The organism is Subtercola boreus, from assembly GCF_003399645.1.
Lineage (GTDB): Bacteria > Actinomycetota > Actinomycetes > Actinomycetales > Microbacteriaceae > Subtercola > Subtercola boreus_A.
The window spans coordinates 57672-148718 of sequence record NZ_NBXD01000020.1 but is presented as its reverse complement, the minus strand read 5'-3'; the positions used below and the strand labels follow the sequence as shown (position 1 = coordinate 148718).

Genomic DNA, 91047 nt, shown 5'->3' with positions numbered 1-91047 from the left:
CCAAGGCATAGGACCTCGCGCGGTCGGGCGTCACTGGCCCCTGACCGCGCGACACCCCGGCCCCCGGAGGCAATACAAGTGGCCCCCGAAGGCAATATTCCCCGGCCCCCACACAGTCAAATACTCACCGCGACGTAGACCAGAGCGCGGACGTTCGAGACGCGGGCTCCTGCATGGGTGATGACGGCGCCGCCATAAGAGTGGCCGACCAGAACCACATCCCCGTCGATCTGGCGGACCGCACTGGCGACGTAGTCACCGTCGTATCCGATGCCGCGGAGCGGATTGGCGATCGCCACTGCACGGATGTCGCGGCCCTGCAGTTCGGAGATCACCCCCGCCCAACTGGAGCTGTCGGCGAAGGCGCCGTGCACGAAGGCGACGGTGATGCCGCCCGGACTGTGATTCATGGGATCTCCTCGTTAGGGCGATCAGCACGACGCCGACCGATGTTCGCGACGGTACTGCCCGGGTGCCATCGCTCACGTGGTCGCGCCGTGCCTAGGAACGGCGGGACCCCTCAGGCCCGAGGGATTCGTCCTATTGTCGACTGCATGAATACGGTTGACCCGCTCGTCGTGGAGATGATCCTCGGACTGCCGACGACACCGGCGTTCGTCGCCAATGAACTCTTCGATGTCCTCGCCTCGAACCCGATCGCGCGGGCTGTCACCCCCAAATTCGCTGTGGGAATGAACCTGGCGCGGGCCGCGTTCATCGACCCGCTCGGTCACGAGGGGATGCTGGAATGGGATCGGATATCCGACCACATGGTCGGATTGCTCAAAGAGAACCTCGCTACGTCAGCCGACGTCCTCCCTCTCGAGCGTCTGCTCTCCGAGCTAGCGTCCGGTAACTCGGGGTTTACCGGGGCCTGGGCCTCCGCCGTGATACCCGTCGACTACGTCGTCGCTCTCACTATGGACCACCCGAAGGTTGGCAGGATGGCGGTGACCTACCAGCCCCTCCGGCTACCGGCTACGGGCCAGACGCTCGTGCTCGGCAACGTTGAGCCGGGAAGCGAATCCGAGGAACGCCTGTTCCGGCTGGCAGCCACTCTCGGTCCGGTGGGTTCCTAGGAGTGGGAGGGCCACGCTTCCTGGGGCGTCGCCACCTACTATTGGTCCCATGGAGAGCGGGCGGCAGCTAGCGGAATTCCTCCGCGCACGCCGTAGCGTCGTGGATCCCTCGGATGTGGCGCTGCCTCTCAGCCCGTCCCCGCGTCGCGTGGCCGGACTGCGTCGCGAGGAAGTGGCGATGCTGGCGGGGATCAGCAGCGACTACTACCTCCGTCTGGAGCAGGCGCGGGAGCATCATCCATCGCCCGCGGTTCTCGAAGGGCTGACGCGGGCCCTGTGCCTCGATGCTGCCGCCGCCGCGCATCTGCGTCGCCTCGCGCGGCCGCCGATCCGAGGTACCCTTCGCCTCGACAACTCGGTGAGTCCCAGCCTGATCGCGCTTATCGAGTCGATGCCGACGATCCCTACCTATCTGCTCAACCGTTACCTCGACATCATCTACGTGAACCGGCTGGCCCCTCTCCTGAGTCCGGGTTTCCGAGTCGGCAACAATCTGCTGAAATTGACATTCCATCCTGCCGTTCCGCGCGACGCGTACTGGAGAGCCACGGCCCGCAGGACGATCGGATACTTCCGGTCCTCCGTCGACCCTCTTGACGAAGGGCCCGAGCTGGCGCAACTGCTGAGCGAACTGCACGCGCTCGATCCCGAGTTCACCGCGATCTGGAATCTGCATGAGACGGGTTCGTCGTCAGGGTACCCGTCGGCATTCCACCACAAGGCGATCGGCTCAGTCGAGCTGCGTTACCAGACTTTCGATCTGCCCGGCACCGGCGGCCAGATGCTCGGGATGTTCCTCCCGCCCCCAGGCGGCCCGTCCGCCGAGAAGCTCCAAATGCTTGCCTTGCTCGCCGACGATCTTCAGGCAGCCGAGGGTGTCCGTCCCGCACCCAGGAAGACCGGGACCACGACCGCCGAGTAGCCGCGCTCTACTGTCTCACCATGACCACATTGCTGAAACACTCGACAACGCGGGGCCTCTTGTGGACCTCGGACTGACCGGCAAGACGGCCGTCGTCACCGGCGCAGGCAAAGGAATCGGACTCGCCGTATGCCGTGCGCTCATCGCCGAAGGAGTCACCGTGATCGCCGGCTCCCGCACCGGCTCCGCCGAGCTTGACCAGCTCGCCGCGGGAGGCGCGCTGATCTCAGTCCTGGTGGACCTCGCCGAAGTCGACGGGCCTGCCAAGCTCATGGGGCATGCCGATGCGGTGGGTGGCCTCGACATTCTGGTCAACAACGTCGGCGCGACCAAGATTCGCCTCGACGGCTTCCTGCAGATCACCGACGAGCAGTGGGCGGATGCATTTGCCCTCAACTTCTTCAGCGGGCTGCGTTCCACCCGTGCGGCGATTCCCCGGATGATCGCGAAGGGTGGCGGAAACGTCGTCACAATCGGGTCGGTGAATGCGTTCCTCCCCGATCCCGCCGTCATCGACTATTCGGCAGCGAAGGCGGCAGTCTGGAATCTGTCGAAGTCGCTCTCAAAGGAATTCGGAGCGCAGAACCTGCGGTTCAACAGCATCAGCCCCGGGCCGGTCGAGACGGACCTCTGGCTCGGTGAGCATGGGGTGGCGCAGACGGTCGCGACCGCCTCCGGCGTCGACTTCGAGACCGCCAAGGCAACCGTCGTCGCAAGTCAGGGCGGCTTCTCGACTGGCCGGTTCACCAAGCCCGACGAGGTCGCCGACCTCGTCTTGCTGCTCGCAAGCAGCCGAGCCGGCAACGTGACCGGTGCCGACTTCCTCATCGACGGCGGCCTCATCAAAACCCTCTGAACCGTCCTCAACAATCGCGATCACTCACCCGCATAAAGGAGCACGTATGCCCAAGCATGTCGTTTTCATCCATGGACTCTGGATCCACTCAACCGCATGGAAACCCTGGCAAGACCTCTTCGAAGAGAAGGGTTACGTCACATCCGCCCCCGGCTGGCCCGGCGACCTCGAGACGGTCGAAGCGACCCGTGCCAACCCAGAAGGACTCAACAACCAAGGCATCGCCGAGATCTGCCACCACTACGCCGACATCATCGCCGGACTCGACGAGAAACCGATCGTCGTGGGCCACTCCTTCGGTGGCCTGATCGCCCAGGAACTGCTCGCGAACGATCTCGTCGCTGCAGCCGTCGCAATCGATCCAGCCCCGATCAAGGGTGTCAAGGTGCTGCCTTTCGCGCAGCTTCGATCAGGCCTCCCGGTGCTCGGTAACCCTGCGAACAAATCCCGAACGGTTGCCCTGAACGAGAAGCAATTCAAGTACGCCTTCGGCAACGTACTCACCGATGAAGAATCCGATGCGCTGCACGCTGCCTGGACAATTCCCGGCCCCGGCCGCCCCCTGTTCGAAGACGCTACCGCGAACTTTATCCGCAACTCCCCGGCCGCGGTGAATACGCACTCCGCCGTGCGCGGCCCGCTGCTTCTGACATCCGGTACCGAGGACCACACCGTCCCGAGGGCCGTCACCCTCGCGGTGTCAAAGCTCTATGCCGACAACGCGACCTCCGTGACGGAGTACCACGAATACGAAGGCAAAGCTCACTCCCTTACCCTCGACGCCGGATGGAAAGACGTCGCCGACGACGTGCTGGAATGGCTGACGGCAAAAGACCGCATGATCTCAACGAGATGAAGACTGTGACCACCGCGGACGCCGAGGCCAGGCAATTCCCGGACAGGTGTCACGCTGCGCTCCACCAGCACACCGGTGGAAACCCGCGACCGTTCCTCGGTGGTGATGCAGATCGCGGCCGACGCGCTCGGCGTCGATGCATCCTGCATCGACGTGCGGATCGGGGACACCGCGCTGCTGGCGGCCGCACCGGCGGTGCCTCCTGGGGAACCGCATCGTGGCGCACGCCGACGCGCCGTCGAATGGCTCGAGGAGACCGACGTGAACATCACGCCGACCGGCGGAAAAGATGTCGGAGAGATCGTGCGGTCGGCACCGCCGCCGCCGTGTCGAACGCCGTCTGGCACGCGACAGGTGTTCGCGTGCGTAGCGCCTTGCCAAGAGCAGGGACGATGAACGGAGTTGATCTGCGATCGGGATGCCACGACCTGATGGGAGGCGCCGACGAGCGGTCTCACATCAACCAGTGCATCTACAAAACCATCCGTTGGGCATCATGCGGTCATGAGGCTGTCGGTAGCGACAGTTCGAACCGGCACCCGCCGGGAACGTTCTGAACGCTCACGGTTCCGTGGTGAGCCTCGATGATTCCGCGCACGATCGCCAGACCCAGGCCTGCCCCGCTGGACTGCTGGTGGATGTCTGTCGTGCTGTCTGGGCCCGCCGGCGCGAAGGCGGCGGTGGGGGTGCGCGCGTCTGCTCCGCGCCAGCCGGGTTCGAAGACGCGCGCAAGGTCGGTCTCCGGTATTCCGGCACCGCCGTCGGTGACCGAGACGGAGGCGCGGCCGTCGAAAACATCTGCAGACACAGTGATCGGAGTGCGGGCGGGGGTGTGCTGCAGTGCGTTCATGAGCAGATTCGTGAGGGCACGTGACAGCTCACGGGCATCCGCCCGCACCGCGATATCCCGCCGGAACACTGACGCCACGCCTATCGTGCGACCGGCCGTCAGTGGCTGCACGTCGGCGACCGCGTCGCTGACGATGTCGTACAGCGAGACGTCTTCGAGGGTGAGTTGCAGGGTGCCGGAGTCGATTTTTGAGAGCTCGAACAGGTCGTCGACCATGCGGGAGAGCTGGTCGACTTGCGTTCGGATTTGTCGGTAGTACCGTTGCGGGTCGTCAGCGAGCCCGTCTTCGAGGGATTCCGACATGGCTCGGAGGCCGGCGAGCGGGGTACGGAGGTCGTGCGAGATCCACGCCACCAGCTCGCGGCGGGAGGCTTCGAGTTGCGCAGTCTGCGCCTGTGCCTCGGCCAGCCGGGTGCTCGCCGAGACGAGTTCGGCCCCGAGTGCGGCGAGTTCGGCTGAGAAGGGCCTGCTCACACCGTCGACGCGTTCGCCCGCCCCGAGTCTGCGCGTCGCTGCAGACAAGGTGCGTGAGTTCCGTACGATCATCCAGCCCAGAAGGGCGGCCAGAGCGAGCGACACCACGCCCGCGATGGAAGCAACCGCGACAGCGACGGTGAGGTCGTGGGCTGAAAGATACATTGCATCGGCGACGGTGATCATGCTGGAGACCGCCGAGACGGTGACAGCGAGAACCACCACGCACAACTGCATGAAAAGGGAAGCACGGCGCATGACCAACAACAGGGCAGCGGCTACGCCTCCGATTATCAGCGTCGTGATGAGGGCGATGAGTGCAACATCGGCGATATCAGACAGTGGCACGTGGATGCGCCCCGCCTTCGAGTCGGTAGCCGACGCCCCACACGGTCGAGAGCAGCACAGGGTGGGTCGGGTCGGTCTCGATCTTCTCGCGGACTCTGCGCACATGAACGGTGACCGTCGAGAGATCCCCGTGCGTCCAACCCCAGACCGCGCGCAGAAGCTCATCGCGGCCGAAGACCTGATTCGGTCGCTTGAGAAAGAAGGCGAGGAGGTCGAACTCCCGGGACGTCAGCGCGAGTGCTTTGCCGGAGCGGGTCACTGTTCGTGCTGTCGGATCCAGGGTGAACTCACCGAAGACGACGGGTGCCTCGACCGCGAATTCCACGATCGCCCGCCGGAGTATCGACTGTACGCGCAGCACGAGCTCGCGCGGCGAAAACGGTTTTGTCAGATAGTCGTCGGCCCCCGCCTCAAGACCTCGAATGCGATCTTCTTCTGCACCGAGCGCGGTGAGCAGGATGACCGGCACCCCCGATCCCGTGCGGATACGCCTGCACACTTCGACTCCGTCGATGCCCGGCAGCATCCTGTCGAGAACGATCAGATCGGGAGGGGCTTGTGCCACGCGGAGGAGCGCGGTGAAACCATCAGCCACCGCATCGACGATGAACCCGGCTGAGCGGAGGTACGTCGAGGCCACCTCTGAGACCGTGGGATCGTCTTCGACGATGAGTACCCGCCGGCCGATCAACGCGCGGTCGTGCGCTTCCGATGGCAGTCTGCTCACTCCATCACAGTACGGGTGCGAGAGTGCGAGCCCCAGTCCTCGACGGCAACCGTTCCTAATCCGTAAGAATTTCACCCCCCGTCAGAACAGTGCTCCGCCCTAGCGTCGAACTATGACTGGCGAAGCCGTGACTCCTGATGTTCTGCTCCGCCGCAGCAGCGAGGGAGACGACGCAGCGTTTGCTGCCCTGTACGCCCGATGCTTCGGCAGGGTTTTCGAATCGGTGCGGAGCGTCCTTCGCGACCGGGCCGAATCTGAGGAAGTTGCCCAGGAAGTGATGCTCGAAGTCTGGCAGAACGGCGCCAAATACGACTTCCGGCGTGCTCAGGTCTCGACCTGGCTGGGTGTCATCGCTCGTCGCCGCGCGATCGATCGCGTTCGTGCCACGCAATCCAGCCGCAACCGTGATTTCAGAATCGGTATCCGGGACTGGTATGAGCAGGTGGACGACGTCGCACTCTCGGTCGAAACACGCCTCAGGCTCGACGGTGCGCTCAGAGCGCTGCACGACATCCCGGTACCGCAACGTCGCGCGATCGAACTCTACTATTTCAACGAATACAGCCGCTCCGAAGTCGCTCGCGCGCTCAACGTGCCACTCAGTACGTCGAATTGGCGAATCAACGAGGGACTCACTCGACTGCGCGCTCTCCTCTGCGCCGACCAGAACGAAGGTCAGGAATACGTCTGACATGAATGGCGCACGTCCCACTCTGCGCGAACTCGAGCACGGCGAGGAGTGGCCATCAGGCACGGATGATGGTCGCCCGGTCCTTACCGGTTCGTTTCGATTGGTACATCGCTTCGTCGGCCAGCTGGATGAGCGCATCTCCTGTGGGCTTTTCGGGCGAGGTGCCTGGCCGGTAGATGCTCACCCCCACACTGGCGGAGACAGACAGCCCCGTCGCTTCCTCCAGGGGCGTGTTTCGTACGGTGGCACGGAGTCGCTCAGCAAGATCCCCGGCGGACTGCTCGTCGGCATCCTCGCAGATGAGGAGGAATTCGTCTCCGCCGAGCCGCCCGACCATGTCGCCGGAGCGTACGGCCCGTTCGAGGCTCGCGCCGATCCGTCGCAGAACGCTGTCACCGGCGAGATGGCCGAACCTGTCGTTGACCGACTTGAAACCGTCGAGGTCGATGAACAGCACGGCTATCGTCGGCTGGTTCGGGTGAGTTCCGGTGAGCAGCTGGTCGAGACGGCGTTGGAGCGAGTGCCGGTTCGGCAAACCAGTGAGGGGGTCGTGCAGAGACCGATACGAAATGAGCTCGCGCAGACGGATGCGCTGCAGAACCAGAACGGACTGCTGGGCGAGCGACTCCAGGAGGTCGACGGTCGGCGGGTCCAGCCGGCGCGGGCGACCGAAGCTGGCCAGCAGGATGCCACCCAATGCGCCGTCGTCGATCAGCGGCACGGTGGCCAGCGCCTCGACACGGGCCGTTCGCAACGCGGCTGCTGCCGATGGGAAGTGTGCGCTCAACTCGGCCGACCCGGAGTAGACGACCGTGGTGGGGGACTGCGCCAGACCGCCGGTCGGGGAAGGGTCGCCCCGGCCGCCGAGCGCGTCGAGAAGGGCCGCCTCGACGAGCTGCTTGGCGGCGCCGGAGGACGACGGAGCGCTGAAGCCGCCCGACGGGTCGCAGAGGTAGACGCTGGCGGCCATGGCATCTGTCGCGGCGCGTGAAGCGTCGGCGAGGGCGTGGGCGACCTCTTCTTCACTCCCGGCGTTTCCGAACGCCGTCGTGGCCGTCTGCAGGATCGTCACCCTCGTCTCAGACCGTTCGGCCAAGCGGCGCGCCGCCAGCAACTCCCGTTCGTAGTGTCTGCGCAGGGTCGCATCGAACACGGCGAACAGGATGGTGCCACCATCGCGCTCCCGGTCGACAACGGCATTCAGGAAGACCGAGAGCGTCTCGCCACTGGACAGGCAGAGGTCGAATGCGACCTCGCTGGCGCGCCCGTGAGCCTTCAGCTGTGGCATGAAGCCGGTCTCGAAGTAGAGCCTGCTGCCGGGAGTCAGGTGCTCGATGAGGTGGTGGCCCACGACCTCCTCACGCTTCTTCTCGACCATGGCGAGGAACGTGTCGTTGACCGTCGTGATCACGCCTCTGGTGGTGGCGGAGATCAGCCCGCACGGAATGAGATCGAAAAGGTCCCGCGCCTGGACACCGGGATTCATCCCAGGAAGCTCCGGATGGTGGTGGTCAACTTCTCAGGATCTGAGACATGTACGTAGTGGCCTTCTGCTTCGAGAACCTCCAGCCTGCTGCCGGGAATGCTGTCGCGCAGGAATTCTCCGGCAACGACCGGCGCCACGATGTCGTTCGTCGACTGGACCACCAGCGTGGGCGTCGAGACCGAGCTCAGATCAGAGCGCAGGTCAGACAGGAACGTCACCCGTGCGAACTGCCGCGCCACTGCTTGGTCTGCCTTCGAAAAACTGTCCAGCAGTTCCGCTGTCAGCTCGGGGCGGTCGGAATTGCCCATGAACACGGGTGCCATGGTGGATGCCCAGGCGAGGTAGTTGGCGTCGAGGGAATCGAGGAGTGCATCGACGTCGTCGGCTTCGAAGCCGCCGACGTAGCCCTCGTCGTTGATGTACCGCGCTGATCCTCCGACCAGCACGAGACTGTCGAACAGGGTGGGTTCGGCGATCGCGGCCAGACACCCGATCATCGCGCCGACGGAATGGCCGACATAGACGATCTCACTCAACCCGAGCGCGTGGCAGATCTCGAGCAGATCATCTGCGTACCCGTGCAGGGAGTCGTACTTGCCGCGGTCGTAGGCCCGGCGGTCTGATCCTCCGGAACCGACATGGTCGAAGAGCACGACGCGGTGGTCGTCGACGAACTGCGGGGCGACCAGGCGCCACATCTGCCGACTCGAGCCGTATCCGTGCCCGAACACGATGGCCGGTGCGCCCTCGGGCCCCTGGGATGAGATGTTGTTACGTCGGACCAGGGCATCTGCCCCCTCGAACGGCGCTAAGGTCACAGCAGAGTCCTCTCCGAATAGCCTTTTCCACAGGGTACTGCCAGCGGCCGGATTCCGCGTCACAGTCCGACGCTTACGAGGCGGTCACCACTGTGCGCGATGCCGACCGCCGGATCGCGGCCGCCTGGTCTTCTGCGGTCAGGTCGGCGTTGATGTGAGCGCCGGCCATCAGCCCTGCGGCGGCCGACACGATGACCTGCGCGCTCAGCTCGGTGACGTTGCCCGCGGCCCAGATGCCCGGCACCTCCGTTCGGCCGAACGCGTCGGTTGTCACCGCCGTGCCCATCCCCGACTCATGCAGCACCGCCTCGACGCCGAGAGCAGCGAAGGGCTCGACCCGCGCGCGGAGGAACGGCGACACCACAAGGGCATCGAGAGCGTGCACCGACCCGTCGGCGAGGAGAAGGTGGTGAAGGCGGTCATCGACGGAGCGGGCGGCGTTGACCTGCCCGGTGACGACGGCGATGTCCTGCGCGGCGAACAGCGTGCGCTGGTCGTCGGTCAGTGGCGGTGCCGTGTGCTCGAAGTAGACGATCCGATCGCTCCACTGCCGGAACATCAGAGCCTGGTGCGCCGAGAACGCTGTGGTCGCCAGAATGCCGAGGCGATCATCCTGAACCTCCCAGCCGTGGCAGTAGGGGCAGTGCAGCACCTCACGGCCCCAGCGCTCGCGAAGCCCTTCGACCTCGGGCAGCTCGTCGAATCCACCGGTGGCCAGCAGCAGCCTGCGGCCCCGGATGATCGTTCCCGCCGTGAGCGTGAGGGCGAAGTCGCCGGTGCTGCCCGATGAGCTCTGCACCGACCCCTCGCCGACGACCACGCCGTAGCGCCGCACCTCGTCGCGGGCGAGGCGGAGCAGCTCGGCGGGCGGTGTGCCGTCGCGCGTGAGGAACTTGTGCACGCCGGCCGCGACGCCGTTGCGGGGTTCACCGGAGTCGATCACGGCGACGCTGCGCCGGGCGCGCCCGAGCGCTTCGGCCGCGGCGAGTCCGGCGGCGCCGCCGCCCACGACGACGACGTCGAACAGGGTGGAGGGGGTGGTGGTGTGGGTGGTGTTCATGGAAGCTCCTCGCTGGTGGATGTCTCCATGATCATCCTGAATGGCACAATCAGCCCAATAATGTTGCCGATGTGGCAAGGTTGGAGTATGACTTCCGAACCTCCTGAGGGCACCGACGCCGTCCTCGCCGCGGTCGGCCCGCGGCTCAGGGCGCTGCGAACGCGCCGACGTGTGACCCTGGCCGCGCTGTCCGTGGCGACCGGTATCTCGGCGAGCACGCTCTCCCGACTCGAGTCGGGCAGCAGGCGCCCCAATCTCGAGCTGCTGCTGCCGCTCGCCAGGGCGCACGGGGTTCCCCTCGACGAGTTGGTGGGAGCGCCGGCGACCGGTGACCCGCGCATACACCTGCGCCCGATCAAGCGGCACGGCCAGACGATCGTGCCGCTGAGCCGCGACGGTGGGGGCGGGTTGCAGGCTTTCAAACACGTCATCTCGGCGACGGCTCCGCAGGGCGAACCGGTCGCCAGAACGCATGAGGGCTTCGAGTGGGTCTACGTGCTTCGCGGGCGGCTGCGGCTGGTGCTGGGAGAGCATGACCTCGTTCTGCCGGCGGGCGAGGCCGCGGAGTTCGACACCCGCACTCCGCACTGGTTCGGGCGAGCCGATGACGACGCTGTCGAGTTTCTCAGCCTGTTCGGTCGCCAGGGCGAACGGATGCACGTTCGGGCGAGTCCGCGGGCGACGTCGTAGCGGGCTCAGTCTCCTCACTCGCAGGCGCGGCGGGGCTCGCAGGCGCGGAGACCTGACTGAGCAGCACCTTCCTGACGGTGGCGCCATAGGCTGTCGTGAACGCCCGGCCAAGCTCCCGTTCGGTCGGGAAGCCGGCCCGGCGGGCGAGTTCGCGAGGACTCAGCGTGCCCTGTTCCGCCGACTCCCCGCCACGCAGTACGGCCAGCGATGCAGCGAAAGCACGAACGTCGAGGTCGGCCCCGCGGGAATGAGCGCCAGGCTGCGCATCGCGCCGAAAGAAGTCGGTGACCAGCTGCTGCAGTACGGTCGCCGTCGGCTGCGCCGGGATGGAGTCGCCTTCGACCACCTCGATGAGTGCTGTGAGGAACGACAGCAGTGGCGAGCCCTGGGCCGTCGAGTAGGAGAAGGGCCCGAAGGCCTTCGCCACGTGCACGCCCGCCTCGCGCAGGGTGTTGAGTGGAACGCTCACCAGAGCCACCCGGCAGAAGGTCAGCGCCTCGACCGATGTGGTCGATCCTGACGAGAAGAACGCGGCCGAACCTGCGGAGAAGCGAAACAGGGCTCCGTCGTGCGAGACGGCAACCTCGCCCTCGCGCAGGAAGATGACGGCGACGCGGCCTCCGTCTTCGCGGGTCTCGTGTTGGAAGATCGGGATGGAGGGTGTCGCCTCCTGCCTCAGCTCCGCCACTTCGACCCCGTCGAACGACCACAGGGTGCCGTCACCGAAACGGCGGTTCTCGACCAGCGCGTGCGCGGCGCCCGCGAGTTTCGCCCTCTCTCGATCGCTCCGGGCATCCGCGGTTCGTGAGGAGAGGGGGAGTCGCACATTTCGTCTCACGGGAGACTCGATTCGCTCGGAGGCCGGAACGGGGCAACGCTTGGAACCAACGGTAGACCCTTGGCGGCGAGCGAACAATACACCTCCCGCCACGGGGAGTCACCCACCCTGCGGCAGCCTCGACGGTGGCCTACAGTCGACTCGTTGCGCGGTGCGACGTTCCGGGTGGAGCCGGGGCGACACCCACCGTTCCGGTCTCATGGAGGAGGTTGTCGTGTCCACAGTCGACAGGTCGTCAAGCAGCAGTGCGGGGGAAGTGCGGAGCCTCGTGCCGGCCCGGATGGACAGACTGCCGTGGACGAGGTTCCACTGGTCGATCGTCATCGGGCTGGGCTTCTCCTGGGTGCTCGACGGCCTCGAGATCCAGATCGTGGCTTCGGCCGGGTTCCAGAAAGACCTCGGCATGTCGGCCGCGGATGTCGGGCTCGCCGGCACCGTCTACCTGGTGGGGCAGATCGTCGGGGCGCTCGTCTTCGGCCGTCTGTCCGACAAACTCGGTCGCCGCAAACTCTTCATCCTGACGCTGGTGATCTACCTCATCGCCAGTGCCGCGGCCGGGCTCTCGCCGAGCATGTGGGTTCTCTTCTTCTTCAGGTTCTTCGCCGGCATGGGCATCGGTGGCGAGTACGCGGCGATCAACTCAGCCATCGACGAACTGATTCCCTCGCACTACCGCGGCCGGGTCGACATCGCCATCAACGGAACCTACTGGGGCGGCGCAGCGCTCGGTTCGGCAGCCAACCTGTTCTTTCTGAACCCCGACAACTTCGCCGAGAACATCGGCTGGCGGCTCGCGTTCTTCATCGGACCGATCCTCGGCCTCGCCATCATCTACCTGCGGCGTCACATTCCCGAGAGTCCGCGCTGGCTGATGACCCACGGCCGCGAGAAGGAGGCCGAGGAGACCGTCGACGACATCGAGGCCCGCGTACAGCGGGAGGGCGGAAAGATCGAGCCGGTCGACGAGAAACTGGCGATCACGGTGACGGCGACCGAGAGCATCCCGTTCCGCACCATCGTGCGCGTGCTCTTCAGGGACTACCCGAAGCGCACCCTGGTGGGCGCCACCATGATGATCACGCAGTCGTTCCTCTACAACGCCATCTTCTTCACCTACGCCCTCGTGCTGCAGAACTTCTACGGCACCGACTCGGTCTCGACGCAGTACTACTTCTTTCCGTTCGCCATCGGCAACCTCCTCGGCCCGCTGCTGCTCGGGCATCTCTTCGACGTGTGGGGGAGGCGCCGGATGATCCTGCTCACCTACGGCGTCTCGGGCGTCGTGCTCGGCATCTCTGCCGTGCTGTTCAGTACCGGTGCCCTGAACGCCACCACGCAGACCGTCTTCTGGTGTGTGTCGTTCTTCTTCGCCTCGGCGGGAGCCTCCAGCGCGTACCTCACGGTCAGCGAAATCTTCCCGCTGGAGCTGCGCAGCCAGGCGATCTCGTACTTCTTCGCCCTCGGCCAGCTGGCCGGCGCCGGCGCGCCCCTCATCTACGGCATCCTGATCGGCGACGGAACCGACCGCGGCCCGCTCACCGGCGGGTACTTCCTCGGCGCCGCGATCATGATCGTCGGCGGCGTCGTGGCGTTCATCTTCGGGGTGGACGCCGAGCGAAAATCGCTCGAGACGATCACCAAGCCGCTCTCGCTGGTGGAGGGCCGGAACGGGTGATTCGAGAACGGGTGACACGAGAACGGTTACCCTGAATCGTCAGCCAAAACCTTTCAAAGGAGAGTCATTATGGGATTCGAAGACATCACCGCCAAGGCACAGGCCTTCCTCGCCGACACGAAGGTTCAGGATGCGCTGAAGAGCGAGAAGGCCGAAGACATCAGCGACACCATTCTCGATTCGGTCACCGGGGCCGTCAAGAACGCGACCGGCGGCAAGTTCGACGACAAGATCGACGGTGCACGCGACGCTGCCGACAAGGCCGTCGGCACGGAGTAGTCGCAGCCCGTGGCGGGCCGGATCACGACGCCAGTGCGTCAGCCAGGGCCCTGAGCATCGGCTCCTGGCCCGCCACCACCCGGCGGAGCGCGTCGTCGTAGGGCACCCACCGCGCGGTGTCGATCTCGGGGAATTCTCGCAGCACACCTGAGCCGCGGGGCCATTCCATCTCGAAGGTGTTGCTGCTCACGGTCTCGACGTCGAAACCCGTCGGCGCCTCGGCCGCATAGGCGCGCACGGTCTTGCCCGACCGCTGGCGAAAGTCGCCGAGCAGTTCGTAGGCGACATCGGGCGCCGGTACGCCGATCTCCTCAGCGAACTCGCGTCGCGCGGCCGCGAGCGTGTCTTCGCCCGCGTCGACCAGACCTTTCGGGATCGACCAGGCCTGCTCATCCTTTCGTGCCCAGAACGGGCCGCCCATGTGGCCGATCCACACCTCGAGGGTGCCGCCGTCACCACGGTAGAGCAGGATGCCCGCACTCAGCACAGGCGGGCGGCTCGCGTCGGCCCTCGGCTCGCTCACTCTGCCGACCCCTTCGCGCTCGCCGGTGCCTGAGTCGGGGCCCTCGCCGGAGCCCGGCTCGCCGCACGCGCCGTCGTCTCGGCCAGCCGCGCCGCCTTCTCCCGCTGCCGGTCGAGCCGGCCGTACTCGAGATCGGTCTCGTCGAGGCGACCTTCGAGCTCGGTGAGCTTCGAACGACGATCGCCCAGAGTCGTGGTGAGTTCGGTGAGCCGTGCCTCGAGATCGTCTATCTCATCGGCGAGCGACTCGGATTCGTCGCGGGCCAGGTGGCGCAACTCGGTGAGCCGGCTGAGCTGCGTCTCGATGAGATCAAGGGCGTGGCGCGCATCCCGCGCCGCCCGTCTCGCACCATCGTCGACACGGCGCCCGACGTCGTGCGGGGCCCTCTCGGAGGAGGCCTTCCCGGAGCGGGGCTTCGCCGGTCGGGGTGGCACCGCGTCGTCGTCGTCGACATCACCGTCGACGTCACCGTCGACGTCTGTGTCGTCGGGCTCGTTCAGCCCGGGCGCCTCGAACGGCCCGGCGACGGCGCCGTCGAGATCGACCGCCTCCATACCGTTCGATGCCAGCGCGCGAACGAGCCGCCCGGTGCGCGCCGCCGCCTGGGCCCCGGGGTCGGCCAGCACTGCCTGCAGTGTCTGCTCCACATCGGCCGACACCGCCGCCGGGAGCTGGCCGCCCGCCGCCTGCGCCTGCCGGGCGAGATCGAGCGCGGCATCCGTCGTCTCTCGAAGCACCGCCCGTCGCCGGGTGGCGAGCTCGGCCAGCGCACCCGGTTCGTCGCCATCCGCCGCGTCGCGGATGACCGCGCCGAGCGCCACGACCTTCTCGAGGGCTCCGCTCTGACGGGTCGCCAGCAGGTTCACCGCCCAGGCCGCCACCGAGGGTTTGGTGAGCCGCTTGATATCGGCGGCGAGCTGCCTGTCGCCAGCCGCCTTCGCTTCTTTCGACAGGTCGCCCCGGCGCCCGACGAACTCGGCCGGCGGCAGCACAGAGAGTTCGGCGGCAGCGGTCTCGAGATCCACGTTCTCCTCCTTCGGTGCCGGTCAGCCTCCAGTATCGCCGTCTGCGCAAGCCCGCCGGCCAGGCGCGGCGGGGTGCCGCACCACGGTGCATACTGACAGAGCAGAACGCGGCCTGCCGCAGGGCGCACACCACATCGATCAGGGGGCCGGATGATCGTCGTCATCGCATTCATCGCGAACATTCTCGTAGCCATCGCCAAGTCGGTCGCGGCGGTGCTCACCGGGTCGGCCTCTCTCGTGGCTGAGGCGTCGCACTCCTGGGCGGATGCGGGCAACGAGATCTTTCTCATCGTGGCCGACCGGCGTTCGGTGCGCCAGAAGGACGACGGGCATCCACTCGGATTCGGGCGCGAGGCCTACGTGTGGTCGCTGCTGGCCGCGGTCGGGGTGTTCACCGTCGGCGCGGTGGTGTCGGTGATGAACGGGGTGCAGCAGCTCTTCGATCCCGAACCGGCCTCGGACTACCTCATCGCGTATGCCGTGCTGGGTGTCTCGGCGCTGCTCGAGGGGGCCTCGCTGCTGCAGTCGGTGATCCAGGCCAGGCGTACCGCGTCGAAGTACAGGCGCCGCTCGTTCGACTACGTGCTGAACGGGTCAGACCCGACGCTCCGGGCGGTGGTCGCCGAGGACTCTGCCGCCCTCGCCGGGCTCGCCATCGCGTTCCTCGGCATCCTGCTGCACCAGCTGACCGGTGACCCGTTCTGGGATTCGCTCGGCTCCATCCTCATCGGACTGCTGCTCGCGGGCGTCGCCATTCTGCTGATCAACCAGAACCGCCGCTACCTCGTGGGGTTCAACCCGCCTGACCGTGTCAGGAGGGGCGCCGCGGAACAGCTGCTCGCGCGGCCGGAGATCGCGCGCCTGACCTACCTGCATCTCGAATTCGTCGGTCCGTCGAGACTGTTCCTCGTTGCGGCGGTCGATCTCGTGGGCGATGGGCCCGAGGAGCAGGTCGCGCGCGTGCTGAGACGGATCGAACGCCAGATCAAGCAGGACGACCACATCGAACAGGCCGTGCTCACTCTCTCGGTCAGCGACGAGCCGTCCCTGATCGTCTGAGACGACCGCCCTCTCGGCCCCGCGGGCGACCTGCCTCTGTACCCCGCGATCGACCGCGGGGTGCAGAGGCAGCGGCTACGCGGAGGCCGTCGCGAGGATGTCGACCACGAACACGAGGTCGTCGGTACCGCTGATGCCCGCCTGCGCCTGGCCGGCCGTTCCGTAGCCCTGGTCGGGCGGGATGACCACGATGACCTGCGAGCCGACGGTCGCGCCGACGAGGGCGGCACCGAAGCCCTTGATCACCTGGTTGGTGGCGAAGCTGGTGGGCCCGCCCTTACCCCAGCTCTGGTCGAACACGGCTCCCGTGGTCCAGTTGACGCCCTGGTACTGCACGGTCACGGTGTCGCCGTCGCCGACCACTGCGCCATCACCCTTCTTGAGGGTCGCCTGCTGCAGGGTGGTCGGGGCCGGAGTGGTCGGAATGGTCACGGTGGGCGTGCCGTCGTCGGCGAGTGTCACCACGGGAAAACCGGCCGGTGCGGGCTGGTCTGCGCCCGTGGCGCGGGTGGGCATGTTCGGGTCGACCGAGGGAGTCGGCGCGGTGGTCGCCGGGGGAGCGTCGGTCACGTCTTTGACGTCGACCACGAAGACCACGGTGTCGGTCGCAGCGACGCCGAGGGTGGAGTTGCCAGCGGTGCTCCAGGCGTCAGCGGGTGGCACGACGGCCACGATGCGCGAACCGACGGTGGCGCACTGCACGGCCTTGATGATCCCGGGGAGGAACTGCGTCTGGTCGACGGTGACCTGCTGCGGCCCGATCTCGGCGTCGGTGGTCGTGAAGAGCTGCTTGCCCGAGGTGCCGTTGTAGAGCGTGAAGTCGATGGTCGCCAGCTTGCCCTCGGCGGCCTCGGCGCCGGTGCCGGCCACGGCCACGGTGCGCTCGGTGTCGGTGGTGGTCATCGGGGCGGTGAACGTCGTGGTCGGCAGCGCATCGAGGTCGCCTGTCACGGTGACGGCGTCGGAGTTGGCACCCGACGCGGTGGGCGTGCACGCGGCAGCCGTGGTGGCCGTCGGAGCCGCAGACGTGGCGCTGCTGCAACCCGCCAGGGTCAGGGCGACGGCGGCCGCAGCGGCGAGCAGGGTGATTGTGCGCATTGGTCCTCAGACACTTCAGATCGGCGAGACGTTTCTCGGGAATGAGATGATTCTCAGTGGTGAACAAACCCGCCCAGTCTGTTCCGTCGGGCTATGAACAACCTGCGGATGGGCTGGGAGGGAAGGGGACGAAAAAAGTTTTGGTGAATTGTGTGACGAATGTCTCGCTGGATACGTCTCTCTCATGGCGCATTTCTGCCGCACCGTGAACCGACGAAGAGAGACACCGCGCGATGGGCACACTGATCTACGGCTCTCCCGGCACGTCGCTTCCGTTCGACGATCGCCTCCTGTCCCACCTGCAGGCCGTCATTCTGGCGAAGCTGCGCCGCGACGAGAAGTTCGGCTTCACCTGTGTCACCGGGGAGAACGGTCACACGTCGATCTGGGTGCACCCGGCGATTCCGCTGGTGTTCACCTTCGACTCGGCAACCCGTGCCCCGCTCAACCGTGCCTGGGTGGAGAAGCTGATGCAGACCGCTAACGGGACGGCGGGCCTGAGCGTCGTCGAGGAGCCCACCGGCTGAACGCTGCCAGGCAGTATCGTTGTCGACGATGATCTCCCGACGAGAAGCCGCCCTGCGGCTCGACATTCCGATCGAAATGGCCGAGCGCCACGGCCTGCCCGCACGGCTCTCCGAGGCAGAGGTCGAGGCGATCGATGCGGCCCCGCCGGCGTGGCTCGCGCAGTCGAGATCGAACCGCACGGGAGCGAAGCCGGTCTGGGTGCAACTCGTCTGTTCCGTGTGTGGATTCACAGAAGCGGCCCGCCCCAAGAAATGGTGGCCGGCCTTCACCTACCTGAGCTGCGACTGGCATGCGCCTGAGGAGCTGCCGCCCGTCGCATCCGGAACAACACGAACCGAATACGACGGGATCGGCAACCGCTTCGTCGGCGTGGTCGACGACTAGCGCGAAGCCTTCGGGTTACTTGTCTTCTTCGAGCTTCAGAGCGATGCCGAGAGCCATGAAGGTCGGGGCCCAGTGGCCGATGAAGATGCCCCAACGGTCGGACTGCGCCTTGGAGTCGCCCTTCTTGCGGCGGCTCACGAACCACGTGATGAGGGATACGGCGATGGAGCCGAACCCACCGAGGTAGGCCCATTCGCTCTTGAAGCCGAGTTCACTGAGTTTTTCGATCATGTGTTTCTCCTCCTGGTTTTGATCAAGTCTGCTCTCTGGGCCGATGCGCCGACAGGCCCTTGACAGCCCGGTTACGCCTGGCCGTGGCTCGCGCGGGAACGGCGCGAGAGCGAGTCGATGATCACGGCGAGCAGCAGCACGGCACCGGTGATCATGTACCTGATCGAAGAGTCGAGGTTCAGAAGCGTCAGGCCGTTCGAGATCGACTGGATGACCAGGATGCCGAGAAGTGCAGAGTAGGCGCTGCCCCGGCCGCCGAAGAGGCTGGTTCCGCCGATGACTGCGGCTGCGATGGCGTTCAGGTTCGTGTCGCCGCCGCCCGATGAGAGGCTGGCCGAGGTCAGGCGGGCCGAGGCGAGCAGGCCGCCGAGTGCAGCGAAGGTCGACGTGAGGATGAAGACCGAGATGTAGACCCGGTTGACCCGGATGCCGGCACGCCGTGCCGCCTCGACAGAGCCACCGACCGCGAAGACCGAACGGCCCCAGCGGGTGCGCGTGAGAAAGAAGTTCATCACGACCACGAGCACCACGAACAACAGGAACATGGCACCGAGGCCGCGGTCGGTCGCCAGGTAGGCGACGACGATCACGAGCAGCACCAGCAGGCCGATCGACTTGATCAGCGTCACCGAGATCGCCCCGGTCGACAGGCCGGCCTTTCGACGGCGGGAGGCCCGGCGCACGTCGGTGTAGAACACGGCGCCGGCGGCGATCACGGCGAGGGCGTACGCCGCCCACGGCGGGAGGAAGGTGGCCTGGGCGAACTGAACGATCCACGAGTCGTAGGGGAGGTTGATCGAGCCGTTCGGGCCGAGCACCTTCAGCTGCAGGCCGAGAAAGGCCAGCAGACCGGCCAGCGTGATGACGAAGCTCGGTACGCCGAAGCGGGTGAAGAGCAGGCCGTAGAGAAAGCCGATCGCGGCGCCGACCACGAGCGCGACGACCACAGCCAGCGCGACGGGCCAGCCCAACTGCGTCAGCCCCACGCCCAGGATGGCCGCGGCGAGGCCGCTCACCGACCCGACCGAGAGGTCGATCTGGCCGAGCAGCAGCACCAGCACGATACCGATCGAGATGGTGCCGACCGCCGCGCACTGCAGAGTGAGGTTGACGAGGTTGTTCGAGGAGAGGAAGTTCGGGTTGAGGATCTGGAAGATGACCCAGATCACGATCAGGCCGATGATGACGGGGAGCGACCCGAGGTCGCCGCCGCGCACCCGCTGCTGGAACGCGAGGATCGCGCCGCGCACGCCCTCGGTGCGCACCAGGCGTTCGTCCTGCAGGTCGGCGGCGCGTTCGGCGGGGGTTTCGGAAGGGGTGGTCATGTCAGCGGTTCTCCTTCGAGCCGGCAGAGGGGGCGGGGGGCTCGGTCGCATCCGGAGCGTGCGACTCGGCGGCGGCAGCAACGGCATGGGCGCTTGCGCGGCGCGTGACCACGTTGTCGGTGGCGCCGGTGATGGCCGAGATGATCTCTTCGTAACTCACGTCGGCGACGTGGAAGTCACCGTTGTTGCGGCCGAGGCGCAGCACGACGACGCGGTCGGCCACGGCCTGTACGTCGGCCATGTTGTGGCTGATGATCAGCACACCGAGGCCGCGCTCGCGGAGGCGCTCGATGAGGTTCAGAACCTCCGCGGTCTGGGCGACGCCGAGAGCTGCCGTCGGTTCGTCGAGAATGACCACGCTCGGCTCGCCGATGAGCGAGCGGGCGATGGCCACGGTCTGGCGCTGCCCGCCTGAGAGGGAGGCGACGGCGATGCGCACTGAGGGGATCTTGGCCGAGAGCTGGCGCAGCAGGCTCCAGGCGCGCTGCTCCATCTCTTCTTCGTCGAGGGTGCCGTGGGTGATCTCGCGGCCGAGGAAGAGGTTCGAGACCACATCGAGGTTGTCGCAGAGCGCCAGATCCTGGAACACCGTGGCGATACCGAGAGCCCGCGAGGCGGTCGGCGTCGGAATCGAGACCACCTGGCCGTCGAAGGTGATCGTTCCCGAGTCCTGCGGGTGCACCCCGGCGAGGATCTTCACGAGCGTGGATTTGCCGGCACCGTTGTCGCCGACGATGGCGACGACCTCGCCGGCATGCACGTCGAGGTTGATGTCGGTCAGGGCCCGAACGGCGCCGAAACCCTTCGAGATGCCCTTCAGCGACAGCACGGGTTCACGCAGCGAGCTTGCAGACGGAGCGACGGCGGATTGCATCGTCACGGTTCCTCCTAGGGGAGATATCGGTGGAGCAGAACGAGGTGGTGCAGAACGAGATGGTGCAGAACGAGGTGGTGCGGAACGAGAGAGAACCCGGCCGGAACGCATGGCGCGCCCCGGCCGGGTCGTGAAGCGGTGTTACTTGATGCCGGCTGTGGCGCAGGCGGCTGCGTAGTCTGCGGTGCAGATGTCGGAAGCCTTGTAGAAGCCGTCGGCAACGACCGTCGTCTCGATGTTGTCGGCGGTCACGGCGACCGGGGTGAGCAGGAACGACGGAATCGAAGCGCCTCCCTTGGTGTTCGTGTTGGTGGTGGCCGAGACGGTCTCACCCTTGGCGAGGGAGACGGCCAGCGTCGCCGCCTGCTCGGCTTCGGGCTTGAGGGCCTTGTAGACGGTCATGAACTGATCACCCGAGAGGATGCGCTGGATGCCCGCGAGCTCGGCATCCTGGCCCGTGACGGGAGGCAGCGGGCTGACGTTGGCGCCCTTGAGTGCGGCGATGGCGCCACCGGCGGTGCCGTCGTTGGCGGCGTACAGACCGACGATCTGCGAACCGAACTGGGTGATCTGGCCGGCCACCCAGGTCTGGGCCTGCGCCGGGTCCCATCCGGGTGTGTCGTACTCAGCGAGGATCTTGTAACCCGATGCATCGATGATCTTGTGCGCACCGGCCTTGAACTGGCTGGCGTTGTTGTCGGTCGGAGACCCGTTGACCATCAGGATGCCCGCGTCAGCGGCCGCTCCGCTGGCCTTCAGCTTGTCGACCAGCGCCTGGCCCTGCAGCTCACCGACCTTCTCGTTGTCGAAGGAGATGTAGTACGACGAGTCGGCGCTGTTGATGAGGCGGTCGTAGGAGATGACCGGGATGTTCTTGGCCTTGGCCTCGCCGACGATGGACGCAGCGGCCTCGCCGTCGAACGGGTCGAGCACCAGCACGTTGACGCCCTGGGTCAGCATCGACTCCGCCTGCTGCTGCTGCTTGGCGGCATCGCCGTCGGCGTTGGAGTAGAGAACGGTGCAGTCGGGGCAGAGCGACTTGATCTTGGCCTCGAAGTAGGGCTTGTCAGCGCTCTCGTAACGGGCGGTGACCGAGTCGGGCAGGAGCAGGCCGATCTTCGCGCTGGATGCGTTGGCCGTGCTGGCGGTGGAGCCGGACGATGAGCCGTTCGAACATGCTGTGAGCGAACCGGCTGCGAGCAGGATTGCGGCCGTGGCAATGACCGCTCTCGTGGTGGCGATCTTCATTGAGAAACCTCCCGTTATTGCCGCCCTCTTTGGCGACGTGTGCGAGCTTGACACTTTTCGAGTTTGTCGTCAAGACTTGAAGTCAAGGATTTAGGTAACAGGTTGGGCACTTCTTTCGTCGGCCGTGATCGTGACACGGTCCACGGCGAAGACGGCCGCTCCGAGTGTGGGTGCGCGGGGGCCGAGTTGGGCCTGTACTATCTCGGGCATCAGTTCCGGCCCGACGATGATCGAGCGTTCGACCGCGTGCCGCAGGGGCCCGAGCAGAAGCTCTCCCGCGCGCGACAGCTCCCCGCCGATGACCAGGCGCTCGGGGTCGAGCAGGTTGCAGAGATTCGCGGCTGCGACCCCGATGTGTCGCCCGGCATCCGCCACCGCCCGCATCGCCACCGACTCGCCAGCCATGGCCCGCAGAACGATGTCTCCTAGCTTCAGCGAGCCGAGTTCGGGGCGGAGGTTCTCGAGAAGGGCCGGGCCCCCGGCGATGGCCTCGAGGCATCCGCGGTTGCCGCACCGGCAGAGGGGGCCGTTCTCGAGGATGGTGGTGTGGCCGAACTCCCCGGCAACGCCGTTGTGGCCGCGGAAGATGGCGCCATTCAGAATGAGGCCGGCGCCGATACCGTCGCCGACGTCGATCGTCACCGAGTTGGCTCGGCCCCGTGCCGCCCCGAGGCGGTACTCGGCCAGTGCCCCCAGGTTGGCGGCGTTGTCGACGAAGACGGGCCGCTTCAGCCTCCGCTCCATCACCTCGGCGACGTTCACTCCGTCCCACCCGCGCATGATGCCACTGCGCGCGGTGGTGCCGGTCTCCCTGTCGATCGGCGCCGGAACAGCGATGCCGACCGCGAGCACCTCCTGCAGGGTGGCGTCGACCGAATCGAGCATGTCGACGAGCAGCAGCGTGGTCTTGTCGAGTTCGTTGTCGGCGCGATGGTCTTTGGCCAGTGGCATGTGGTGTTCGGCGACGACGGTGTGGCTCGCGTCGGCCAGGGCGATGCGCATGTGGCGGGTGCTGAAGTGCACACCCACGAACAGGCCGAGCGAGTGGGCCAGGGTGACGTGCTGAGCCCGGCGGCCGCTGCGCGTGCTCGGCGCGACATGCAGAAGTCCCGAGCTCGACAGCTCCTTGACGATGTTCGAGACCGTGGCCGGAGACAGCCCGGTGGCCCCGGCGAGTTCGACCTGTGTGAGACCGCCGTGCTTCTTCACCGCATCGACGATTCGCGCCCGATTGGCTTCACGAAGTGAAGTCTGTGATCCGGGAGTGCGCCGCTGGTCTTCCACCAGAACAACATACAGCCCGTGTCAATGCCCAGTGCCGCGTCGCATAATTAGCGGATGATCACTCCCCAGCTCGCCCGCGCGCTCCAACTCACGGGCCTCGTATGGCACCCGACATCGGGCGACCTCTTCATCATCGACCGTGAGGGCTTCGAGGGCGACGTGTTCACCGTGAGCGACATGACCATCGAGGCGCACGAATTCGACACCGGCACGGTGCTCGGGTTCAACGGCACCACCGAATGGGCGCTCGACTCGGTGGCCATCGACGACGCCCTGTGGATGCCCGCCGAGCACCAGTTGCGCGCTCTGCTCGGTGCCACCTTCCGTTCGCTGCGGCGGAGCGACCCTGCTGCGGGTGCGAGCCGCATCGACGACGACGGACTGGCCACGGGGGAGGCCTACGAGGTCGAGACGGTGCTCGCGGGCGAGCGCCGGGTGTTCGTCGCGGCAGACGCGGCCGACGCTTACGCCGGCGCGCTGCTCGAACTCATCGGCGCCTCCACCGACAGCCTCGAAGCCGATCTCGGCTGAGGCCCGCTGTGAACGGGTTGGCCAGAGCGGGCTACTGGATGCTCGACTACGGGTACAGCGCTCGCTCCGAACTCCGCGGACTCGCGACCGCGAGGGACCCGTCCCGGCGGGATTCGGGGGCGGTGGGGCCGGGCGCGCGGCCCGTCGTTCTGCTGCCCGGGGTCTACGAGCGCTGGCACTTCATGCTGCCGCTGGCCCGCCAGCTCGAAGATCTGGGACACGCGGTGTTCTTCGTGCCGGAGCTGGGCCGCAACCTCCTGCCGATCGACGAGTCTGCGCGGCTCGTCGCCGGGCTCCTGGCCGAGAACGACCTGCGTGACGTGCTGCTGGTGGCGCACAGCAAGGGCGGGCTCATCGGCAAGTACGTGATGCTTCGGCTCGACCCCGAGCAGCGTGTCGATCACCTGGTCGCCGTGAACACTCCGTTCTCGGGATCGGTGTGGGCCGAGAGGCTGAAGGTGCCGAGCATCCGCATCTTCGACGCCGCCGATCTCACGATGACGTTCCTGGGTGCCCGGTCGCCGGTGAACGAGCGCATCACCTCGGTGTTCGGCAGTTACGACCAGAACGTGCCGGCGGGCAGTGTGCTGCCGGGGGCCCGCAACCTCCGCCTGGCTGTCGGCGGGCACTCGCGCATCATCGGCTCGCGGGCCTTCGCGGCCGTGCTGGCCGAGCAGGTCGCGCGCCGGGGGTGAGTCGACGCGGGGTGTGAGAGTCGCCGCGGAAACGGCGAGCCCGAGCTGTGGCGGCACCGGGTGCAGCGGGTGCTCGCCGCCTCAGCGGAGCGCGAGCCGCTCGAAACGGGCCCGCGCCTCGAGCGCCATCACGGCCGAGAGCTGGGTCGAGAGCGCCGTGGTGCGGCCCGGCGGATGCGACCAGTCGTCGGCGGCGAGGGGGATGCCGTTCGGGGCGAGCAGGTCGGTGCTGGCGGTGAGGAAGGCCCCGAGCATCCGGAAGCCGTCGCCCGCCGGGTCGAGACGGTCGAGCAGCAGACCCAGGTAGCGCACGAAGATGCCCTTGAACAGGCCGGCGTCGCCACCGCCCCGCTCCGCGAGGTTCGCGGGTTCGCCGAGGAAGAGCCCTGTCGGCGCGAGCCGGTCGATGCTCGCCCTTGCTGTGCGCGTCGCGCGTTCGAGTGTCTCCGGATCTCCCGTGCGGTCGAACGCCTCGACAAGCGCTCCGATGTAGAGGCCCTGGTTGTAGGTGAACAGCCAGTGAGCGTCGAGGGCTCCGTCGCCCTGGCGGTTGATGCCGTCGGCCACGAGATCGGCGAGGTCGCCGGTGCCGCTCACGAAGGTTCGCGCGATGTACTCGAGCGACCGGTTCGCCGCCCCGTCGAAACGGGGGTCGGATGCCCGGCTCGCCAGTCGCGCCGAGAGGATCGCGAAGGCACCGTTTGTCGGGGCATTGCGGTAGTCGAGCTGGGAGTCGCGCCAGGCCACACCGCGCTCGGGAGCGTTCGCGGCCCCGTTCTCGGCAATGTAGCGCCAGAGCGAGATGGCGTCGTCGAGGCAGCGCCTCTCGCCGCTCAGGTCGTACAGCCGCACGGCCGCCAGCGCGAGCCATCCCATATCGTCGAAGTAGTGGTTGAACAGCCTGCCGCGATTGCGGAGCCGGATGCCGTCATAGCTCTGCTGGGCGAGTCTCAGCCGCTCGGTGCCACCGGGAGCGGTGCGCCCGCCGCGACGTTCTGCGCCGTCGACCCGCACCTCGACCGCGTGGGCGAGCCACCAGTAGTTGAAGGTCAGTAGCTGGCCGAGTCGCGGGGGTGAGGTGTTGAGCAGCAGGCGCGGGCCGAGCAGCCGCGTCTGGAAGTGATCGGTGAGGGCCTGCTGCGCGCGGTCGGCTGTGGCGCTCCAGAGGGCGGCGGCGGCGGCGGGCTCGGCGGTGGACTGCTCGGCGGTGGTGGATTGCTCGGCGTCGGTGGGCCCGGTCTGGGCGGGCAGCGGTGTGCCGGGCGGAGGCGCCGCGGGCGCGGTCATCGCAGGGCCGGGGCGATGAAGCGCACCCAGGTCCAGACCGAGAGGCTGACCGCCGCGAAGCCCACGGCCACGATGAGCACCCAGGTCGCTCCGAGGCCGCTCGACGCCGCGGGCACCGCGAGGGAGGGTGCGGCGGGCAGCAGCACGGCGGCGAGCAGCGTGAAGCAGCCGAGCGCGGCCGCCAGCCAGGCCGTCCGCGACCAGGCGAACACGGCCCGCCCGGCGAGGGCGCCGAAGGGCAGCACCAGCACCGCGGCCGCCCCGAAGGAGCCGAGCACGATGGTGTTGAGCACCTCGGTGAGGAACGCAGAGGCCGGCGTCGTCGCGGCCGGCAGCACGGTGGCGGCGGCCCAGGCCGCCCCGCCGAGCACCACCAGCGAGAGCAGATGGAGCAGGGCGAACCGGGCGCGCCCGCGAACCGAGGTGCCGTCGGCCGGGCCGATCGCGAGCACCAGTCCGAAGAGCAGGGCGGGCTCGATGGCGAAGGCGCGCGAGGCCAGCATCACAACCGCGGCGATGGCGAGGTAGTGCGGAGCGAAGGCGATGCGGGAGCGGAGGCCGAGCATCCGGAGCCCGAGCACCCGGGGCAGAGCCACAGAGACCGCATTGAGCACGGCGAACGCGATGCAGATGGCCCCGAGAAGTCGCAGGTACGCGGGCTGGCTCTCGATGGGGCCCGAGAGCATGCCGATCAGGGCGGAGGCGACCAGGGCGATGGCTGCGAGCACGCGCGGATTCACCGAAACCTGCGGGGCACGTTCGAACTCGTCGCGGGGTCGGTTGCGCCCGGTGAGCAGGGTTCCGCGTCGGCCTCTGCGGTTGTGTGCGGCGACGCTGAGCGCCCCCGCCATGAGCCGGGCCGGAGCGGCGATGAGTGCGAGGACTCCGAGGGCGATCGCTGCAGCGATGAGCCAGTTCGAGCCGGCCGCGGTGCCGAAGACCGGCTGCAGGGTGGTCGTGAAGCGCGTGGCGCCGGCCCAGGTGCCGTCTGCCGCGAGAGGGGAGAGCGGGGCGGAGGTGTCTTCGCCCGTTCCGCCGGGGGCCCCGGTCGTGCCGCCGTCACCCGACGGGGAGCCGCCGGTGCCGCCGCCCGAGGCACCCGAGGTGCCCGAGCCCGGGGTCTGGGGTGCGTCGCCGAGCCCCGAGCCGCCGCCCGTGCTGCCACTCCCGCTGCTGCCATCACTGCCCGTCGTGCCCGTGCCCGTTCCCGCGCTGCCGGAACCCGTGGCGCCCGACCCCGCACCGCTCGCGCCGGAACCCGGCGCTCCGCCACCGCCGGTTCCGGGAGTCGTGGTGCTGCCGCCCGGAGCCGTGGCCGACGGGGTCGGTGTCGCGGACCCTGCGCGGAACGTCACTGAGACGGGCGCGCTCTCGGCGCTGACATTGCCCGCGGGATCCTGTTGGATGGCGGACACGGCGACCGTTCCGGTGGCCAGCTCGCCCGCCTCGCATCCCCAGACCCCGTTCTGGACGGGTGCCGTGCAGGCCGCGAACGATCCCGCGAAGACGGTGACGAGGGAGCCCGACTCGCCGGTGCCCGCGAAGGCGGTGCCGGATGCCGGCGCCGACGCTCCCGCGGTGGGCGACGTGACCCGGGGCGGGGCGGGCGCATCCGAATCGATCTGCAGAGCGAAGGCGGGACTCTGGGCAGAGGGGCCCCGGCTCCAGGAGGTGGACTGGGTGGCGCGCACCTGCACGGTGCCGCTCGGGATGCGGTCACCGAGGTTGCACGCCCAGGCCCCGGAGACGTCGGCGGCAACCGTGCAGGAGAAGATTCCGGCGGCACCGGAGGCAGACGCGGTGACGGTCGCCGCGGCGAGGGCCGTGCCCCGAACCGTTCCGTAGCCGGTACTGATGCCGCTCGCGGAGCCCGAGGCCACGGTGGGAGCGTTCAGCACGTCGACGGTGACGGTGTCGCTGGCGTTGTCGTGGCCGTCGACGAGCTGCACTACCCGCAGCACGACGCCGGGAGCGCTCGGCAGCGTGCCGGTGCTGCAGGTGAAGGCGCCGTCGGATGAGGCGGTGGTGGCGCAGAGCGGGTCGGAGCGGGTGCTGGCCGAGACCTGCACGCGGCTGTTCGGCTCTGCGGTGCCCGCGATGACGAACGAGCCGCTCTGCAGGGTGCCCGCGGCGGGGGAGGTGATCTGCGGGGCGACGATGGGGGTGGGTGCCGCGGGCGGATCGCTGGGAGACGGGGTGGGCGTGGGGGCGACCGGCGCGATGGGCTCGGCGGTCGCTAGGGCGGCCGGGGCGGCCGTGGCAGTGGGCTGCTCCTCGGCCGCAGCCGGCGCAGCACCCTGCAGCGCGGAGGCGCCGAGCGGTACCAGCAGTCCCAGCGCGGCGACGACCATCAGCAAACGGAATCGCGAAGCCCCGGGAGCCGGCACCACCGGCACACCCCTGGTCTTTCTGCGATTCGCGACTGGCACGTTCATCCATTTAGCAAGCTATCCGAGCCAAAGTCAAAGCCCCATGCGGTTGCATGGAGGAAAAAGTCCCTGAAGACGGTTAGATCTATGGAATGAGCAGCCCTCCAGCGACCGGCCTCTTCGCCGAACCCCGTCACCGGGTCGGCGGCGGCTGGATCGCGCTGTTCGCCACCGCCTGGCTGGGCATCTGGATGGCGCAGCTCACCCCCATCCAGCTGCTGCTTCCTCTGCAGATCGAGAACCGACTGCAGATCGAGAACCGGCTGCAGACCGGGTCGGGCGACGCAGCGGGCGACTGGATCGGAAGCGTCGTCGCCTTCGGCGTCGTCTCGGGCATCGCGGGGGTCGCGGCGCTGATCGTCTTTCCGCTCACCGGGGCCCTCTCCGACCGCTCCACCTCGCGCTTCGGACGGCGTCGGCCCTTCGTGGCCGCCGGAACGCTTCTCTTCGCCGTCTCGCTCGTGCTCCTCGGCGCCCAGCAGAGCCTGGTCGGTATCGGCGTGTTCTGGACCCTCGCCATCGTCGGCTTCTGCATTCTCACAGCCTCGCTCACCGCGGCGATCTCCGATCAGGTTCCCGTGGGCCAGCGCGGCTTCGTCTCGGGCTGGCTGTCGGCTCCGCAGGCGATCGGCACCATCCTGGGACTCGTGCTCGTGACCACGCTCTTCACGAGTCAGTTCGCGGGCTACCTCGCGGTGGCTGTGCTGCTCGTTCTTCTGGTGCTGCCCTTCTGCCTGTGGATGCCGGATGCCGTTCTTCCGCGCGCCGAACGAGCACGCGTGAGCGCCCGGGTCTTTCTCGACGGCTTCTGGATCAGCCCGCGGCAGTACCCCGATTTCGGCTTCACCCTTCTCAGCCGCGTTCTGGTGAACACGGGCAATGCGCTCGGCACCGCCCTGCTGCTGTATTTCCTGATGTTCGGGCTGGGCGACGAGACCGCACAGGATGACCTGATCATCCTGACCCTCATCTACATGGTGTTCGTGATTCTCGCTTCGCTCGGTGCCGGCGCCCTCTCCGACTGGCTGGGTCGCCGCCGCGTGTTCGTGTTCGCGGCCTCTGCGCTGCAGGCCGTGGCGGCGCTGCTGCTGGCATTCGTGCCCGAGCTCAGCGTGGCGATGGTCGCGGCGGGCCTGCTGGGGCTGGGCTACGGATGCTTTCTGTCGGTCGACCAGGCGCTCGCCACGCAGGTGCTCCCCGATCCCGCGACCCGGGGCAAAGACCTCGGCATCATGAACATCGCCACCGCCGTGCCGCAGGCGATCGCGCCGCTGCTCGGAGCGGGCGTGGTGGCGCTGTTCGGCGGGTTCGAGGGACTCTTTCTCCTGTCTGCCCTGTTCGCCGCGGCCGGCGCCACAGCCGTCGCCCGAGTGAGATCGGTTCGCTGAATGACACTCTCCCTGCTGCCCACCCCCGGCACGCCCTGGATCGACGACACCGCCGGCTACTGGGGCTCACTGGCCGCCGCCACGGCTCACCTCGACACGCCTTTCGCTGCGCTCGACCTCGACGCGCTCGCGCACAACGCGTTCTCGATGCTCGACCGCGCCGCCGGCAAGCCCATCCGGGTGGCCAGCAAGTCGGTGCGGGTGCGGGAGGTGCTCGATGCAGTGCTGGCACTGCCGGGTTACACAGGGGTGCTCGCGTACACGCTGCCCGAGGCCCTCTGGCTCGCCGAGACGATCGACGACGTGGTGGTGGGATACCCGAGCGTGGATCGGGCGGGCATCCGTCGCCTCGCGGCCGACGAGCAGCTTGCCTCGCGCGTCACGCTGATGGTCGACGACGTGTCGCAGCTCGACCTGGTCGACCGGGTGGTGGCGCCCGGGGCCCGGGCGAGCATCCGGGTCTGCATCGAACTCGACACGTCATTCGTGACCCGGGCGCTCGGTCATGTGGGGGTGTGGCGCTCGCCGGTCTTCAGTGTCGATGCGGCGCGGGTGCTGGCCCAGCACATCGCAGCGCGCCCCGGCTTCGAACTCGTGGGCCTGATGGGGTACGAAGCGCAGATCGCGGGGGTCGGCAACCGGCCGCGCGGCAACCCGGCGAGGGGCCGGGTGCTCGACTGGATGCAGCACCGTTCCATCGCCGAACTCGAAGGCCGTCGCGGGGCCGTCGTGGAGGCTGTTCGCGAGGTCGCCGATCTCGAGTTCGTGAACGGTGGCGGCACGGGGTCTCTCGAGAGCACGTCGGCCGATGCATCCGTCACCGAGGTCGCGGCCGGCAGCGGACTGTTCGGCGGGCACCTCTTCGACACCTACTCGCGATTCCGCCCCGCGCCGGCGGCGGCGTTCGCCCTCTCGGTCGTGCGAAAGCCCACCCCGCAGATGGCCACGCTGCTGGGCGGGGGCTGGATCGCCTCCGGCCCCGCGCAGCCCGACCGGTTGCCCGAGCTGGTCTGGCCGACCGGGCTCTCGATGCAGGCGCGCGAAATGGCGGGTGAGGTGCAGACGCCGCTCTCGGGTGCGGCAGCCGAACGTCTCGCCGTGGGAGACCGGGTGTGGCTGCGGCACACGAAGTCGGGGGAGCTGTCGGAACACGTCAACGGGTTCGCGGTGGTCTCGGGTGGTGAGGTGGTGGCCCAGGTGCCGACCTACCGCGGCGAGGGGCAGGCGTTCCTGTGAGCGGGGGGCGGGTGGGGCGCGCGCCCCGCACCAGTGCGCGCACCGGTATCGGGCGAGCCGTCGGGGCAGACGGTGGGGCGGGCTTCACGGGCGCGGTCTGGCGCACCTGGGGGCGCACCGAGGCCGTGCGCCCGGTGCGTGTCGAGCGACCGCAGAGCGTCGAAGCGGTGCAGCGCGCGGTTGTGGCCGCCGGGCGCGCGGGGCTCCGCATCAAGGCGGTCGGCGCCGGCCACAGTTTCACCGGCATCGCAGTTGCCAAAGGAGTGCAACTCGACGTCACCGGCCTGAGCGGCGTGCTGAACGTCGACACACTCCGCGCCCGCGTCACGCTCGGCGCCGGCACCCACCTCTGGGAGCTTCCCCGGATGCTCGCCCCCCACGGCCTCGCCCTCACGAATATGGGCGACATCGATCGACAGAGCGTCGCCGGCGCCATCTCCACCGGAACCCACGGCACCGGCGCCCGTTTCGGAGGCATGGCGAGCCAGGTCAGGGGTGCCGTTCTCGTCACCGGCGACGGAACGCTGCTGAGGGTCAGCGAGACCGAGAATGCCGAGCTGCTGCCCGCCGTCGCGGTGGGGCTCGGAGCGCTCGGCATCCTCGTCGAGGTCACCCTGCAGTGCGTGCCGACGTTCCTGCTGCACGCGAGCGAGCGAGCCGAGCCGCTCGAGGCGGTGCTCGACGCCCTGCCCGAGCGGGTGGCGGGCGCCGACCACCTCGAGTTCTACTGGTTTCCGCACACCGGCACCGCGCTCACGAAGACGAACACGCGCATCCCGGGAACGGATGCCCGCGCCGCGCTGCCGCCGCTGAACCGCTTCGTCGACGACTGGCTGGTGTCAAACCAGCTCTTCCGTCTCACCTGTTCACTAGGGCGCGTGGCACCGCCGATCATCCCGCACATCAACCGGGTGGCCGAGAAGCTCACCGGAACGCGCGACTACACCGACCTCTCACCCCGCGTCTTCGCCACCCGCCGCACCGTGCGCTTTGTGGAGATGGAGTACGCGCTGCCCGCCGAGGTCGTACCCGAGGTGCTGAGGGAGATCGATGGCCTCATCGAGCGGCGGGGCTGGCGCATCTCGTTCCCGGTCGAGGTGCGCTTCGCGGCCTCCGACGACCTCTGGCTCTCGACCGCGCACGGCCGCCAAACGGGATACATTGCAGTGCACCGCTACTTTCGTGAACCGCACGCCGAGTACTTCGAAGCGGTCGAGGAGATCATGATGGCGCACGCCGGCCGGCCGCACTGGGGCAAGCTGCACACCCGCGATGCGCAGGATTTCACCGGGCTGTACCCGCGGTTCGTCGACTTCGTGGCGCTGAGGGAGCGGCTCGATCCCGCCCGGCTGTTCGCGAACGACTACCTCGACCGCGTGCTCGGAGCATGAGCGCTGCCCGCAACCCGGTCGGCTCGAGCGGCCCGCGCCGTTCATCCCCGCGCCGGTCTCCCGCGCCCGGCCGGCGACGAACGGATGCCCGTGACACCGCCCAGGGTGAGGCCGAGGCCTTCGCGACCCGGCTCCCGGCGGGCTTCGTGCTCGGAGTCTCGACGAGCGCCTTCCAGGTCGAGGGCGGCAGCCATGACGGTGGTCGCACGCTCTCGGTGTGGGACGACTTCAGCCACCAGCCCGGCCGCATCCGCGGGGGAGCGACCGCAGATGTGGCAGCGGATCACTTCCACCGGGTCAGCGAAGACGTCGCGCTGCTCGCGACGCTCGGCGCAGAATCGTACAGCTTCTCCTTCGGCTGGCCGCGGCTTCAGCCCGGCGGAGCAGGGTCACTGAACCGTGACGGGATCGCGTTCTACGACCGGCTGCTCGACGAGCTCCTCGCAGCCGGCATCAGCCCGATGGCGACGCTCTTCCACTGGGACACCCCGGTCGAACTCCGCGGCGGCTGGCTGAACCGCGACACCGCGAACCGGTTCGGCGACTACGCGTACGAGGTCGGCGAGCAGTTCGGCGACCGCATCGACCGATGGGTCACCCTGCACGAGCCCGCGACCGTGATGCTGAACGGCTACGCCCTCGGAATGCACGCGCCGGGCGGCACGGCGCTGTTCGACGCCCTCCCCGCCGGGCACCACCAGCTGGTCGGGCACGGTCTCGCCGTGCAGGCGCTCAGGGCAGCTTCGGTGACCGGCGAGGTGGGCATCGCCAATGCGTATTCGCCCGTCTCCCCGGTCACCGCTTCCGACGATGACGTGGCGTTCGCCGCGCTCTACGACATCGTGCACAACACGATGTTCGGCGACGCGGTGCTGCGCGGCTCCTACCCGCCGGTTCCCGATGAGTTCCAACGGCTGCTGCGCCCGCTCGTGGAGGCACCCGAGGGTGATCTGGTGATCATCCGGCAGCCCCTCGACTTCTACGGCATCGACTACCTGGCCCCCACGCGCATCGCCTCGGGCGCCGGCGGCCAGGTCTCGCCCGACGGCGAGGCGTCGGCGCTGACATCGTTGCCGTTCCATGTTGCGCCCTGGCCCGAGTTCGACCGCACGGGCTCCGGTCGGCCGAACGCGCCGGAGTTCCTCGGGGTGGCCCTCACCGAGCTCGCCGCTCGCTACGGTGAGGCGCTGCCGCCCGTCTTCGTCACCGAGGGCGGGGTCGGCCTGGCCGACCGGGTGGAGCTGGATGCTGAGACCGGCGCCCCTCGGGTGCGTGACGGTGCGCGCATCGACTACCTCACGTCGCACGTGGCCGCTGCACTCGATGCGGTCGCTCCAGGCGGGCCGGCGGCGGCGGTGCATCTGCGCGGCTACTACATCCGGTCGCTGCTCGACGGGTTCGAGTGGGCGGCGGGGTACGGCGAGCGGTTCGGGCTCGTGCACGTCGATTTCACGACCCGTGATCGCACGCCGAAACAGTCCTTCGAATGGGTGCAGAGGGTGCTCGAAGCGCGTTCGTGAGGCCGGTCATCCGGAGCCTGTTTCGTCGCTGAGAGCTTGCCACGCTGCCGCTGTGTGAGGAGCCCTCAGTCGTTATAGTGGTGGGCATGGGATGGCTAATCGCTCTGATCGTTGTTGTTGTGCTCGTCGTCATCGTCGGCATCTACCTGTGGGCGACCTACAACTCCCTGGTCACGCTGAACGTGCGCGTCGAAGAGGCGTGGAGCGACATCACCGTGCAACTGAAGCGGCGGGCCGACCTGCTGCCGAACCTCATCGAGTCGGTGAAGGGCTATGCCGCGCACGAGAAGGGCGTCTTCGAGTCGGTGACCCGGGCACGCGCAGAGACGCTCGGCGCGCAGGGGCCGGCCGAGGCATCCGTCGCCGAGAACCACATGCAGACCGCGCTCAAGAGCATCTTCGCGGTGGCGGAGGCCTACCCGCAGCTGCAGGCCTCGCAGAACTTCCTGCAGTTGCAGGCCGAACTGGTCGACACCGAAGACAAGGTGCAGGCGTCGCGCCGGTTCTACAACGGCGGCGTGCGTGAGCTGAACACGAAGATCAAGGTCTTTCCGAACAACGTGTTCGCAAAGCGCCTCGGGTTCAACTCGACCGACTTCTTCGAGGTCGGCGACCTGGCGGCCATCGCCGAGCCGCCGCGCGTGCAGTTCTAGCCCGCTTCCACCGTGTACCGGGCGATCGCGCAGAACAAGCGCAACACCGTCATCATCCTCGTGCTGTTCATCCTCATCATCGGGGGGCTCGGCTACCTCGCGGGGTACATCTACAACAGCTTCTCGCTGACCGTCGTCATCCTGGTCTTCGCCATCGGGTTCGCGGTGGTGCAGTACTTCTTCGCCGGTTCGCAGGCCGTCATCTCGAGTGGGGCCATCGAGATCCACAAGGCAGACAACCCGAGGCTCTGGCGCATCGTCGAGAACCTGTCGATCACGTCGGGTACGCCCATGCCACGGGTGTACATCGTGAACGATCCCGCCCCGAACGCCTTCGCCACCGGGCGCGATCCGGCGCACGCGGCGGTGGCGGTGACGACCGGGCTGCTCGACATCATGACCGACTCCGAACTCGAAGGCGTGATGGCGCACGAGCTCGGGCACGTGGCGAACTACGACATCCGGGTGTCGCTCATCGTGTACGGGCTGGTCGTGGCGGTGGGGCTGATCGCGGACTTCTTCCTGCGCATGGCCTTCTTCGGCCGCGGAAACAACAACAACTCGAACCCGGCGCTGCTCATCCTGGGGCTCGTGGCGGCGGTCATCGCGCCGCTCGTCGCCACGGTGGTGCAGCTCGCCGTCTCCCGCCAGCGGGAGTACCTCGCCGACGCCACCAGCGCGATGACGACCCGGCACCCGGATGCTCTGGCCAGCGCCCTCGTCAAACTCGAGAACTACGGGCGCCCGATGCTGCGGCAGTCCACCTCGATGGCGCACATGTGGATCGCCGACCCCCTCAAGCCCGGCCTCATGAACCGCCTCTTCGCGACCCACCCCCCGCTCCCCGACCGCGTCGCACGCCTCGAGCGCATGGGCGGCACGTTCTGAGTTTATGGTCCGCCCTTCGGGCGGCACCGTACGACGCGCGGCCGCCCTGTCGCGGTGGGTGGCACCGTACGACGCGCGGCCGTCCTGTCGCGGTGGGTGGCACCGTACGACGCGCGGCCGTCCTGTCGCGGTGGGTGGCACCGTACGACGCGCGGCCGTCCTGTCGCGGTGGGTGGCACCGTACGACGCGCGGCCGTCCCGTCGCGGTGGGTGGCACCGTACGACCCGCGGCCGTCCGGCGTCCCGCCGCCGCACCCCGCCGTGCCGCACCCGCGCGCCGCCGGACCCCGCCGCGCCGTCGCATGCTGCCGAGCCGTCGCGCCCCGCCCGAAGCCCCGCCCGGATGTCTGGCGCCCGGGCCCCGCCATGACGCCCTGCCGCGGGCCGGGGCACAAACGATAGGGCAAAAAACACCCGATAGCCGGGGTTTTGGGAGGTTTTTTGACCTAACGATTTGGGGCTGGGGTGGATGACGGGGGGGGTGTCGGGGTGGTGGGGTGGTGTCGGGGTGGTGAGGGTCAGGGGCAGGGGTCGGTCAGGGGGTGGGGGCTGTCAGGGCGGCGGTGAGGGGGTGGCGAAGGTGCCGCGGAGGGGGAGAGTGGGGGTGACGGCGTCGAGGTTCTGCCAGGCGGCGGCGGTGTGGAGCACGGTGGCGAGGCGGGCAGCGATGGCAGGGTGATCGGCGGGGGAGACACGGGGTTCTATCCAGGCGGACGGTACGCGGAGGATGCCGGCCTTGCGGTCGCTCTTCAGATCGACGCGACCGACGACGCGTTCGTCGATGAGCACCGGCAGCACGTAGTAGCCGAAGATGCGCTTGGGCTCGGGCGTGTAGATCTCGATACGGTAGTGGAAGTCGAAGAGGCGCTCGGCCCGCTCTCGGCGCCAGACGACGGGATCGAAGGGCGAGAGCACGGCCGCGGCCTCGATCCGCCTCGGCAGGCGTGCATCGCGGTGCAACCAGGACGGTCGACCCCAGCCGTCGACCGCCACGGGCAGCAGCTCGCCGGTGTCTTCGAGGGCGCGGATGGCGGGTAGGGCATCCGCGGTCTTCAACCGGAAGTAGTCGGCCAGGTCACCGACCGTCCCCACCCCGAGCGCCCGCGCCGACAGCGACACCAGCTCGCGCATGGATTCTGCGCGGGCCAGTCCCGCAGCGCCCGCGCCGACCGCCGCCGCGCCATCCGCCGCCGCGCCGCCCGCGCCGCCCAGGAACGACCGCTCCGCCAGCGCCGCGAGAATGGCCTCCGGCAGCATCTGCTCCGGCAGCCCGTAGCTGCGCTCGAAGCGGGTGCGCCCGGCGGCCACCACCTCTCCCCAGCGGAAGAGCGTCTCGAGCCCGATCTTCACGTCGCTCCAGCCCCACCACGGGCCGTTCCGCCGGTTGCTCTCGTGCTCGATGGCGCTGGCCGGCATCGGACCCTTCTCGGCCAGCTCGCTCTTCAGCCAGGCGATCATGCGGGGGTTGGCGTTCGCCCACGAGTTGGCGTCTGCCAAGGCGCTGGCTCGGTAGTCATCCATCCGCCAGGCGAGCAACGGCAGGGTGGTGAGCGGAATGAACGACGCCACATGCGCCCAGTACTCGATCATGCGCGGGCCATAGGTGAGCCGGTCGAGCTCGGCCTTCGGGTAGGCGCCCAGCCGGGCGAACACGGGGAGGTAGTGGCTGCGCTCGAACACGTTCACGGAGTCGATCTGCAGCAGCGCCAGTTTCGACACGAGCGGCGTCAGCTGCCGCAGACCCGGGGCGGATGTCGCGCTGCCCGCTGCGGGCGACCCGAAACCCTGCGCGCCCAGCGCCACCCTCCGGGCGAGACCTGCTGACATCGGATCGACCACGTCTCGACCATAGTGCCGACGTCCGACAGGCCGGCAACTCCACCCGCCCCGCGCCGGGCAGGGCAACCCCCCGCCGGGCAGCTGCCGTGACTTCTAGACTGGGAAAATGTCAGGCACAGCCCACCCCCGCAGGCCCTCCGGTTTCTTCGCACGGCGACAGGCCGCCGCCCGGGCGCGATACGACGTGGCGGAGTCGGCAGCATCCCTCACCGAAGCCACCACGACCGCCGCGGCCGCGGCCGGTTCGGTACCGCCGGGAATGCAGATCGCTGGTGCCTGGGCCTGGCGCCTGCTGGTCATCATGGGGGCACTCGCCGCGCTGCTGTTCGTGCTCGCTCAGTTCTCGCTGGTGATCATCCCGCTTCTCATCGCGGTCGTGCTGAGCGCCCTGCTCGTGCCCTACAAGAACTTCCTGGTCAGGCACCACTGGCCGAGGTGGCTCGCCATCGTCGTGTCGATCCTCACCGTGTTCATCGTCATCGGTGCGCTCGGCTTCCTGGTCACAACCCAAATCTCCTCGGGCTACGCCGACCTGAAGACCCAGAGCACCAACAGCTACAACATGCTGCGCGACTGGCTGAAGACCGGCCCGCTGCAGCTCAGCGACGACCAGATCAACGGATACATCGGGCAGGCGTTCCAGGCGATCCAGAACGACAGCTCAGCGCTGGTCAGCGGGGCACTGAGCGTCGGCTCGACGCTCACCCATGTGCTCACCGGCGTGCTGCTCGTGCTCTTCTCGACCCTCTTCATCCTGATCGACGGCCGGGGCATCTGGGCCTTCGTTGTACGCATCTTCCCGAAGCGCGCCCGCGCGGGCGTCGACGGCGCAGGCACGGCGGGCTGGACCACCCTGCAGAGTTTCGTGAAAGTGCAGATCCTCGTGGCATTCGTCGACGCGGTGGGTATCGGCCTCGGCGCCTTCCTGCTCGGCGTTCCGCTTGCCGTACCGGTCGCCGTGCTGGTGTTCCTCGGCTCGTTCATCCCGGTGGTCGGCGCCGTACTGACCGGTGTCGTGGCCATCTTCATCGCGCTGGTCTACAACGGCTGGCCGATCGCCCTGGCGATGCTCGGTGTCGTGCTGCTGGTGCAGCAGATCGAAGGGCATGTTCTGCAACCGCTCGTCATGGGGACCGCGGTCAAGGTGCACCCCCTGGCCGTCGTGCTCGCCGTAGCCGGGGGAAGTATCATCGCTGGTATCCCGGGCGCCTTTTTCGCGGTGCCGTTCATCGCGACCCTGAACGTGATGGTGAAGTACATCGCGAGTGGCGTCTGGCACGCCCGACCCGAGCCGAAAGAGCCCCTACCCGATGCTTGAGACGCCCTCGCACACCCGCTCCGCTGTTCCGGCCCTGGCCGACATCGAGGCTGCGCGGGCCGTGGTCTCCCGGGTCGCGCAGACCACGCCGCTCGAGACCTCGCGCTATCTCGCCGAGGTGCTGGGCAGCGACGTGCTCCTGAAGCTCGAGAACCTGCAGCGCACCGGGTCGTACAAGATCCGGGGTGCCTACAACCGGATGTCACGGCTCAGCGACGAAGAGAAGGCCCGGGGCGTCGTGGCCGCGTCGGCCGGCAACCACGCCCAGGGTGTGGCGTTCGCCGCCCGTGAGCTCGGCATCAAGGCCACCATCTTCATGCCGCTCGGAGTCGCGCTGCCCAAACTCCAGGCGACCCGCGACTACGGGGCGGATGTTCTGCTGCGCGGCCACACGGTCGAGGAGCCCCTGGCGGCGGCGGCGGAGTACGCGGCCACGACCGGAGCGGTGCTCATCCCGCCGTTCGATCATCCGGATGTCATTGTGGGCCAGGGAACGCTCGGCCTCGAGATCTGGGAGCAGGCTCCCGCCTTCGACACCATCATCGTGCCGATCGGCGGCGGCGGGCTCATCTCGGGCGTGGCCAGCGCGATCAAGCAGCGTGCGGCGGCCGAGGGCCGCGAGGTGCGGGTGATCGGGGTGCAGGCGGCCAATGCGGCGGCCTATCCGACGTCGCTGGCAATGGGGGAGCCGACGAAGATCAGCACGTCGGCCACGATCGCCGACGGAATCGCGGTGGCGAAGCCGGGCATCCTGAATTTCGAGATCATCCGGGAGCTGGTCGACGAAATCGTGCTGGTGACCGAGGCCGACATCGCGCGGGCCATCCTCGTGCTGCTCGAGCGGGCCAAGCTCGTGGTGGAGCCGGCCGGCGCCGTCGGCGTCGCGGCGATCCTGTCGGGGCAGCTCGGCGAGCTGGGTACGACGGTCGTGGTGCTGTCGGGCGGCAACATCGACCCCCTGCTCATGCAGCGGGTCATCAGCAACGGGCTGGCGGCATCCGATCGCTATCTCAAGCTCAAGATCATGCTGCCCGATCGCCCGGGCCAGCTCGCGCGCACGGCCGAGATCGTCGCGGAGGCGAACGCCAACGTGATCGAGGTGCTGCACACCCGGCACGGGCGCGGGCTGCAGCTCAGCGAGGTCGAACTCGAGCTGAGCGTCGAGACGCGCGGCCCCGAGCACCGCGCCGAGGTCATCGCGCGCCTCCGCGACGCGGGCTACGACGCTCGCCTCGCCCAGGACTGACGCGTGGGCCGCACCCCCGACATCTCGCAGGCGCAGTGCGGCCTTTTCGCCCCCGGTTGACCCGCGAACTACCTGCATCCGGCTCCGAGCGCTGTGAAACTGCCGGCGGGGCCGGTCAGCCGGTGTAGTTCTCTACGGCGGTGACCTTGACCGTGATGGCTCGGCCGTTGGGTGCCTCGTAGGTGGTGGTGTCGCCGACGGCGAGGCCCATGATGGCGGTGCCCAGCGGGCTCTTCTCGGAGTAGACGTCGAGGTCGCTCTGCCCCGCGATCTCCCGGCTGCCGAGCAGGAAGACGCTCTCGTCGCCCGCAATGACCGCCGTGATGACCGTGCCCGGCACCACGACACCGTGGCTCTCGGGCGCCTCGCTCACCTGCGCGGTCTTCAACAGGTTCGTGAGGAAGCGGATGCGCGCCTCCTGCTTGCCCTGCTCGTCTTTTGCGGCGTGGTACCCGCTGTTCTCCTTCAGGTCACCCTCTTCGCGCGCCGACTGGATCTTGTCGGTGATCTCCTGGCGCCCGGTGGTGCTGGCGTACTCGAGTTCGTTCGCCAGACGGTCGTAGGCCTCCTGGGTCAGCCAGCTGACTTCTGCTTCCTCCGCCATGCGCAAACTCCTCCGTTCGAAACTGCGATTTTACGTGAGCCAGCAGCTGTAGATCAAACCGGTGACCGCCGGCTCCGTGGTGAGCACGGCGGTCGTGATCTCCTGGTCGCGCTGGGTCGAGGCGGGAATGTCGACGACCTTCCAGCCGACCACCGCGTGATCCTCGTTCTGCGCCTCGACCACGCATGCCGTCGCCTGGCCGCGGTCGGCTGAAACCGTGAAGGTCACATCGACGCGCGTGGCGCTGACCACGACGTGGGCCTGATCCTGTGCATCCACCGAGGATCGTGAGCTGTCGAGCCCGGCCCAGATGACCCAGGCGCCGATCACGAGCACCACCGCGCCGCCGAACAGCACGGCGATGAGCCGTCCCCGGCCCCGGGACTTCGCCGTGTTGCCGTAGCGTTCGGAACGCACGGTGGATGCCGGTGCCAGCGTCGATGAGGCCGCCGTCGACGCCGATGTGGCCGCGAACGGGCCGTCTTCGCTGAGCTCGTCTTCGCTCACGTGCGGTCAGCTCTCCTCTGTCGAACGATTAGTCTGGATGTGCCGGGTCTCCCGGCGCGAACCGCCGGTTTTCGGCAGAATTTCTCTACCCGTACCACAGGGTAGTTCGCCTAGCTGAGGAGTTGAGACACCTGGCACTTCGTCTCATGGCCGTGCACGCCCATCCCGATGACGAATCGAGCAAAGGCGCAGCGACGTACGCCTACTACCTCGACCGTGGAGTCGAGGTGATGGTCGTCAGCTGCACCAGCGGCGAGCGGGGGAGCATCCTGAATGAAGGGCTCGCGACGAGGCCGTGGGCCGAACGCGACATGACGGGTCTTCGCCGTGTCGAGATGGCCGCCGCGCAGGCCGCCGTGGGGTTCGAGCACCGCTGGCTCGGGTACGCCGACTCGGGGCTGCCCGAGAACGACGATCCGCTGCCCGCCAACGCCTTCGCCGCGATAGCCCCCGAGCTGAGCGTGCGACCACTCGTTCATCTCATCCGCGAGCAGAAGCCGCAGGTTCTGCTGACGTACGACGAGAAGGGCGGCTACCCGCACCCCGATCACATCCGCTGCCACGACATCTCCGTGCTCGCCTACCGCCTGGCCGCCGACGAGACGTACGCGCCCGAGCTCGGCCCGGCCTGGCAGGTGTCGAAGCTCTACTACGACCGCATCTTCAGCTACCAGCGCATGCAGTCGATCAAGCAGCTGCTCGAGGCGACCGATCCCGACAGTCCGCTGCTCGCGACCTTCGCCGAGATGGGGCGGTGGATGACCGAGAGCCCGTACCTCGCAACCACCCAGATTCCCGCGGGTGCCTTCTTCGAGTCCCGAGACAACGCCCTGCTGGCGCACGCCTCCCAGGTCTCGCCCGACAGCGCCTTCTTCTTCTGGCCGAACGAACTGCAGCAGCAGGCATGGCCGTACGAGGACTACCAGCTCATCGACTCGAAGGTCCCGCTTCCCGAACCGGTGGAGGGGGAGTTCGAGAACGACTTCTTCGCAGGGATCGATTCCGACGTTCTGTCGGAGGCCGGCAGGTGATGGTCTCCGCCGCGCTGCACACCACCCTCGGCACGGCGCTGGGCTGGGTGGCCGACGATGCGACCCCGAGCCCCGCCCCGGCCGTCAACCCCGACCTGGTGACGCCCGGAACGATCGGTTTCATCGTGACGTTCGCGGTGATGATCCTCGCGGTGCTGCTCATCATCGACATGACCCGGCGCATCCGTCGGGTCAACATGCGCCAGCAGGTCGCCGAGAAGCTCGACGCCGAAGAGGCGGCTCGCGCCGCGGCCGACAGGGGCCCGGGCGCGAAGAAGTAGCGGTGAGCGGCTGGCGCGCTCCGGCGGTGCCGTCTCAGCCGTTGAACGGCGGGTTCACCGCGATGAGCAGGATGCCCGTCCAGTGGCACGCGAACGCGACCAGCGTCAGTGCGTGGAAGATCTCGTGGAACCCGAAGACCCCGGGAACCGGGTTCGGCCGCTTCAGCCCGTAGACCACGGCGCCGATCGTATAGGCGACCCCGCCGACGAGAACGAGCGTCATCGTCACGGCGTTCGCCGCGAAGATGTCGGCGGTGAACAGCAGGGCGGCGCCACCCATGAGCACGTAGAGCGGGGTGTAGAGCCACCGCGGGGCGTCGAGCCAGAACACGCGGAACCCGATGCCGAGCAGAGCCGCGACCCACACGGCCACGAGCACGAGCGTGTCTTTGCCGGGTGGCAGGGCGAGTGCTGCGATGGGGGTGTAGGTGCCGGCGATCAGCAGGAAGATGTTCGCGTGATCGATGCGTTTGAGAATGCGCTTCGTCTTCGGCTGCCAGTTGAAACGGTGATAGAGCGCGGAATTGCCGAACAGCAGCAGCGACGTGATCGCGAAAACGGTGGTCGACGCTTTCGCAGCGGCACCGTCGGCCAGCACGACGAGCACCACGCCCGCGACGATCGCGAGCGGGAAGGTGACGGCGTGGATCCAGCCGCGCCAGGTCGGTTTGACCTCGGCCGCCTCATCGACCAGCGGAAGGTGAGGCAGTGCGGAGGTCATGCCTCAACCCTAGCCGCGCCGCCTGTGGGGCCCGCTGGGAGTTTCTGCCCGCGGAGGGTAGCGTTACCTCGTGCAGAAGAGGCAGGACACCCCCGGTCGAGGTCTGCTCTACGGGCTGTACCAGAAGCGGCTGCGGCGCGAGCTCGACGAGGGCAACCTTCCCCACCACGTTGCGATGATCATCGACGGCAACCGTCGTTGGGCGAAGCTGAAGCTCCTCGAGACCGCGGCGCACGGCCACCGCGCCGGCGCCATCAAGGTGCGCGAGTTCCTCGAATGGTGCGACGACCTCGGCATCTCGGTCGCGACCCTCTACCTGTTGTCGACCGACAACCTCACCAGCCGCAGCGAAGCCGAGCTCACCGAACTCATCGAGATCATCGCGCAGCTCGCCGAAGAACTCTCCACCTACCGCAACTGGCGCATCAAGCACGTCGGCAGCAACGAAGGACTGCCGCCGAGGCTCGTCGCCGCCCTCTCCGAGGCCGAATCCCGCACCTCCGCCAACACCGGCCTGCACGTCAACCTCGCCGTCGGCTACGGCGGTCGCACAGAGATCGCGGATGCCGTACAGAGCATCATCCGTACCCATCAGGCCGCGGGCCACACGCTGGCCGAGCTCGCTGAGAACCTCGACGAGGAGCTGATCGGCGCCCACCTCTACACCGGGGGCCAGCCCGATCCCGACCTCGTCATCCGCACCTCGGGGGAGCAGCGCCTCAGCGATTTCATGCTCTGGCAGAGTGCGCACAGCGAGTTCTACTTCATGGAGGCGCTCGGCCCCGACATTCGCCAGGTCGACTTTCTGCGGGCGCTCCGCGACTTCTCGAGGCGGCAGCGACGCTTCGGCGGCTGACACAACCACAAACCAACCCCCCCAGAGAAAAGGTGAAGCACATGAAGGGCAAAATCCTGTTTGTCATCGGCCTCGGCGTCGGTTACGTCGCGGGCTCCGCAGCCGGCCGTAAGCGGTACGAGCAGATCAAATCGAAGGCCGACGCGGCCTGGAACCAGCCGCAGGTGCAGAAGGCTGTGCACAACGCGGAGGCGTTCGTCGCCGACAGGGCGCCGATCGTGCAGGAGAAGCTCGCCGATGCGGTCAAGGCTGCACCCGGCGTGATCAAGGATGCCGCGGCCAAGGTGCGCGGCACGGCCGACGACGTGGCCGACAAGGCCGGTGACACGGCCGACGACCTGGCCGACAAGGCCGGAGATGTGGCCGACGAAGCTGAGAAGAAGGCAGACGACCTCGCGTCGTAACACAACGTTAATCTCAGCCGGGGTGTGTCGGTTCGTTTCGGTGCACCCCGGCGGCTTACGGTGTTTGCATCAGGTATGGCACCTGATCGAAGCGGCCACATAAGTACGTTTCGATACCAGCCCAGGTCTTGAAAGAGGCTTGGCGGCCGCTTCGCCGGAAAGATCCGGGTGAGCATCGCCGCCCGGGGTTGGAGTACTTGTGCCCGATCAAAAACTGAAGAAGTCAACCACCACCAGCGTCAAACAAGCCGAGCGTACCTATGTACTGGATACCTCGGTTTTGCTGTCTGACCCGAAGGCGATCTTCCGCTTCGCCGAGCATCCTGTGGTCTTGCCGGTCGTGGTGATCTCCGAGCTCGAATCCAAACGCAACGATCCGGAGATCGGCTACTTCGCCCGCCAGGCGCTTCGCAACCTCGACGAGTTGCGGGTGCTCCATGAGCGCCTCGACTTTCCGATCGCCGTCGGCGACGCCGGAGGAAGCCTCCGCGTGGAACTGAACCATTCGAACATGTCTGTGCTGCCGTCGGGCCTGCAGCTGCAGGACAACGACTCGCGCATCCTCGCCGTCGCGCTCAACCTGTCCAACGACGGCCTCGACGTGACGGTCGTCTCGAAAGACCTGCCGCTGCGCGTCAAGGCCGCCTCCATCGGCCTCGCGGCCGAGGAGTACCGCGCCGAACTCGCCGTCGACTCCGGTTGGACGGGCATCGACAGCATCACGCTGAGCGCCTCCGACATGTCGAAGCTGTGGGACCAGGAGGGCATGGAGACCCCGCTGGTGGCGAAGATGCCGATCAACACCGGTCTGGTCATCCATTCCGACCGTGGTTCGGCCCTCGGCCGGGTGACCAGCAAGAACAGCTTCCAGCTCGTGCGTGGCGACCGCGACGTCTTCGGGTTGCACGGTCGGTCGGCCGAGCAGCGCGTGGCGATCGACATGCTGCTCGACCCCGAGGTCGGCATCATCTCGCTGGGGGGTCGAGCCGGTACGGGGAAGTCCGCTCTGGCCCTGTGCGCAGGACTCGAAGCCGTGCTGGAGAAGCAGCAGCACAAGAAGATCATGGTGTTCCGGCCGCTCTACGCGGTGGGCGGCCAGGAGCTCGGTTTTCTTCCGGGCGATGCCAGCGAGAAGATGAACCCGTGGGCGCAGGCGGTCTTCGACACACTGGGCTCGCTGGTCTCTCAGAATGTGCTCGACGAGGTGGTGGAACGCGGCATCCTCGAGGTTCTGCCGCTCACGCACATCCGTGGCCGGTCGCTGCACGATGCCTTCGTGATCGTGGATGAGGCACAGTCGCTCGAACGGAATGTGCTGCTGACCGTGCTCTCGCGCATCGGCCAGAACTCCCGCGTGGTGTTGACCCACGACGTGGCGCAGCGCGACAACCTGCGGGTCGGCCGCCACGACGGTGTCGCGTCGGTGATCGAGTCGCTGAAGAACCACCCGCTCTTCGGGCACATCACCCTGACCCGCTCGGAGCGCTCGGCCATCGCGGCGCTGGTCACCGAGATGCTGGAGTCGAACGAACTGACCTGAAGCGGAGGGCCCCCCGGCGCTGTTCGTCGGTGGGCCCCCGGCACGGCCCGAGGTAGGGTGAAGAAATGGCTACCGGCTCCTCCATTCGTGTCAAAGCAGCACGCAACGTGCTTGCCGATCACGTCTACAACCAGCTCATGGTGGCCTTCATGGATGGCCGGCTCGAGGCCGACGAGCCCCTCAACATCGACCTGCTCTCGCGGGAGTTCGAGGTGTCGCAGACCCCCATCCGCGAGGCCCTGGTGCGTCTCGAATCCACCGGACTGGTCGTTCGAACCGTTCTCAAGGGCTACCGTGTCGCCCCGCTCTTCTCACTCGGCGAGGTCGTCGAGCTGATGGATGCCCGGCTGCTCATCGAGCCCGAGAACGCGTTCCGCGCCTGCAGCCGCTCCACCGACACCCTCGTCACGCAGCTCGGCGAGACCATCTCCGAGTTGGACGCGACGAAGCACCACGTGGAGTCCGAAGCGATCGGCCAGTACTGGCAGGCCGACGAGAGGTTCCACCGGCTGATCGCCGAGGCTGCAGGCAACCGCTTCCTGCTCGCCGCCTACCGTTCGCTGGGCGGTCACGTGCAGCGCTTCCGGCTCTTCGGTGGGCTCGGTGTGAGCGACGCCGATGCGGCCATCCAGGAGCACACGCGCGTGCTCGAAGCCTTCAGGGCGAACGACCCCGCCGAGGCCCGCGCTCGCATGGACTCGCACATCTGCGGTGTGCGCACGCGAGCGATCGCCGACGCATCGCACGGGCATCCGTCGGCCTGATCCCTCGCCCGCAGTCTCCCCTCCCGGTCGCGGGGGGTCCCGCGCTGGGGGTCTTGACTTTCGCACTCTTCCCGAGGATCGTATACGAAGTATGAAATACGAACTCCCACACAACGAGGTGCAGATGTCAGACACGACCGGGAGCTGGCCCATTGCGGCAGCCCTCCACCAGTTCGCCAGCCCTGCCAACCAGCACGCCCCTGCCGAGGCGTGGCTCGCCACACTCCGCGAAGTCGCAGGCGTCGGCTTCGAACACATCGATCTCACCGACAGCTGGCTGCAGATCGGCGATCTGAGCCCCGCCCGCCTCACGCAGTTCGCCGAGGCGGCCGCCGAAGCCCAGGTCGGCGTTCCGTCGCTCTCCATCACCCGTCGCAGCGTCATCGACCCGGTCGACGGCGTCGACAATCTCGCCTACACGCACCGCACGATGGATGCCGCGGCCACCCTCGGTACACGCGTGCTGTCGCTCGGCCTCCACCGCCCGCTGACCGCCGATCAGAAATCGCAGCTCTGGTTCTGGAACGCCGACAGCGACGGCGACCCGGAAGACTCGCCCGAGACCCGGGCTCTCGCCGTCTCCCGTTTTCGCGAGATCGGCCAGCACGCCGCCGACCTCGGGATGCTCGTCTCCCTCGAGCTCTACGAAGACACCTACCTCGGCACGGCCGACTCGGCGGTTCAGCTGATCACCGAGATCGACCTGCCGAACGTGGGCCTCGACCCCGACATCGGCAACCTGGTGCGCCTGCACCGCCCGATCGAGGACTGGCGCGAGATCCTGGCCAAGACCCTGCCCTACACGAACTACTGGCAGGTCAAGAACTACTTCCGCGACGAAGATCCGATCACAGGCGCGGTCTTCGCGGCGCCCGCTCCTCTGATGCTGGGCTTCATCAACTACCGCGAGGCGGTTCGGGATGCTCTGGCCATCGGTTTTCGGGGTGTGATCTGCTGCGAGCACTACGGCGGCGACGGGCTCGGTGTGAGCGCCATGAACGCGGACTACCTGCGTACGCTGCTGCCGGCATCCCTGCCCCCTGCACCCGTCGGGGCGTCTGCTGTCGACGCAGCCCGCCAGGGGGTCACGGCATGACGAACCTCCTCATCGACGCCACCACCTTCGCCGAGACCGCCATCGACGGGTTCGTTCTCGCCAACCCCGGGCATGTTCGGCGGGTCGACGGGGGAGTGGTGCGCTCCTCCGTCATTCCCGAGGGCCGCGTCGCCGTCGTGGTCGGCGGCGGATCGGGCCACTACCCCGCCTTCGCCGGCATCGTCGGCCCCGGGCTCGCCGCAGCGGCGGTCTGCGGCAACATCTTCGCCTCCCCGGCCTCGGGCCAGGCCTATCGGGTGTGCAGGGCGGTCGAGCGCGGAGCCGGCGTTCTGCTCACGTTCGGCAACTACGCCGGCGACGTGCTGCAGTTCGGCATGGCCGCCGAGCGGCTGCGGGGCGAGGGTGTCGACGTTCGCGTCGTCACCGTCACCGACGATGTCGCCAGCGCGACAGCCGACGAGATCGCGAAGCGCCGCGGTATCGCCGGCGACCTCACTGTCTTCAAGGCGGCCGGCGCTGCTGCCGAGGCGGGGGCCGACCTCGATGAGGTGGAGCGTATCGCCCAGTTGGCCAACAGCCGTACCCGTTCCTTCGGTGTCGCCTTCAGCGGCTGCACGCTGCCGGGTGCCGACGAACCGCTCTTCACTGTCCCCGACGGCATGATGGCGGTGGGCCTCGGCATCCACGGCGAGCCGGGTATCAGCGAGGTGCCGGTTCCCTCGGCCCCCGACCTCGCGGCCCTGCTGGTGGAGCGTCTGCTCGATGAACTGCCCGGCGACGTTCCCACCGCTTCGGGCGCCCGGGCCGTCGTCATCCTGAACGGCCTCGGCGACTTCAAATATGAAGAACTGTTCGTCGTCTACGCCAGCGTGCACCGCCTGCTGGGCGAGGCCGGGGTCATTGTTGCCGACACGGAATGCGGCGAGCTGGTGACGAGCCTCGACATGTCGGGCGTCTCGCTGACACTGTTCTGGGTGACCGACGAGCTCGAAGAGCTCTGGCGTGCGCCCGCCGACACACCCGCCTACCGCACCGGCTCGATCGACGCCGAGCCCGACACCCGCGACCACGGCGTCTCGGATGCCGCCGCAGACGTTCGGCGCACGGTGAGCGGCCCGGAGGAGACAGCCGCGGCCCAGCAGGTGCTCGTCTGCCTCGAGGCGGTGCACCGGATGATCGTGGCCTCCGAAGACGAGTTCGGGCGGATCGACGCCATCGCCGGTGACGGCGACCACGGCATAGGTATGAGCCGCGGGGCCACGGGTGCGCTGGCCGCTGCGAAATCGGTCGTCGCCGAGCAGGGTTCGCTGGCCGAACTCCTCGCCGAGGCGGGGGAGGCCTGGTCGGAGAACGGTGGCGGAACATCCGGAGCACTCTGGGGCATCGCCCTCACCGCCGCCGGGGCGAGCCTGCCGCCCTCCTCCGAGGTGAGTGCGACCGCGGTCAGCTCTGCCGTGGACGCGGCCCTGGCCGCCATCCAGAACCTCGGCAAGGCCGAAGTCGGTGACAAGACGCTGGTCGACGCGTTCGTACCGTTCGCCGACGAACTGCGCCGCCGGGTCTCGGCGGGCGAAGCGCTCACCGCGTCCTGGACCGGAGCCGCGACCGCATCCGTGCGCGCGGCCGAAGCCACGGCTGACCTCGAACCGCGGCTGGGCCGGGCACGGCCGCACGTCGAACGCAGCCTCGGGCATCCCGATGCCGGAGCCGTCTCTTTTGCACGAATCGTCACGACCGTCGGCGACCGCCTCGGCGATCTCCCCCACGAATAGGAGCACAACGCATGTCGAACACCCCCCTGCGAATCGTCATCGGAAGCGATGACGCCGGATTCGAATACAAGGAGCAGCTGAAGGCCATGCTCGAGGCCGACCCCCGCGTCGCCAGCGTGGCCGATGTCGGCGTCGACGTCGACGGCCACACGGCCTACCCGCACGTCGCGGTCACCGCCGCGCGCCAGATCGCCGGCGGCGAAGCCGATCGCGCCCTGCTGTTCTGTGGAACCGGCCTCGGCGTCGCCATCTCAGCGAACAAGGTACCCGGCATCCGTGCCGTCACAGCGCACGACAGCTACTCGGTCGAACGCTCGGTGCTCAGCAACAACGCGCAGGTGCTCACCATGGGCCAGCGCGTCATCGGGCTCGAACTCGCCAAGCGCCTCGTCGGCGAGTGGCTCGACTACCGTTTCGACGAGAGCTCGTCATCGGCCGGGAAGGTCGCGGCCATCACGGGTTACGAGGGCGCGGAAGAGGTCGCGTCATAGGCGCCTTGACCGTGAGCGCCGTGAGCGCATTGAGCACCTGAGGTACCGAGCCGGCCGGCCGGGCTGGCTGCGGTCGCCGAGAGCGACGGGGTCCGCATCCCGCGCCCGGCGGTGACCGGGGGCAGCTGCCTGTGGATAACTTCCACGTGCCTCCGGCCTTTTCGTCTACGGTCTCAGGATGCTCGCCAGTCTTCCTCTCGCCGCAATACCGTTCCCTCCCGACCTCGCCACCGTGCTGACGCTCGCACCGGTCGCCTACGTGGCCGCGGTGACCCCCGCGCTCGTCATCGCCGACCTCCGCCACCGGCGTCTACCCAACGTGCTCGTGCTGCCGGGGCTCGCCGTGGTTGCGGTCGCGGCGGCGGTCGGCGCCCTGTGCTCGGGGCTCGATGCCACGTGCACGGCCCTCGTCGCCTTCGTCACGCTGGTGGTCTTCGCGACGCTCCGCCTCGCCGGCGCCCTGGCCACCGGAGACGTGAAGCTCGCCGTTCTGCTCGCGGCTGCCCTGGCGCCCGTGGCCTCGGCGAGCCTCGCGCTGTACCTCCTCGCGGGCAGCATCGCCGCGCTCGGCTCGGGTCTCACCGCGTCGCTGCTCCTGCTGCGGGCCTACGCCCGTGGTGCGCTGCGCCCCTCCTCGCTCGCGCTGGGCCCGTTCCTGTTGTTCGGCTTCTGGGCCGCCCTCACGGCGGCCGTCGTGCAGCCCCACTCGTGAGCGCCCGGGTGGCCGGTTGCCGGGTCCGACGCCGGGTCGCCGGCCCGCTAGGGCGCGAGTCCGCGAGGGCGAGTCCCGCCAGGGCGCGAGGCCCGCCATGGCGCAGATCCCGACAGCGGTAGGCCCGCCAAGGCGCCGGTCAGGCGCCGAACAGTGTGGCGCGCAGAAAGTCGTTGCGAAACTTCTGACCGGGGTCGACGCGCTCTGCGAGGGCGACGAAGTCGGGCATCCGGTCGTACAGGGGGGCCAGCGCCTGGCGATCGGCGGCAAACACCTTGCCCCAGTGCGGGCGGGCCCCGAACGGCCGAAGCGCCGCCTCGATGGCGGGCAACAACGCCCCGACCTCGGGGCCGAGCGGCTTCCAGGTGAAGTGCAGGCACACGGAGTCGCGCCCGCTCGACATGCTGAGCCAGAACGTGTCGGCGGTCACCGTGCGAATCTCGGAGATCTGCAGCAACGGCGCAATCCGCTCGCCCAGCCCGCGCAGCGCCTCGATCGCCGCGACGGCGTGCTCCCGCGGGATGAGGTACTCCGACTGCAGCTCATCGCCGTTCGACGGCGTGAAATCGAGCCGGAAGTGGGGCAGCCGGTCGACCCACGCGCCCGCGATGCCGAGCTGTTCGGTGCACGCCTCGGCCGACACGCCGGGCAGCGGATGCCGGCGCTCGCGCGCCGGTCGCGCACTGAAGAAGTGCTCGCCGCCATCCGTCGACGACAGCAGTTCGTCGCCCGCCACACCCGCGTGCCGCCCGACCCGCGCCTTCAGCCACACCTGGTCGACCGTCGCATTCACCCAGTTCGTGAACAGGCTGACGCTGTAGGCCGCCGACGTGATCTCGTCGAAGTGTTCGGCGAGGTCGCTCCACGACAGCTCCTCGAACACCGACACCGCCACATCGAAGGTCGGCTCGATGGCCAGCGTCATCTCGACGATCACGCCGAGAGCGCCGAGAGCGACCACATACCCGTCGAACTCCGCCTCGCCCCGCTCGACCGAGCGCTCCGAGCCGTCTGCCTGAACGACCCGCAGCGATCGCACCGAGGTGGCGAGGTTGCCGTTGCGGTCGCCCGAACCGTGCGTGGCCGTCGCCGTGGCGCCGCCGACCGAGATGTGCGGCAGCGACGCCAGGTTGGCCAGCGCGAACCCGTGCCGCTGCAGGTACTGCCCGAGCACGCCGTATTTCACGCCGGCATTCACCCGAACCGTCATGGTCGCCGTATCGATCTCGATCGGCGCCTCGAACTGCGTGAGCGACACCAGGATGCCCGGGGTCGCCGCTATCGTGTTGAACGAGTGCCGCGATCCGAGTGCCCGCACGCTTTCGGCGGCCGCGACGACGCCCTGCAGTTCGTCGAACGTGCGGGGCTGTCGCAACTCCGCTTCACCGTAGGCGACGTTGCCGGCCCAGTTTCTCTCGACCACGGGTGTCGACTACTGTGCGGGGGCCGCGGCCGCGGGCGGCCGTGTCATCGACAGAACATCGAGCGCCGTGTCGAGCTGCTCGAGCGTGACTTCTCCGCGCTCGACGAATCCGAGGTCGATGACGGCCTCGCGCACGGTCATGCTCTTCGAGACCGAGTGCTTCGCGATCTTCGCTGCGGCCTCGTACCCGATGATGCGGTTCAGTGGCGTCACGATCGACGGTGACGACTCGGCCAGCGCACGCGCCCGCTCGAGGTTCGCCTCGAGGCCGGCGACCGTCTTGTCGGCCAGCAGTACCGAGGAGGTCGACAGCAGCCGGATCGACTCCAGCAGCGCCGTGCCCATCACCGGAATGGCGACATTCAGCTCGAACGAACCCGAGGCGCCCGACCAGGCGATGCTCGCATCGTTGCCGATGACCCGAGAGCAGACCTGCAGAATGGCCTCCGGGATGACCGGGTTCACCTTGCCGGGCATGATCGACGACCCCGGCTGCAGGTCGGGGATGTGCAGCTCGCCGAGCCCGGTGTTCGGGCCCGAACCCATCCACCGCAGGTCGTTGCAGATCTTCGTGAGGCTCACCGCGAGCACCCGCAGGGCTCCGGATGCCTCCACGAGCGAGTCGCGCGCACCCTGCGCCTCGAAGTGGTCGCGCGCCTCGGTGATCGGCAGCTCGGTCTCGGCGGCGAGCAGCTGGATGACCAGCTGCGGAAAGCCAGCCGGGGTGTTGATGCCCGTTCCGACCGCGGTGCCGCCGAGCGGAACCTCGGCGACATGCTTCAGCGTGCCCTCGACCCGTTCGATGCCGAGGCGGATCTGCGAGGCGTAGCCGCCGAACTCCTGGCCGAGGGTGACGGGCGTCGCATCCATCAGGTGGGTACGACCCGACTTCACGGCGGTGGCCCAGAGCACGGCCTTCTCCTCGAGCGCTTCGGCGAGGTGCGCCAGCGACGGAACGAGGTCGTGGATGAGGGCGCCCGTGACGGCGACGTGCACCGACGTCGGAAAGACGTCGTTCGACGACTGCGAGGCGTTCACGTGATCGTTCGGGTGCACCTTCGACCCGAGGCTCTCGGAGGCGAGCGAGGCGAGCACCTCGTTCATGTTCATGTTCGTCGACGTGCCGCTGCCGGTCTGGTAGATGTCGATCGGGAACTGGTCGCCGTGCGACCCGGCGATGACCTCGTCGGCGGCCGACGCGATGGCCCCGGCGATGGACGCGTCGAGTACGCCGAGCTGCGCGTTGGCCAGGGCCGCCGCCTTCTTGATGCGCGCGAGTGCTGCGATCTGGGCGGGCTCCAGCACGTCGCCGGAGACGGGGAAGTTCTCGACCGCCCGTTGTGTCTGTGCACCGTAGAGCGCGTCGACCGGAACCCTCACCTCGCCCATCGTGTCGTGCTCGATGCGGTACTCGGTGTTGGGAGCGTTCTCCACCACGTCGTGGTCTTCCTTTCGATTGGTCGCGGGGCCGTCTGCTCCGCGGGGTGAGGCCTGGGGCCAAAGAGGGTGGTCAGATCAGGAGTCCGTCAGATCGCAGGGGCCGGCTCGATGGTGCCGATGACCATGTCGGGCTCGGCGCGACCCTCCGCGAGGCGGTAGTTCGCACCCACGATGGCCAGGCGCCCCTCGGCGATCGCGTCGGAGATCATCTCCGACGATTCGAGGATGCCGGCGACCGTGTCCTGCAGGTGGTATCGACCCACCAGATGGGCGCTCACGTCTGTTCCAGCTGCTGCTGACTCCCGGGAGACGCGTTTCACCGCCGGTGTGATGGCGCTGATCAGGTTCGCAATGTGCGGCGGCAGCGGGGGATTGGCGGGATTCTCTGCGTCGATGGCAGCGCGCACGGCCCCGCACTCGTCGTGCCCGAGCACCACGATGAGGTCGACGCCCAGCACGCCGACGGCGTACTCGAGGCTGCCGACGACCGACTCCGAGATGACCTGGCCCGCGTTTCGAACGACGAAGAGATCACCGAGGCCCTGGTCGAAGATGATCTCGGCCGCGAGGCGGGAGTCGCTGCAGCCGAAGAGCGCGACATGCGGAGTCTGCTGGGCAGCAAGGCTGTTGCGCCGATCGACATCCTGGTGCGGATGCTGCGGCGTGCCCGCCACGAACCGGGCATTGCCCTGCTGCAGCTCGGCCCAGGTGCGCGCCGGAGCGGCGGTGTCGTCGGTGATGCTCACTTCGCTGGGGCTCCCTCGCTCGGCTGGGCGGCGACGTTGGCGGTGATGGAGGAGGCGACGAGCCGGAAGTCATTGTCGGTGGCCGTTCCGTACAGCACGTAGGTGCTGCGCCCGGAGGTCGTGGTCAGGGCGTACTTCACGTTGCCGACATCCTGGCGGCTGGTGCGGTTGTCGTAGACGGTCCACTGGATGCCGTCGATCGCGATCGTCGACGACGCGGCCGTGTCGTGCATCTGGTCGGAGAGCCAGCTGTCGTTCGCATCGACGCCCTGAGAGAGAGCGACGAAGGTGCTGGTCGGCGACAGGAGGCCGATGTACCAGTACGCGATCCCGTCGGTACCCGACCGGATCTCGGCGGCGTTCGAGCTCCACCCCGAGGGCAGGTCGGGAACCGCGACGGGCACCGGCAGCGAGGCCTGGGCGCTCGCCGCGACAGAGCGGTAGTCGATCGACTGCAACTGCGAGCTGTCGTTGCGTGGAACGAGCAGCACGATCACGATCACCACACCGACGCAGACGATCAGCGACAACCAGAGGTTGTTGATTGTTTTGTTCGCGCGGTACTTGCGCGACTGCTCGGCCTTTCGGGCTGTGGTCTCTTCGAGCGTCTCGGGGCGGCCGAGTTCGGCGACGACGCGCGGGGGTTTCTGGGCCACGCCTACTCCGCCGCCGTTCGCGAAGGGGCAGCCGCAGGCTTGCCGGCAGCCGCACGCGCCGCATCGAGACGTGTCTTCGCGCCGATCAGCCATTCCTCGCAGCGGGCCGCGAGGGCCTCGCCGCGTTCCCACAGGGCGAGCGACTGCTCGAGGGTGGATGCCCCCCGCTCCAGTTCGCTGACGACCTGCACGAGTTCGTCGCGTGCCTCCTCGTAGCTGAGCGCACTCGTCTCCGGGCGCACGCGTGGTTCAGCAGAGGGGTTCGGCATGCCCACAATCCTATCCGCGCGCGGGGTTTGCAAGCTCCCCCTCCGAGCGGGCTGTGAGACTTCCCTCGGCAAGGGTGATTGTGAGGGAGGCATCGGCGGGAGCATCCGTCGCCCGTCTCACGATGCCGCGATCGGCCGCCTGCACGATGGCGTACCCGCGGTCGAGCGTGCTCTGTGGTGAAAGGGCACGCAGGCGCGCGCTCAGTTCGCTCGTGCCCGTGCCGGCCCGCTCGAGCACGCGGTTCAGCAGCTCCACGCCGCGTGCCACGTACCGGGTGAGGTCTTCGGCCCGCGACGTGACGATCCAGTCGGCCTCCGCGAGAACGGGCCGTGAACGCACCTGCTCGATGCGGTCGATCTCGCCGCGCACGTAGGCGGTCACACGAAGGCTGAGCCTCGCCCGGGCCTGCTCGACCCGGTTCAGCTCTTCGGAGACGTCGGGAACGACGCGCTTCGCCGCATCGGTGGGGGTGGATGCCCGCAGGTCGGCGACCTCGTCGAGCAGCGGCCTGTCGGCCTCGTGCCCGATCGCCGACACCAGGGGTGTCACGCAGGCCGCAGCTGCCCGCACGACGCTCTCGTCGCTGAACCCCAGCAGGTTCTGAAAGTCGCCGCCCCCGCGGGCCACGATGATCACGTCGACCTCGGGGTCGGCATCCAGCCGGGAGATCGCGGCCGCCACCTCGCGCGGAACCCTGTCGCCCTGCACCGCCGCGTGCACGACGCGGAACGACACCGACGGCCAGCGCAACTGGGCGTTGCGCAGCACGTCTTTCTCGGCGTCGCTGTCTTTACCCGTGATCAGCCCGATGCAACCGGGCAGGAACGGCAGGGGTTTCTTGCGCGCGACGTCGAACAGCCCCTCGGAGGCCAGCTGCCGCTTCAGCCGCTCGAGCCGCTCGAGCAGGTCGCCGAGCCCCACGTGGCGCATCTCGAAGACCTGCATCGAGAGCGAACCGGCCTTCAACCAGTAGGTGGGCTTGACCAGAGCGATCACACGATCGCCCTGTTTCAGGTCGGTGGGCAGCCTGCCCTTCACCGACGACCAGACTGTGAAGCCCACCGTGACCTCGTCGGTGAGGTCTTTCAGTTTGCCGTAGACGTTGCCGCCGCTGACCCCCCACTGGGTGATCTCGCCCTCGACCCAGGCCGTGCCGAGACGCTCGACATAGCCCTTGATCTTGCCCGAGAAGACACCGACGGACCAGGGGTTCTCGAGGGTCGGCGCACCGCTCGCATCGAACGCAACGGCCAAGCGCATACCTCCAGCACGTAGAATGAACCGGTGAGCAACGCAACCGTCAGTCTGCCGATGCCGAGGATTCCCGGCGTACGCAACAGGCTAAAGGATACCCCCGTCACCGGCGCGAAACGGGTACTGCTCGCCGCACCCCGGGGCTACTGCGCAGGCGTCGACCGAGCGGTGGTCGCCGTCGAGAAGGCCCTGGAGCGCTTCGGCGCGCCGGTCTACGTGCGCAAGCAGATCGTGCACAACGTGCACGTCGTCTCCACTCTCGAGAAGCAGGGTGCCATCTTCGTCGACGAGGTCGACGAGGTCCCCGCGGGCTCGCACGTCGTCTTCAGCGCCCACGGCGTCTCACCCGCCGTCGTACAGGGCGCCGCCGACCGCAACCTCCAGGCCATCGACGCGACCTGCCCGCTCGTCACCAAGGTTCACCGTGAAGCCGTGCGCTTCGCCCGTGACGACTTCGAGATCCTGCTGATCGGCCACGAGGGCCACGAAGAGGTCGAGGGAACGGCGGGGGAGGCCCCCGAACACACCACGCTCGTCGGCAGCCCCGACGAGGCCGACACCATCGTCGTCCGCGACCCCGATCGCGTCGTCTGGCTGTCGCAGACCACTCTGAGCGTCGACGAGACCATGGAGACCGTGCGGCGCCTGCGCGCTCGGTTCCCCAACCTGCAAGACCCGCCGAGCGACGACATCTGCTACGCCACGCAGAACCGCCAGGTCGCCATCAAAAAGGTCGCCGCGGGCAGCGACCTAGTGATCGTCGTCGGTTCAGCGAACTCCTCCAACTCGGTGCGCCTCGTCGAGGTCGCCCTCGAGTACGGCGCGAAGGCCGCCTACCGCGTCGACTACGCCCACGAGGTGAAGCAGGAGTGGCTCGACGGCGTGAACACGGTCGGAGTGACCTCCGGTGCATCCGTTCCCGAGGTTCTCGTGCAGGAGCTGCTCGACGACCTCGCCGGTGCCGGCTACGGCGACATCGAGACCGTGCAGACGGCCGAAGAAGACCTCATCTTCTCGCTGCCGAAAGAGCTGCGACAGAGCTCGACCGGGTCGCAGGACGCCCGTGCCCTCGGCGGCCGTCGAAGCTGAGGCCCTGACTCCCTGAGGCCCTGACGCCCGGTGCTACGGCGTCGGCGCGACCGTCGAGGTGAGGCTCTGTACGAAACCGGGGTCGTTGCAGAACGCGAACGTGATGGCGCCGATCCAGAGCGCGAAGGTCACGGCTCCGAAGATCAGTGGAATGAAGAACGCCACCCTGCGCCGCTGAACCCGCCGCACCGACAGCACGATCGAGAGCAGGTTCAGGATGATCGTCGCCACGCCCACGCCGATTCCGACGCTCTGGGTGGTGCTCGACGCGGAGAAGTCGCTGTAGCCCTGCAACGCTGCCGCCTGTGCCAGCACGGTGGTGAAGTCGAAGAGCGCCGGGATCATGCTGGCAGAGACCAGCACGCCGATGAACAGCAGAGCGCCGGTCGCGATCGCGTCGCCGAGCTTGAACGTGGGTGACGAACCGGCGCCCTGGGCGCCTGCGCCATACCCTGAGCGGGCCGCGGCGCTGTAGGGGGCGGTCGGACCGTGCGGCGGCACGCCGGCACCGGGCTGACCGACGGGCGCCTGGCCGTCTCCACCCGCCGCGGCCGGTACGGGAACGTCGGAACCCGCGGGCGGAGCCGGGGGCTTCCACTCCCAGCCCTCGGGGGCGAGTTCTCCGTACTTCGGCTTCGGCCTGTTGTCTACCATGAGAGGATTTCTGTTCGGGGGCGTGATCGCGACAAGTGATCATCGAACGCGCCGATGCACCGTTGAAAGGCTAACAGCATGAACCTTGCAGAGTCCGTGAAGCCCGGGGGCGCTCGAACCAAGGTCGTCATCTACACGACCGACGTTCTGGGCGAGCGGATGGCGGGCCCCGGCATCCGGGCCCTGCGTTTCGCCCAGCAGCTGTCTCCCGTGGCCGAGGTGCGGCTCGTGGCCCACGTGACGGCCGACCTCCGGAGCGATGACTTCCTCATCGAGGTGGCGAACGGGGAGCGCCTGCTGGAGCACCTGCGCTGGGCCGATGTCGCGATCGTCCAGAGCCCCATCTTCACGATGATGCCCGAGGTGCTCGACATCGATGTGATCGTCGTCTCCGACCTCTACGACCCCTTTCTGCTCGAGCAACTGCAGCAGGGCCTCTACATCGAGTCGACCGATCAGGATCTCGGGGCCGCCTGGACGGTCGGGGCCGTCAACGACATGCTGCGCTACTCCGACTACTTCATCTGCGCGTCGGAGAAGCAGCGCGACATGTGGATCGGGCAGCTCAGCTCGATGGGGCGCCTGAACCCCCAGACCTACCGCTCCGACCCGTCGCTTCGCAACCTGATCGACATCGTTCCGTTCGGGGTCGACGGCGATGCGCCCCAGCGAACCGGGACGGGCATCCGGGGCGCCGTCGAAGGTATCGGCCAAGACGACAAGATCCTCCTCTGGGGTGGCGGCATCTACGACTGGTTCGACCCGCTCACCCTCATCCGAGCGGTGGCTGCGCTCAGCGAGCGGCATGCCGACATCCGGCTGTTCTTCCTGGCGACCCAGCACGCGAATCCCGCGCACGCGACCATGCGCATCGCCACCGACTCGATCGCGCTCGCCGATGAGCTCGGCGTTCTGGGGCGGCACGTCTTCTTCAACGAAGTGTGGGTTCCACACGCCGATCGTGCCAACTACTTCCTCGACGCCGACCTGGGCGTGAGCACGCACCTCGACCACCTCGAGACGTCGTTCAGTTTCCGCACGCGCCTGCTCGACTACATCTGGGCCGGGCTGCCGATCGTCAACTCGGCGGGCGACGCCTTCGAGGCGGCCATCGTCGAGCGGGGCCTCGGCGCGGTCGTCGCGCCGGGCGACCAGGCGGGGCTCGAGGCGTCCATCGAGCGCCTGCTCTACGACGAGTCGGCGGCGACGGATGCTCGCGCACAGGTTCAGGCGTTCGCCCCCGAGTTGCACTGGGAGAGCGCCGCTCGCGCCCTCGTGGCGTTCTGCGTCGCTCCCTACCACGCAGCCGACGCCGAGCGCATCATCGGCGCCCGGCAGGCGGCGCGGGATGCTGCGGAGGCCGCGGCCGAGGCGGCCGCGGCGCTGGAACGCGAGAACGACGCCGCGCTGCAACTCTCCCTGCAGCAGCGCGCCCAAACCGAAGCGGAGCTGCGCGAGCGCGTACGCACCCTCGAGGCGAGCACCTCCTGGCGTGTCACGGCCCCCCTGCGCGCCATGACGCGCCGCCGGGGCGCAAAGCGCCCCTAGCGCCCGCGCCCCTAGCGCCCGCGCCCTTGCGCCCGCGCCCGGCTCGCCCGCACCCCTGGCGCCCGGGCCCGCGCACCCCACCGCGCGCCCGTGCCTTGCCGCGACCCGCGGCGCCCTCGCCGCCGTGCCCCGCCCCGCGTCCCTGCGCCCTCCCGCGTCTCAAGCGCCGCCCCATTTTGCGCAAAAGCACCCAAACGGATTGCGTTTGGTGCTTTTGCGCAAAATGCGACCGGGGCGCCGCGCTGCGGCCCGCCGTGCACCCTCCGGCATCCTCGTGGCCATCCGTTTTGCGCAAAAGCACCCAAACGGGCTGCGTTGGGTGCTTTTGCGCAAAATGCGGCGGCCGAGTGGCGCGCGGGCCGAGTGGCGCGCGGGCCGAGTGGCGCGCGGGCCGAGTGGCGCGCGGGTGGAAGGGTCGGCGCGCACGGGAGGGGCGCGCGGCGCACGCCCGGGGGATCGGAGGTGCGGGAGAACGCTAGGGGCGGCGGAGGCGCTTCGCGGCGAAGCGGAGGGGGTTGTGCTTCAGTTCCGCGATGATGGCGCTGATGCGGTCGACCTCGGCCTGGGCCGCATCCGCGCGGGTCTGTTCCGCATCGGCGCGAGCACGCTCGGTGTCGGCACGTTCGCGTTCGGCCTCGGCACGGGAGACGGCCGCTGCCACGTCTGCACGGGCTGTGGCGAGGTCGACTGTTGCAGCATCCGTCTGCGCCTGCAGCTCGACCTGTGCCGCCTCAGCCGTGTCGGCACGGGCGACGAGGTCCGCGACCACCCGGTTGATCTCCTCGGGCGGGAACTCGCGCTGCCTGGTGTGCGGCGCGGAGGCTCGCGCATCCGGAACGGCCTTGCCGACGAACTGCAGCACGCTCGCATCCGTCTTCGCGAGCAGATCGAAGAACGTCGGATCGCTTTCGTCGACCCGCAGGCCGAGTGAGCCGAGCTCGGTCTCGAGCATCGCGTCGGGGTACGGGAACACGACGGGGTTCTCGTCGACCACCGTGAACCCGCTGCTCGCGAAGATGTCGTCGACCTCGGCGCGGTCGTAGAAGTGCACGTGCGTCTTGTCGAGGATGCCGGTCTGGGTATATCCGAATTCGCCGCGCAGCAGGTCTATGCGCACAGAGGCATGCGTCATGTTCGGGATGGAGAAGACGACGAACCCGCCCTCCGCCAGAAGAGAACGGATGCGACGAAGCGCCTCCCGCGGATCGCCCAGGTGCTCGAGAACGTCGGCGAACACGACCACGTCGAACAGGCCGAGCCCGTCGAGCGTCGGTGCCGTGGTGATGTCGAACACCAGTGCGCGGGAGATCTTGGTGGCCGCCTCGGCGACGTCGGCCGCATCCAGGTCGACTCCGGTGACCGTGCAGCCCTTCAGCCGCTCAAGAGCTTCGCCGAAGTTTCCCGACGAGCAACCGACGTCGAGCACCCGAGAGTTCGGCGGAACATGCAGGTACAGGTTCGACCAACTGTCGTTGGCGCCGGAGGGGTTGAAACCGTGCCCGGAGTAGGCCGAGAGCCCGGCGCCCCCCGCGTCGCCGGTGATGCCGGTAGCCACCGGATCGTCGGCGTCGCTCGTCAGGTTCTCGGCGTCGCTCACCGGGTTACTTGCCGGAGTGGCCGGCCGAGCCGAGCTGCTGGGTGGCCTCGAGAACGCGGGCGGCCATGGCCGTCTCGGCGATCTTGCCCCAGGCGCGCGGGTCGTAGATCTTCTTGCTGCCGACCTCGCCATCGACCTTCAGCACACCCTCGTAGTTGGTGAACATCGTGCCGGCGACCGAGCGGGTGAAGGCGTACTGGGTGTCGGTGTCGATGTTCATCTTGATGACACCGTTCGAGACCGCTTCGGTGATCTCCGCGTCGCTCGAGCCCGATCCGCCGTGGAAGACGAGGTCGAACGGCTTGTGGTTGTCGCCGAGCGTGGAGGCGTACTTCTCGTACACGCCGTCCTGGATCTCCTTCAGCAGCTCGGGGCGGAGCTTGACGTTGCCCGGCTTGTAGACGCCGTGCACGTTGCCGAACGTGAGGGCGGCCATGTACCGGCCGTTCTCGCCGAGGCCCAGCGCTTCGACGGTGGCCAGTGCATCCGAGACCGTCGTGTACAGGTGCTCGTTGATGTCGTGGCTGACACCGTCTTCTTCGCCGCCGACGACGCCGATCTCGACCTCGAGGACGGCGTTGATGGCCCTGGTGCGCTTCAGCATGTCCTCGGCGATGCGGAGGTTCGCGTCGAGGGTGATGGCCGAGCCGTCCCACATGTGCGACTGGAAGATCGGGTTGCGGCCAGCCTTGACCTCGGCCTCGCTCGCGGCGATGAGCGGCATGACGAACGATTCGAGCGCGTTCTCGGGGCAGTGGTCGGTGTGCAGCGCGACGGTGATGGGGTAGTTCTTCGCCACCTCGTGGGCGAACGCGGCGAAGGCGAGGGCGCCGGTCGCGCGCGCGCTGCCCGAGGCGGCCTGGGCCTTCTGGCCGGCCAGATAGTCGGCGCCGCCGGTGGTGACCTGGATGATGCCGTCGGAACCGGCTTCGGAGAGGCCCTGCAGCACGGCGTTCAGTGTCTGCGAACTCGAGACGTTCACCGCGGGGTAGGCAAACCCCTGGGTCTTCGCCTTGTCGAGCATTTCAGCGTACTGATCGGGGGTTGCGATGGGCATGACTCTCCTTTGATGATGTGCGGGTTCCAGCATAGCGAGGGAGGCCTCGCCGGGCGCTCTGAGGTGCTGTCGCACTAACCTGTAGACAGCGGGTGCGAAGCGGCCCCGGGTACAGACAGAGAAGGATCCACCGTGACCGACAACTCCACCCCTCCCATCCTGCTGGAACACCCCGACCGGAACCTCGCTCTCGAACTGGTGCGCGCGACCGAGGCCGCAGCCATCCGGGCCTGGCCGTTCATCGGCAAGGGCGACAAGCTCGCCGCCGACGGGGCTGCAGTGGATGCGATGCGAGCCCTGCTCGGCACGGTCAACTTCGACGGGGTCGTCGTCATCGGCGAGGGCGAGAAAGACAAGGCGCCGATGCTGTTCAACGGCGAGCACGTCGGCAACGGACGGGGTCCTGCGTGCGACATCGCGGTCGACCCGATCGACGGCACGTCGCTGACGGCGGCCGGCCGGCCCAACGCGATCTCGGTGATGGCAGTCGCCGACCGCGGCACGATGCTGGATGCGTCGACGGTGTTCTATATGGACAAGATCGTCACGGGGCCCGAGGGCATCGGGGTCGTCGACATCCGCAAGCCGATCGGCGAGAACATCCGGGCGCTCGCAGCGGCGAAGGGCAAGGATGTCTCGGAGATGAAGATCGCGGTACTCGACCGTCCGCGGCACGCCCAGTTGATCGAAGAGATCCGCGCTGCGGGCGCCGGAACGCGTCTCATGCTCGACGGCGATGTGGCCGGGGGCATCAACGCGGCGCGCTACGAGACGCGCACCGACATGTGCGTGGGCATCGGCGGCAGCCCCGAGGGAATCGTCACGGCGTGTGCGATCAAGGCGCTGGGTGGCTTCATCCAGGGCATCCTCAAGCCGGGCTCCGATGAGGAGCGCCAGCGCGGCATCGACGCCGGGCTTCTGATGGACCACGTCTACGAGGCGAACGACCTCGTCTCCTCAGACAACACGTTCTTCGTCGCGACCGGCGTGACCGACGGCGGGCTGGTGAACGGCGTGCGGCGCAAGGGCCCGATCATCCGTACCGAGAGCATCGTACTGCGCTCGCACTCGGGCACCATCCGCCGCATCGTGGCCGACCACATAGCTGACAAATGGCTCTAGCGAGCCATTCGGTTCTGCTGGGGGAGGAGTGGGCGAGCGCGTACCGCTCATCACCGGGCCACGGTCACAGAATCGACCCGGTTTCGATGAAGCGCCGCAGATAGGGGGTGGGAGGCCCGGATTCGTGTCCGTTCGAGCGGGCAGGCTTCAGATGAGACGGTGGGGGTCGTCGATGCTGGCCAGGTCGGACTCGATGTCGAGTTCGGCCACCAGTTCGAAGGCCGTCACCGGGCGTGCCGTCTCCTCGATCGGCTCGAGGGTCTTCAGCACCACCGACTCGTCGAGCGCGTTCAGTCTGCGCGCCGTCGGGAACACCTGCCGTTCGAACGAGCCGACGAACGCGTTGTAGTCCCGCACGCTGCGTTCGATCGTGCGGCCGAGCTTCTCAATGTGCACAGCCGTCGTCGCAAGGCGTGAGTACAGCTCCTTGCTCAGGTCGAACAGCGTCTTCGCCTCGTGCGTCAGTACGTCTTGCTGCCAGCTGAATGCCACCGTCTTCAGCAGCGACCACAGCGTCACCGGTGACACCAGGGCCACCCGGCGCGAGAACGCGAAGTCCATGATGCCCGGGTCGGCCTCCATCGCTGTCGAGATCAGCGACTCGCTCGGGATGAACGCAACCACCAGCTCGGGCGACGCGTCGAGCCCGGCCCAGTACCCCTTCGAGCCGAGCGCCGTGATGTGCTCGCGCACAGCCTTCACATGGGCGCGCAGCAGCTCCTCACGTCGGGCGCCCTCGGCACCCGTCGCCGTCACCGCGATCGTCGAGGCCTCGAGGTAGGCCGTGAAGGGCACTTTCGCATCCACCGCGATGTTCTTGCCGCCCGGCAGGTGCACGACCATGTCGGGTCGGCCATGGCCGCGGTCGCTCCGGATGTTCGACTGCACCTCGAAGTCGACCCTGTCGATCATTCCGGCGGCCTCGACCACGTTGCGCAGCTGCGTCTCGCCCCAGACACCCCGGGTGCTGTTGGAGCGGAGCGCCGAGGCCAGCGACTCCGCCGTCGTGCGCAGCCGCTCCTCACTCTCGGTCGCCGACCGCAGCTGCTCACTCAGCTCGCCGTGCTGTTGCCGCCGCTGCTCTTCGAGCTCGGTGACTTTCGCCTGAACCAGTCGCAGGCTCTCCTGCACCGGACTCAGAGCGACGAGCACCTCGCCGTCGGCCCGCACCCGCTCGGATTCGGCCCGCTGCACGTCGGCCAGACGCTCCTGGAACTCGGCCAGGCGCCCCTCCTGCTGCGCGATCTGTTCGCGGTACTGGGCATCCTGCGCCCGCAGTTGCTGGCGGAGGGCGAGCGCCGTCGCCTCGGCTGAGGCGCTTCGGCCCTGCAGCTCGAGCAGCGGGGCGAGTTCGCGCGCCCGTGACTCGGCTCGCGCCCGTTCGCCGGCGGTGTTCGCGGCAGCAAGATGGCGGCCCCGCAGCATCCACCCGGCGAGCGCGCCGACCAGCAGTGCCAGGGCCAGGCAGGCGAGAAATGCACCGGTTGCGTTCATGGCCGAAGTGTCGCACGAGCCTCCGACACGGGCCGCGAACGAGCTCGGCCAGCCGCCGGAAGCCCCCGGCCGGCGCAACGGGTGGCAGCATGTCGAAGGGATGCCCTAACCTCAGTACACGCCATCGAAAGAGACCCGCACATGACCGATCTGCTCACCGACCTCGCCGTCGTCAACCACTACATCGACGGCTCGCTCGTCGAGAGCACGAGCGGGCGCACCGCCCCCGTTTACGACCCGGCCCTGGGCGTGCAGACGAAGAGGGTCGCGCTGGCGAACGGCGTTGAGATCGATGCCGCCATCTCCTCGGCGAAGGCGGCGTTCCCCGGCTGGCGAGACACCTCGCTGGCCCGCCGCCAGCAGATCCTCTTCACCTTTCGCGAGTTGCTCGCGTCTCGACGCGGCGAGCTGGCCGAGATCCTGACGTCCGAACACGGCAAGGTGCTTTCCGACGCGGCCGGCGAGATCACACGCGGGCTGGAGGTCGTGGAATGGGCCTGCGGCTTCCCGCACCTCATCAAGGGCGACTACTCCGAGAACGTCTCGACCGGCATCGACGTGTACTCCACGCGCGGGCCGCTCGGCGTCGTCGGCATCATCAGCCCCTTCAATTTTCCTGCCATGGTGCCGCTGTGGTTCTTCCCCGTCGCGATCGCCGCCGGCAACACGGTCGTGCTGAAGCCCAGCGAGAAAGACCCGAGCGCTGCCAACTGGCTCGCGGCGCTCTTCACCGAGGCCGGTCTTCCCGACGGCGTGCTCAACGTGCTGCACGGTGACAAAGAGGCGGTCGACGGCCTGCTGAACAGCCCCGACGTCAAGGCGATCTCGTTCGTCGGCTCCACCCCGATCGCGCGCTACGTCTACGAGACCGCAACGAAGAAGGGCAAGCGCGTGCAGGCCCTCGGCGGCGCGAAGAACCACATGCTGGTGCTTCCGGATGCCGACCTCGACCTCGTGGCCGATGCCTCCGTGAACGCGGGCTTCGGGTCGGCCGGCGAGCGCTGCATGGCGATCTCGGTCGTTGTCGCCGTCGAGCCCGTGGCTGACGAACTCATCGAGAAGATCACGTCCCGTGTCGCCGGTCTCGTGGTCGGAGACGGTCGCCGCGCCTGCGACATGGGCCCGCTCGTCACCGAGGTGCACCGCGACAAGGTCGCCTCGTACATCGACATCGCGACCGCCGACGGGGCCTCCGTCGTGATCGACGGCCGCGACATCCAGGTCGACGGCGCTCCTGACGGCTTCTGGCTCGGCCCGACCCTCATCGACAGGGTCGAGACGTCGTCGGTGGTCTACACCGACGAGATCTTCGGCCCGGTGCTCTCTGTCGTGCGCGTCGCCTCCTATGAGGATGGCGTCGAGCTGATCAACGCCTCGCCCTACGGCAACGGAACGGCCATCTTCACCAACGACGGGGGAGCGGCACGCCGCTTCCAGAACGAGGTCGAAGTCGGCATGATCGGCATCAACGTGCCGATCCCCGTTCCGGTGTCGTACTACTCTTTCGGCGGCTTCAAAGACTCGATCTTCGGCGACACCAAGGCCTACGGAGCCGACGGCTTCCAGTTCTTCACGCGACAGAAGGCGATCACCTCCCGCTGGCTCGACCCGTCGCACGGCGGCATCAACCTCGGCTTCCCGCAGAACTAGCCCGCCGCCCGCCGCCCGCCCGCCCCGCGCCGGCCGCCCGCCCCCCGCGCGCGGCGGGCCCCGGTTTGTGAGACACCTCCGGCCAGGTGAGACCGGCACGCCAGTCTCATTCGACCGCAGGTGTCTCACTTCGAGCTCTACCCGGGCGGTGGCGCCCGGGTACGATAGACCCTCGTGGCTCTAACTATTGCAATCGTCGGGCTGCCCAATGTGGGCAAGTCCACCCTCTTCAACGCTCTCACCAAGAACCAGGTCCTGGCGGCGAACTACCCGTTCGCCACCATCGAGCCGAACGTCGGGGTCGTGAACCTGCCCGACCCGCGCCTGGCCGTGCTCGGCGCGCTGCACGGCAGCGAGCGGCTGCTCTTTGCGCCGGTGTCGTTCGTCGACATCGCGGGCATCGTCAAGGGGGCGAGCGAGGGCGAGGGGCTCGGCAACAAGTTCCTGGCGAACATCCGTGAAGCCGATGCCATCGCGCAGGTCGTGCGCGGGTTCAGCGACCCCGACGTCGTGCACGTCGACGGAAAAGTGGATGCCGCGAGCGATCTCGAGACGATCAACACCGAGCTCATCCTGGCTGACCTGCAGACCCTCGAGAAGGCGATCGCGCGCTACGAGAAAGAGGTGAAGACCAAGCGGATCGAGCCCGCCGTGCTGGCGGCCGCTCTCGAAGCGCGCGGCATCCTCGACTCGGGCGCCCCGCTCTCGAATGCACCGAAGTTCGACATCACGCCGATCGCCGAGCTGGGTCTTCTCACCGCCAAGCCTTTCATCTACGTCTTCAACGTCGACGAGGGGGTACTCGGGGATGCTTCGGCTCTCGCCTCGCTCGCGGCACTCGTCGCTCCCGCCCAGGCCATCTTCCTCGACGCAAAGCTCGAGTCGGAGCTCATCGACCTCGACCCCGAAGACGCGGCAGAACTGCTCGCGTCAACCGGCCAGGAGGAGTCGGGCCTCGACCAGCTCGCCCGCATCGGATTCGACACCCTCGGCCTGCAGACCTACCTCACAGCCGGCCCGAAGGAGACCCGCGCCTGGACGATCGGAAAAGGCTGGACGGCCCCGCAGGCGGCCGGTGTCATCCACACCGACTTTCAGAAGGGCTTCATCAAGGCCGAGATCGTCTCGTTCGGCGACCTCATCGAAGCCGGCTCGATGGCCGAGGCCAAATCGCGCGGCAAGGTGCGCATCGAAGGCAAAGAGTACGTCATGCACGACGGCGACGTGGTCGAGTTTCGCTTCAACGTGTAGCGGCGGTTTCTTCTTTGCAGGAGGCCGAGGCCGCCGAAGCGGAACGGGCGCGATCGGCGCTGTCAGTCGGTTTGGGCTGGGCGCGGATGTGCTCGAGGTTGGCGAGCTCTGCGGGTCGCGGTGGGCGCGTCAACCGCAGGTCGCAGACGGCGCACCACCATCCTCCGCGGCGATCCGCCTCGCCGAACTGGTGGTTCTTGTGCGGGCGTAGACAGTGCGGCTCCGTCAGCGCGCTGCGTACGCGGTCGATCAATAACATCTGGTGTTCTCAGCTTTCGTTCCTCAAAAATGCTCGCAGGCGTGAGGAATCGCGGTAAGTCCCAGCATGGGGGGTTGACCTGCCGTACCTTTAGCAAGGTTGCGCTTCAGCGGCGCACATCACTACCGATCGAAAGGCCCATCATGCCCGTTCTTGCCATTGTCGGAGCCGGCCCCGGACTCGGAGCTGCCGTCGCACGCCGGTTCGCGAGCGAAGGCTTCTCGATAGCGCTCATCTCGCGGGAGCAGTCGAAGCTCGACGCGATGGCTGCTGAACTCCGGGCGGGCGGAGCGACTGCGGTCGGGTATGCCGCCGACGTGTTGGTGCCGGCGCAGCTCGAAGACGCGCTGAACCGCGCCGCGGCGGAGCTCGGGCCGGTCACGGTTCTGCAGTACAGCCCCCTCCCGTCACGGGCGTACCTGAAGCCGGTGCTCGAGCTCACCCCGGAGCTGGCCCTGGAGGCGCTGCAGTTCTCGGCCCTCGGGCTCATCCATGCAGCGCGTGCGGTGCTGCCGGGGATGCGCAGCGCGGGGGAGGGCAGCATCATCCTCATCAACGGCGGAACCTCGGTGAAGGCGCGCGCCGGCTTCGCCGGAACGTCGGTCGCGTTTCCGTCCGAGAGCGCCTACGGCCAGATGCTGCATGAAGCGCTCGAGGGGGAGGGCATCCGGGTCCGCCAGCTCGTGATCCCGGGCGGCATCCCGCAGCTTCAACTCCCCAACGGCATCGACGACGTCGCCGAGCGCATCTGGGGACTTCACTCAACCGCCGGAGAGTTCCGCACGATGCTGATTCCCCTGGAGGACGGCAGGGAGTAAAGGCACCCGCTGTGCTTCACGCGGGTCGAGTTCGGCCTAGAGTCGGAGGTGCCCGCCGGCTTGATTCCCGGGCGTTCTGCCTCATGAAAGGACCACCGATGTCATCGTTGCCCGCCGCCACAGGCCTCGCCCCAGCCCTTCGCCGCGTCGGAGGCGTGGCCGTCGCCTCGGGTTCACTGTTCGTGGCCGCCGGGGCGGGTGCCTGGTTCACCGTGACGAAACAGCTGCGCGATGAGAACATCACGGTGCCCGGCAACGCCACCCTTCTCCCGGGTAAGCGCGTGCAGGGCCCGGTCTCGGCCTACGCCGAAGCGCTCATCATCAAGAGCAACGCCGAACGGGGATCGGGCGGCCGCACGTTCGCCGACATCAGCGAAGCCCTGCGCGGTGTCGACGGGGGCAGTGAGGAGGCGGCCGCGCTGCGCAAGCAGAGCGCGGCTCTCTCGACGGGGGCTGCGCTTCGCACTTCGCTCATGACCTCGGTGCTCGCGTACGGCGTGAGTGCCTTCGCCGTCGGCCTCGGTGCCATCTTCCTGATCACGGGTACTCAACTCCGTCGTCTCGACGACTAGAGACGGCAGGGCTGTTCGGCGCTATTTTGGTGGGAGAACACCGAAGGAGGAGCGCCCATGCCGCACACCGTCGACTTCACCCACGTCTCGACGGCCGGTCTGGAGTCATCGCCGTTCGCCGAGACGCTGGCGGGGCTGCGCGCCAACGAGGCGCGGTACTTCAGCAACAAGTACGACCACTCGTTCGTGACCCTACCCGCCGACGAGGCGCCCGAACTCGTGAAGAGGGTGGCCGACATCCTGAGCCTGGAGCGCGAGCTCGTCATCGCTTCGCCTCCGCTCGAGGTCAGCGACTTCGTCGTCGAAGGGCTGCGGATGACGTACGTCTTCTACGAGTCCGGGCTCTCGATCAACGTGATGTACGCGCTCGAAGACGGCGGCAAGCGGGCGGTCGGGTTCAAGCTGGCGGAGGGGATGGATGTGCCGGACGAGCTCGAGGGCCGCTTCAAGTTCGCCCGCCAGAAGTCGAAGCTCGCGGGGGTCATCCGTGGTTCCTACTTCGTCATCAAGGGCGTGCACTGAGCCGCGGAATTGCAGCGGGTCCGCTAGCTGGAAGCGGCGGCAGCGGCGGCCCCACCCGCAAGGTGCGCGGTGAGCCGCTCGGTCGCCGTCTGCAGCACGCGGCGAGCGACCGCGAGGTCGGCCTCATCGGCGCCCTCGAACGAGACGGCGAGTGCGATCTCTGTGGGGTCGGGCAGGCGCTCCCAGAGGGACCGCCCCGCATCCGTGATGCTCAGGATGCGCTGGCGCTGGTCGGCGGAGTCGGCGACCTGCGCGACCAGGCCCTTGCGCACCAGGGTCTGGACGACACCGCTCAGCGTCGCCCGCTCGATCTTCAGCGACTGGCTGAGGTCGCGCTGCATGGTCGGACCGTTGGTGAACAGCGTGTGCAGCACGTACCACTGCGTGGGTCCGAGGTCGTGCTCGCGCAGGGTCGCCTCCATCAGGGCGCGGGATGCGAAGTAGTACTGTTTCGCCCACGCCCCGACAGAGTCGTGGTGGTCACGCGATTCGTCAGGCACCCGTCATGGTTACCACGGAATCGTGGCGTTCTCCCAGCGTGTGAACGTGTCGGTGGGTCCGTCGGGGCCGAGGAGTGCGACACGGACGACCTCACGCGAGCCGTCCTCGACCGACTCGGTGCCCGCGAAATTGTTGAGCGCGGTACTCGTGAAGCCGGGCGACACCAGGTTGACCTTGATGCCGGTGCCTTCCAGCTCGACCATCATCGCCAGCGCCATCGCGTTCATGGCGGCCTTCGATGCGGGGTAGACGGGACCGTAGATCGCTCGGTAGGCAAAGCTGGGGTCGGCGTTGGAGGCGAGCGACCCGACTCCGCTCGACACGTTGACGATGCGCGCGTCGGAGGAGAGGCGAAGCAGCGGCAGCATGGCCTGGTAGACGGCCAGGGCGCCGAAGACATTGACCTCCCACACGGCCCGGATTTCGTCGAGCGACGCCGTGCTCGCCTTCGATCGCCCGGCGTTCTCTTCGGGGGTCTGGGTGCCGCCCCCGACGTTCGAGATGCCCGCGTTGTTGACGAGCAGGTCGAGGTGCCCGAAACGTTCCCCGATCGAGGTCGCCGCAGCGGCGATGGATGCTGCGTCGGTCACATCGAGCTGGAGGGCCACGATCCCGTGGCCGAGTTCTGCCGCGGCTGTCTCACCGCGGGCGAGGTCGCGGGAGCCGAGAAGCACGGTGACGCCGCTCTCGGCGAGCTCTTTCGCGACCTGCTTTCCCACGCCCTGGTTGGCTCCGGTGACGAGGGCGATTCGTTCTGTCGACATGTGGTGCTTCCTTCTCTGAATTCGTTTGGTACCTTTCGATTATCGTCAGCTACCAAACAAAAGTCAATCAGCGGGGTGGGTCATGGCGGCCCCGTAAACTCGAGAGGGTGGCCGCAATGGCCCCCGCACCATCCCGCTCGACCCAGAGAAACGGCACCGATTGAGCCTCATCCGCATGAACGACGTCACTGTCAGCTTCGAGAGCTCACCGGTTCTTTGTGAGGTCTTCTTCCGGCTGGAGGCGCGCGACCGGGTGGGGTTGATCGGGCGCAACGGCTCGGGCAAGTCGACGATGCTGAAGCTCGCCCTCGAGCAGGTGGCTCCGGATGCCGGCACCGTCGCTCTCGAACCGGGCGTCAGGCTGGGGTACTTCTCGCAGTTCTCCGAACTGGATGGCACAGCGACCATCACCGAGGTGCTCGAGGGCCTCTTCGGCGACATCCACGCGATCGAAGACGAGTTGGCGAGCATCGACGCGGCCGTAGCGATCGCCGCGGCCGGAAGCACAGCGGATGACGCGACGGAGCTCGATCGCCTCATCACCCGCCAGGCCGAGCTCTTCGAGCAGATGGAGCACAAGGGCGGCTGGGACTACCAGCGCCGCATCGACCGCGCCCTCACGACGCTGGGCTTCGACGAGGCGCACCGCACGAGCCCGATCGACGACCTCTCCGGCGGCTGGCGCAACCGCGCCGCGCTCGCGAAGATCGTGCTCGAGGCGCCCGACGTGCTGCTGCTCGACGAGCCGACGAACTTCCTCGACGTGGCCGGGGTGGAGTGGCTCGAGAGCTGGTTCCGCGACTTCACCGGCGCTGCGATCATCGTGTCGCACGACCGGACGTTCCTCGACTCCGTGGTCACGCGCATCGTCGAGGTCGAGAACTTCCACCTGCACGAATACCCGGGGAACTTCGACGAATACGTGGTGCAGAAGCAGTTCCGGCTGAAGACGTTGGAGCAGCAGTTCGTGCACGAGTCAGAGCTGCTGGCGTTCGAGTCGGAGGGCATCTCCGACCGGCGCGAGGCGCTGAAGGCGTCGAAGCAGAACAACACTGCGACCGGCAAGAACCTCGGCAAGCAGCTCGCGAGCATCAAGAAGCAACGCGCACCCCGGCCTGTCGACCAGATCATCACCGAGATCTACGGCGGGCTGCACACGAAAGACGTGCTGTGCCGCATCGACCAGCTCGGCAAGGCCTACGGCGACAAGCTGCTGTTCGAGGGGGTGACCCTCGAGATCCGCAGGGGCAACCGCATCGCCGTGCTCGGCGCGAACGGCAGCGGAAAGAGCACCCTGTTGCGGGTGCTGATCGGCGACGAGAAGCAGGATGAGGGCTCGGTCGACTGGCCCAAGGGCGTCGGTGTCGTCTCCTACAACAGGATGCTCGACGAGCTCGATGACTCCGACACGGTCACCCACGCGGTCAACGCGCTGCCCGACAGCCTCGCCCTCACCGCGACACGCAAGTCGGTCGGCCGTTTTCTCGCGATGTTCCAGTTCAGCGAAGCCGATCTGAAGCAGCGCATCGGCAACCTCTCGGGCGGACAGCGGGCTCGCGTCGCCATGGCGCAGTGCCTGCTCTCGGGCGCATCCGTTCTGCTTCTCGACGAGCCCACGAACCACCTCGACCTGGCGAGCACGCAGGTGATGGAGCGGGCGCTGCAGCACTTTCCCGGCGCCGTGGTCGTGGTCAGCCACGACCGTTTCTTCACCGAGAAGATCGCCAACCGGTACCTGGTGTTCGGCGCCGAAGCGGGCCGCCCGGGGGAGCTCGAGCTGCGGGTCGCGTAGTAGCGTGGAACCCATGGCAACCACCACGTTCACCCTCACCCTCGACGACAAGACCTACACCGTCACCGACGACCTCGATCGGGTGCAGAAAGACATCGACGACGCCATCGCCAACGACGGTGGGCTCGTGACGATCTCGACGACCGAAGACTACGAGGCCGAGGCACCGAAGCAGATCAGCGTCACGAAGTCGAGTTCTATCAGCATCGACCCCTCCTAGGCCTCGTCCCGCGGGCTCAGTTTCGCGCGGGCGATGAGGTGCCAGGCGAGTTCATCGGTGTCCACGTTCGATGATGATCCCCGAGCGGCCGCGCTGTCCAGTGCGGGGGTGTCGGAGGGTGCCTCTAGCGTCGATCGTGTGCCGGCCAGGGGCGCGCGAGCGGTGGGGGAGGGCGCGTGGTCGACTGGCATCCGGAACGCCTGGCCCAGCCGGTCGAATGGATGCTGCAACACCCCGTTTCGCCCAGGCCCTTCGCCATCATCCGGCTGATCCGCTTTCCGGCGCAGAAAGGTACCGTGGCGGCGTGGTACCGCATCGTGACCTGGGCGGAAACGTCGGCCGATCGCGAACTCGTCGGCTGGTGCCTCAGCCATCGGGCGGCATCGGAGGCGGCGTGGGACTTCTTTCGGGCGCAGTCGTCGTGGCAGCACGCCCAGGCGGCGTCGCGCATGCACGAGCGGCCCGGTGGAGTACCGCCTCGGCCGCCGGCGCACGAGCTGTTGCTCGCGTATCGCGCCGCGCTGCGCGAGGCCGCGCTGCGCGACGCCGCGTTGCACGAAGCCGCGCTGCACGAAGCCGCGCTGCGTGGAACAGCAGAGGCGCCGCGGGCGCGTGAGCCGCGGGAGGGCGCGCTAGTTCTGCGGTGACCTGCGCGCATTCTTCTGCTGCCTCCGCTCATCCTTCTCGCGCTGGCGTTGCTCCTTCTGCTGCCGGAGTGCCTCGCGGTTGCGCCGGAGGAAGTCGGCTCGTTGCGCGCCGCCGTCATCGGTCACCGGCTTACCCCGGATGACGAAGACCAGCCCGAACACGATGACCATGATCCCCACGGGGACGGTGGTGAGCAGGGTGACTCCGCCTCGACCTCCGGGAAAGTCGAGGTGAGCGAGTGCCAGGCCGCCGATGACCAGCACGCCCACGAGCAGAATCACCGCGCCGATGACGACGAACACCCAGCCCGAATACTCCTTCGGGGCAACATCCTTACCGGCCACGCGCTCGACGCTACCCCACCCATCGAGCCGAGGGTATCGGCGTTCTGCGCAACCCCTATCGGCGCTGTCTCGAAGGGGGGAGGGTTGTCGATGTCACCGTACCGGTGGCAGCGCAACACACGAAACGATTGGTGTTCTCATGGTTGATCTGGGCGGCTTGGGCGACAAGGCGAAGGAGTTCGCGAGCAGCGACAAGGGCGAGCAGGTGAGCGACGGTGCTCTCGACAGGGCGAGCGACGCGGCCGATTCTGCAACCGGCGGAAAGTTCGACGACAAGATCGACGGCGCTCGCGATGCGGCCGACGACAAGATCGGCGACTGACCCCGCCGATACCCTCGGCGACTGATTCCGCCGACACCCGAGGCCGGGCGCGTCAGCGCAGCATCCGGTCTGCTGTGCGGAGCGACAGCGCCATCTGTGCGAGCCCCGGGTTCGCGGTGAGCGCGCTCGGGAACGTCGAGTTGTCACAGATCCAGAGGTTCGGTACGTCGTGACTGCGACCGTCGCCGTCGACGACGCCCGCGGCGGGGTCATCGCTCATGCGGCACGTTCCGAGCGTGTGGGCGGTACGGGCGAACACCTGCGTGTCCCGGGCCCCCGCCGCCTCGAGGATCCGGGTCATCGTTGCAGTCGCATGCTCATCGATCGCCTGTTCGTTCGGCCCGGGCGTGAAGGTGACGACCGCACGCGGCACGCCCCATTCATCCGTCTCGTCGGAGAGAACGAGTCGGTTGCCCTCGGCGGGCAGGCACTCCCCGTTGATACCGATGCCGGCCATGTGCCGGTACGAATCCAGCGCGTCGAGCAGCTCGGAGCCCCAGAGCCCGCCGCCACGCACAAGCGTCGTCGCGTAGGTGAGCGGCATGACGCCGAGGCTCTGCAGGAGGTACCCGCCGGCGAACGTGACGCCCTCGGGGCGCACGAAGTCTTCGCTGATGAGAGCTGAGGGGTACCCGCGGTAGCCGCGGATCTGCTCGTCGAATCGCCCCCACACCTGCACGGCGCCGTGGGCGAGGAAGTTCCGCCCGACGAGCCCGCTCGAGTTGCCGATGCCGGTGTTCAGCAGCAGCCGGGGCGTTTCGATGCCGCCGCCCGCGAGCACGAGCGTCGCGCAGCGCTGGCGCTTCTCGATACCGTTCTGCCGGTACACCACACCCGTGACCCGGCCGAGTTCGTCTCGCTCGATGCCGTGCACCATCGCATCGGCCCGGATCTCCGCTCCGGCGGCAACTGCCGCAGGCAGATACGTGAGGGCCGTGGTCGCCTTGGTGCCGTAACGCTCACCCTGGTGGATGCTGCCGAGGTTCTGGCTGGCGAGCCGCCGGCCGTGGTGCGCCTGGTCGCGCGACCGGCTCAGGATGGCCGCCGGCGCGTCGGTGGCCCGGATTCCCAGGCGCGAACATCCGAGAGCCATCAGATCGGCCGGCGCATTGCGGTCGACGGGCGGCTCGAGGTACTCGCGTTCCGTGTCCCACGGGTAGGAGCTCGGTCCTGAGACTCCGATCGTTCGCTCGACGTCGACGATGTAGCGGATCAGTTCGGCGTGGTCGATCGGCCAGTCCGCACCGACCCCTGTCTCGCTCTGCAGCCGCAGGTCCCGGATGTCGGGGCGGGGCGTGAAGGCCCCCCAGTGCAGTGTGCCGCCACCGACACCCCAGCCGCTGTTGTTCGGGCCGAAGGCGGTCGGCGCCTCACCGCCGCTCAGCCGCTCCGACATCCAGTTGATGCGCGGAGCTTCGACCTCGTCGTTGGTGAAGTCGTCGGGGTCGAGGTTGGGCCCCGCCTCGAGGGCGATGACCTTCAGGCCCCGCTCGGCGAGCCGCGCCAGAAGGGGCGCGCCGCCCGCGCCGGTGCCGACCACGACCACGTCGACGATCTCGTCGTTCGCGTACGTGCGCATGTCGCTCAGGTTCACGCGGTGTTCTCCCTGCCGGTGAGAGCACCGGGGTCAGTGTCGGTTTTCGGGTCATCGTGCCCGGAGGCGAGAGCGCCGAGGTCGTCGGGTTCCCACGGATCACGGGTGCCGGCGGCCAGCTCGACGTACCCGGCGGGCCCGGCTCCCGGACCGCTGGTCGCAAAGCCGTCGTAGCCCACGCGCGCGAGCGAGGCAGGATGCGCCAGCCAGTTGCGCACGAGGTCGTTGCGCGCATCCTCGAACCACAGCCGCAGCAGGTCGTCGCTCCACGGCGCACCCTCGATCGATTCGCCGTCGACGATCCGCGCGACCAGGGCGTTCTGCTCTGCCTCACCGGCGGGCCAGACTGCGGCGAGGGCGTCGAGCCCGAGCCGGTAGGCGGATGCATCGTCGGGAAGTCCCGCGGGCCGCCACCCGTCGCCACTGCCCGAGGCGAGCTCGGCGTCGACACGGGCGGCGAGGTCGATCCGGCGCCCCTCGGGCTGCGGAACCACTCGGTCGGCGAGTGCGCCGAGGGTGGTGAGCTGTGCGGCAGACAGCGCCCGGGGCTCGTAGTGCACGTCGTCGGCGATCGCGCGCCGCGCCAACAGCGCGCGCGCCTCGACGGGGGTGCGGTCGGAGGCGACCACACGTCCCCAGTGCGGTGGGACCGCGGGCGAGACCGACACGGTCGACTCCCACAGTTCGACGACCGCCGCCGCAACCTCTCTGGCACGCTCGTAGGGCAGCAGGTGCACGGTGTCGGGAAGCGACACGAATCGCGCCCGGGGGTACACCCGGCCGAGCAGGCCAGGTTGCGCCGAGGCGCCGAGGTCGACGTCTTCCTCGCCCGCCAACACGACGACGGGCAGGTCGATCGTGCCGACCGTCGCCGAGACGTCTTCGCGGCTGCCCTCACTGAGCCACCGACGCCAGGAGAGTGCCGACGTGCGCCGAACGAGGCCCACGGCGTTCCGCTGGTCGCTGTCACCGAGAGGTGCCGCCACATTCTGGTCGACGAATGCGCGGGCGTCGGCCTCGGAGAGCGGGCCGTCGTCGGCCCAGGAGAGCATCTGGGCGCGCTTGCCGTCGTCCATGGGCTCCGGGGTGGGTGGGGAGGGCGCGAGGAGAACGGCGCCGGCGAGCCCGAAGACGTTGGCCTGGCCTCCCAGCACGCGGGAGATCACGAGCGCCGCGACCTTGCCGCCCATGCTGTGGGCCACCAGCAGCCACGGCCCGCCGTCGGACTCGGCTTCGATCGCCTCGAGGGCGGCACCGGCCAGGGCGCCGACCGAACCGTCCGCGGCATCCGGAGCCTCGCCCTGGCCCGGCAGGTCGATGCCGACGACGCGGAACCGGTCGCCGAGCGCGGCGGCGAGCGGGGCGGCCGCCTCGGCCCCGAGGCCCAGCCCGGGGAGGAAGAAGATCGTGCCCGTCACGGAGTGACCATGCCGCCGTTGACGTTCAGCGTGGCTCCCGAGACATAGCTCGATTCGGCCGAGGCGAGAAAGACGTAGGCGGGCGCCAGCTCGGCCGGCTGCCCGGAGCGCTGGTAGATGCTCTCGTCGTCGAACGCCTTCATCTGCTCGTCGGTGACGCCGCCCGACACCTGCAGAGCGGTCCAGACAGGGCCGGGGGCGACCACATTGACGCGGATACCGCGGGGCGCGAGCTGCTGGGCGAGCCCCTTCGAGAGGTTGTTGATCGCCGCCTTCGTCGCCGCATAGTCCAGGCGGTCGGGTGCGGGCTTGTAGGCCTCCAGCGACGCCGTGTTGATGATGCTGGCACCCGCCGGAAGGTGCGCGAGGGCGGCCTTGGTCACCCAGAAGTTCGCGAAGACATTGGTTCGGAACGTCAGCTCGAACTGCTCGTCGGAGAGGTCCTCGATCTGCTCGACGGCGACCTGCTTGCCGGCGTTGTTGACGAGGATGTCGAGACCGCCGAGCACGCCCACGGCCTCGTCGACGATCGCACGGCAGCGCGCGGCGTCGGTGATGTCGGCGGCGATCGCGTGGCCCTTCGTGCCGGCCGTCTCGATGAGGCGGAGGATGTGCGCCGCATCCTCCTCCTCGCCGGGAAGATGCACGATGACGACGTCGGACCCCTCGCGGGCGAAGGCGATCGCGGTCGCTCCGCCGATGCCGGAGTCGCCGCCGGTGATCAGCGCCCTGCGGCCGGTGAGACGCCCGGTGCCGCGGTAGGTCTCTTCGCCGAGGTCGGGAACGGGGGTCATCTCCGCCTGAACGCCGGGTACGCTCTGGTGCTGCACGGGCGGCTCGACGCGACTGTAGCGTTCGACCGGGTTCTCGAAGGTGTACTGATCGCGTGACGTCATGTGATCCACCCTAGATTCCGGGTGGTCTGGTGTTCGGGGCCTTGCACGTGCGGCGAATTGTGTTAGTCGCTGACGGGGGAACCCGTTGCGCGCCGCCCCGTGCGACGGTCAGGGGGTGCTGTCGCCCGGCTCGGGCTTCTGCGCGGGCTCGAGCACGTAGACCTCCGGTGGGGCGACGGATGCTGCGGGGCCGGCATCCGGGAGCCTCGCCGCCAGGGCGCCCGAGGTCGCTTGGACGGAGGCGCCGCTGGGGAGGCCCCACCGGGTGAGCGGCAGGAAGCCGTCGATCGCCTCGTCTTCGAGCTCTTCGTCGGTGAACGCCTTGCGCGCGTTCTTCTTCACGCGCAGGGCCGCGCGCATCCGTTCCTGCGGGTCGTCGGAGTTGAGTCGACGGTATTCCCGGCGCGCGCCGAGCCCGAGCGCGATGAAGCCGATCAGCGCGAAGAACAGCCACTGCAGGGCATATGAGTAGTGCGTGCCGACATCCAGCACGGGCATGGTGCTCTGGATCGGAGCGAGCCCGGGCGCCGCGGGCGGCGACTGGCTCTCGAGCACTCCGTACGCCCCGGTGTAGAGGTCGAGGCCCGTCTGCTGCTGGAGGCGTGGCAGCGTCACCGACTGGATCTGGCCGCCGTTCGCCGTGCCGGAACCGAGGGGAGCCTCGCTCGGTCTCAGCTGCACCACGACGTTCACAGAGCCTGCGGCCGGGGCAGGAATCGGGCCGGGAAGAAGGGCGTCGCCGGTCGAGGGGGCGACCCAACCGCGGTCGATGAGAAAGGTGGAGCCGTCGGCCAGCTGCAGGGGGGTGACGACCTCGAAACCGTTCTCTCCGCCGTTGGAGCGGTTGCGCACGACGAGATCGCTCGCCGTGCTGTAGACGCCGGTGACGCTGACCCGCTGCCAGTTCTGGCCGGCGTCGTACGACGACAGAGCCGGAAGCGCCGAGGCAATCGGTATGGCGGCGGCGGCGAAGTTCGTCGCAACGACGCTGTTCTCGGCGGAGGCCTCCTGCCCGCGGTCGAACTGCCACTGGGAGAGGAGAACGCAGACGACCGCGAACAGCACGGCTGCGGCGATGAACCCGATCCACCGCCGGGTGCGCAGGAACTGGCGGCCGACCATCCCCTCGGTGACGGTGTCGTAGACCGCGACGGTGCCGCCCGGCCGAGCGGCCGGCCTCGCCAGCCCACCGGCGCGCCGCAGCTCCAGCTCGGCCCGTCGTTCGTCGAGGGGGGATCCAGTGCGCGTCTCCACGCCTTCAGAATACGCTTCCCCGGCGCTCGGGCAGCGGCGGGCTCGGGGGCGGTGGTGCCTCAGCCCCAGAAGGCCCGCACGGCGTCGGCGACCGCTGAGGCCTGCCGGCGCCCGGCCCGGGCGGAGGCGCGGGCGGTGCTCTGCAGGAGCGGGTTCGTGCCGAAGGCCGCCGTCCTCTCGTCGTCGGCCTGCACGATGAAGACGTCGCTGGCGCCCCGCAGGGTGTCGACGGTGCCGGGCAGGGTCGGGCCGAGGCCGCTCACCGGCGCCTCGACCGAGCACGCGATCACCAGGATCGCCTGGCAGTCGGCGGCGACGTCGGCGTTCGTGGCCGAGCGCATCCCGCCGTCCATGTACGGATGACCGTTGATCGTGAGGGGCTTGAAGACGCCCGGCACGGCGCAACTGGCGGCGACCGCGCTCGTGAGCTCGACATCCAGGTCGCGGGTGAAGACGGTGAAGCGGCCGGTCTCCGCGTCGACGGCGGTGATGCGCAGCTCGACGTCGGGCCACTGGGTGCGCGGCAGCAGAGGGCGGATTCGGGCGAGGCTCTCCCTGTCGTCGGAGCGCTGGTAGTCCTCGAGGGCCAGTTCGCCGATACTGCGCCGCGCGGCGTCTTCGCCCTCGGTGCTGGCGAAGCCGGCCATGATGGCCTTCACCGTTCGGGAGAGGTCGCGGTCACCGGGGCCCCCCGGTGCGGGATCGAGGGCACCGCTGTCTGCCAGCAGCGCATCATAGCTCGCGCCGAGCGAACCCGCCAGCAGGCCGACGCCCACAACGGAGCCCGCCGAGGTGCCGACGACCACGTCTGCCCGCTGCAGGTCGATGCCCAGCTCCAGCAGCCCGGAGACCAGGCCGGTCTCCCAGGCAATGCCGGCGACGCCGCCTCCGCCCAGAACAATGGCGCGGCGGGTGCCGCTTCGGTCGGTCGGCAGGTCTTCGTCGCTCATGATCGACAACGCTACTCCCGGTACAGACGCCCACGCCGCTCGAGGTGGTGAGCCGATCTCCCCCTTGGCAGGGCCGCGCGGGTGTGGTTGCCTGAACGGGTGAGCGAATCCCTGCCGATCTTCCCCCTCGGTGCTGTTCTGTTCCCCTACATGCCGTTGCAGTTGCGGCTGTTCGAGGAGCGGTACCTCGTCATGCTCTCGAAGGTGCTCGAGACCGAGCCTTCGGAGTTCGGTGTGGTGCTCATCGAACGCGGCCAGGAAGTGGGCGGCGGCGAACAGCGCTTCCGCCACGGAACGGTGGCACAGATCGCCCAGCTCGAAGCGCCCGAAGGGTATGTCGTGCTCGTGGCCGTCGGCACGAGGCGGTTCACCGTCGACGAATGGATGCCCGACAACCCCTATCCCGAGGCCTCGGTCACCGACGTCCCGCTGCTCGACTGGCACGACGACCTGCTGCCGCTCCGCGACGAAGCCGAGATCGCGGTGCGGAGCGTTCTGGCACTCGCGGCCGAGCACGGTGAACAGGAGTGGCCGGCCGACCTGCAGCTCTCGGAGGAGCCCCGCGCCGCGGCCTGGCAGATCGCCGGCCTCGCCCCGGTGGGCCCGCTCGACCAGGTGAAGCTGCTGCAGTCGACCAGCATGCGCGAACTGCTCACGTCAGTGATCGCGCTGACCCGCGACGTCGAAGAGACCTACCGAACGATCTGGCCGGATGCCGGCGAGGCTGGGAGCGACCCGGGTTCGACCGGTGAAGACCTGGCCTGACGCTTCGTAATCCGACAGTCGCCTGAGCATCCGCTCGCACGGCAGGAGGCTCCGAGGTCGCTGCGGTTATCGTTGAGGCGTGCCAACTTTCTCCCTCGAATCGCGTCGTCGGGCAGCCGTCTCGCTGCTCGTGGGGCTCGTCTTCGCAGGGGTCGTGGCCGGTGCCGGGGCGGCCTCGCCCGCGCTGGCGCACGACGTGGTGGTGTCGTCCACCCCCGACGACGGCGAGGTGCTCACCGAGCCGATCAAGACGGTGTCGATGACGTTCAGCGACGACATCCTGATGGGTGCGGGCGCGGTGGCCCTGATGACCGTGACCGACATCGACGACGGCCACCACGAATCCGGTTGCGTCAGCATCGACGGAGACTCCGTCTCGACCGATGTCGCGCTCGGTGAGTCGGGGGAGTACCTCGTGACCTGGCAGGTCGTCTCGTCCGACGGGCACCCCACCTCCGGCACCTACACCTTCGAATGGAAGCCGTCGATGCCCACGGCCACGACCACCGCCATGACGTACTCGCCGACCTGCGGCGATGCATGGTCGGGTACGGCGCAGTCCACATCGTCGGGGCTCGAGAGCGCAACGGCCACCGCGGCGCCGGTCGAGCCGGGCACCCTGCCCCTGAACGCTGTGCCCGAGCCGACGATGACCATCCTGAACTCGGCGCCCGCCGGGCAGACCGATCACTCTGCTCTGACGGTTCCGCTGTTGATTGCGCTGATCGTCGGCATCGTCGCGGTGCTCTCGGCGGTTGTCGTGATCGTCATGCGACGCATCCGCCGCACGTGATGCGGTCGCAGCACGTCGACCGCTAAACTGGGCGAGCACGCTGCACCATTCCAACTGAATACTGCTGGCCACAAGGTCGTCGCGGGAGAGCCCCAGAACCAGGGGGGCACCGAAGGAGCAAGTCTCTCCACCAATCTCTCAGGTATGCGTACCGCGTCGAACTGGCCGCTCTGAAAAGAAGTCCTGCCGAACAGGTGGGGGCTCGCCCACGGTGAAAGCCGCTCGCGCCAGGCGCGTGCGGTGAAACTCTCAGGCACCATGACAGAGGGGGAGTTCGAGGGTGGCCGACTGGCCGTCCGTCACGTTCATCAGCCTGCCCGCCGTTCCGCCTCCCGCGGCCGGCCGGCACGCCGGTCGAGACCAGGAGAACTCATGCCAGACAGTCCGGGCCAGCACGCTGCAGACCCCCAGCCCGTCATCGCCTCGCCCGACGCGACCCTCCTCGACGCGACCGCCACGCCTTCCGAACCCCTGGTGCTCTCGCCACTGAATGAGGTGCACGTCGCTGCGGGCGCGGGCTTCACCGACTTCGCGGGCTGGCAGATGCCCGTGCGTTACTCGAGCGACCTCGCCGAGCACCGGGCGGTTCGTGAGTCGGCGGGCATCTTCGATCTGTCCCACATGGCCGAGATCCGCGTGCAGGGGCCCGAGGCCGCCGCCTTCCTCGACTACGCCCTCGCCGGCAGGCTCTCGGCGATCGCGATCGGCCAGGCGAAGTACAGCCTGCTCCTCACGCCCGACGCCGGCATCGTCGACGACCTCGTGGTCTACCGCCGCGGCGACACAGACTTTCTCGTCGTGGCCAACGCGGGCAACCAATACCAGGCGCTCGGCGCCCTTCTCGAGCGCGCGGCCTCCTTCGACACGTCGGTCACCGACGAGAGTGACGACACCGCTCTGATCGCGGTGCAGGGCCCGAAGGCGCGGGCCATCGTGCAGGCCGTGCCGGGCATCCATTTCCTGACGGCGCCCGCAGGGGCTCCGGATGATCGGCTGCACCCCCTCGACACACTGAAGTACTACTGGTCGGTCGACGCCGAGTACGCGGGCCAACCGCTGTTCGTCGCCCGCACCGGCTACACCGGGGAAGACGGTTTCGAGCTGTACGTTCCGGCGGCCCTGGCGTCGGCGCTCTGGAGAGACCTGGTCATCGCCGGCGAGCCACACGGGCTCGTTCCCGCCGGTCTCGCCTCGCGCGACACCCTGCGGCTCGAGGCCGGCATGCCGCTCTACGGCCACGAGCTGGGGCTCGACACAAAACCCGCCCAGGCGGGCCTCGGCCGGGTGCCGAACCTCGCCAAGGGCGACTTCGTCGGTCGTGAGGCGCTCGAGCGCGACGCGGCGAACGACACGGCCGTGCCCGGGCGCGTGCTCGTGGGCCTGGTGGGCGAGGGGAAGCGCGCGGCCCGTGCCGACTACGAGATCTTCGCCCCCGCGACATCCGGAGCCGACGCCGGAGCCGACCCCGGCGCAGCAGCAGCTGCAGCCGACGCAGCGGCCCCTGTCGGCCTCGTCACCAGCGGCGTACTGTCGCCCACCCTCGGCCACCCGGTCGCCATGGCCTACGTCGACCCCGCGTTCGCCGCTGTCGGCACCGAGGTCGCCATCGACATCCGCGGAAAGCGCCTCGCCTTCCGCGTCACCACCCTGCCGTTCTACCGCCGAGAGAGAGACTGACGTGACCGACTTCGACCAGCTGCGCTTCACCGCCGAGCACGAATGGGTGCGCCTCGCGCCCGCTGACGCTGAGGCCGGAACGGCACCGAGCGCCACCATCGGCATCACGGCCTACGCCGCCGACAAGCTCGGCGACGTGGTCTTCGTCGACCTGCCCGATGCCGGCGTCGAGATCGCCGACGGCGCGGTCGTGGGCGAGATCGAGTCCACCAAGTCGGTGGGCGAGCTCTTCGCCCCCGTGAACGGCACCGTCCTCGAGAAGAACGCGGCCGTCGAGGATGCGCCCGAGCTGGTGAACAGCGACCCCTACGGCGAAGGCTGGCTGATCCGCGTCGAGTACACCGAGCTTCCCGAACTGCTGAACTACGCCGACTACCAGGCGTTGCTCGGCGACGAGGCGGAATCCGTCCAGTGAGCATTCCCTTCGAAAGCCGCCACATCGGAACCGACGCAGCGGCCCAGCGCGTCATGCTCGACGCTCTCGGCTACGACTCCGTCACCGCCCTCGTCGAGGCAGCCGTTCCGCAGTCGATCCACGCCTCCGACGTCGGGGAGGGGTCGGTCATCCCCGAGCCCGCCACCGAGCGCGAGGTCTCGGCCGAGCTCCGGGAGCTTGCGAACCAGAACAGCGTCAAGCGCTCGATGATCGGCCTCGGTTACTACGACACGATCACCCCCGCCGTCATCAAGCGCAACGTCTTCGAGAACCCGAGCTGGTACACGGCCTACACGCCGTACCAGCCCGAGATCTCGCAGGGCCGGCTCGAGGCCCTCATCAACTTCCAGACGGTGGTGGCCGAGCTCACCGGGCTCACGACCTCGAACGCGTCGATGCTCGACGAGTCGACCGCTGTGGTCGAGGGCATGCTGCTCGCCCGCCGCGCCAGCAAGCAGAAGTCCGCCACCTTCGTTGTCGACGCCGATGCCCTTCCCCAGACCAAGTCCCTGCTCGCCTCGCGGGCCGAAGCGGTCGGCATCGAGCTCGTCGAGCTCGAGCTGGCGACGACGGCCCCGGATGACCTTCCCGAGGCATTCGGCGTCTTCATCCAGTATCCCGGGGCATCCGGGCGTATCGCCGACCCCCGTCACCTCATCGAGAAGGCGCACGCCGGTGGTGGCCTCGCGGTCGTCGCGGCCGACCTCCTGGCACTCACCCTGCTCGAGTCGCCCGGCTCGATGGGGGCGGATGTCGCGGTCGGCACCTCCCAGCGCTTCGGCGTGCCGATGGGCTTCGGCGGCCCGCACGCGGGCTACATGGCCGTGCGCAAGGGTCTCGAACGACAGCTGCCCGGCCGCCTCGTCGGCGTCAGTGTGGATGCTGCGGGAAACCGCGCCTACCGTCTGAGCCTGCAGGCGCGCGAGCAGCACATCCGCCGCGAGAAGGCGACGTCGAACATCTGCACCGCCCAGGTGCTGCTCGCCATCATGGCCGGTATGTACGCGGTCTACCACGGCCCCGACGGTCTTCGGGCCATTGCGACCGAGGTGAACGCCCGGGCGATCGCGCTGGCGACGACACTCCGCGCCGGCGGCTTCGAGCTCGCGCACGAGCACTTCTTCGACACGCTCACCCTGCTCGTGCCGGGCCGCGCCCGTGCCCTCAGCGACGCCGCGTACGACCGGGGCTACCTCGTGAACGTGGTCGACGACGACACCCTGTCGGTCTCGGTCGATGAGACGACGACGCAGCACGACCTGATGCAGCTCACGCTGGCCCTCGACGCCGTCCCACGGGGCACGGCGACGTACTCCCGCGTGCTGCCCAGCCTGCCCGAGGGTCTCGCCCGCACCACCGACTACCTCACCCACCCCGTCTTCAACACGCACCGCTCGGAGACGAGCATGATGCGCTACCTCAAGCGCCTCTCCGACTACGACTACGCGCTCGACCGAGGCATGATCCCGCTCGGCTCCTGCACGATGAAGCTGAACGCGGCCACCGAGATGGAGGCCGTGAGCTGGCCCGAGTTCGCGGGGCTGCACCCGTTCGCACCCCGCGACGATGTCACCGGTTACCTCTCGCTGATCGACCAGCTCGAGACGTGGCTCGCCGAAGTCACCGGCTACGACTCGGTGTCGCTGCAGCCGAACGCCGGGAGCCAGGGCGAGCTGGCGGGCCTCCTCGCCATCCGCGGCTATCACCGGTCGCGCGGCGACGATTCCCGCACCGTCTGCCTCATCCCGTCGAGCGCGCACGGCACCAACGCAGCATCCGCTGTGCTCGCCGGCATGAAGGTCGTCGTCGTCGCGTGCGACGAGCTCGGCAACGTCGATGTGGATGATCTGCGAACCAAGATCGGTGAGCACGCCAGCGCACTGGCCGCGCTGATGATCACGTACCCCTCGACGCACGGAGTGTACGAGCACGACGTGGTCGACATCTGCCGCCTGGTGCACGAGGCCGGCGGGCAGGTCTACGTCGACGGCGCGAACCTCAACGCGGTGCTCGGCTTCGCGCGTTTCGGCGAGTTCGGGGGCGACGTGTCGCACCTCAACCTGCACAAGACGTTCTGCATCCCCCACGGCGGCGGCGGACCGGGCGTCGGTCCGGTGGCCGCGCGGGCCCACCTCGCTCCGTTCCTGCCCGGACACGCCTTCGCACAGAAGCAGGAGCACCCTGTGGTCGACGGCACCTCTTCCGGCGGCACCTCTTCCGGCGGCACCGTCGTGCACGCCGGCGGCGCCGTCTCGGGTGCGCCCTACGGCAGCTCCAGCATCCTGCCCATCAGCTGGGCCTACGTTCGCATGATGGGTTCCGAGGGACTCAAGCAGGCGACCGGTGCGGCCGTGCTGGCGGCGAACTACGTGGCCGTGCGGCTGCGCGACCACTTCCCGGTGCTGTACGCCGGCGACAACGGACTCGTGGCGCACGAATGCATTCTCGACCTCCGGCCACTGAAGGATGCGACGGGCGTGACGGTCGACGACGTCGCCAAGCGTCTGGTCGACTACGGCTTCCACGCTCCGACGATGAGCTTTCCGGTCGCCGGAACGCTGATGGTCGAGCCGACCGAGAGCGAAGACCTCGCCGAGATCGACCGGTTCATCGAGGCGATGATCGCCATCAGGGCCGAGGCCGATGCGGTTCAGGCGGGGGAGTGGCCGGCGGGAGACAACCCGCTGGTGAACGCCCCGCACACCGCGCAGTCGATCGCGGTCGGTTCGTGGGAGCACCCGTACGACCGGGAGCGCGCGGTGTTCCCCGTGCCGTCGCTGATCTCGCACAAGTACTGGCCGCCGGTTCGCCGCATCGACCAGGCCTACGGCGACCGCAACCTGTTCTGTGCGTGCCCGCCACCGGAGGCCTTCGAATAGTCCGTGAGCCTTCCTCAGTCGGGTAGCATGTGAGGGATGGCCCTTGACACTGAACCCGTCCGGCGAGTCCGGCGCATCCGCTCGTTCGCTGCCCGCGGCGGGGTGGTGCTCGGCCTGCTGCTGGGTCTGATCGGGCTCGATGCGGCGTCGGCCGCCCCGGCCCTCGCCGACCCCGTGTACTCGTCGGGCGGCTGCGACATCAACCGGGCGGTCGACGGCCCGGTTGCCGGCGGCAGCCAGTGCGCCGGGGCCGACCTGAGCGGCGAGAAGCTGGCGCAGTCGGCCTTCCAGGGCGCTGACCTGTCGGGTGCCGACCTGGCGAAGGCCGATGTTCAAGACTCGAACTTCACCGGCGCGAACCTGTCGGGCGCCGACTTCAGCGCCACGCGCATCGTCAGCGCCGACTTCACGGGGGCGGGCATCGTGCCGGCCACGGTCGACGTGACCGCCGACTCCGCCGACGGGGCGCCGGTCACCTTCACGCCGGCGCTTCCGACGGGGCTCAGCCTGGTCGGCTGCACCATCGCGGGCGAGGCTGTCGAGTCAGGGGCGATCTTCCCGCTCGGTATGTCGGGCATCGTCTGCTCGTTTGCGTCGTCACGCCCCAACGAGACGGCGACCGCCCTCGTGAAGATCTCCGTCACGACACCGGCCACCACGGCGCCGCCGGTTCCGGTGTTCACCGACGCCCCGGCGACCACGGGCGCTGCGGCTTCGGGTAGCACCAGCCAGGGGCTGCCTCGGGAGACGCTGACGCTGCTGCTGATCGGTGGGGGCGCGGTTCTGCTCCTCGGGGTGGTGGGGCTGGTCGTCCGGGGTGCCCGCGGTTCGCGCGGGGGCGGTCGCCACGGCGACGGGCCGGGCGGCTACTGACAGGGCGGGCATCCCCGTGCCGCCTACACGGCCGCTGACAGCGGCCGGCACCTCCGAGAGCCGCCCCCTCCGGCCCTCCGCCCCTAGAAGAACTGCGGAAAGGTCGCCAGCGCCCAGGCGTACCCGACGAACGAAGCGATGTCGATGATCCAGTGCGCGATCACCAGCGGCACCACCCTGCCCCAGCGCAGGTACAGCCAGCCGAACACGACCCCCATCACGACATTGCCGATGAACGGCCCGAAGCCCTGGTAGAGGTGATAGCTGCCGCGAAGCACGGCGGCGGCCAGGATGATGGACCACTTCCGCCAGCCCATCCGTTCCAGCCGGTCGTAGAGGTACCCCACCACGATGAGCTCCTCGGTCAGCGCTGCGCGCAGCGCCGACAGGATCAGTACCGGGATGCTCCACCAGTAGGTGCTCGCCGGCGCCGCCGAGACATCCACGGTGATGCCCAGCGCCCGTCCGACGAAGTACAGCGCGATGCCCGGCACCCCGATCACCAGCACCAGGAACACCCCGCGCAGGATGTCGCTGCCCGGGTGCCGCGCATCGAATCCGAGTCGGCGGAACGGGTTCACGCCGGAGCGGGCGAGCAGGTAGAACGCGAGGACGACCGGAACCAGGGCGAAGAAGATCGCGAGCAGCTGGTAGATCAGGTCGAAGGTGGGGCGGTCGCTCAACGCGCCGTTCAGGCTCGTGGACTGGGAGGCCAGGGTCTCGCCGATGGTCAGCTTGTTGAGCAGGGAGACGACGGAATAGACGGCCGAAGCACCGAGCGAGAGGCCCAGCACGACGAGCACCTCGAGCCCGAGCATCCGGCGACTGTCACCGACCGAGTGAGGATCCATCATGCCGCCACTTTCTTGCGTTTTTTGTAAGAATGCACAAAGAATGTGCAAAGAGCACAATAAAACGGTGATTTTAGTTTCTAGTATGTAACTTTTTGCACGCGCATTTGCCTCTGGCCCCCACCCCTTTTAGGGTACTCGGTAGTCAACGCGCACGACTGAGAGCTGGTCGTGGGCATTTTGCGGGGTCTCACACGCATCGCGAGCGACACATTCGGTTCGGCGGCGCGGCCACAAGCCGTGACGCTGATCAGCCCAGTTTGCACAGGAGGAACTTTGAGAATCAAACGTTACGGAGTGGGCTTTGCGGCTCTGGCTGTCGCCAGTGCCCTCGTGCTCACGGGATGTTCAGGCGGCGGTGCCAGCACACCGACGACGAGCGCCAACACGACGGCGATCATCACGACGAACGGCTCCGAGCCGCAGAACCCGCTGATCCCCACCAACACCAATGAGACCGGTGGCGGAAAGATCACAGACAACGTCTTCGCCGGCCTCGTCTACTACGACGAGAAGGGTGCGGCCGTCAACGACATGGCCGACTCGATCACGACGACCGACTCCACGACCTTCACGATCAAGATCAAGTCGGGCGAGAAGTTCACGAACGGCGAAGAGGTCAACGCCGATTCGTTCATCAACGCCTGGCAGTACGGTGCGCTGCTCAGCAACGCCCAGCTGAACAGCTACTTCTTCGAAGACATCGAGGGCTTCAGCTACGACGCCGACTCACCCCTCACCGGGCTCAAGAAGGTCGACGACCTCACGTTCACCGTGACGCTGACCGCGCCTCACGCCGACTTCCCGCTGCGCCTCGGCTACACGGCCTTCATGCCGCTGCCCGCCGTCGCACTGACGGATGTCGCCGCCTTCGGCGAGAACCCGATCGGTAACGGCCCGTACATGCTGGCCAAGACCGGCGCGTGGCAGCACAACGTGCAGATCGACCTCGTCTCGAACCCCGACTACACCGGTGGTCGCAAGGCCCAGAACGGTGGTCTCACGATCAAGTTCTACGCCAGCGCAGACGCTTCGTACGCCGACCTGCAGTCGAACGCCGTCGACGTGATCGACCAGATTCCCGACAGCGCCTACCAGACGTACACCACCGACCTCGGTGACCGTGCGGTCAACCAGCCTGCGGCGATCTTCCAGTCGTTCACCATCCCGGGCCGCCTCCCGCACTTCAGCGGCGAGGAAGGCCAGCTGCGTCGCCAGGCCATCTCCGAGGCCATCGACCGCGACACGATCACCAAGGTGATCTTCGAGGGAACCCGCACCCCGGCCTCCGACTTCACCTCCCCGGTGATCGACGGCTGGAGCGATTCCATCGAAGGCTCCGACGTGCTGAAGTACAACGCCGACGACGCGAAGGCACTGTGGGCCAAGGCCGACGCCATCTCGCCGTGGACCGGTACTTTCCAGATCGCGTACAACGCTGACGGCGGCCACCAGGGCTGGGTCGACGCTGTGGTGAACAACCTGAAGAACAACCTCGGTATCGACGCCTCAGGCGCCCCGTCACCGACGTTCGCCCAGGTTCGCACCGCGATCACCGACCGTACGATCCAGACCGCGTTCCGTACCGGATGGCAGGCCGACTACCCCGGTCTGTTCAACTTCCTCGGACCGATCTACGCGACCAACGCCGGCTCGAACGACGGAGACTACTCGAACCCCGCGTTCGACGCTCTGCTCACCAAGGGCTCCAGCGAGTCCGACACCGCGGCGGCCAACAAGGACTACCAGGATGCCCAGGCGATCCTGTTCAAGGACCTCCCGGCCATCCCGCTCTGGTACTCGAACGTGACCGGTGGATACGGAACCTCCGTCTCCAACGTGCACTTCGGGTGGAACTCCGTGCCGCTGTACTACGAGATCACCAAGAACTAGTCAGCCCATAGAATCGAGGGGCGGCAGCCTAGGCTGCCGCCCCTTTTCACGCCAGTGTCTTCCCACCACAAATCAAAGGCTGATCCACGATGGCAGGATATATTCTGCGCCGCCTCCTGCAGGCGATCCCCGTCTTCATCGGAACCACGTTCCTCATCTACTTCATGGTCTTCGCCCTGCCGGGCGACCCGATCATCGCTCTCTTCGGCGACAAGACCCCCAACCCCGCGGTCGTCGCCCAGCTCCGGGCCCAGTACCACCTCGACCAGCCGTTCGTCGTGCAATACCTCATCTACATGGGCGGCATCTTCCGCGGTGACTTCGGCATCTCGTTCTCCGGCCAGCCCGTGACCGAGATCCTCGCAC

Annotated in this window: 92 protein-coding genes, 1 pseudogene and 2 riboswitches (1 of these 95 cut by a window edge); of the genes and pseudogenes, 52 read left to right on the top strand and 41 right to left on the bottom strand. The window is 68.2% G+C overall.

The features are described from left to right. Window positions 1-116: 116 nt before the first annotated feature. Window positions 117-410, bottom strand: coding sequence for an alpha/beta fold hydrolase (locus B7R24_RS10930; protein WP_116418984.1), 294 nt, complete (start codon window positions 408-410; stop codon window positions 117-119). Window positions 411-554: 144 nt separating this feature from the next. Here B7R24_RS10930 and B7R24_RS10925 point away from each other — a divergent pair, with 144 nt between their 5' ends. From B7R24_RS10925 to B7R24_RS10905, 5 genes are all read left to right on the top strand, one after another. Continuing rightward, entirely contained in the window at window positions 555-1079 is a 525-nt protein-coding gene (locus B7R24_RS10925) for an MmyB family transcriptional regulator (protein WP_116418983.1), read from the top strand. 49 nt (window positions 1080-1128) lie between these two features. Then, the gene (locus B7R24_RS10920) at window positions 1129-2001 is read left to right on the top strand and encodes a helix-turn-helix transcriptional regulator (protein WP_116418982.1); all 873 of its coding nucleotides are present in this window, start codon (window positions 1129-1131) and stop codon (window positions 1999-2001) included. A 61-nt stretch (window positions 2002-2062) separates the two neighbouring features. Beyond that, entirely contained in the window at window positions 2063-2857 is a 795-nt protein-coding gene (locus B7R24_RS10915; protein WP_116418981.1) for an SDR family NAD(P)-dependent oxidoreductase, read from the top strand. 46 nt (window positions 2858-2903) lie between these two features. Beyond that, window positions 2904-3713 carry an alpha/beta hydrolase gene (locus B7R24_RS10910; protein WP_116418980.1) on the top strand — a complete coding sequence of 270 codons (810 nt, stop codon included), beginning with the start codon at window positions 2904-2906 and terminating at the stop codon, window positions 3711-3713. Window positions 3714-3788: 75 nt separating this feature from the next. Next, complete coding sequence (locus B7R24_RS10905) at window positions 3789-4109, top strand: hypothetical protein (RefSeq protein ID WP_116418979.1); 321 nt, start codon at window positions 3789-3791, stop codon at window positions 4107-4109. Window positions 4110-4215: 106 nt separating this feature from the next. On the opposite strand, the gene B7R24_RS10900 is transcribed toward B7R24_RS10905, so the two are convergent. Continuing rightward, window positions 4216-5385, bottom strand: a complete 1170-nt coding sequence (locus tag B7R24_RS10900; protein ID WP_253259412.1) for a sensor histidine kinase — start codon at window positions 5383-5385, stop codon at window positions 4216-4218. Continuing rightward, entirely contained in the window at window positions 5372-6112 is a 741-nt protein-coding gene (locus B7R24_RS10895; protein ID WP_116418977.1) for a response regulator transcription factor, read from the bottom strand. The genes B7R24_RS10900 and B7R24_RS10895 overlap by 14 nt, the downstream gene beginning before the upstream one ends. 112 nt (window positions 6113-6224) lie before the next feature. On the opposite strand from B7R24_RS10895, the gene B7R24_RS10890 reads away from it, so the two are divergent. Continuing rightward, the gene (locus B7R24_RS10890; RefSeq protein ID WP_116418976.1) at window positions 6225-6803 is read left to right on the top strand and encodes a sigma-70 family RNA polymerase sigma factor; all 579 of its coding nucleotides are present in this window, start codon (window positions 6225-6227) and stop codon (window positions 6801-6803) included. A gap of 55 nt (window positions 6804-6858) precedes the next feature. Here B7R24_RS10890 and B7R24_RS10885 read toward each other — a convergent pair whose 3' ends face one another. The 3 genes from B7R24_RS10885 to B7R24_RS10875 form a co-directional block, all read right to left on the bottom strand. Then, a complete protein-coding gene (locus B7R24_RS10885; protein WP_116418975.1) occupies window positions 6859-8289 on the bottom strand; it encodes a sensor domain-containing diguanylate cyclase in 1431 nt (476 codons plus the stop codon). After that, the gene (locus B7R24_RS10880; protein ID WP_116418974.1) at window positions 8286-9107 is read right to left on the bottom strand and encodes an alpha/beta fold hydrolase; all 822 of its coding nucleotides are present in this window, start codon (window positions 9105-9107) and stop codon (window positions 8286-8288) included. The genes B7R24_RS10885 and B7R24_RS10880 overlap by 4 nt, the downstream gene beginning before the upstream one ends. A gap of 73 nt (window positions 9108-9180) precedes the next feature. Continuing rightward, window positions 9181-10167 (bottom strand): NAD(P)/FAD-dependent oxidoreductase, encoded by a 987-nt coding sequence (locus B7R24_RS10875; RefSeq protein ID WP_116418973.1) that lies wholly within the window; start codon window positions 10165-10167, stop codon window positions 9181-9183. Window positions 10168-10254: 87 nt separating this feature from the next. Here B7R24_RS10875 and B7R24_RS10870 point away from each other — a divergent pair, with 87 nt between their 5' ends. Beyond that, window positions 10255-10857 (top strand): helix-turn-helix domain-containing protein, encoded by a 603-nt coding sequence (locus B7R24_RS10870; protein WP_116418972.1) that lies wholly within the window; start codon window positions 10255-10257, stop codon window positions 10855-10857. Here B7R24_RS10870 and B7R24_RS10865 read toward each other — a convergent pair. Next, a complete protein-coding gene (locus tag B7R24_RS10865) occupies window positions 10793-11695 on the bottom strand; it encodes a hypothetical protein (RefSeq protein ID WP_172582794.1) in 903 nt (300 codons plus the stop codon). The two genes, B7R24_RS10870 and B7R24_RS10865, sit on opposite strands and share 65 nt — an antisense overlap. A gap of 214 nt (window positions 11696-11909) precedes the next feature. On the opposite strand from B7R24_RS10865, the gene B7R24_RS10860 reads away from it, so the two are divergent. Both B7R24_RS10860 and B7R24_RS10855 read left to right on the top strand, forming a co-directional pair. Continuing rightward, window positions 11910-13370 (top strand): MFS transporter, encoded by a 1461-nt coding sequence (locus tag B7R24_RS10860; RefSeq protein ID WP_367302620.1) that lies wholly within the window; start codon window positions 11910-11912, stop codon window positions 13368-13370. A 69-nt stretch (window positions 13371-13439) separates the two neighbouring features. After that, a complete protein-coding gene (locus tag B7R24_RS10855) occupies window positions 13440-13649 on the top strand; it encodes an antitoxin (RefSeq protein WP_172582793.1) in 210 nt (69 codons plus the stop codon). A 22-nt stretch (window positions 13650-13671) separates the two neighbouring features. Here B7R24_RS10855 and B7R24_RS10850 read toward each other — a convergent pair whose 3' ends face one another. Both B7R24_RS10850 and B7R24_RS10845 read right to left on the bottom strand, forming a co-directional pair. After that, window positions 13672-14172, bottom strand: a complete 501-nt coding sequence (locus tag B7R24_RS10850; protein ID WP_216363673.1) for an NUDIX domain-containing protein — start codon at window positions 14170-14172, stop codon at window positions 13672-13674. Then, on the bottom strand, window positions 14169-15197 hold the full coding sequence (locus tag B7R24_RS10845; protein ID WP_116418968.1) for a hypothetical protein: 1029 nt from the start codon (window positions 15195-15197) through the stop codon (window positions 14169-14171). The genes B7R24_RS10850 and B7R24_RS10845 overlap by 4 nt, the downstream gene beginning before the upstream one ends. A gap of 150 nt (window positions 15198-15347) precedes the next feature. Here B7R24_RS10845 and B7R24_RS10840 point away from each other — a divergent pair, with 150 nt between their 5' ends. Next, a complete protein-coding gene (locus B7R24_RS10840) occupies window positions 15348-16256 on the top strand; it encodes a cation diffusion facilitator family transporter (protein ID WP_116418967.1) in 909 nt (302 codons plus the stop codon). Window positions 16257-16331: 75 nt separating this feature from the next. On the opposite strand, the gene B7R24_RS10835 is transcribed toward B7R24_RS10840, so the two are convergent. Continuing rightward, on the bottom strand, window positions 16332-17354 hold the full coding sequence (locus tag B7R24_RS10835; protein WP_116418966.1) for an FKBP-type peptidyl-prolyl cis-trans isomerase: 1023 nt from the start codon (window positions 17352-17354) through the stop codon (window positions 16332-16334). 233 nt (window positions 17355-17587) lie between these two features. Here B7R24_RS10835 and B7R24_RS10830 point away from each other — a divergent pair, with 233 nt between their 5' ends. Together B7R24_RS10830 and B7R24_RS10825 are read left to right on the top strand one after the other, a co-directional pair. After that, entirely contained in the window at window positions 17588-17881 is a 294-nt protein-coding gene (locus B7R24_RS10830; RefSeq protein ID WP_116418965.1) for a DUF7882 family protein, read from the top strand. Window positions 17882-17909: 28 nt separating this feature from the next. Beyond that, a complete protein-coding gene (locus tag B7R24_RS10825) occupies window positions 17910-18266 on the top strand; it encodes a hypothetical protein (protein ID WP_116418964.1) in 357 nt (118 codons plus the stop codon). A 15-nt stretch (window positions 18267-18281) separates the two neighbouring features. On the opposite strand, the gene B7R24_RS10820 is transcribed toward B7R24_RS10825, so the two are convergent. From B7R24_RS10820 to B7R24_RS10800, 5 genes are all read right to left on the bottom strand, one after another. Beyond that, window positions 18282-18497, bottom strand: coding sequence for a hypothetical protein (locus B7R24_RS10820; protein ID WP_116418963.1), 216 nt, complete (start codon window positions 18495-18497; stop codon window positions 18282-18284). Window positions 18498-18568: 71 nt separating this feature from the next. Continuing rightward, complete coding sequence (locus tag B7R24_RS10815) at window positions 18569-19822, bottom strand: sugar ABC transporter permease (RefSeq protein ID WP_116418962.1); 1254 nt, start codon at window positions 19820-19822, stop codon at window positions 18569-18571. Between the two features lies 1 nt (window position 19823). Further along, complete coding sequence (locus B7R24_RS10810; RefSeq protein WP_116419006.1) at window positions 19824-20696, bottom strand: ATP-binding cassette domain-containing protein; 873 nt, start codon at window positions 20694-20696, stop codon at window positions 19824-19826. Between the two features lie 141 nt (window positions 20697-20837). After that, window positions 20838-21944, bottom strand: a complete 1107-nt coding sequence (locus B7R24_RS10805; RefSeq protein WP_116418961.1) for a sugar ABC transporter substrate-binding protein — start codon at window positions 21942-21944, stop codon at window positions 20838-20840. A 90-nt stretch (window positions 21945-22034) separates the two neighbouring features. Further along, complete coding sequence (locus tag B7R24_RS10800) at window positions 22035-23228, bottom strand: ROK family transcriptional regulator (RefSeq protein WP_116418960.1); 1194 nt, start codon at window positions 23226-23228, stop codon at window positions 22035-22037. Between the two features lie 54 nt (window positions 23229-23282). Here B7R24_RS10800 and B7R24_RS10795 point away from each other — a divergent pair, with 54 nt between their 5' ends. Next, entirely contained in the window at window positions 23283-23759 is a 477-nt protein-coding gene (locus B7R24_RS10795) for a hypothetical protein (RefSeq protein WP_116418959.1), read from the top strand. An 8-nt stretch (window positions 23760-23767) separates the two neighbouring features. Then, window positions 23768-24454 carry an esterase/lipase family protein gene (locus tag B7R24_RS10790; RefSeq protein ID WP_253259410.1) on the top strand — a complete coding sequence of 229 codons (687 nt, stop codon included), beginning with the start codon at window positions 23768-23770 and terminating at the stop codon, window positions 24452-24454. Window positions 24455-24535: 81 nt separating this feature from the next. Here the strand turns inward: B7R24_RS10790 and B7R24_RS10785 are convergent, their stop codons facing one another. Together B7R24_RS10785 and B7R24_RS10780 are read right to left on the bottom strand one after the other, a co-directional pair. Then, window positions 24536-25741, bottom strand: coding sequence for a glycoside hydrolase family 76 protein (locus B7R24_RS10785; RefSeq protein WP_116418958.1), 1206 nt, complete (start codon window positions 25739-25741; stop codon window positions 24536-24538). Continuing rightward, window positions 25738-28170 carry a hypothetical protein gene (locus tag B7R24_RS10780; protein ID WP_147304017.1) on the bottom strand — a complete coding sequence of 811 codons (2433 nt, stop codon included), beginning with the start codon at window positions 28168-28170 and terminating at the stop codon, window positions 25738-25740. The genes B7R24_RS10785 and B7R24_RS10780 overlap by 4 nt, the downstream gene beginning before the upstream one ends. A 92-nt stretch (window positions 28171-28262) precedes the next feature. On the opposite strand from B7R24_RS10780, the gene B7R24_RS10775 reads away from it, so the two are divergent. The 6 genes from B7R24_RS10775 (at window position 28263) to B7R24_RS10750 (ending at window position 35246) form a co-directional block, all read left to right on the top strand. Continuing rightward, the gene (locus B7R24_RS10775; RefSeq protein ID WP_116418956.1) at window positions 28263-29558 is read left to right on the top strand and encodes an MFS transporter; all 1296 of its coding nucleotides are present in this window, start codon (window positions 28263-28265) and stop codon (window positions 29556-29558) included. Further along, entirely contained in the window at window positions 29559-30794 is a 1236-nt protein-coding gene (locus B7R24_RS10770) for an amino acid deaminase/aldolase (RefSeq protein WP_116418955.1), read from the top strand. Window positions 30795-30841: 47 nt separating this feature from the next. After that, window positions 30842-32185 (top strand): D-arabinono-1,4-lactone oxidase, encoded by a 1344-nt coding sequence (locus B7R24_RS10765; RefSeq protein ID WP_116419004.1) that lies wholly within the window; start codon window positions 30842-30844, stop codon window positions 32183-32185. Then, on the top strand, window positions 32182-33705 hold the full coding sequence (locus B7R24_RS10760; RefSeq protein ID WP_116418954.1) for a glycoside hydrolase family 1 protein: 1524 nt from the start codon (window positions 32182-32184) through the stop codon (window positions 33703-33705). The genes B7R24_RS10765 and B7R24_RS10760 overlap by 4 nt, the downstream gene beginning before the upstream one ends. An 86-nt stretch (window positions 33706-33791) precedes the next feature. Next, window positions 33792-34358: a LemA family protein gene (locus B7R24_RS10755; RefSeq protein WP_116418953.1), complete on the top strand. Its 567-nt coding sequence runs from the start codon at window positions 33792-33794 to the stop codon at window positions 34356-34358. A gap of 12 nt (window positions 34359-34370) precedes the next feature. Continuing rightward, window positions 34371-35246: a M48 family metalloprotease gene (locus tag B7R24_RS10750; RefSeq protein ID WP_116418952.1), complete on the top strand. Its 876-nt coding sequence runs from the start codon at window positions 34371-34373 to the stop codon at window positions 35244-35246. A 552-nt stretch (window positions 35247-35798) separates the two neighbouring features. Here the strand turns inward: B7R24_RS10750 and B7R24_RS10745 are convergent. After that, window positions 35799-37085 carry a winged helix-turn-helix domain-containing protein gene (locus tag B7R24_RS10745; protein WP_116418951.1) on the bottom strand — a complete coding sequence of 429 codons (1287 nt, stop codon included), beginning with the start codon at window positions 37083-37085 and terminating at the stop codon, window positions 35799-35801. Window positions 37086-37191: 106 nt separating this feature from the next. On the opposite strand from B7R24_RS10745, the gene B7R24_RS10740 reads away from it, so the two are divergent. Together B7R24_RS10740 and ilvA are read left to right on the top strand one after the other, a co-directional pair. Beyond that, the gene (locus B7R24_RS10740; RefSeq protein WP_116418950.1) at window positions 37192-38403 is read left to right on the top strand and encodes an AI-2E family transporter; all 1212 of its coding nucleotides are present in this window, start codon (window positions 37192-37194) and stop codon (window positions 38401-38403) included. Then, window positions 38396-39649, top strand: coding sequence for a threonine ammonia-lyase (ilvA, locus tag B7R24_RS10735; RefSeq protein ID WP_116418949.1), 1254 nt, complete (start codon window positions 38396-38398; stop codon window positions 39647-39649). The genes B7R24_RS10740 and ilvA overlap by 8 nt, the downstream gene beginning before the upstream one ends. A gap of 115 nt (window positions 39650-39764) precedes the next feature. Here the strand turns inward: ilvA and greA are convergent, their stop codons facing one another. Together greA and B7R24_RS10725 are read right to left on the bottom strand one after the other, a co-directional pair. Further along, complete coding sequence (greA, locus tag B7R24_RS10730; RefSeq protein ID WP_116418948.1) at window positions 39765-40253, bottom strand: transcription elongation factor GreA; 489 nt, start codon at window positions 40251-40253, stop codon at window positions 39765-39767. Window positions 40254-40283: 30 nt separating this feature from the next. Continuing rightward, window positions 40284-40760, bottom strand: a complete 477-nt coding sequence (locus B7R24_RS10725) for a DUF4307 domain-containing protein (protein WP_116418947.1) — start codon at window positions 40758-40760, stop codon at window positions 40284-40286. A 146-nt stretch (window positions 40761-40906) separates the two neighbouring features. Here B7R24_RS10725 and mca point away from each other — a divergent pair, with 146 nt between their 5' ends. Together mca and B7R24_RS10715 are read left to right on the top strand one after the other, a co-directional pair. Next, window positions 40907-41791: a mycothiol conjugate amidase Mca gene (gene mca, locus B7R24_RS10720; RefSeq protein WP_116418946.1), complete on the top strand. Its 885-nt coding sequence runs from the start codon at window positions 40907-40909 to the stop codon at window positions 41789-41791. Beyond that, window positions 41791-42072, top strand: a complete 282-nt coding sequence (locus B7R24_RS10715) for a hypothetical protein (RefSeq protein ID WP_116418945.1) — start codon at window positions 41791-41793, stop codon at window positions 42070-42072. Before mca ends, B7R24_RS10715 begins: the two co-directional genes overlap by 1 nt. A gap of 34 nt (window positions 42073-42106) precedes the next feature. Here the strand turns inward: B7R24_RS10715 and trhA are convergent, their stop codons facing one another. Then, window positions 42107-42793, bottom strand: a complete 687-nt coding sequence (trhA, locus tag B7R24_RS10710) for a PAQR family membrane homeostasis protein TrhA (RefSeq protein ID WP_116418944.1) — start codon at window positions 42791-42793, stop codon at window positions 42107-42109. Between the two features lie 70 nt (window positions 42794-42863). Between trhA and B7R24_RS10705 the strand changes: the two genes are divergently transcribed. The 8 genes from B7R24_RS10705 (at window position 42864) to B7R24_RS10670 (ending at window position 50389) form a co-directional block, all read left to right on the top strand. Next, window positions 42864-43649, top strand: coding sequence for an isoprenyl transferase (locus tag B7R24_RS10705; protein WP_116418943.1), 786 nt, complete (start codon window positions 42864-42866; stop codon window positions 43647-43649). 41 nt (window positions 43650-43690) lie between these two features. Beyond that, entirely contained in the window at window positions 43691-44053 is a 363-nt protein-coding gene (locus B7R24_RS17805; RefSeq protein ID WP_216363672.1) for a YtxH domain-containing protein, read from the top strand. Between the two features lie 199 nt (window positions 44054-44252). Then, complete coding sequence (locus B7R24_RS10695; protein WP_116418942.1) at window positions 44253-45593, top strand: PhoH family protein; 1341 nt, start codon at window positions 44253-44255, stop codon at window positions 45591-45593. Window positions 45594-45658: 65 nt separating this feature from the next. Continuing rightward, the gene (locus B7R24_RS10690; RefSeq protein WP_116418941.1) at window positions 45659-46357 is read left to right on the top strand and encodes a GntR family transcriptional regulator; all 699 of its coding nucleotides are present in this window, start codon (window positions 45659-45661) and stop codon (window positions 46355-46357) included. Between the two features lie 124 nt (window positions 46358-46481). Next, complete coding sequence (locus tag B7R24_RS10685) at window positions 46482-47453, top strand: sugar phosphate isomerase/epimerase family protein (RefSeq protein ID WP_172582792.1); 972 nt, start codon at window positions 46482-46484, stop codon at window positions 47451-47453. Then, the gene (locus B7R24_RS10680; RefSeq protein ID WP_116418939.1) at window positions 47450-49186 is read left to right on the top strand and encodes a dihydroxyacetone kinase family protein; all 1737 of its coding nucleotides are present in this window, start codon (window positions 47450-47452) and stop codon (window positions 49184-49186) included. The genes B7R24_RS10685 and B7R24_RS10680 overlap by 4 nt, the downstream gene beginning before the upstream one ends. 11 nt (window positions 49187-49197) lie before the next feature. Beyond that, on the top strand, window positions 49198-49677 hold the full coding sequence (locus tag B7R24_RS10675; RefSeq protein WP_116418938.1) for a ribose-5-phosphate isomerase: 480 nt from the start codon (window positions 49198-49200) through the stop codon (window positions 49675-49677). 178 nt (window positions 49678-49855) lie between these two features. Further along, window positions 49856-50389 (top strand): prepilin peptidase, encoded by a 534-nt coding sequence (locus tag B7R24_RS10670; RefSeq protein WP_116418937.1) that lies wholly within the window; start codon window positions 49856-49858, stop codon window positions 50387-50389. A gap of 139 nt (window positions 50390-50528) precedes the next feature. Here B7R24_RS10670 and B7R24_RS10665 read toward each other — a convergent pair whose 3' ends face one another. The 6 genes and pseudogenes from B7R24_RS10665 to xseA all read right to left on the bottom strand — a co-directional run. Then, window positions 50529-51812 carry an FAD-binding protein gene (locus tag B7R24_RS10665; protein WP_116418936.1) on the bottom strand — a complete coding sequence of 428 codons (1284 nt, stop codon included), beginning with the start codon at window positions 51810-51812 and terminating at the stop codon, window positions 50529-50531. A 9-nt stretch (window positions 51813-51821) separates the two neighbouring features. Next, window positions 51822-53249 (bottom strand): class II fumarate hydratase, encoded by a 1428-nt coding sequence (locus B7R24_RS10660; protein ID WP_116418935.1) that lies wholly within the window; start codon window positions 53247-53249, stop codon window positions 51822-51824. 89 nt (window positions 53250-53338) lie between these two features. Beyond that, window positions 53339-53992 (bottom strand): carbonic anhydrase, encoded by a 654-nt coding sequence (locus tag B7R24_RS10655; RefSeq protein WP_216363674.1) that lies wholly within the window; start codon window positions 53990-53992, stop codon window positions 53339-53341. A 2-nt stretch (window positions 53993-53994) separates the two neighbouring features. Further along, on the bottom strand, window positions 53995-54654 hold the full coding sequence (locus B7R24_RS10650) for a DUF4245 domain-containing protein (protein ID WP_253259409.1): 660 nt from the start codon (window positions 54652-54654) through the stop codon (window positions 53995-53997). A gap of 2 nt (window positions 54655-54656) precedes the next feature. Continuing rightward, complete coding sequence (locus B7R24_RS10645; protein ID WP_437123529.1) at window positions 54657-54896, bottom strand: exodeoxyribonuclease VII small subunit; 240 nt, start codon at window positions 54894-54896, stop codon at window positions 54657-54659. Next, window positions 54882-56184, bottom strand: a pseudogene (gene xseA / locus B7R24_RS10640) (exodeoxyribonuclease VII large subunit); the annotation flags it as partial. The pseudogene xseA and the gene B7R24_RS10645, both read right to left, overlap by 15 nt. 51 nt (window positions 56185-56235) lie before the next feature. Between xseA and B7R24_RS10635 the strand changes: the two are divergent. Then, a complete protein-coding gene (locus tag B7R24_RS10635; RefSeq protein ID WP_116419001.1) occupies window positions 56236-57267 on the top strand; it encodes a 4-hydroxy-3-methylbut-2-enyl diphosphate reductase in 1032 nt (343 codons plus the stop codon). A 33-nt stretch (window positions 57268-57300) separates the two neighbouring features. Here B7R24_RS10635 and B7R24_RS10630 read toward each other — a convergent pair whose 3' ends face one another. Beyond that, window positions 57301-57921, bottom strand: coding sequence for a DUF6264 family protein (locus B7R24_RS10630; protein WP_116418932.1), 621 nt, complete (start codon window positions 57919-57921; stop codon window positions 57301-57303). A 78-nt stretch (window positions 57922-57999) separates the two neighbouring features. Here B7R24_RS10630 and B7R24_RS10625 point away from each other — a divergent pair, with 78 nt between their 5' ends. Beyond that, window positions 58000-59469 (top strand): glycosyltransferase family 1 protein, encoded by a 1470-nt coding sequence (locus B7R24_RS10625; RefSeq protein WP_116418931.1) that lies wholly within the window; start codon window positions 58000-58002, stop codon window positions 59467-59469. Window positions 59470-59944: 475 nt separating this feature from the next. Here B7R24_RS10625 and B7R24_RS10620 read toward each other — a convergent pair whose 3' ends face one another. Together B7R24_RS10620 and fbaA are read right to left on the bottom strand one after the other, a co-directional pair. Then, window positions 59945-61066 carry a class I SAM-dependent methyltransferase gene (locus tag B7R24_RS10620; protein WP_116418930.1) on the bottom strand — a complete coding sequence of 374 codons (1122 nt, stop codon included), beginning with the start codon at window positions 61064-61066 and terminating at the stop codon, window positions 59945-59947. 4 nt (window positions 61067-61070) lie between these two features. After that, the gene (gene fbaA / locus B7R24_RS10615; protein ID WP_116418929.1) at window positions 61071-62123 is read right to left on the bottom strand and encodes a class II fructose-bisphosphate aldolase; all 1053 of its coding nucleotides are present in this window, start codon (window positions 62121-62123) and stop codon (window positions 61071-61073) included. Window positions 62124-62255: 132 nt separating this feature from the next. Here fbaA and glpX point away from each other — a divergent pair, with 132 nt between their 5' ends. Next, on the top strand, window positions 62256-63245 hold the full coding sequence (gene glpX / locus B7R24_RS10610; RefSeq protein ID WP_253259407.1) for a class II fructose-bisphosphatase: 990 nt from the start codon (window positions 62256-62258) through the stop codon (window positions 63243-63245). A gap of 147 nt (window positions 63246-63392) precedes the next feature. On the opposite strand, the gene rmuC is transcribed toward glpX, so the two are convergent. Next, complete coding sequence (gene rmuC, locus B7R24_RS10605) at window positions 63393-64739, bottom strand: DNA recombination protein RmuC (RefSeq protein ID WP_116418928.1); 1347 nt, start codon at window positions 64737-64739, stop codon at window positions 63393-63395. 141 nt (window positions 64740-64880) lie between these two features. On the opposite strand from rmuC, the gene B7R24_RS10600 reads away from it, so the two are divergent. The 5 genes from B7R24_RS10600 (at window position 64881) to B7R24_RS10580 (ending at window position 69811) form a co-directional block, all read left to right on the top strand. Further along, on the top strand, window positions 64881-66389 hold the full coding sequence (locus B7R24_RS10600) for a CoA-acylating methylmalonate-semialdehyde dehydrogenase (protein WP_116418927.1): 1509 nt from the start codon (window positions 64881-64883) through the stop codon (window positions 66387-66389). 174 nt (window positions 66390-66563) lie between these two features. Next, on the top strand, window positions 66564-67640 hold the full coding sequence (ychF, locus tag B7R24_RS10595) for a redox-regulated ATPase YchF (RefSeq protein ID WP_116418926.1): 1077 nt from the start codon (window positions 66564-66566) through the stop codon (window positions 67638-67640). A 402-nt stretch (window positions 67641-68042) separates the two neighbouring features. Beyond that, window positions 68043-68717, top strand: coding sequence for an SDR family NAD(P)-dependent oxidoreductase (locus B7R24_RS10590; RefSeq protein WP_116418925.1), 675 nt, complete (start codon window positions 68043-68045; stop codon window positions 68715-68717). A 98-nt stretch (window positions 68718-68815) separates the two neighbouring features. Then, on the top strand, window positions 68816-69289 hold the full coding sequence (locus tag B7R24_RS10585) for a hypothetical protein (protein ID WP_116418924.1): 474 nt from the start codon (window positions 68816-68818) through the stop codon (window positions 69287-69289). A 57-nt stretch (window positions 69290-69346) separates the two neighbouring features. Next, entirely contained in the window at window positions 69347-69811 is a 465-nt protein-coding gene (locus tag B7R24_RS10580) for a phage tail protein (protein WP_116418923.1), read from the top strand. 23 nt (window positions 69812-69834) lie between these two features. On the opposite strand, the gene B7R24_RS10575 is transcribed toward B7R24_RS10580, so the two are convergent. Beyond that, entirely contained in the window at window positions 69835-70311 is a 477-nt protein-coding gene (locus tag B7R24_RS10575; RefSeq protein WP_253259406.1) for a MarR family winged helix-turn-helix transcriptional regulator, read from the bottom strand. 9 nt (window positions 70312-70320) lie between these two features. Continuing rightward, entirely contained in the window at window positions 70321-71076 is a 756-nt protein-coding gene (locus tag B7R24_RS10570; RefSeq protein WP_116418922.1) for an SDR family NAD(P)-dependent oxidoreductase, read from the bottom strand. Between the two features lie 175 nt (window positions 71077-71251). Between B7R24_RS10570 and B7R24_RS10565 the strand changes: the two genes are divergently transcribed. Together B7R24_RS10565 and B7R24_RS10560 are read left to right on the top strand one after the other, a co-directional pair. Next, window positions 71252-72868: an ABC-F family ATP-binding cassette domain-containing protein gene (locus tag B7R24_RS10565; RefSeq protein ID WP_253259405.1), complete on the top strand. Its 1617-nt coding sequence runs from the start codon at window positions 71252-71254 to the stop codon at window positions 72866-72868. A gap of 13 nt (window positions 72869-72881) precedes the next feature. Further along, window positions 72882-73088, top strand: a complete 207-nt coding sequence (locus B7R24_RS10560; protein WP_116418920.1) for a hypothetical protein — start codon at window positions 72882-72884, stop codon at window positions 73086-73088. Here B7R24_RS10560 and B7R24_RS10555 read toward each other — a convergent pair. Further along, window positions 73085-73279: a hypothetical protein gene (locus B7R24_RS10555; protein ID WP_116418919.1), complete on the bottom strand. Its 195-nt coding sequence runs from the start codon at window positions 73277-73279 to the stop codon at window positions 73085-73087. The genes B7R24_RS10560 and B7R24_RS10555 overlap by 4 nt on opposite strands. On the opposite strand from B7R24_RS10555, the gene B7R24_RS10550 reads away from it, so the two are divergent. Continuing rightward, entirely contained in the window at window positions 73265-73735 is a 471-nt protein-coding gene (locus B7R24_RS10550; protein WP_147304016.1) for a hypothetical protein, read from the top strand. The two genes, B7R24_RS10555 and B7R24_RS10550, sit on opposite strands and share 15 nt — an antisense overlap. On the opposite strand, the gene B7R24_RS10545 is transcribed toward B7R24_RS10550, so the two are convergent. Beyond that, the gene (locus B7R24_RS10545; protein WP_116418917.1) at window positions 73721-74080 is read right to left on the bottom strand and encodes a hypothetical protein; all 360 of its coding nucleotides are present in this window, start codon (window positions 74078-74080) and stop codon (window positions 73721-73723) included. The two genes, B7R24_RS10550 and B7R24_RS10545, sit on opposite strands and share 15 nt — an antisense overlap. 139 nt (window positions 74081-74219) lie before the next feature. On the opposite strand from B7R24_RS10545, the gene B7R24_RS10540 reads away from it, so the two are divergent. Further along, window positions 74220-74402: an antitoxin gene (locus tag B7R24_RS10540; RefSeq protein WP_116418916.1), complete on the top strand. Its 183-nt coding sequence runs from the start codon at window positions 74220-74222 to the stop codon at window positions 74400-74402. Between the two features lie 52 nt (window positions 74403-74454). Here B7R24_RS10540 and B7R24_RS10535 read toward each other — a convergent pair whose 3' ends face one another. The 5 genes from B7R24_RS10535 to B7R24_RS10515 all read right to left on the bottom strand — a co-directional run bounded on the left by B7R24_RS10535 (window position 74455) and on the right by B7R24_RS10515 (window position 80514). Continuing rightward, entirely contained in the window at window positions 74455-75996 is a 1542-nt protein-coding gene (locus tag B7R24_RS10535; protein ID WP_253259404.1) for a GMC oxidoreductase, read from the bottom strand. Further along, window positions 75993-77414, bottom strand: a complete 1422-nt coding sequence (locus B7R24_RS10530) for an alpha/beta hydrolase (protein WP_116418915.1) — start codon at window positions 77412-77414, stop codon at window positions 75993-75995. The genes B7R24_RS10535 and B7R24_RS10530 overlap by 4 nt, the downstream gene beginning before the upstream one ends. Beyond that, window positions 77411-78310, bottom strand: a complete 900-nt coding sequence (locus tag B7R24_RS10525; protein WP_116418914.1) for an SDR family oxidoreductase — start codon at window positions 78308-78310, stop codon at window positions 77411-77413. Before B7R24_RS10525 ends, B7R24_RS10530 begins: the two co-directional genes overlap by 4 nt. 108 nt (window positions 78311-78418) lie before the next feature. Further along, window positions 78419-79564 (bottom strand): SURF1 family cytochrome oxidase biogenesis protein, encoded by a 1146-nt coding sequence (locus B7R24_RS10520; RefSeq protein ID WP_116418913.1) that lies wholly within the window; start codon window positions 79562-79564, stop codon window positions 78419-78421. Window positions 79565-79623: 59 nt separating this feature from the next. After that, the gene (locus B7R24_RS10515; protein WP_116418997.1) at window positions 79624-80514 is read right to left on the bottom strand and encodes a patatin-like phospholipase family protein; all 891 of its coding nucleotides are present in this window, start codon (window positions 80512-80514) and stop codon (window positions 79624-79626) included. Between the two features lie 99 nt (window positions 80515-80613). Here B7R24_RS10515 and B7R24_RS10510 point away from each other — a divergent pair, with 99 nt between their 5' ends. From B7R24_RS10510 to B7R24_RS10485, 6 genes are all read left to right on the top strand, one after another. Continuing rightward, window positions 80614-81279 carry an LON peptidase substrate-binding domain-containing protein gene (locus tag B7R24_RS10510; RefSeq protein ID WP_253259403.1) on the top strand — a complete coding sequence of 222 codons (666 nt, stop codon included), beginning with the start codon at window positions 80614-80616 and terminating at the stop codon, window positions 81277-81279. A 79-nt stretch (window positions 81280-81358) separates the two neighbouring features. Beyond that, window positions 81359-82072 carry a copper resistance CopC family protein gene (locus tag B7R24_RS10505; RefSeq protein WP_116418912.1) on the top strand — a complete coding sequence of 238 codons (714 nt, stop codon included), beginning with the start codon at window positions 81359-81361 and terminating at the stop codon, window positions 82070-82072. Window positions 82073-82144: 72 nt separating this feature from the next. Continuing rightward, window positions 82145-82236: riboswitch (glycine riboswitch) on the top strand. A gap of 1 nt (window position 82237) precedes the next feature. After that, a riboswitch (glycine riboswitch) is annotated at window positions 82238-82344 on the top strand. 100 nt (window positions 82345-82444) lie between these two features. Then, window positions 82445-83749 (top strand): glycine cleavage system aminomethyltransferase GcvT, encoded by a 1305-nt coding sequence (gene gcvT / locus B7R24_RS10500; protein WP_116418911.1) that lies wholly within the window; start codon window positions 82445-82447, stop codon window positions 83747-83749. A gap of 1 nt (window position 83750) precedes the next feature. Next, window positions 83751-84164 (top strand): glycine cleavage system protein GcvH, encoded by a 414-nt coding sequence (gcvH, locus tag B7R24_RS10495; RefSeq protein WP_116418910.1) that lies wholly within the window; start codon window positions 83751-83753, stop codon window positions 84162-84164. Then, a complete protein-coding gene (gene gcvP / locus B7R24_RS10490) occupies window positions 84161-87064 on the top strand; it encodes an aminomethyl-transferring glycine dehydrogenase (RefSeq protein ID WP_216363671.1) in 2904 nt (967 codons plus the stop codon). The genes gcvH and gcvP overlap by 4 nt, the downstream gene beginning before the upstream one ends. A 36-nt stretch (window positions 87065-87100) precedes the next feature. Beyond that, the gene (locus tag B7R24_RS10485; protein ID WP_116418908.1) at window positions 87101-87937 is read left to right on the top strand and encodes a pentapeptide repeat-containing protein; all 837 of its coding nucleotides are present in this window, start codon (window positions 87101-87103) and stop codon (window positions 87935-87937) included. 83 nt (window positions 87938-88020) lie between these two features. On the opposite strand, the gene B7R24_RS10480 is transcribed toward B7R24_RS10485, so the two are convergent. Next, the gene (locus B7R24_RS10480; RefSeq protein ID WP_116418907.1) at window positions 88021-88791 is read right to left on the bottom strand and encodes a CPBP family intramembrane glutamic endopeptidase; all 771 of its coding nucleotides are present in this window, start codon (window positions 88789-88791) and stop codon (window positions 88021-88023) included. 279 nt (window positions 88792-89070) lie between these two features. Here B7R24_RS10480 and B7R24_RS10475 point away from each other — a divergent pair, with 279 nt between their 5' ends. Then, the gene (locus tag B7R24_RS10475; protein WP_116418995.1) at window positions 89071-90681 is read left to right on the top strand and encodes a peptide ABC transporter substrate-binding protein; all 1611 of its coding nucleotides are present in this window, start codon (window positions 89071-89073) and stop codon (window positions 90679-90681) included. An 89-nt stretch (window positions 90682-90770) separates the two neighbouring features. Beyond that, window positions 90771-91047: the 5' end (the start) of an ABC transporter permease gene (locus B7R24_RS10470; protein WP_116418906.1), read on the top strand. Its footprint extends 653 nt past the window's final position; the window shows 277 of its 930 coding nt (coding positions 1-277); its start codon is at window positions 90771-90773; the stop codon falls past the right edge of the window.

Coding starts and splice junctions, on each gene's coding strand:
- B7R24_RS10830 (WP_116418965.1), top strand. CDS start 17,588: ATGGGCACACTGATCTACGGCTCTCCCGGCACGTCGCTTCCGTTCGAC.
- ilvA (WP_116418949.1), top strand. CDS start 38,396: ATGCTTGAGACGCCCTCGCACACCCGCTCCGCTGTTCCGGCCCTGGCC.
- B7R24_RS10755 (WP_116418953.1), top strand. CDS start 33,792: ATGGGATGGCTAATCGCTCTGATCGTTGTTGTTGTGCTCGTCGTCATC.
- greA (WP_116418948.1), bottom strand. CDS start 40,253: ATGGCGGAGGAAGCAGAAGTCAGCTGGCTGACCCAGGAGGCCTACGAC.
- B7R24_RS10795 (WP_116418959.1), top strand. CDS start 23,283: ATGATCACTCCCCAGCTCGCCCGCGCGCTCCAACTCACGGGCCTCGTA.
- B7R24_RS10875 (WP_116418973.1), bottom strand. CDS start 10,167: ATGAACACCACCCACACCACCACCCCCTCCACCCTGTTCGACGTCGTC.
- B7R24_RS10775 (WP_116418956.1), top strand. CDS start 28,263: ATGAGCAGCCCTCCAGCGACCGGCCTCTTCGCCGAACCCCGTCACCGG.
- B7R24_RS10675 (WP_116418938.1), top strand. CDS start 49,198: ATGTCGAACACCCCCCTGCGAATCGTCATCGGAAGCGATGACGCCGGA.
- B7R24_RS10785 (WP_116418958.1), bottom strand. CDS start 25,741: ATGACCGCGCCCGCGGCGCCTCCGCCCGGCACACCGCTGCCCGCCCAG.
- B7R24_RS10835 (WP_116418966.1), bottom strand. CDS start 17,354: ATGCGCACAATCACCCTGCTCGCCGCTGCGGCCGCCGTCGCCCTGACC.
- B7R24_RS10920 (WP_116418982.1), top strand. CDS start 1,129: ATGGAGAGCGGGCGGCAGCTAGCGGAATTCCTCCGCGCACGCCGTAGC.
- B7R24_RS10890 (WP_116418976.1), top strand. CDS start 6,225: ATGACTGGCGAAGCCGTGACTCCTGATGTTCTGCTCCGCCGCAGCAGC.
- B7R24_RS10590 (WP_116418925.1), top strand. CDS start 68,043: ATGCCCGTTCTTGCCATTGTCGGAGCCGGCCCCGGACTCGGAGCTGCC.
- B7R24_RS10855 (WP_172582793.1), top strand. CDS start 13,440: ATGGGATTCGAAGACATCACCGCCAAGGCACAGGCCTTCCTCGCCGAC.
- gcvT (WP_116418911.1), top strand. CDS start 82,445: ATGCCAGACAGTCCGGGCCAGCACGCTGCAGACCCCCAGCCCGTCATC.
- B7R24_RS10600 (WP_116418927.1), top strand. CDS start 64,881: ATGACCGATCTGCTCACCGACCTCGCCGTCGTCAACCACTACATCGAC.
- B7R24_RS10480 (WP_116418907.1), bottom strand. CDS start 88,791: ATGATGGATCCTCACTCGGTCGGTGACAGTCGCCGGATGCTCGGGCTC.
- B7R24_RS10770 (WP_116418955.1), top strand. CDS start 29,559: ATGACACTCTCCCTGCTGCCCACCCCCGGCACGCCCTGGATCGACGAC.
- B7R24_RS10910 (WP_116418980.1), top strand. CDS start 2,904: ATGCCCAAGCATGTCGTTTTCATCCATGGACTCTGGATCCACTCAACC.
- B7R24_RS10740 (WP_116418950.1), top strand. CDS start 37,192: ATGTCAGGCACAGCCCACCCCCGCAGGCCCTCCGGTTTCTTCGCACGG.
- B7R24_RS10635 (WP_116419001.1), top strand. CDS start 56,236: ATGCCGAGGATTCCCGGCGTACGCAACAGGCTAAAGGATACCCCCGTC.
- B7R24_RS10715 (WP_116418945.1), top strand. CDS start 41,791: ATGGTCTCCGCCGCGCTGCACACCACCCTCGGCACGGCGCTGGGCTGG.
- B7R24_RS10630 (WP_116418932.1), bottom strand. CDS start 57,921: ATGGTAGACAACAGGCCGAAGCCGAAGTACGGAGAACTCGCCCCCGAG.
- B7R24_RS10840 (WP_116418967.1), top strand. CDS start 15,348: ATGATCGTCGTCATCGCATTCATCGCGAACATTCTCGTAGCCATCGCC.
- B7R24_RS10515 (WP_116418997.1), bottom strand. CDS start 80,514: ATGAGCGACGAAGACCTGCCGACCGACCGAAGCGGCACCCGCCGCGCC.
- B7R24_RS10670 (WP_116418937.1), top strand. CDS start 49,856: ATGCTCGCCAGTCTTCCTCTCGCCGCAATACCGTTCCCTCCCGACCTC.
- B7R24_RS10580 (WP_116418923.1), top strand. CDS start 69,347: ATGCCGCACACCGTCGACTTCACCCACGTCTCGACGGCCGGTCTGGAG.
- B7R24_RS10885 (WP_116418975.1), bottom strand. CDS start 8,289: ATGAATCCCGGTGTCCAGGCGCGGGACCTTTTCGATCTCATTCCGTGC.
- B7R24_RS10815 (WP_116418962.1), bottom strand. CDS start 19,822: ATGACCACCCCTTCCGAAACCCCCGCCGAACGCGCCGCCGACCTGCAG.
- B7R24_RS10680 (WP_116418939.1), top strand. CDS start 47,450: ATGACGAACCTCCTCATCGACGCCACCACCTTCGCCGAGACCGCCATC.
- B7R24_RS10690 (WP_116418941.1), top strand. CDS start 45,659: ATGGCTACCGGCTCCTCCATTCGTGTCAAAGCAGCACGCAACGTGCTT.
- B7R24_RS10760 (WP_116418954.1), top strand. CDS start 32,182: ATGAGCGCTGCCCGCAACCCGGTCGGCTCGAGCGGCCCGCGCCGTTCA.
- B7R24_RS10870 (WP_116418972.1), top strand. CDS start 10,255: ATGACTTCCGAACCTCCTGAGGGCACCGACGCCGTCCTCGCCGCGGTC.
- B7R24_RS10925 (WP_116418983.1), top strand. CDS start 555: ATGAATACGGTTGACCCGCTCGTCGTGGAGATGATCCTCGGACTGCCG.
- B7R24_RS10540 (WP_116418916.1), top strand. CDS start 74,220: ATGGTTGATCTGGGCGGCTTGGGCGACAAGGCGAAGGAGTTCGCGAGC.
- mca (WP_116418946.1), top strand. CDS start 40,907: ATGGCCGTGCACGCCCATCCCGATGACGAATCGAGCAAAGGCGCAGCG.
- rmuC (WP_116418928.1), bottom strand. CDS start 64,739: ATGAACGCAACCGGTGCATTTCTCGCCTGCCTGGCCCTGGCACTGCTG.
- B7R24_RS10560 (WP_116418920.1), top strand. CDS start 72,882: ATGGCAACCACCACGTTCACCCTCACCCTCGACGACAAGACCTACACC.
- B7R24_RS10585 (WP_116418924.1), top strand. CDS start 68,816: ATGTCATCGTTGCCCGCCGCCACAGGCCTCGCCCCAGCCCTTCGCCGC.
- B7R24_RS10825 (WP_116418964.1), top strand. CDS start 17,910: ATGATCTCCCGACGAGAAGCCGCCCTGCGGCTCGACATTCCGATCGAA.
- B7R24_RS10810 (WP_116419006.1), bottom strand. CDS start 20,696: ATGCAATCCGCCGTCGCTCCGTCTGCAAGCTCGCTGCGTGAACCCGTG.
- trhA (WP_116418944.1), bottom strand. CDS start 42,793: ATGACCTCCGCACTGCCTCACCTTCCGCTGGTCGATGAGGCGGCCGAG.
- B7R24_RS10805 (WP_116418961.1), bottom strand. CDS start 21,944: ATGAAGATCGCCACCACGAGAGCGGTCATTGCCACGGCCGCAATCCTG.
- B7R24_RS10685 (WP_172582792.1), top strand. CDS start 46,482: ATGTCAGACACGACCGGGAGCTGGCCCATTGCGGCAGCCCTCCACCAG.
- B7R24_RS10930 (WP_116418984.1), bottom strand. CDS start 410: ATGAATCACAGTCCGGGCGGCATCACCGTCGCCTTCGTGCACGGCGCC.
- B7R24_RS10555 (WP_116418919.1), bottom strand. CDS start 73,279: ATGCCAGTCGACCACGCGCCCTCCCCCACCGCTCGCGCGCCCCTGGCC.
- B7R24_RS10625 (WP_116418931.1), top strand. CDS start 58,000: ATGAACCTTGCAGAGTCCGTGAAGCCCGGGGGCGCTCGAACCAAGGTC.
- B7R24_RS10485 (WP_116418908.1), top strand. CDS start 87,101: ATGGCCCTTGACACTGAACCCGTCCGGCGAGTCCGGCGCATCCGCTCG.
- B7R24_RS10570 (WP_116418922.1), bottom strand. CDS start 71,076: ATGTCGACAGAACGAATCGCCCTCGTCACCGGAGCCAACCAGGGCGTG.
- B7R24_RS10565 (WP_253259405.1), top strand. CDS start 71,252: ATGAACGACGTCACTGTCAGCTTCGAGAGCTCACCGGTTCTTTGTGAG.
- B7R24_RS10525 (WP_116418914.1), bottom strand. CDS start 78,310: ATGACGTCACGCGATCAGTACACCTTCGAGAACCCGGTCGAACGCTAC.
- B7R24_RS10820 (WP_116418963.1), bottom strand. CDS start 18,497: ATGATCGAAAAACTCAGTGAACTCGGCTTCAAGAGCGAATGGGCCTAC.
- fbaA (WP_116418929.1), bottom strand. CDS start 62,123: ATGCCCATCGCAACCCCCGATCAGTACGCTGAAATGCTCGACAAGGCG.
- B7R24_RS17805 (WP_216363672.1), top strand. CDS start 43,691: ATGAAGGGCAAAATCCTGTTTGTCATCGGCCTCGGCGTCGGTTACGTC.